Below are 112,262 nucleotides of genomic sequence, written 5' to 3' on the forward strand. Positions count from 1 at the left end.
GGGGGTGCGGCAGAAATCTTGGACTGGTTATGCCGCGAGCCCCAGGCTTTTCCGATATTCAACAGGACTGAGAGCGCCGAGGGAGAGCTTGATCCGCTTCTCGTTGTACCAGCGGATGTAGGAGTCCAAGGCCAGGGTGAACTGCTCGATGCTCGCTGTTTGCCAGTCACGAGGATAGAACATTTCCGTTTTCAACCGGCCGAAGAAGCCTTCGCAGGCAGCGTTGTCTGGCGAGCACCCTTTGCGTGACATCGAACGAATCAGCTTGGCATCTGCGATGCGCGATAGCCATCCAGGCCAGCGGTAGTGGGCGCCGCGATCGGAGTGCACGACAGGCCGTTCGCTGTCGCCGGGTATTGTCTCGATGGCCGCATCCAGCATCGTGTTCACAAGCTCAGCGTCCGGTCGCGTGCCGATCGACCAACTGACGACCTGACCGTCGAAGCAGTCGATCATCGGTGACAGATAAACCTTGCCGGCGGCGATCTGGAACTCCGAAATATCGGTGAGCCACTTCTCATTCGGGGCGGCAGCCGAGAAGTCGCGATTGACGAGGTTTTCTGGCGCCGGGCTGATCTCCCCCAGGTAGGAGCCGTATCGGCGCCGTTTCGGCTTTGCGACGACCAGGCGCTCCTGCTTCATCAGGCGCTGCACCACCTTCTCTGACAGGCGCACGCACTGTCTGCTCAGCGCTGCCTGCATCCGGCGGTAGCCGTAGCACCGGTGGTTAAGTTCGAAGATGTCGGCAATCGCCCGGCGCGCACCAGCATACTTGTCCGCAACCTGCACGCGCGCCCGATGATAGAAATACGAACTGCGGGCAAGGCCCAGCTCAGTCAAGAGATCTGACAGCGCATGGGTCTGTTTGAGGGCGTCAACTAGCAGCGTCTTCTCCCGATTCGTCAGGAGTTGCAGGTCGACGCCCAGGCCTTTTTTTATGATTTCATTGGCCTTCTTCAAGAGGTCGTGTTCGAGTTGCAGATGTCGGATGTCGCGACGAAGGGATTCGACTTGTCGCTCCAGTTCCGCTCGCTCGGGCTGCGGCCCTGGGGGCAAAACTTTGCGGCGTTTCATTGATGCTGGGACCTCCGGGCCGGCGAGTTTGTTCTTCCAGTTGTACAACGTCGGCCTGCTCACGCCAAGCTTCTGAGCAACCGCCTGCGCACTTCCCTGACGGGTGCACAGCTCGAGGACTGCCAGCTTCTTCAATTCCGGCGGCAGAGGCACACTGCCGACTTTGCCGACAACGCGATGCCGGGAGTTGGGGTGCAGCTCATCAATCCAGGCAGCAAGGGTCCCCCGCCCTGGATAGCCCAGGGCCCTCAGGGTTGCAGCAATGCAGCGATCATGAGTGAGGTAGTGGTCAACAGCGAGCCTCTTTTGTTCGTGCGAATACTTCGACCTCGTGCGCATGTAGCCACGCGACAAGTCCAGGCTTCGCTCGTACTCCTCATGCCAACTTTTCAGAGAGTTCTTCGTCGGGTAGCCCAACTGGCGAATGGTCGCCCCGATTCGCTTCCCCAGTTTGATGTAGAGCTTGACCGCCCGAATGCGGTCGTCGTATGAATACATGAACTACCTCCAGAGGTAGTCCAAGATTTCTGCCGCACCCCCAAGCGCGGGATTTCAGCCGAGCCCCACGTCGTCTCGCCGGTTCAGGATCGACATCCCAGAAACGGATTGGAGCGAAGATGAAGACCAGAGTCATGAAGCCAACGCCTTCGCGCAACACGACCAACACTCCCGACGAGCCCGAGATCACGCAGGAAGAAGCGATACCGAGCGACGGCAAGGACCATGAGGGGGAAAAACTCATGGAGCAATTGGGCCGTGAACGCCGCGGCGAAGAAGGAAGCAGTGAACCGCTAGCGGATCAATAGCGTATATCGAAGCGGGCCCTCTTTCCACCCAGCCGCTGTTCGGCAAACGCGACCACGCGGCCGTTCACGCGGCGGAACATGACATCGATGCGGTTCGGACCGACTTGCAGGTCGACGAGCTCAACAGTCTCGACGCCCTGCGGCAAGAAAGGCCGGTCCACCCGCAGGGTGTGCTCGCGTCCATCGACGTGAATCCCCAGGCATGACTGAAGTAGCATGAACACCGACCCCGCCGCCCAGGCTTGCGGCAGGCACGCCACCGGGTAGGCTACCGGCGCCTCGCCCGGGGCGCGGTCGAAGCCGCAGTACAGCTCAGGCAATCGCAGTCCGAAATTGATCGCGGCCTCGAACATGTTTCCGAGCAAGTGGACCACCCCGTCGCGTTCGCCATAGCGCGCCATGCCCGCAGCACACAGCGCCACGTCGTGCGGCCAGACAGACCCGTTGTGGTACGACATCGGGTTGAAGCGGGCCATGTTCGCCGCCAAGGTGCGCACGCCCCAGCCTGTGTCGAAGGCGCTCGTCAGAAGCTGCCGCGCGACCGTTCGGCCGCGCTCCGGCGAGGGCAGGCCCGTAAACAGGAGGTGCCCCGCGTTCGATGCGAGTACGCGGCAAGGGTCGCCCCGCCCATCGAGCGCCAATGCGTAGAACTGAAGCTCATCCCGCCAGAATTTGCTTTCCACTCGCGCAGCCAGCGCACTGGCGGCCTCGTTCCATCGGGTGGCGCTGTCGTGGACGCCGCGCTCGCGCGACAGACGGGCCATGCCGCGAAACGCTGCGAACGCATAGCCTTGGACTTCGATCAGCGCAATCGGTCCGATCGGCGAACGCGGTGGCTGCCAATAGCGCACTCCAGATGCCGTCGATAAGGCGAGGTCTCCCGTGCGCCGCGCATATTCGGCCGCCAACATCACGAAGAGGGGCGTCGTATCGACCCCGCCGTAATACTTGCCGAAGGGCAGTTCGTTGACGGCGGCCATTTCGCCCTTGCGCGTCTCGTGCATGATCTTTCCCGGCTCCGCATCCCCACGAGTTCGATTTCTTGCCCGTTGACCAGGTCTTCGAACCACTGCCACCGTGTGCTTGCCAACGCCACCGCGCGGTGGATGAGCACGAGAACGGTAGCCGCAGCGACGGTGGCCCAGAAGGGAGGAAATCGTTGCTAAGACTGCCGATGGCGACCACCAGGGTGTCGTAGCCGAGGGCGCTCGCCGGCGTGACCAGCCGGCCCTCGTCGTCCATGTAGGGTGCCACATGCACCTCGCGCCGCTCGCGGTCGATGCCGGTGAGCTCGCCGAGCCGGAAGCGGAAGCGGTGCCAGTGCGCCTGCGCGAGATAGTCGACCTCGTGCGCGCTCATGTCCATGCTACCCGAGGCGATCTCGTGCAGCTTGGGCTTCCATACGTGGGTGCGGTGCATGTCGACCAGCGTGACGTCCGCCATGCCGCGCTTGCCCAACATATCGCCGAGGCGAGTGGCCAGCTCCAGACCGCCGGCACCACCGCCCACGATGACGACGCGGTGCTTGGACAAAGGGCTGTTCATGGTTGACGGCTCGTACAGGCGCGGGGTCACTTCAGTGCGGCCGGGCCACGACCACCGATCGGTTCGCCGGGCACGGCCACCTTGTTCAGGCGCGCCAGCATTCCAGTCCGACGCCCAGCGCTGCTACAGCTGCCCCTGGCACACGTACTTGATGTGCAAGTAGTCGTCCAGCCCGTGCACCGAGCCCTCGCGGCCGTAGCCTGAGGCCTTGACGCCGCCGAAGGGGGCTGCCTCGGCAGCGAGCGCGCCTTCGTTGACGCCGACGATGCCTGTCTCCAGCGCCTCTGCCACGCGCCAGATCCGGCGCACGTCCTGCGAGTAGAAGTAGGCCGCCAAGCCGAAGGGCGTGTCGTTGGCCGCCGCGATCACCTCGGCCTCGCTGTCGAATCGCGTGATCGGCACCACCGGCCCGAAGGTCTCCTCGCAGCTGCAGGCCATGGTGGCATCGGCGTTCACCAGCACCGTGGGCGCGTAATAGTTCGGACCCAGATCGACGAGGCGCCTACCCCCGGTGAGCACTTTGGCCCCCTTGGCGACCGCGTCCTGCACATGGCGCTCGACCTTCTCGACCGCGCGCGCATTGATCATCGGACCAATCCGCGAGGCTGCGTCGCTCGCCGGGCCCACCTGGAGCGCACCGACGCGTCCGGCCAGCTTGTCGGCGAAGGCGTCATGCAGGCGCTCGTGCACGAACACGCGGTTTGGAGAGACGCAAGTCTGGCCGCCGTTGCGGAACTTGGCCGCCATCAGGCCTTCGACGGCGGCATCGATGTCTGCGTCTTCGAACACGATGAAGGGCGCGTTCCCGCCGAGCTCGAGCGAGAGCTTCTTCAGCGTGTCCGCCGAGCGGCGCGCCAAGTGCTGGCCCACCGGCGTCGAGCCGGTGAAGCTGATCTTGCGCACGCGCGCATCGTCCAGCCACACGTCCACCACCTCGGGCGTGCGTTCGCGCGAGGCGGTGACGATGTTGATGACCCCCGGCGGCACGCCGGCCTGCTGGGCCAGCTTGATCAGGGCCAGCGAGGTCAGCGGTGTGTCCTCGGCAGGCTTGCACACCACGGTGCAACCGGCCCCGAGCGCCGGCGCGATCTTGCGCGCGATCATCGCGGCTGGGAAGTTCCACGGCGTGATGGTGGCGACCACGCCCACCGGCTCCTTCAGCGCGAACATGCGCCGGCCCGGCGCCGGCGCGGGAATGATGTCGCCATTGGCGCGCGTAGCTTCCTCGGCAAACCACTCGATGTAGCTAGCGGCATAGGCCACCTCGCCCTGGCCCTCGCCCAGCGGCTTGCCCTGCTCGCGCGAGATCAGCCGGCCGAGATCCTCCTGGTGGGCCATTACCAGGTCGTTCCAGCGCTTGAGGATCTGCGCGCGCTGCTTGGCAGGCACGGCCCGCCATGCCGGGAAGGCGGCGTGCGCGGCATCGACGGCCGCGCGCGCATCGGCGGCGCTGCCGTCGGGCACGCTGGCGAAGACAGCGCCGGTGGCAGGGTCGGTGACGTCGAGGCGGCGTTCGTCGCTCGCCTCGCGCCATTCGGCGCCGATCAGCTGGCGTCCGGGCATCAGGTCCGTGCGTTCAAGAGTCAGTGTCATGGTGTTTGTCATGGAGGATTTCAGGCTGCGGCCACGCGCTCCGCGATCGCGATTCCCATCTCGGTGGTGGATGCGGTACCGCCGAGGTCGCGCGTGCGCGGTCCTTCGCGCAGCACGGTCTCAATGGCGCCGAGGATCGCGTCGTGCGCGGCGCGGCCGGCGCCTTGTGCCTGCGTGAGGAAGTCCAGCATCAGCGCGCCCGACCAGATCATCGCGATGGGGTTGGCGATGTTCTGGCCGAAGATGTCGGGGGCCGATCCGTGCACGGGCTCGAACAGCGACGGGAACCTCCGGTCCGGGTTGAGGTTGGCCGAGGGCGCGAGGCCGATGGTACCGGTGGTCGCAGGGCCGAGGTCGGAGAGGATGTCGCCGAACAGGTTGCTCGCCACCACCACATCGAAGCGCGTCGGTTGCAGCACAAAGCGCGCCGACAGGATGTCGATGTGCTGCTTGTCGACCTGCACCTCAGGGTAGTCGCGGCCGATCGCATCCGCGCGCCCGTCCCACCAGGGCATGCTGATCGCGATGCCGTTGCTCTTGGTGGCGACCGTCAGGTGCTTTCTCTTTCGCGTCTGGGCGAGTTCGTAGGCGTACCTCAGAACGCGGTCGGTGCCGTGGCGCGAGAAGACCGATTCCTGGATCACGATCTCGCGTTCGGTGCCTTCGTACATCACGCCGCCGAGCGAGGTGTATTCACCCTCGGTGTTCTCGCGCACCACGAGATAGTCGATGTCGCCTGGTTTGCGGCCGGCCAGTGGGCAGGGCACGCCTTCGAACAGGCGCACCGGGCGCAGGTTGATGTACTGGTCGAACTCGCGGCGGAATTTCAGGAGCGATCCCCACAGCGAGACGTGGTCGGGCACCGTCGCAGGCCAGCCGACGGCGCCGAAGTACAGCGCGTCGACACCCTTCAATTGCTCCTTCCAATCGTCCGGCATCATCTGGCCGTGCGCCGCGTGGTAGTCACAGCTGGCCCAGTCGATGACGCGGCAGTCTAGCTCGAAGCCGAAGCGCTCCGCCGCGGCCTGCACCACGCGCAGCCCCTCGGGCATCACTTCCTTGCCGATGCCGTCGCCGGCGATCAGCGCGATGCGGAAGGTGGGTGTCATCTCGGTTTTCGTCATGTTGCTGCCGCTGCCTTGCGGTCCATGTCGTCAAGCCAGCCTTGGCGCAGCTCGGGCACCGAACGGGCCAGCAGTTCGTAGTAGGGGTGGTGCGGCCCGCGCTCGTAGTCGCAGCGCGCCACCTGCGCGAGCTTGCGGCCGTGCTGCATCACAACGATCTCGTCGCACACCGCGCGCACCGTATGCAGGTCGTGGCTGATGAACAGATAGGACACCCCGAGCTCGCGCCGCAGCTCGGCCAGCAGGTCAAGCACCGCCGCGGCGACCACGGTGTCGAGCGCGGAGGTGACCTCGTCGCACAGGATCAGGTCCGGCTCGGCCGCGAGCGCGCGGGCCAGGTTGACGCGCTGCTTCTGTCCGCCCGACAGCCCGCCCGGCAGGCGCCCGGCGACGGTCTGCGGCAGCTTCACCAGGTCCAACAGTTCGCGAATGCGGCGCTTCAGCGGCTCGCCGCGCAGGCCCTTGTAGAACTCGAGCGGGCGCGCCAGGATGCGCTCGATGGTCTGCGATGGGTTCAGCGCGGTGTCGGCCATCTGGAACACGATCTGGATGCGGCGGAGCTCGTCCCGCTCGCGCTGCTGCAGCGTCGGCTTGAGCTCGCGACCGCGGAACAGCACGCTGCCGTGGCTGGGCTTGAGCAGGCCGGCGACGGCCCGCGCCAGCGTGGTCTTGCCCGAGCCCGACTCGCCGATCACGCCGATTGCCTGGCCGCGGTGGAGCTTGAGGTCGATGTCCTGAAGGATCGGCTTGGCCGGGCGTCCCTGCGCATCCACCGGACCGTAGCCGGCCGAGAGCTGCTGCACATGGAGCAGCAACTCGGGGTCGTCGTTCGCCGCCTTGCCCGATTCGCGCGCCACCGGTCGGGCGGCAGCCAGCAGGCACTTCGTGTAGTCGTCCACCGGTGCCGAGAGGATCCGCCCGGTCGCGTTGAGCTCGCGCATCTTTCCGTCGCGCAGCACCAGGATGTGGTCCGCCATCTGCGCCACCACGGCCAGGTCGTGGCTCACGTACACCGCGGTGGCGCGGCGCTCGCGCACCACGCGGCGGAAGGCATGCAGCACCTCGATCTGCGTAGTCACGTCGAGCGCGGTGGTCGGCTCGTCCAGGATCACGAGCTCGGGGTCGCCGATCAGCGCCATCGCGGCCATCAACCGCTGCAGCTGGCCGCCGGAGACCTGGTGCGGATAGCGCGCGCCGATGGTTTCCGGATCGGGCAGCGCGAGCTCGCGGAAGAGCTGCACCGCCTTCGCCTCGGCCTCGGCCCGCTTGCAGAGGCCGTGGATGACGGTCGGCTCCACCACCTGGTCCATGATCGTGCGCGAGGGGTTGAAGGAGGCGGCTGCGCTCTGCGCGATGTAGGAGACCGTGCGGCCGCGCAATGCGCGCTGCTGCGCCACATCGAGCGCGAGCACGTCGGTGTCACCAATCTGCACGCGGCCAGCCGAGATGCGACAGCCGTGGCGCGCATAGCCCATCAGCGCCAGTGCGGTGGTGGTCTTGCCGGAGCCCGACTCGCCGATTAGCGCCAGCACCTCGCCGGGCTGCACGGAGAAGCTCAAGGCATCAACCAGCGTGTTCGCGCCGGCGGTGATGCTGAGGCCCTGGACAGTGAGTGGTGCGCCCATCAGCGTGCTCCTCTTTCGCGGGCGGTACGGCCCGGCAGGTTGTCGATGACGAGGTTGACCGCGATGGTCAGGCTCGCAATGGCCAGCGCCGGCACGATCACCGAGGCGCCGCCCATGGCCAGCGCGCCGATGTTCTCGCGCACCAGCGAGCCCCAGTCGGCCGCCGGCGGCTGGATGCCCAGGCCGAGGAAGCTCAGGCTCGCCAGCAGCAGCACGACATAGACGAAGCGCAGGCCCAGGTCGGCCAGCATGGGGCCGGCGATGTTCGGCAGGATCTCGCGCAGCATGATGTAGAGCGTGCCTTCGCCGCGCGTGCGCGCCACGGTCACGTAGTCGAGCGCGTTGATGTTGACGGCGAGCGAGCGCGCCATGCGGTAGGCGCCCGGCACGTAGATGATTCCCGCCGTGACCACCAGCATCGGCACCGAGGAGCCGAAGCCCGCCACCATGATGAGCGCGAACATCTTGCTCGGGATGGCGGTCAGCGTGTCGAGGCCGCGGCTGAGGACTGCGTCGATCCAACGACCGCTGGCGGCGGCCAGCAGCGCCAGCGTGGTGCCGGCTCCGCTTGCCAGCAGCGTGGCGAACAGTGCAACGCCAATCGTGTAGCGCGCCCCCTCGATGACGAGCGCCAGCATGTCGCGGCCGAGGTAGTCGGTCCCCAGCCAGTGCTTCGCGCTGATGGGCGCAAAGACGTTGTTGCCGCCCACGACACCCGCGCTGTGCGACAGCAGCCAGGGGCCGAGCAACGCCGCGAGCAGCCAGAACAGCAGCACCGCGAGGCCAAGCAGGCCGGATGGCCCGAAGCTGCCGAGCCGGCGCAGCGGGCTGTTTCGACGCTCGGTCGGCAAAGCCGCGACAGAAGCCATGACGTTCACGGCCGAAGTGGAGTTGGAGGTGGAGGTTTCCATGGAATTGGCCTCAACGGTGCCGCAGCCGCGGGTTGGCGAGGATGCCGCAGATGTCGGCCGTCGTCACCAGGATCAGATAGGCGCAGCAGAAGATCATGGCGCAGGTCTGCACCAGCGGCATGTCGCGCTGCGAAACGCCGTCGACCATTAGCTTGGCGATGCCTGGGTAGTTGAAGATGGTCTCGACGATGATCACGCCGCCGAGCAAATACGACAGGCTCAGCGCCACGGCATTGGCGATCGGGCCCACCGCATTGGGCAGCGCGTGCGCCAGCACCATGCGCATTTGCGAGGCGCCTTTGAGCCGCACCATCTCGATGTACGGCGCCTCGAGCTGGTCGATCACCGCGGCTCGCGTCATGCGCATCATCTGCGCGACGATCACGCAGCACAGCACGAGCACCGGCATGGCGAAGGCGCGCAGCATCTGCCCGATTGACTCAATGTCGTTGACGAAGGAGAGAGCCGGCAGCCAGCGCAGCTGGACAGCGAACACAAGCACCGCCAGCGTTGCGACCAGGAACTCCGGCACTGACACTACCCCCACCGCAGTCGTCGAAGCGGCGCGGTCGAACCAGGAGCCGCGCCACACCGCCGAGGCGATGCCTAGCGTCAGCGCGATCGGCACCGAGAACAGCGCCGTGACGGCGGCCAGCAGCAGCGAGTTGGGCAGCCGACTGGAGACCAGCTCCGAAACCGGCATCTGGGTGGTCGCAGAGCGACCCGGATCGCCCGTCACCATGCCGAGCAGCCACTTCGCGTAGCGCTCGGGCGCCGGCACGTCGAGACCCATTTTCGCTCGCAGCGCGGCAACGGCTTCGGGCGTGGCGTCCTGGCCAAGCTGTTCCTGCGCGGCATCGCCGGGCAGCACTGCAGTGATCGAGAAGACGATCACCGACACCGCCAGCAACGACAGCAGCGCCAGCGCGATGCGTTGAACGAGAAGCTTCAGGATTACATGATTCATCTCATTACTCCTAGGCGCTTTGAGCCGTTCGAAACAGATGGAACCGGCGCCGCCCATTCGGGGGAAACACTGCGGAACCGGCGTTGCCGGGCCGCCGGTATTGGCCCCGGTGAGAGGGTTGACGGAGCGCCCTGGAGTGCGCAAAGCCTGGGGAGAAGCTCATGCTCAGGCCTCGAGCCAGACGTTTTCCGCAAAGTTGTAGCCCATCAGGCCGCCCAGCGGGATGGGCGACAGTCCCTTGAGCTTGGACGTGTGCCCATCGATGCTCGCGAGGAACAGCGGAATGCCGATGCCGGCGTCCTGGTGGATCATCGTTTGCATGTCGGCGTACATCTGTTTGCGCTTGGTCAGGTCGGTCTCAGCGCGCGAGGCCGACAGCAATTGGTCGAACTTCTCGCTCTTCCAGCGCGACTCGTTCCACGCCGCACCCGACTGGAAGAACTGCGTCAGCAGCACGTCGGCGCTCGGGCGCGGGTTGACGTTGCCGAAGCCCACATGGCTGTTGAGCCAGTGGTTCGACCAGTATCCGTCGGCCGGCATGCGCTTGATGTCGAGTTCCAAGCCGGCGCGCTGCGCCGTCTGCTGCAGCAACAAGGCCATCTCCACCGAGTACAGCGCCGCGGGCGATGCCACCATCGACACCTTGCCCGTGACACCGGACTTCTGCAGGTGGAACTTCGCCTTGTCGAGGTCGAAGGGGCGCTGCGGCAGGCCGGCGAAGTAGAAGCGGTTGGTCGGGTCGATTGGCTGGTCGTTGGCGACCACCGCGTAGTCGAGCGCGATGGTCTTCTTCATCTGCTCGCGGTCGAACAGGTACTTCATCGCGAGCACGAAGTCCGGGTTGGCGCCAGGACCCACGTCCTTGCGCATCACGAGATCGGAGTACTGGCCGGACTGGGTGACGAAGATCCCGAAACCGGGCGTGCCCTTCACGCGCTCGACCGAACGCGGATTGACCGAGCCCACCAGGTCCATGCCGCCCGACAACAGTGCATTGACGCGCGCGCTCTCGTCGCCGATGCCCACGAACTCGATCTCGTCGAGGTAAGGCTTGCCGGGCTTCCAGTAGGCGTCGTTGCGCACCACCAGCGAGCGTACGCCCGGCTTGAATTCCTTGAGCTTATAGGGGCCGGTTCCGATGCCGGCATTGAAGTCGGCGGTGCCTTCCTTGACGATCTGGAAATGGGAGGTGCCGAGAATCACCGGCAAGTCGGCGTTCGGCGCGCTCAGCACGAAGGTCACTTCGTTCGGGCCGGTGGCCTTGGCGCTGTCGATCTGGTCGGCCAGCACCTTGGCCTTGGAGGCGGTGGCCGGGTCCTTGTGGCGCATCACGGAGTACACCACGTCGGCCGGCGAGAGCGGCTTGCCGTCGTGGAAGGTCACGCCCTTGCGGAGCGTGAAGACCCAGGTCTTGGCATCCTTGGTGGTGAACGACTCAGCCAACGCGGGCTGCGGCGTCAGGCTGCCGTCCAGCGAGGTGAGGCCGTTGTAGATCATGTTGCAGCGCGAGTAGTCGGTCTGGTTCGACTGCTTGGCCGGATCGAGCGTGTCGGTGGCGGCGGCAGTCGCGCCGGCGACGCGGATGCGCCCGCCCTTCTTCGGCGTCTGCGCATGGGCGGACATCGCGGCGCCTGCGATGCCGCCGGCCAGCGTGGCCTGCATGCCGCCGGCCATCAGCATCGCGAGAATGTCGCGCCGCGAGGCGCCGCGCCGCAGCGACTCCATCACGCGAAGGCTTTCGCCGGGACCGACGAGCTTCTCGAAGGTCATGTTGCTGCTGCTGTTCATGGGGTTGACTCCTCTTGGTGGGTCGATGAAGAATGGCGCTCAGGCCAGCCTGTCCTTGAGCGTGTAGTACAGGCCGATCGCCGGCAGGAACCACGGCGGGCCGAAGTGGCCGGGGATCGCCGGCCAGTTGCGGCCGCGCCAGGGATTGGCGAGCGGATCGCCGCCCATTACAGCCGCCATGCGCTGGCCCATGTGCACCGACATCTGCGTGCCATGGCCGCTGTAGCCCGTCGCATAGTAGAGACCGTTGCGCTCGCCGGCGTGGGGCAGCCGGTCCTGCGTCATGTCGACCAGGCCGCCCCAGCAGTAGTCGAGCCGCACGTTGCCGAGCTGCGGGAAGGTTTCGGCCAGCCCGGCGCGCAGGATCTCGCCGCTCGCGGCATCGGACTGAGGACTGGAGACCGCGAAGCGCGCGCGCCCGCCGAACACCAGCCGGTGGTCGGTGGTGAGCCTGAAGTAGTGGTGGATGTTGGCCACCGTGGTGTAGGTACGCCGCGCCGCCAGCAGGGCCTGCGCGCGCTCGGCGCCCAGGGGCTCGGTGACGACAATGAAGCTGCCGATCGGCACGATGCGGCGGCGCAGCCAGCCGAAGCTGCCGTAGCCGCCGTGGCGCGTGGCACCGGTCGCCAGCAGCACCTGCTGCGCGCTGAGAGTGCCCCGGCTGGTGTGCAGCTTGTGGGCGTGGCTCGAGCCCAGGCGCTCGATGCGCTGCACGGCGGTGCCGGTATGGATCTGCGCGCCGTTGCGATCGGCCGCGGCCGCCAGGCCCTGCGCGAATCGGCCCATATGCATCTGGCCGCTGCGCTTGTAGAGCAGGCCGCCGTGAAAGCGCTCGCTCTGCACTTCGGCATGCACGCGCGCCGCGTCGAGGATTTCGACATCGGTGTCGACGCGGTCGGATACCAGGCGCTCGGCGCTGCGTTCGAGCGCCGCCATCTGGCCGGGACGCGTCGCAAGCTTGAGCTTGCCGTGGCGCAGGAAATCGCAGTCGATGGCTTCCTCGCGCACCAGCCGTGCCACCGTGTCCACTGCGTCGTCGTAGGCGCGGTACCAGGCGCGGGCGCGCTCGACGCCGACCTTGGCCGCGACTTCGGCGTAGTCCACCGCCAGCCCGTTGTTGACGTGTCCGCCGTTGCGCCCCGAGGCCTCGGCCGCCACGCGCTCGCCGGCTTCCAGCACCACGACCTTAGCGCCGCGTTTCGCGAGCGCCAGCGCCGCAGACAAGCCGGTGAAGCCGCCGCCCACGATCGCGACATCCGCCTGCGCCGACAGCTCGCGCGAGCGGGCGACGAAGGCAGGCGCCGAATCGGTCCAGTAGGAATCGAGCTTCATGGCGTGCGGTGCTTGCAACTGATCAGAGGCCGACCACGCCCGGCAGGCCGCCGATGTCCTTGATCTCGACGTAGCGGTAGGCCGGATTGCCCGGGCCGTGGCCGCGGTTGACGAAGACTTTGTTGACGATGCCCAGGTCGTCCGCCGACATCAGGTCGTAGCGCAGGCTGGAGGACACGTGCAGCACGTCCTCGGGGTTGCAGCCCAGCGAGTCGAGCATGTACTCGAAGGCCTGCAGGCGCGGCTTGTAGGCCTGGGCCTGCTGCGCGGTGTAGACGCGATGGAAAGGGGCGCCGAGCATCGCGACGTTCTTCTGGATCTGGTTGTCCGAGGCGTTTGACAGGATCACCAGCGGGATCTCCTTCGCGACCTTGGCCAGACCGGCGGGCACGTCCTCGTGGGGAGCCCACGTCGGCACCGCGTCGTAGTACTTCTGCGCTTCGTGGTCCAGGTACTGGATCTTCCACTTCTTGCAGAGGCGCCGCACCGCGTTCTTCAGCACCACTTCGTAGGGCTGCCAGTCGCCGAGCACTTCGTCGAAGCGGTAGGCACTGAAGTCGGCGATGAACTGCTCCATCTGCTCGGCGGGAATACGGTCAGCAAAGATGTCGCGCGTAACTTCGCCCATGCGAAAGCGCGTGAGGGTGCCGTAGCAGTCGAAGGTGATGTACTTGGGACGGATGCTCATGGTCTCTGTTCCTTGGATGAGAGATGTAAATGCGACGAACTCATGACGAAACGATTGCAGCACGCAGCAGCGCCGAGGATGTAGGGAAATGCGGCACGTGGCGCGCGGAAGCTGCGGTTTGAAGGGGGTGCGGCGGCATGCCATGCGGTCTGCCCCTCGCGTGTGCGGCGACGCACCTCGGTGCGTCGCTGCAAAGGCGATGAGCACGCTTTTGAAGCGGCAGCTGCGTCATGCTCAGGCCATGACCCATACCTTGCGCACAGTTTCGAGGGTGCGCCAGGTGCCGGTGTAGCCGGGCTTCATGATGAAGCAGTCCCCGGCCTTGTAGGTCACCGGGGGCCGTCCGTCCTCGGTGAGCTCGGCCACGCCGGACAGGATCAGGCAGAACTCCCAGGTCTCGCCCTTGATGGAGCGATTGACGCCGGGCGTCGACTCCCACACGCCAGCGCGCACCTTGTCGTCCTTGGCGCTGTCGACGTCCCAGTTGCGGCACACGATGTCGCCTTCGATGACGCGTTCGGCCGGCGGCCGGTATTCGCGAGGTGCACCGAGCTGGTCGAAGTTGAAGTTGATGAGCAGATTTCTTGACATGAAGAGTGAACTTTCAGGAGGGTGGAACACGACCCTGATGCTATGTTTGGGCGTTCCCGCGTGGGTGCCGAAGCCGATGCCGAAAACGGTGGCAAATGCGCGATTGGCTGCGCGGCAAAGCGCAATCTGCTTTGCGCGGGCAATGCGTGAGACTGCCGCGGTCAGTTCGAGAAGTCGTTGCCTGCCGCCAATGCCGGGCCGATCTTGGCGTGGGAAGTTCAGGGTGCGACGGTCGCAACGACGCCGTAGGGCTCACCGCCGATGTAGACGCGTGCACGGGGCGCTCCCGTCGCCCAATCCGAAGTCTGGAATGCGGCCTGCGCATTGCTCACCGCACGGTCGACGATGGCTGCAGGAGCGATCGGTACCTCGGCATAGACCCTCCCATCGGATGGACGACGAACCTCGAGCAGGTCACCCTCGCCATTGACCAGCACACCCCCCGACAACGTGCCCGTTTGGAGAGGAGGTCTCGTCGGGGGTCGAAATGAAGCGTGTTCAAGTCCGGCTCGAAGCTTTGCATGGCGATCGATGCTAGGGAGATCGGCTCAGCATTTGTATGCGTAGGCAGGCCCGCCGCCGCAGCGAATTGCAAAAAAGGCACCCTTTGCAGGCGAAGCTTGCGAGTTGCGAAAGAGCGCGAATTCGCTCTGGCGAAAGGCGCGGATGTCGTCCAAGATGAGCTGCCCTATTGCTCGCACGAAGACCTGCCGATGCCCGCCCAGACACTGAACGCACCCGCTCTCGACGGCGTGGTGCTGAGACCGATGACCGCTGCCGACCTGCCGCTCGCGCACGCGTTGACTGCCGAGCTGCGCTGGCCGCACCGCCCCGCGGATTGGGCGCAGGTCTTCGCCCATGCCGAGGGCATCGTTGCCGAGCGCGACGGGGAGTTGGTCGGCACCGCCCTGCGCTGGCGCTGGGGCGATCGCCACGCCACCATCGGCCTCGTGATCGTGTCGCCGGTCTGCCAGGGGCGCCGCCTCGGCCACCGGCTGATGAGCGCGCTGCTCGAAGAGCTCGAGGATTGCACGGTGCTGCTGCATGCCACCGCCGAAGGCCGAGGTCTATACGAGCGCCTGGGCTTTGTGCGCACTGGCGAGCTGCGGCAGCACCAGGGCTTGGCCCAGCCGGCGCCACTGATCGCGCTGCCCACAGGCTGGCGCCTGCGGCCCGCCGGCCAGAGCGAGGCGGCATCGCTGCAGGCGCTCGATGCCGCGGCACGCGGCATGCCGCGCGATGCGCTGATCGAAGACCTGCTCGCCGCGTCCGATGCCTGCGTGGTGCTCGACCACGACAACGCGCCGCGCGGCTTCGCGATGCTGCGGCGCTTCGGGCGCGGGCACGCGATCGGTCCGGTGGTGGCGCCCGATGCCGAAGGCGCGAAGGCGCTGATCGCGCACCTCGCCGGGATGAACGCTGGAAACTTCACACGCATCGACATCGACTTCGCCAGTGGCCTGGCCGAATGGCTGGAGAGCATTGGCCTGCTGCGCGTGGATGCGCCGACGACGATGGTGCGCGGCGCGCCGCTCGCCAAGGCGCCGGATGGTCCCGCGCTGTTTGCGATCGTCACGCAGGCCGTGGGCTGAGTTCGATGGGCGCGACCACCTTTCTCTACAAGTCCGATCCGGTGCGCGGCCGCCAGTGGGCCGAGGTGTTCCGGCGCCGCGCGCCCGAGATCGACTTCCGCATCTGGCCCGACATCGGCGACCCGGTGCATGTGCGCTTCCTGGCGGCCTGGGAGCCGCCGCCGGATCTGGCCGAGCGCTTCCCCAACCTGGAGGTGCTGTTCTCTTCCGGCGCCGGTGTCGACCAGTTCGACTTCGCGGCACTGCCGCCGGACTTGCCGGTAGTGCGCATGGTCGAGCCCGGCATCGTGCAGGGCATGGTCGAGTATGTGACGCATGGGGTGCTCGGCCTGCATCGCGACATGCCGCGCTACCGGCGCCAGCAGCAGCAGGGCCAGTGGCGCCCCTTGCTCGTGCGGCCCGCCGGCGAGCGGCGCGTGGGCGTGCTGGGGCTCGGCTCGCTTGGCCAGGCAGTGCTGGCGCAGCTCGTCGGCCTGGGCTTCGACTGCGCAGGCTGGAGCCGCTCGCGGCATGCGGTCGAGGGCGTGGCATGCCATGCCGGCGCCGACGAGCTGCCGGCTTTTCTCGCGCGCACCGACATCCTCGTGTGCCTGCTGCCGCTAACCGATTCGACGCGTGGCTTTCTCGATGCGCGGCTGTTCTCGATGCTGCCCGAAGGCGCGGGCCTCGTGCACGTCGGCCGCGGGCCGCAACTCGTCGAAGCGGATCTGCTGGCCGCGCTGGCGAGCGGCCGGATCGGCGATGCGGTGCTCGACGTGACCGACCCCGAGCCGCTGCCGCCGGCGCATGCCTTCTGGCGCCATCCGAACGTCCAGCTCACGCCGCATATCGCGAGCGTGACCCAGCCCTTGAGCGCGGCCGAGGTGGTGCTGGACAACCTGCGGCGCTTCGAGGACGGCGTTCCGATGCTCGGTCTGGTCGAGCGCGCGCGCGGGTACTGAGGAGATGCAGGAACCTCGACGCCAACGAGGAGCGCTGGGAGCAGGTGCGCGAGCGCTATCTGGCGCAGGAACTGCTGGTCAACCTGAACAACGCGGCCGTCAGCTCGCCGGCCGAGTGGTGGAGCAGACGACGATCGAGGCCTTTTGCCTGGCAGCCGCAATCCTGACGTCAACATGTGCACCCGGCTCGATGCGAGTCTGCCTTCGATCAAGGGCCGCTGGCTGCCTTGGTCGATTCCGATCCGGCCGAGATCGCGCCGCACTGCCCATCGACGCGCTGCGCACGCCGCGCCAGCCGCTGCTGCGCTGGCTGGCGACGCAGTGCGGTAGCGTTGCCGGTCCAGATGCGCTCGACGATCTTGGGGTGCTCCAGATGTTCAGGATGCTTGTTTGAAGCATATCCAAGCCCGGAAGGCGCGATGCCTACATTGCCATCACGACGAAGACCTTGCGAGGGCGCGCTCGGCCACTTCGCAGAACCAACGCACGCCCAGCGGCAGCGCATCGTCGTTGAAGTCGTAGCAAGGGTGATGCAGCGCGCGTTCGCCGTCCGGTCCCGGATCGGCGCGGCTCTGGCCCAGCCAGAGGTAGGCGCCGGGCCGGTGCTTCAGCATAAAGGCAAAGTCCTCCGAGGTGAAAGCGGCGCGCGGCGCCATGTCGGACTGCAGGCCGACGGCCTTTGCCGCGGCCAGCGCGAGCGCGGCCTCGGCTGGCGTATTGACCGTGGCAGGGTAGTAGCGCACGTAGCCGACCTCCGCCCGGATGCCGTGGACCAGCGCCACGCCTTCGACAGTGGCGCGCAGCGCGGCCTCGATGCGATCCTGCAACGCCAGGTCGAAGCTGCGCACGGTGCCGGTGATCGATACCTCCGCCGGCAGCACGTTGTGGCTGTGGCCGCCTTCGATGCGCGTGACCGAGAGCACCGCCGATTCGCCCGGATCGATGCGGCGCGAGACGATGGTGTGCAGCTGTGCAACCAGTTGGCTCGCGGCGAGGATGACATCGGGCGTGTGATGCGGCTGCGCGGCATGGCCGCCGCGTCCATGCAGCACGATGTCGAAGCGATCGGCCGCCGCCATGATCGGGCCGGCCCGCGTCTGCGCGTGACCGAGCGGCAGGTCGGGCCAGTTGTGCAGCGCATAGACGCTGTCGCAGGGGAAGCGCTCGAACAGGCCGTCCTCGATCATGGCGCGCGCCCCGCCTTTGCCTTCTTCGGCCGGCTGGAAGATGAAGTGCACCGTGCCGTCGAAGCGCCGCGTGCGCGCCAGCTGGCGCGCGGCGCCGATCAGCATGCTGGTGTGGCCGTCGTGGCCGCAGCCGTGGTGCACGCCCTGCGTGCGGCTGGCATGGGCGGAGCGCCCAAGCTCGACCATCGGCAGCGCATCCATGTCGGCGCGCAGGCCGACGCTCTGCGTCCCGCTGCCGCAGCGCAGCGTGCCGACCACGCCGGTGCCGCCGAGGCCCTCGTGAACCTCGAGATCGAGCAGCCGCAGCGCCCGCGCCACCAGGCCGGCCGTGCGCCGTTCTTCGAAGGCGAGCTCCGGATGTGCGTGCAGGTCGCGGCGCAGCGCGACCAGTTCGGGCAGCAGGTCGGCAACCGGCGCGGCAATGGACTGGAGCGTCAACGCCCGGCCTCGACGGCATCGGCCAGTTCGGCCAGCGTGTGGAAGTGGTAGTCGGGCCGGGTGTGTTCGGACTCGAGCGTGCCGCCGGAACCCTTCTGTCCATGGCGGCGCTCGATCCAGCAGGTGGTGATGCCCAGCTGCCTGGAAATGCCGATGTCGTGGTACTGGCTTTGCGCGACGTGCAGGTTGTCGGCCTGCTTGTAGCCCCAGGCGCCCTCGAAGCGGCCGCGGGCATACGCGAAGTAGCGCGCATCGGGCTTCTCGCACAGCGCGTCGTCGCAGGAGAGCAGCATGTCGAAGGGAGAGCCCAGCGTCTTGTCGAAATGGGCCAGTGCCCATTGCTGCGCATTGGTCATGGTCACCAGCTTGAAACGCTTGCTGAGGCGCTTCAATGCTTCCACCGAATCGGGGAACGCCGGCCATCGGGCCACCGAATCGCGAAAGCCCTGCGCGTGTGCGTCAGTGTCGGGCAGGCCCAATTTCGGCGCGATGGCGTGCCAGCATCGCTCCAGATCATCGGGATACCAACCGGCATTGCCGTCGGCGCGCGCAAAGCGGTAGGCGGCGAGGAAGTCCTCGTCCGTCACGCGGGCCTCGGGGGCGGCAGAGCGCAGGTACGCGAGCATGCCGCCCTCGAAATCAATCAGCGTGCCGACAACGTCGAACGTGAGAACCTTGAAATCTTGCAGGGACATGTTGAAGAGCTCCAGTGATGACGGCAATGCCGGTTGCCATGAGCATAGGGGCCGCTTTCTGCGTCGCTGAACCGAACTGGGTCTGCGACGCGGCACAGCATTTGGTTATCGGGGCGCTGCCAGCATCTTCTTCTGCCGACTCCCCCAAACGTCGGATGGGATCCTCCACCCAGAGGCCACGATGGAGAAGTTCTTCCGCACGCATCCCGATCGCAAACACACCGCGCCACTACCTTCGGGCTTTCACTGGAAGTGGTACTACGGTTTTCAGCAGCTTGGCGATGAGAGTCGGGCGCCCGGCCGTCAGCGGTCGAGAGCATGGGCGTGACGGCAGTATCTGCTGTAGCGACTCGCACAACCGCAGCCTGCTTTGCGCAGGGCCCTTAATGCAGCATCCGCGCGAGGGGCTCGCGGCCTAAGCTTTTGGACATCCAAAAGCCCTACCGCAGCCCCATCATGACGCACCCCACTGCTTTACCCCACCAGGCCGCGCTCGACGCGATCGACCGCGCGCACCTCATCCATCCCGTCTCGCCCTGGCGCGTGCACGAGCAGCGCGGGCCCACCGTGCTCGCCTCGGGCCGCGGCGCGTGGCTCACCGATGCCAGCGGCCGCGAGTTGCTCGACGCGTTCGCTGGCCTCTGGTGCGTGAACGTCGGTTACGGGCAGGAGAGCGTGGTGCAGGCTGCGGCCGAGCAGATGCGCCGCCTTCCATACGCGACCGGCTACTTCCACTTCAGCAGCGAGCCGGCGATCCGCTTGGCCGAGAAGCTGGTGCAGATCACGCCGGCCTCGCTGACCCGCGTCTATCTGACGCTCGGCGGCTCCGAGGCGATCGACGCCGCGGTGCGCTTCATCGTGCAGTACCACAATTCAATCGGCAAGCCGTCGAAGAAGCAGTTCATCGCGCTGGAGCGCGGCTACCACGGCTCTTCGTCCACCGGCGCCGGCCTGACCGCATTGCCGGCCTTCCATCGCGGCTTCGACCTGCCGCTGCCCACGCAGCACTACATCCCCTCGCCCTACCCCTACCGCCATGCAGACGGCGCCGACCCGCAGGCGCTGATCGCAGCCTCGGTCGCCGCACTTCGCGCCAAGGTGGCCGAGCTGGGCGCGGACAACGTGGCCGCCTTCTTCTGCGAGCCGATCCAAGGCTCTGGCGGCGTCATCGTGCCGCCCAAGGGTTGGCTGAAGGCCATGCGCGACGCCACGCGCGAGCTCGGCATCCTCTTCGTCGTCGACGAGGTCATCACCGGCTTCGGCCGCACCGGCCCCATGTTCGCGTGCCAGGCCGAGGGCGTGGAACCCGACCTGATGACAGTGGCCAAGGGCCTGACGGCAGGCTACGCGCCGATGGGTGCGACGATGATGTCGGAGCAGGTCTATGCCGGCATCGCCGACGGCAGTCCGGCCGGCGCCTCGGTCGGCCACGGCGCCACCTATTCGGCGCACCCGGTCAGCGCCGCGGTCGCCCTCGAGGTGGTACGCCTCTACGAAGATGGCGGCGTGCTCGCCAACGGCCAGCGCGGTGCGGCCCACTTCGCGGCCGGGCTCGATTCGCTTTCCGCGCATCCGCTGGTGGGCGATGCGCGTTATCGCGGCCTGCTGGGCGCGCTGGAGTTGGTAAGCGACAAGGCGAGCAAGCGCGGCTTCGACGCATCGCTCGGCCTCGCCGACCGTATCTTCGCCACCGGCTACAGGAACGGCCTCGTGTTCCGCTCCTTCGGCGACCACATCCTCGGCTTTGCGCCGGCACTCACCTTCACCGAAGACGAGTTCGCCCAGATGTTCACGCGCTTGAAGAAGACGCTGGACGAGGTGCTGGCCGCGCCCGACGTGCGCGCGGCCCTCGCCAGCTGAGCGCGCCTGAGCACGCGAGGACCGACGCACGCAGAATCGAGGGCATCTCTCCTACCCGGCACCGCCATGTCAGAAGCTTTCAAGATCGACCGACTCGACCTGCGCATCCTGGCCCAGCTGCAAAAGAACGGCCGCATGACCAATGTGGACCTGGCCGATGCGGTGGGCCTTTCGCCCAGTCCCTGTCTGATCCGCGTGAAGCGGCTCGAGCAGGCCGGCTACATCGCGGGCTACGGCGCGCACCTGCGGCTGGAGAAGCTCGGCGACACGCTCACCGTGTTCACCGAGGTCACGCTGCAGGACCACCACCGTGAGGACTTCGTTCGCTTCGAGGCAGCGATCCGCGAGGTCGACGAAGTGCTCGAATGTCACTTGGTAAGCGGTGGCTACGACTACCTGCTGCGCTTCCTGACGCGTGGCGTCAACCACTACCAGGAAGTGATCGAGGAATTGCTCGAACGCAACATCGGCATCTCGAAGTACTTCAGCTACATCGTTATCAAGTCGCCTTTCATCAAGACGCACTGTCCGATCGAACGGCTGTTTCCCCACCCGCGCTGAGTGAGGCGTGTTTGAACAAGCACGTGTAGAGTAGTCGCCCGTCAACCGCGGCTTCGCCAGTCGCCCGCAAGCGCAGTGGCAGGTATGGACAGAACTGGGACTGGTGCTGATGGGCTTATTGGCTTGGTGCTGGGCGCGGGCGCAACCGCTTGAGTGCGTCCGTTGTGAAGGCGTCAGGCGTATGCACGCGGCAGGATCTGCTGTAGCGAGTCGCACAACCGCAGCCTGCTTTGTGCAAGACCCTCATTGAAGCACCGGCGCGAGGGGTGCGCAGCCTAAACTTTTGGACATCCAAAGGCTCAACCTCAGCTCCATCATGACGCACCCCTCCGCATTGCAAAGCCTCCGTGGCCAGGCCTTTCTGGATGGCAATGAGCAACCCTCAAGTCATTTCCGAAAGGCCGACTCCATGAACTCCTCCATCGTCGAACGTCTCAGGAGCGCTGGCCGCCTGGATCGCGCGTTCATCGACGGCGAGTGGGTGATGCCCCACGGGCAAGCTTGCGCCGCTGTCATCGATCCGTCGACTGAGGAGCCGCTCGCGGAGATCGCGCTGGGAACTGTGCAAGACGTCGATGCGGCGGTGGCTGCGGCTCGGCGCGCATTCGCGACCTGGTCGGTGAATTCCGCCCAGAGCAGGGCCTTGCTTCTCGATCGCGTCCACGCCCTCATCCTGGAACGCGCAGAACTGTTCGCTCAGGCGATCTCGTTGGAGATGGGCGCTGCCATCGGCTTCGCGCGCAGCACGCAGGTGCCGTCTGCGGCACAGCACATCCGCGTGGCCCGCGACAATGCGCGCAGCTATGCGTTCGTCGCCCATCGGGGAGACATGGCCATCGTGCGCGAGGCCATCGGCGTGTGCGGCCTGATCACACCCTGGAACTGGCCGCTCTACCAGATCACCGCCAAGGTCGGCGCCGCCCTGGCAGCGGGCTGTACGGTCGTTCTGAAGCCCAGCGAGCTGTCGCCCCTGAGCGCCTTGCTTTTTGCCGAGGTGATGCACGACGCTGGCATCCCGCCGGGTGTGTTCAACCTGGTGAACGGCAGTGGACCAGAGGTCGGTGCTGCCTTGGCGGAGCATCCGGACATAGACATGATCTCGTTCACCGGTTCGACCCGGGCCGGCGTCCTTGTTGCCCAAGCGGCGGCCCCGACGGTGAAGCGCGTGGCCCAGGAACTCGGCGGCAAATCGCCCAACCTCGTCCTGCCGGACGCGGACCTCTCTCTTGCCGTTCCCAAAGGCGTGGCGGCCGCCTTCCGCAACGTCGGCCAATCCTGCAGCGCGCCGACGCGCATGATCGTGCCCCGCGCGCGCCTGCAGGAGGTTGAACGGCTCGCGCTCGAAGCGGCATCCGGCTTCGTCGTGGGCGATCCGCGTTCGCAGCAGACCACGCACGGCCCGGTGGCGAATCGCGCCCAGTTCAATCGGGTGCAGGAAATGATCGGCATCGGCATCGCCGAAGGTGCGCGGCTCCTTTGTGGCGGCCTCGGACGGCCGGAGGGCTTGAGCCGCGGCTTCTTCTGCCGTCCGACCATCTTCACCGCGGTGCATTCTCAAATGCAGATCGCGCAGGAGGAGATCTTCGGGCCGGTGCTCGCGTTGATCCCCTACGACAGCGTGGACGAAGCTGTGGAAATTGCCAACGACACCGTCTATGGCCTGGGCGCCCATGTGCAAGGCGAGGACCTTGCCGCGGCGCGCGCCGTCGCGGCGCGCATCCGCTCCGGGCAGGTGCACATCAACTATCCGGCCTGGAACCCTCATGCCCCCTTTGGCGGCTACAAGCGGTCGGGAAATGGCCGCGAATACGGAATAGAAGGTCTCGAGGAGTACCTGGAAACCAAAGCCATTCTTGGCTTCCAGGATGCCTCGGCACCCGGTACCGACTGACAGCGGCGACCGAGAATCATCATGTCCCCTCCGCTGCACCATATCAACACTTCCTCAAGGCCGCCGGCCACCGCTGACGTCGTCGTGATCGGCGGCGGCATCATCGGTGTGTTTACCGCGTACTACCTGGCCCGGCGTGGGCTTTCGGTCGCCGTGGTTGAAAAGGGCCGCATCGGCGCCGAGCAATCGAGCCGCAACTGGGGCTGGTGCCGCCAGCAGAATCGCGACGCCCGCGAACTGCCGATGGCGACCAGGAGCCTCGAGCTGTGGGAGCAGTTTGCCGCCGATACCGGCGAAGACACGGGCTTCTCCCGCTGCGGATTGTTGTATCTCAGCGATGACGAATTCGAACTGGAGCGCTGGGCCCGTTGGCGCGATTTCGCAAGGACGGCGGGCGTGACCACGCACATGCTGAGCGGCCGGCAGGCCTCGCAGCGGGGTCAGGCGACCGGCCGCGCATGGAAAGGCGGGGTTTTCTCGCCCAGCGACGGCACTGCCGATCCCGCCAAGGCGGCGCCCGCCGTAGCAGCCGCGCTGATGAAGCTGGGCGGCAGCGTCCACCAGAACTGCGCAGCACGGGGCATCGAGCTCGAGGGCGGCCGGGTCAGCGGCGTGGTCACCGAAGCGGGGACGATCAAGACCCGCGCTGCTGTTCTCGCAGGGGGTGCGTGGGCGTCCTCGTTCTGCCACCAGCTCGGCGTGCGGTTTCCGCTCGCCACGGTGCGCCAATCCATCGTGCGCGTATCCGCGCTGGAACAGCGCCTGCCGGACGCCCTGGCGGGCCCGGGTGTCGCCGTCACCCGGCGCCCCGACGGCAGCTACATACTGGCCATCAGCGGCCGTGGGCGCGTGGACCCGACGCCGCAGCTGATGCGCTTCGCGCCGCAGTTCGTGCCTATGTTCGCCAAGCGCTGGCGCAATGTGTTTCCCGGCGGCCTGGAAGGCATCCGCTGGGGTCATGAAACCCGCGCGCGATGGAAGCTGGACGCGCCCACGCCCATGGAACGGGCGCGCATCCTCGACCCCAAGCCCGACCCGGCGGGCGTGCGCGAGACCCACCGGCGTGCCGTCAACTTGTTGCCTGCACTTGGCAAGGCGCCCATCGCCAGCGCCTGGGCGGGTTACATCGACAGCACGCCCGACGGTATCCCCGGTGTCGGCGAAGTGCCGGAGGTGCCCGGATTCATCCTGGCCGCGGGCTTTTCCGGGCACGGCTTCGGCATCGGTCCAGGCGCTGGCCACCTGATCGCCGACCTGGTCACCGGCGCAGAGCCGATCTTTGATGCCGCGCCTTTCCGGCCGGACCGGTTCAACAAGTCGGCGTGGGGCAAGGTGGCTGATTTCTAAGCCGCGATCGCGATGCGCCGAATCCGACGAAGACGCGTGAGGCCGGGCGCATCGTAGCGTCGTCGTCATAGTGGCTTTCAGCGTGAACACCGACGGCCAGCGCGAGGTGCTGGGCCTGAAGGTCGGCGCTCGCAACGGATGCAAAGGAGCCACGTAAGCGCCACCGAGCTGCTCGATAAGCACGACGGACGCCCCACGGACAGCAATGCTGAATCACTGTCTGTGCTGTTCTGGTACGACCCGTCGAGCATCGACGAAGTTTGCGCGTGGGCATCAACCCTTTCGCCGTGGCATCGATGAGTTCCACCTTCTCACGGTGCTGTCCGCCACGCACATGAAGAGCTTGAGGTCGTCCGAAGCCAGCGACGAGGCAACTGACACGAGGATCCGAGACCTGCCTGCAGCCCCTCCCTGCCCGCCATGAAGCCTGCCGAAAATGCTTTCCGTGCCTAGAAGGCTGTTTGCGCATCTATTGGCTTGTCGCGGGGGCCTTTTCATCCACGCCAGTAGTTTGTTACGAACAATATTTCTCCGACGAACGTTGCCAGCGCACGAGCGCAGGAAGAACCCCTGGAGAGGATCATTGACGCTTCCCGCCCATGACGCCTCTGGTTGGGCTCCAAAGGTTTCACGTATTCAAGTCGAGGAAACGGGGCACGCCGGGGCAGCACCTAGACATAAACGCAAGGCCGTTGCGGATGAGCGTTTTTGAAGTCGAATATCGCGTCCACAACATTCGACATTCGCCGCTGATAGGGCGCGTTTCTCTGGATTCGTGCGTGGCGATCATCGCCTAAGGCGAGAGCCGGGGTCCGCACGGACCCGCGAATGACGAACAGGCCTAGGATCGATGAACCGAAGAAAAGGCTGACCACTTCTAGCCTCCTGCGGTCAACGCGTCCGGCCCCGATGAAGCGTCTTCAGATGGGCGTGGATCTCGATGTCCATGTCGTCGCCCACCTTCCCTGAAAACAGCACCGAAGCCTCGCGATTGCCATTGAGTCCGCAATCCGTGAGATTGGCGGATCCGATGATCGCCGTGTACTCGGCTTCGGTCTTAAAGTAGTACAGCTTCGAGTGCATGAAGCTGCCTGCGACGATGACGTGGCGCCTTGCCACGACTCGGAGGCGGCTTCGAAGTCGACCGCGCCATCGGCGCCTTCTGTCGTCTGCGTCAAGTGGCGGCCACCTTCTTTGGAAATCGTTCCTTGTGCGGCGAGCCGAGATACGGGAAGCCCGCAAGCAAATCCTCGTGGGGTCCCACGTTGTCCGTTGTCACTCTTCCGTTCGTGATCATGGAGATGAAGACGTCCATCGCGTCATCGGACAGGGCTCTGCCGTTGTCCGGATAGGACGTCGGCAGCGACGGATCGTAAAGGAGGATATCCGGCAGCAGCGTTCCTGCCACGCGCTTTGCTTCGTCGGGCGCGTAACCGCCCGTGTGCTCCAGCGAGTGCGCGTAAACAGCGACGAACTGGGCATCGCCCGCCGGCTCCGCAGCGAAGTAGGCGCCCTTCTGGTCGCCCGTCAGGAATACCGATTGCGACGGTCGCGCGCCGCGGTCCGCCTGAACCCATTTCCCGCCCGCACCGTCCACGGTGCGGGCCCAGAGCCCGAGCTTCTTGCCACCCAGGGCCCAGTTGGGTATTTCGAGCACGATGCTGCACACGTCGCGTTCGGCGAAGAAATCGGTGCCGGTGAACTGCATGTTGTTCAAGGCGCCCAGTGTGTCGAAGAAGAAGGGGTCGCTTCGCCAGCCGGCGAAGAAGTGATAGTCGCCAGCCTGCGTCAGCCGCGCTTCACGCCCTGTCGAGACGGGTGCGCCTGCCATGATGGTCTGGCCACCGTCACCTGTACCAGCGGCCTCCGCGCCTTCGACGCGGCGCAGGGTCGCCGTCTGGCTTCCGCCCTCGCCGCCCGAGAAGCACACCCGGTATGCGATGTCCGCGACGGCATCCCCGTTGATGTCGATCTTGATTTCATAGATCGCCTCCGTTGCAAACGGTTCGTCAGTGGTGGGACCTTCGGGGTTGACGCCGGCCGAGGGATGCACGTTCATGACCAGTATCGACTTGCCGGCATCGCCGGGCTTGGGGAAGGCATAGAGGTCCGTCAGGTCGAGCCGCGCGTCGCCGTGCGGAAAGCCGTAGTCCGGACCGGAGTAGTGATGCGACATGAATTCTCTCTTCTGTTGTTTCGAACGATCGAGCTGCTGCGGAAAGGATCAGAGCAGATGTGCTGACACAAATCCATTGCACGAAGGTGTCGAAGAGACAGCGAGGCGTCGATGCACACCTTGGTCCAATTGCTCGAACGTCGCCCTTCAGGTCTGATGCCCCCATGTCCAGCACGAACGCGCTCCCCGCAGATCTCCTCGGCGTCGCCGTGGTTGTCCTGCTCCTGGGCATCCGGCACGGCTTCGATGCCGATCACGTGGCCGCGATCGACGGGATGACCTGTCACAACAGCAAGGATCGGCCGGCACTGGCTCGCTGCTGCGGCGCCCTGTTCTCTCTCGGGCACGGCCTCGTGGTGGTGGCGGTCGCCCTCGGCGTGTCCTTGCTCGCTGACACCTGGCACCCACCGGCGTGGCTCGAAGCCGCCGGGGCCGGGATTTCGATCGCGGTCCTCGTGCTGGTCGGCGGCATCAACATTGCCGCCGTGCTTCGAGCGGCCGAGGGTGAACCCGTGCGCCTCAAAGGCTGGCGCACCGGCATGTTCGGTGGCCTGTTGCGCATGGGCCATCCGTTGACCGTGATGGCAGTGGGTGCCTCATTCGCGCTGTCGTTCGACACCTTCAGCCAGGCCGCCTTGTTTGCAGTGACGGCATCGCAGTTCGGAGGCTGGAGAGCGGCCCTCCTGCTCGGCCTGTTGTTCACCATCGGCATGGTGCTGACGGACGGCGTCAATGGCTACTGGGTCGCCCGGCTGCTGCGTCGTGGAGACCGGACCGCCCTCGTGGCCTCTCGCGTGATGGCCGTCACCTTGGTCAGCGCAAGCTTGCTGACTGCCGGGTTGGTGCTGGCGACCCTGATCGCGCCGACGGTCCGGGCCTGGGCGGAGGGCAAGGAGGTCTGGCTGGGGGTCACCATCGCGGCCCTGGTCTTTCTCGCGCTGGCGATCACCCAGCACCATGGCAAGCGGACTCCCGTGGAGGTCGATGATGGAAGCGCAGAACATTCGGATGGCTATTGATCGGCACTGGGCCGCCTCTGCCGCAGGCGATCAAGTCGCGGAACACGAGATCTATCACGACGACGCCGTGTGCACGTACCCACAGTCGGGCGAAGTCATCCATGGCCGGCACAACCTGCAAGCGCTTCGCAGCCACCACCCCGGCAAGCCGTCGGGGTTCGTGGTTCGGCGGATCGTCGGAGAAGGCAATCTCTGGGTCACCGAATACGCAATCGACTATGCGGGCAAGAGCGCGTTCACCGTGAGCATCATGGAGTTCCGGGACGGGAAGGTGTCCCGCGAGACTCAGTACTTTGCCGATCCCTTCGACGCCCCCGGTTGGCGCGCCCAGTGGGTCGAGAAGACGGGCTGAGGTCGACAGCTCCTGCTCAATGGATCTCCGCGATGCTCGTCCCGGCAGCGACGTAGGCGCCCTGCGCCGTCTTCAGCGCGATGCGTCCGGCCCGATGCGCCTTGACCTGCATTTCCATCTTCATGGCCTCCATCGAGCCGATCGGGTCTCCTGCCGAGACGGAGTCACCGTCGTCCACGCCCCACGAATGCAGCGTGCCGGAGATCGGTGCTGCGACCGATGCGGGATCGGCCGGAGCCGAAACAGCCGCACCGCCTTCACTCGCTGCGCCGTTGCCCGTTGCCGACGACAGGGCGCGCAACAGTTCGGCCGGCAGGCCCAGCGCCAGCCGGCGGCCATCGATCTCACCGCCGTGCGCACGAGCGCCGCTTCCGCCAGCGGCTCGGGCCGCACCGTCGCGGCCAGCGTATGTGCAAAGTCTGTTTCGATCCAGCGGGTATGGACCTTGAACGCATCGGCAGTGGCGAAGTCCGCGACGGAAGGGGAGGACCGACGGCACCCCGGATGCGGAACTCCTTGAGCGCGCGGCGGGCACGGGCGATGGCTTGCTCGCGCATGGAACCGGTGATGATGAGCTTGGCCATCAGCGAATCGAAAGTGCCCGGCACCGTCGAGCCCGACTGCACCACCTTGAGCCCGCGTCCGCCGCCGCCCAGCCGCAGACGCAGACGCTCAGCGAGCGCGTGGCCGAGCAGCTCCGCCTGAAGATCACCGAGGGGGAGTTCTCACCAGGCCAACGGCTGTCGGAGCAGGCATTGAGCGACGACATGGGCATCTCGCGCAACACGCTGCGCAAAGTGTTCCGCATGCTGACCAAGGACGGCCCGGTTAAGCACGCGCCCAATCGCGGGGTGTTCGTCGCGATCCCCAGCATCGCGTCGATCATCGACATCTACCGCGTGCACCGGCCCATCGAATGCCAGGCACTCGCGCAGGCCTATCCACGCCATCCCGCCAAGAAGAAGAAGATGCGCGAGGCGGTCGAGAGCTCGCTGCGCTGCCGCGCCGAGGGCGACTGGCTCGGCGTAGGCACCGCGAACATGGCCCTCCACATGGCTGTCGTCGAACTGGCCGACAGCGAGCGGCTCAACCAACTGTTCGCACCGGTGCTGGCCGAATTGCGGCTGGCGTTCGGCCATTTGCGAGATCCCGAGTTCCTGCACGTTCCGTACGTCGACATGAACGTGAAGATCCTCGAACTGGCGGAAGCCGGCGACTACACGGGCGCAGCCGCGGCGCTCAACGATTACCTCGTGCACTCCGAGCTCATCGTGCTGGCGGTCTATGCGCGACACATCAGCGACGCCGGCAGAGAGAAACGACGCGCGGAGTTCACGGACCGCTTACTTCGCGGCCGCCCCGAGCTTGCCGGTGTAGTCCGGCAGTCGCCTCTCGACGTCCGGATTGGTCTGCAGGCCCAGCTCCATCAGCTCGCCGATCCGCTGCTGCGCGGCCGGGCGCTTTACCGAGGTGAGGAAGGCTTCCCACTCGGCGCCGACCTGATCGTTCGGCGGCAGGTTGTTGAGGTTCACCAGGCCCTTGATGTCGGCGATGGACTGCTTGTCGAACCCGGCGATGCGGCGGGCCATCGTGTCGACGAAGGCGTCCAGTTCGGCATCAGGCAGCGCCCGATTGACGTAGCCGTAGCGCTCCGCGAGCTCGCCGTTGATGTCGCTGCCCGTCAACAGCACTTCCATTGCCCGGCCGCGTCCCATGAGACGTGGCAGGCGCGCCATCGGGCCGCCTCCGGGAACGAAGCCGGCGCCGATCTCGAACTGCGACAGCATCGCCTTCTCGCGGCTGGCGAAGCGCATGTCGCTGGCCAGGGACAACTCGCTGCCAACCCCGCTTGCGCGCCCACGGATCACAGCGATCGACACGACGGGCGCCTTGCTGATTCGCACGAGCATGTCCGGCAGTTGCGGCAGGCCGGTCGGACCCGGGGGCAGGCTCGTCGTGTCGGTCAGTGGCGGCACGAAGTCGTAGTGGGTCAGGAAGAAGTTCGGCACGTCGCTGTCGAACACCACGACCTTCAACTGCGGGTCGGCTTCGATCGCGGTCACGACCTTGTTCAGCTGCAGGGTCGTGTTCGGACCGTAGATGTTGAACGGCGGGTTGTGGAAAGTGACTCGCCAGTATTCGGGTGTCACGCGCGTCACGCGAACCTGGTCCTTGGCATCGGTGGCCGAACGAAGCTTCGCAGGCGGCGAAGCTGCCGCGGCGTTCTGTGCAGAGACAGGCGGCGCGTGGAAACCAATGCCGGCGGCAACAAGCATCGTGGCGAGCAGGTACGACTTCATGGTGAATCTCCAGGGCAGTTGCCGACAAGTGTGCGAGTTGCAGGGACGCGCGCCATCCCGCCGAATCCGGATCGAATCTTCAAGCGGAGGTCGAATCGCGGCCTGCAACCTCTGCCCTAGGCGAACGTGCGCCCGTTGATTCGCCGTGCAGTCATGGCCCGAAACAGTCGCAGATTGGCCGCCGCAAGCGGCATTCAGGAACGCGCGTCATGCGGCGCGAACCTAGACTTTCGTGAACCCGAAAAAGGTATCTCGCATGCTCAAGAGGAACCGCACCACCTCATTCCTGTATGGTGGCAACGCACCTTACGTCGAGGAACTCTACGAGGCCTACCTCGCGGACCCCGATGCAGTCTCGGAAGATTGGCGAGGCTACTTCGACGCCCTGCAGTCCATTCCGGCCGTCGATGGGTCCGACAAGAGCGATGTTGCACACCGCCCCGTCGTCGATCGTTTTGTGCAGTTGGCGAAGCAGGGACATTCGAACGCCGTCTCGTCAGAAGAGGTGACTCGCTTTGCCCGAAAGCAGGTCGCCGTCCAGTCATTGGTCACGGCCTATCGCATGGTCGGCACGCGCAAGGCGCGTCTCGACCCCCTGGCGTGGGCACCGACCGCGACCGTGCCGGATCTCTCTCCTTCATTTCACGGCTTGTCGCCAGCGGATCTCTCGACGAAATTCAGTCGCGGCGACACGTTCCTTTTCGACGATGACGTCACGCTGTCCGAACTCGCGGCGGCGCTGGAAGAAACCTACTGCGGGACACTCAGCGCTGAGTTCATGCATCTTGCCGACGCAGACCAGCGTCGCTGGTGGCAGTCGCGGCTCGAGTCGACGCGCGCCAAGCCTGCACTCTCCACCGGGAAGAAGCGGAGGATCCTCGAGCGACTTACCGCCGCAGAAGGCCTGGAGAGATATCTTCACACCCGCTATGTCGGCCAGACGCGCTTCTCGCTCGAAGGCGGAGAAACACTCATCGTGCTCCTCGACGAGCTGATTCAAGCGAGCGCATCGCATGGCGTGCGCAGCCTGGTCATGGGAATGGCGCACCGGGGACGACTCAACGTGCTGGTCAACACCGTGGGCAAGCCGCCGGAGGCGCTCTTCGATGAATTCGAAGGCCGCGACGACGCGTCGCTGCTCGCCGGCGACGTCAAGTACCACAAGGGCTACACCGGCCAGGCGCAGACCGGTGCGGGCCCCGTCGAAGTGCTGCTCGCCTTCAATCCCTCCCACCTGGAAGTCGTGAACCCGGTCGTGCAGGGAATCGCCCGCGCACGCGGTGAAGCGTTGAAGGACGCTGCCGCCGTCCTGCCAGTGGAGATCCATGGGGACGCCGCCATGGCGGGTCAAGGCGTCGTGATGGAGACACTGAACCTGAGCTACACGCGCGGACACGGCACGGGAGGCACCGTCCATGTCGCCGTGAACAACCAGGTGGGCTTCACCACATCGGACCCACGCGATGCGCGATCGTCTTTCTATTGCACCGACATCGCCAAGTTGATCGAGGCCCCCGTCCTGCACGTGAACGGCGGCGACCCGGAGGCCGTACTGAGGGCGGCGCAGCTCGCCGTCGAGTACCGGGCGACCTTCAAGCGAAGCGTGGTGATCGAGCTGGTCTGCTTCCGTCGCCACGGACATCAGGAGCAGGACACGCCAACCATCACGCAACCTCTGATGTACAGATCCATCTCGGCGCATCCAGGCTACAGGAGCCTCTATGCGGACCAGCTCATTGAAGAGGGCCTGATCTCTTCGCTCGAGGTCGAGAACCTCCAGCGCGTGTATCGCGAACGCCTCGACGCTGCCCACGCGAGGGTCGGCAACACTTCCGCAGACAACGGCGGACGCTCCACACCGCAGCCGCACCCACAACCGCAGCCCTCTCCAACGGACGTGGCGCGCGCCCCCAGCACGCCGCCGAAACTCGATCACTTGCGTGCGCTCGCCCGGCGGATCACGGAGATCCCCGTCGACTACAAGTTGCACCCGCTCGTGGCCAAGATGATGACCGCGCGCCGCGAGATGGCCTCCGGCCAACGGCCGCTCGACTGGGGAATGGGCGAGCACCTGGCGTTCGCCTCGCTGCTGTCGTCGGGCACCGATGTCCGTCTCAGTGGGCAGGACAGTGCACGCGGCACCTTCGGCCACCGTCATGCAGCCCTCCACAACCAGAACCGCGATCGTCGATCGGATGGCGTCTATGAGCCCCTCGCGCACCTCTCGGAATCACAGGGCCGGGTCACCATCACCAACTCGATACTCTCCGAGGCCGCCGTCATGGCCTTCGAGTACGGTTATTCCCTCGTTCGCCAGAACGCACTGGTGATGTGGGAGGCGCAATACGGCGACTTTGCCAACGGCGCGCAAGTCGTGATCGACCAGTTCCTGTCCGCGGGCGAGGCGAAGTGGGGGCAATGCAGCGGCCTCACCCTGCTCCTGCCGCATGGGCAGGACGGCCAGGGGCCGGAACACGCATCCGCACGCCTCGAGCGCTATATGCGACTCTGCGCGCAAGACAACATGCTGGTGTGCCAGCCGACCACGCCGGCCCAGTACTTCCACCTGTTGCGCAAGCAGGCCATGACGCCGAAACGCCGTCCCCTCATCGTGATGACGCCCAAGTCGCTGCTGCGGCATCCTGCTGCGATCAGTTCCCTTGACGAACTGGCCAGCGGTGAGTTCCGGGAAGTGCTCGGCGATTCAATGAACGGCAAGGCCGTCGCCGAGACAGTCGAGCGCGTGGTCCTGTGCACTGGCAAGGTGTACTACGAACTCGCCGAGCATCGACGAGCCAACGGCCTCCAGGACACGGCCATCGTGCGACTCGAGCAGCTCTATCCGTTTCCCTCGGCGCAGTTGCGAGTGCAACTCGCGCTGTACCCCCGCTGCAAGACCATCGTCTGGTGCCAGGAAGAAGCGGAAAACCAGGGCGCCTGGATAGCCGTCGAAAGAGCGGTGCGCGGACTGGCAGGCCGCTTGTCCTTGCAATATGCGGCGCCACCGGCGGCGGCATCGACGGCGCCGGGCCATCCGGCGGCGCATGCGTTGCAGCAGGCCGCGGTCATTGCCGCCGCATTCAAGGATCCCACCGCCGCGGCCATCGACGCGTCGGACCTTCAGGACGGTCCGCCGCGCGAGGCCATGGTGTCGGCGTAGTTGGCGGAGCGACACCCGCCGAAGCGGCTTCCGCGTAGGCACCGATGCCGGAGGAAACCCGCTCCGCCTCGAGCTGGCGCATCACCATCCGCTGACAAACTTCACCCAGGGGCAGCCCTCGGTCTGGGGATTCCAGGTCGACGGCAGGCCATTGGATGTCCCCATCCAGAGTCGCATGGACGCGACCGAGATTGCGCCTTTGATCGAAGTCGCGCTGCAAGGCTACGGCGTGCTCTACGTACCCGCCCTTCTGGTGCAGTCGCGCATCGACAAGGGCGAGCTGGAGCCCGTGCTGCAGGACAACGTCCGCAGCGACTTGTGGCTCTCGGCCACCTATTTACAGCGACGCTACAACAGTGCCGCGCTGCGTGCCTTGCTGGACTTTCTTTCGTCGCGGAGCAAGAGCTTCGGCAAGGCTGCGAGGCCGCGCACGCACTGAGCCAGCTGAGCTACGGCCGCACCAGATGCCACGTCCCGGCACGGAAGCCGTCGCCTGTTCGGTCGCCAGGCTTGCCGTCGTTCGCCCAGAGGTACAGCGGCCTGCCCTTGTATGCCCACTGCCTCTTGCCATCGTCACGGACTATGAGCGTGTACTCTCCAGTGGGCTTGTCACTCTCCCCCGCCAGCAGTGGCGGCCAACTCAGAGTGCAGACGCCAACACACTGAATCTTCCCAGGAACCGAGAGGTCGTTGTCCCAAACATACAGAGTCATTCCTTTGGAATCGGCCAGAACGCCATCTACAACGCGCGGCTGGGCAAGGGCTGAAAACGCCAACACCGCAAGCACAGGGGATAGAAAGTTCTTCATGGAAGCTCCTTTCAAGCCGGCTGTAGAACCAGGCGCGGCAACTGAGCGCGTCATTCGGTGGAAACTATTTCCAAGTGCCTACCGCGCGTGCTCGACCCAAAATCATCGAGGGAGACTCCTGACGTTCAACTGACGCATCGAACCTCGGTGACAGACACGCCGCGGCCGTTGCGCAGGAGCAGTGTCTGGTGAATTCCGATCTCGAGCAGGCGAACCTGTCGATTCAATGAAGGCTGCGCCACGCCGAGCACCACTGTTGCCTTGCTGAAGCTGCCGTGTTCCGCCACGCGAACGAAGCTTTCCAGGTGTCTGAAATTCATCTCTCTCCATGAGCACGAATGGGCGGATTGGCCTGAAGCGCGCGCAGGCGGCACTGCCGCCATGCATGTTCCGCCAGCACGACAAGGAGGCACAGCCCCGCGAAGGCAGCGGTGCCGACGAAGTAGTCCGACACCGCCAGGAAGCTCGCTGCCTGCGCCAGCAGGTTGTTGATGGTGGCCGTGGCCATGTGGACGGCGCTTGCCGGGTCCGTGGTGGCGCCGTATCGCTCGGTGAGCACCCGCAGCGTGTCCTGCAGCGCGAGGCTCGGGGGAGCGAGCGATTCGCCCACCCGGGCGTAGTGCAGGCTGGTGCGCCACTGGATGAAGAGGGTAGCGACGCCCGTGCCCGCTGCCACGGCAAACTGGGCGAGCACATTCTTCACCTGGTTCGCATGCGAGAACACGGTCTCATCCTTCTGCACGTCGCGAAAGGTTTGCAGCGCCGTGGTGGAAAGCACCGCGATCACGAAGGCACTGTTGCAGAACAGCGCGGGCAGCACATGCGCCGCAGGGTCGGCCACTTCGCTCAGCCTGCCCAGCAGCGTGCCGCACAGCGCCAGCAACGAGAAGCCGAGCACGTAGTAGCGGGTGGGGCCCTGATTGCGCGGGACCAGTCGGGCCAGCAGGATCCACATCAGGACGCCGCCCAGCGCGCCGAGCGCCACATAGCGACCGATGATCTCCAGAGGCAAATTGAGGCCGCTCAACAGCAGCAGCGGAATCGCGGTGTTGTTTCCGCCCAGGAGGGCATAGCCGACACCGAAGGCGGCCAGCCCGACCAGGTAGCGGGGCTGCGACATCTCGCGAAGGCGCAGGGCCGGCATGTCGCGCCGCAACACCAGCCACACCGCGAGCGTCAGCACGGCGAGGCCGATCGCGACGTAGACGTAGAGCGGCTGGCGTTCGGAAAAGAAGTCGAAGCTGCTGCGCTGAAGCGCAAAGAGCAGCAGCGCGCTGCCGCCCGCCAGCGTCACGAGGCCGCGCGCATCGAATGGCGTGCGCACCGGCAGCGGCGTGCGAGGCAGGGCCATTTCGCCGAGCAGCGCGATCAGCGCCGCGGGCACCACCTGCGCAGCGAAAGCGAGGCGCCAGTTCTGCAACGACAGCGCCGTCGATGCCAGCAGCGGACCGCACACGCCTCCCCAAGCCACGCCGGAAGCAAGGAACCTGATGCCCGTAAATCGCTTCGGTGAAGGTGGCATCAGATTCACCAGCACGCGCGCGGCCGTGAAGAACGACGCGCAGCCCAGAGCCGTGACGAGCCGGCCGACGGTGAAGCCCAGGAGCGTGTCGCTCGTGGCGCACAAGACGGCACCGGCGCCGAACAGCAGGCTCGCGCCCCGCATGAACCAGCGCCAGCCGAGGCGTTCCACCAGCCAGCGGTGGGTGAAGATCATGCCGATGGCGGTGAGGGCATAGAAGGTGGCGACGAGGCTGTATTCCTCCGGGCTGGCGCCGAGGTCGCCCCTGATCGGCGCGGCATTGAATGCGTACACGCCGATCTGCAGGAAGTCGCTGAAAGGCAACGCACCGACCAGCATGAGAAGCGCGAGTTGACCGCGGCGCGAGGGCGCAGGTGAAGGGGACAGGATCGTGGCCGCGGGCATGGCGATCTCGCTACGGTGTTCAGTTGCGCGTGGGCGCGGACACGCGACGGATGTGGTCGCGCACAGCGGGGGATGCACCGGCAGGACGGCCCGCCCCAGCTGCCGTACCCACAGAGACGTTCTCGCCGATGATCCGCCGCACCGCCTCTTCGGCGGCAGGATCTTCGGCTTCGGACTGCGCAGTGATCGCGGCGGGCCGTGCGATTTCGCTCAATCGAGGCCCGTCGGCGCCGCGTGTCTCGACCGACACTTCGACGGAGAGGCCGATGCGCAACGGATGCGCCGCCACCTCTCGCGGGTCCAGCAGGATCCGGACCGGCACCCGCTGCACCACCTTGATCCAGTTGCCCGATGCGTTCTGCGCAGGCAGGAGCGCGAAGGCGGCGCCCGTGCCCGCACCGAGGCCCGCCACCATGCCGTGGTAGCGAACATCGCGGCCGTAAAGGTCCGATACCAGCGTCGCTGGCTGTCCGCTGCGGAGGTGGCGCAACTGCGCCTCCTTGAAGTTGGCGTCAACCCAGATGCCATCCAGGGGCACCACGGTCATCAGGCCGGCGCCCGCCTGCACCCGCTGGCCGACCTGCACGCTTCGTCGTGCGACCAGGCCGTCGACGGGCGCGCACACCTCACTGCGACGGAGCGCCAGATAGGCCTCGCGCACGCGCGCCGAGGCCCGCAGCACATTGGGGTGCCGTTCGACCGTGGTCCGGTCGGTCAACGAGAGATTCGCCGTGAGCTGTGCCTGCGCGGTCCGCGCTGCGGCCCGGGTCGAGGCGAGCGAGCTGTGCGCCGCGGCCAGCTGGCTGGAGGCATGCTCGAACTCCTCGCGCCCGATGGCGCCGTCCTGCACCAGCAGCTCGCGGCGCCGCACGTCGAGCTGGGCGCGCGCGAGTTCGGATTCGAGCCGTGCCACGTCCGCTTTCCGCGATGCGATCTGCGCGTCGAGCACGTCGTTGTTGGCATAGAGAATCCGCACCTCGCGCACCGTCTGCGCGAGCTGCGACTCGGCCTGGTCGAGCGCCACGCGCGCATCGGACGGGTCCAGGCGAACCAGAGATTGACCGGCGCGCACAAAGTCGGTGTCGTCCACCCGCACCGCCAGCACGGTGCCCGCAATCTGCGGCGTGATCTGGATGACGTTGCCCTGGACGTAGGCGTTGTCCGTGCTCACCGTGGACGCGAGACCGAAGTCCTGGGAGCCGATCAGCCCCAGCACGATGGCCAGGACCAGGCCGACGACGATCAGGACCGGCAGATCACGGGACCGGCCGGTGGCCGCCGGCGGCACGGGTCCGGACTGTGGGGGATCGGATGCGGCGACAGGAGTGTCCATGGCGTAAGTTCTTGCGACGATGGTCAGTGCACGGGCGTCTTGTCGGCGGACGCGACATAGCCGCCTCCCAGGGCGCGCATCAACTCGGCCTGGCCGTCGAGCGCGCGCGCCCGCAAGTCCGCGGCTGCCCGGCGCTGCGTGAGCACGCTCGTCTCCGCGCTCAGCACCACCAGGTAGGAGCCGACGCCTGCCTGGTAGCGTTGCACCGCAAGCCGATAGGCGCGCTCGGCGAATGCTTGCGATCGTGTCTGGTCTAGCTGCTGGCGCGCAATCGCCTGGAGCGCGCTGATCTGGTCTGCGGCGTCGCGAACGGCCTCAAGCACGGCGGCGTTGTAGGCGGCAATGGCGGCATCGAGATCGGCGGCCTTCGCGCGCTGGTTGGCGCGCAGCCGACCGGCATCGAAGATCGGCAGCCGGATGGCGGGGCCGATCCCGATCTGGCGGCTGCCGCTGTCGAACAGGCGATCGAGTCCCAGTGCGTTGAACCCTGCGAAAGCGACCAGGTTCACGCTCGGATAGAAGTCGATCCGTGCGACGTCGAGTTCGCGGGTCGCGGCTTCGGCGCGGCGGCGGGCCGCGTCGATGTCGGCACGGCGCCCGAGCAGGTCGGCCGGCACGTCGTCGGGCAGTGCCTGAGGCTGCAACTGCGCGATGTGCGGCTGCAGTTCGGCAAATATGTCGATGGGCTGCACTGTGAGCGCGGCGAGCGCATGGCGGCGTCCGGCGATTAGCTCGTCCAGCGCGTCGATCGTCTGGCGGGTATCGGGAATCGCGCCCTCGGCTTGCTGCAGTTCGACGGCCGTGTCGAGCCCGGCGTCGGTACGGCGGCGGACCAGCGTCAGCACTTCCGCGCGCTGATGGAGGGTGCGCTCGGCCACCTCGCGCAATGCGATCAGTCGCGCGAGCTGGACATAGGTGCGCACGACCTGCGTGGACAGCAAAAGGCGGGCCATGGCCGCGTCGGCCTGCACCGCCCGTGCCGTGCCCAGCGCCGCGTCGAAGGCCGCGCGGTTGCGGCCGAAGAAATCCAGTTCCCAGGCCATCGCCAGCTGGGCTGTTCCGAGGTTTTGCTGCGTGCCCCCGATGCTCGGCGGGAACAGCGCATGCTCCGGGAAGCGTTGGTACACGTTGTCGAAGCGGGCAATGACCAGCGGCCAGTTCTCGGCATCGACCCGGTCGGCCACGGCGTTCGCACGCCGCAGGCGGGCGTCCGCGATGACGAGGGAAGGGTTGTCCTTGACGGCCTTGTCGACGAGTGCATCGAGTGTCGGATCGCTGAACACACGCCACCATGCTTCGTCGACCGGCGCCGCGACCGCATCCGGATGAAGCCCGACGGCGGCCCCGTCGAGTTCCGCGACCGGTGGCGGCAAGTGGGCGGGCAGCGCGCACCCGGCCAGCCACAGCGCGCCTGCGGCAGCCGCGGCGCACACACGGGCGGAGCGGGGCGTCGAAAGTGGAAGTGAAGCATTCATCGCTGGGCTCGTCATGCCCGGGCCTGCCTGCGCGTCCCGCGGTCGCAGAACCACCTCAGGGCAGCGCCGCCGATCGGGCCTCCGTGTCGATCGCATACAGCGCGATCGCACGGGCCGCTTCCGACGCGGGTAGCGCGCCGTCATCGGCCAACGCCTTCAGGGCGGCGAGCACGATATGGCGGCGGTCCACCTCGAAGAACGAGCGAAGCGCTTCGCGTGTGTCGGAGCGGCCAAAACCGTCGGTACCAAGCACCACATAGCGTCGATCCGTCACGAAAGGCCTGATCTGATCGGCGACAGCCTTCATGTAGTCGGTCGCCGCCACCGCCGGGCCCTTGTGGGAAGACAGGCTCTCCTCGACAAAGCACTTGCGCTGCTCCGCCATCGGATGCAGCCGGTTCCATCTTTCGGCCTCCATCCCGTCACGGCGCAATTCCGAGTAGCTCGTGACGCTCCAGACGTCCGACGTCACGCCGAACTCGCTTTCAAGCAGTTCGGCGGCAGCCAGGCTTTCGTTGAGGATCGAGCCGCTTCCGAAGAGTTGCACGTGAGCCTTCCCCAGCCCCGCATCTCCGGCGCGAAGGCGATACATCCCCTTGATGACGCCCTCCTCCGCGCCTGCGGGCAACGCGGGGTGCCTGGTCTTCTCGTTGACGAGGGTCAGGTAGTAGAAGACGTCTTCCTCCTCCTCGTACATGCGACGCAGGCCGTCTTGCACGATCACGGCGATCTCGCCCGCGAACGCCGGGTCGTAGGAGATGCACGAAGGGATGACCGACGCAAGCAACTGGCTGTGGCCGTCGTCGTGCTGCAGCCCCTCGCCTTCCAGCGTCGTTCTTCCCGCGGTCGCACCCAGGAGGAACCCGCGCGCGCGAATGTCCCCCGCGGCCCAGGCCAGGTCGCCGATGCGCTGGAACCCGAACATGGAATAGAAGATGTAGAACGGCACGGTGGCATAGCCGTACGTGCTGTGGGCCGTGCCGGCGGCGATCCACGACGACATCGCGCCCGCCTCGTTGATGCCCTCCTGCAGGATCTGGCCCTTGCGCTCCTCCTTGTAGAAGCTGAGCTGGTCCGCATCCTGCGGTGTGTAGAGCTGCCCCACATGCGAGTAGATGCCGACCTGTCGGAACATGCCGTCCATGCCGAAGGTGCGAGATTCGTCGGGCACGATGGGCACGACGCGCGGACCCCAGGCCGGATCGCGAAGGAGTTGCGCCAACACACGCACGAAGGCCATGGTGGTCGAGAACTCCCTTTCTCCGCTGCTCTTCATGTGGGCGCTGAACGCCTCCCGCGGCGGTGCGGCCAACGAACCGGACCCTCTGCGCCGGAGGGGGAGGAAACCTTTCGCCCGTTCGATCCCCGCCTGGAGATAGGCCTGCTCGGCGCTCCCCGCAGGCGGCTTGATGTAGGGAATCTCCTCGAGCATCTCGTCGGCAACCGGGATGGCGAACCGGTCCCGGTAGGCCCTGACCGCCGGGTCCGCCAGCTTCTTCAACTGATGATTGGTGTTGGCGGCTTCTCCCGCTTCGCCCATGCCGTAGCCCTTGACCGTCTTCGCGAGGATCACGGTCGGCTGCCCCTGATGCTTCATGGCCTGCGCATACGCGGCGAACACCTTGACCGGGTCGTGCCCTCCGCGGGTCAGCTCACCGATCTGCTGGTCGCTGAGATGGGCCACGCGACCGAGAAGGACCGGATCGGCACCGAAAAAATGCTGCCGCACGAAGGCACCATCGCGGGCCTTGAAGACCTGGTACTCGCCGTCGACGCACTGCATCATCCGGCGACGAAGGCGGCCATCGTGATCCTCCGCCAGCAGCTTGTCCCAGCCGGTTCCCCAGATGACCTTGATGACGTTCCATCCGGCGCCCCGGTAGACGCTTTCGAGCTCCTGGATGATCTTGCCGTTTCCACGGACCGGTCCATCGAGTCGCTGCAGATTGCAGTTGACGACGAAGATGAGGTTGTCGAGTTTCTCGCGACCCGCCATCGCCACCGCCGCCAGGGTCTCGGGCTGGTCCTGCTCGCCGTCACCCAGGAATCCCCAGACCTTGCGTCCTTGCGCAGGAACGAGCTCCCGGTCTTCGAGGTATCGCATGAAGCGCGCCTGGTAGGCGGCCATCAACGGCCCCAGGCCCATCGACACAGTCGGGAACTGCCAGAACTCCGGCATCGTCCGTGGATGCGGATAGGACGCGAGACCGCCGCCCGCGACCTCGCGCCGGAACCGATCCATCTGCGCTTCCGACAGCCGTCCTTCCATGTAGGCCCGTGCATAGATGCCGGGTGACGAGTGGCCCTGGATGTACAGCATGTCGCCGCCGAAATCTTGCGTCGCGGCACGAAAGAAATGCCGGAAGCCCGTTTCGTACAAGGTGACTGCGGACGCATACGTCGCAATGTGGCCGCCGACGCCCGAATGCTTACCTGCGCGCAGGATCAGCGCCATCGCGTTCCATCGCAGATAGGCATCCAGCCGGGCCTCAATCTGTTCGTTTCCCGGGAACGGCGCCTGCTCACGCGTGCCGATGCTGTTGACATAGGGCGTCGTCGTTGCGGCCACGTAATTGCCGCTGCCCAGTTGGTCCTGCTCGAGCAACTGGTCCAGCAGGTAATGCGTGCGCCCGCGTCCTTCATGCGAGAGCACCGCCTCCATCGATTCCAGCCACTCCTGGGTCTCCTGCGGATCCGCATCCGCTGCTTCGGTCAATCGGTCCATCATCTGTCCTTCTTTGTCGGCGCGCGCCGCGAAGCGGGTCCGACGAGCGCATCGGAAAGAAGACTCTAGACGGCATCGAAGGGGCGGGAAGGCCAATGTCGTTCCGATTTGGGCCAATTCATTCGTGGCCGAAAGTCAATGCGGAATGGCTCAAGACAACGGCAGGTGTCGAGATGGCAATGCGTTGACTCTCCTAGACTCCAAATCGAGTGATCCGATGAGTCTTCAACCACCTTCGAATTTGCAATGTCGCGCGGCCGATTCTTCCGCGCAAGGTCTGCCGGACGTATTGGCTTCCGGACTCGACATCGTCTTCTGCGGCATCAATCCGGGCATTCGGGCGGTGGTGTCCGGTCATCATTTCGACGGCAGAGGCAATCGCTTCTGGCGCGTCATGCATCTGGCCGGATTCACGCCCACACTCATGACGCCCCAGCAGGATCGCCTGATGATCGGCCTGGGCTACGGCCTCACGACGGTCGTCGATCGATGCACTTCGCGCGCCAGTGACCTTGCAACTCGTGAGTTCCTCGCCGCAGCCGACGGATTTACCGCAAGGATCAGGGCATGCGGGCCGCATCGCCTCGCATTCCTCGGAAAAGCCGCCTATGCCGTCATAACGGGCCAGAAGCAGATTGCGTGGGGCCGCCAGTCGACCCGCTTTGCAGGCAGTGAAGCATGGATTCTTCCCAATCCGAGCGGACTCAATCGCGCGTTCTCACTTGACGATCTCGTCGTCGCTTACCGCACGCTGCGCGATGCGAATGCGGCCGCCGGCGCGATCGAATGACAACACGATCATGGAATCTTCAATGCAAAGTCAATTCGCCGGTGCGACATCCGGAACTCACCGCGTCGTCGCCGATCTTCTTCGGCAAGCGTCGATCACCATCGATGGCGCGAAGCCCTGGGACATCCAGCTCAAGCGTCCCGGCGTCCCCGAACGCGCACTCGCGCAGGGCAACTGGGATTGGGCGAAGCGTACGTCGACGGAGACTGGGAGGCCAGGCAACTGGACGAGTTCTTCGCCCGCATTCTCGGGACCCGGTTGACCAACCACATCCGGCCGTTGCGCCTGCTGGGACACGCGCTCGCCGCCAGGCATGCGACTGCTCGACATCGGCTGCGGCTGGGGCGGGTTGATGGCTTACGCCGCCGAGCACTACGGCGTCGAAGCCGTCGGCGTGAGCATCTCCCAGGAACAGGTTGCATGGGCCAGGGAGCGCCGTGCGGGCCTGCCGCTGGAGTTCCGCCTGCAGGACTATCTCGAAGTCGACGAGCCATTCGACGCCATCGCCAGCATCGGAATGTTCGAGCACATGGGGCGCAGGAATCACCGGCACTATATGGAAGTGGCGCACCGCTGCCTCCGCGCGGACGGACTCTTCCTGCTGCATACCATTGGCAAGAACCAGCGCAAGTCCTCGCCCGACCCCTGGATCGACAAGTACAACTTTCCCAATGGCGACCTGCCATCGATCGGTCAGATCGGTGACGCGGTCGATTCCTCTTCGTCGTGGAGGACCTGCACAACTTCGGCGCCGACGACAAGACACTCTTGGCCTGGCATCAGAACTTCGAGGCGGCGTGGCCGCGTTTCAAGGAGCGTCTTGGCGATCGCTTCTATCGCACGTGGCGGTACTAACTGCTGTCCTGCGCAGGCGCGTTCCGGGCGCGGGACATTCAGCTCTGGCAGTGGGTCCTGTCCAAGACTGGCGTTCCAGGCGGCTATCGCCGGGAGCGGATCTGAAGCGCCTCCTGTGTCGAAGGCTCGGCCCGTCCTTCCACGGGAGCGGCGGGCGCAGGTGACTGCAAGAGTCTTCCGTCCACCAGGAGACGCAGAGTGCAAACGACCAGGAAGGCGATGACCAGGTTGGCGGCGATGAAGAGAATCGGCGCGGCCCAAGTCATGGGTCCTGTGTCCCCTCGCTCGACCATCCGCATGGCCATCGTGGGCAACGCGGTGACGCCGAAGGAGAAGGACCAGTACCCCGCCGAGAAGGAGGACTGGCGAATCCACACCGAGAGTCGAGACAGCAGCGCGGCCTGGTACAGGCCGTAGCCGAACAGCATGTGCGCGGCAATGTCCGGCGTTCCGGTGGTCAGGCTCAGGTACGCGAGCCCGCCGACGACCGGTGGCGCCAGTTGGACGCCCAATGCCGGTCGCAGGCCGACGGGAATGGGGTCCCGCGTTCCAGCGCGTGACTGCACGAGCGATTCGGTGGCCAGCCACGAAAGCACGCCGCAGCCGAAGAGCAGGGCACCGATTTGCGACCAGCCCAGCGCCGCGGCACCACTGGCCGCGACGAAGCTCTGGCCTACGGTCGGCAAGTAGAGGGCCGGCGTCACGAAGTCGGCACCCTGTCCGCCTTGCCACACCTTTCCGAGGAGCCATGTCCCCAGGGCGAATTGCGCCACGATCGAAACGCCGAGGAGGGCGGTACCCGCTGGACGAGACACCTGGAGGATCTGGCCTGACGCCAGCATCGTGGAGATCAACACCAGCGAAACGAATGAGGACTGCACCGGGTCCCGAAATTCCTTTAGGGCCTCGGCCCGGTACCGGAACCACTTGTACGCATAGAGCAGCAGAAGCGCCAGCCAGGTCAACCCGCCGAAGATTGCGATTCCACTCCCCACGGCCGGGGGCAGATTCCAGATCCTCGCGCCGGCATTCCAGGCGCCCGCGAGCCCCAGGATGCCAACGGGCATCCCGAAGAGCGACACGGCGATCGCCGGTCGCGGGCTCATGCCGTCGCTTCGAGGGCCGAACGCGAGCCCTTGCTGCCCAGGAGCAATTGCACCGCCGCAGCGACCGCGATGTTCAGTGCCAGTGCCGTGATGCCCGTGTACAGCGTGTAGCCACTGCCATCGATCACGAAGGTATGGACCGGTTTGATGCCATCCGAGAATGCAAGCCAGCTGCCACCGACCAGTCCGACAAGCCAACCGCACAGCAAGGCGGGCGCCCGGAACCACTTGAAGAACAGTCCGAAGACCACTGCCGGGAACGTCTGCAGGATCCAGAGTCCGCCGAGCAGCTGGAGGTCGAGAGCGAACTGGGTCGGCAGGAACAGGATGCACACCAGCGCACCGACCTTGACCACCAGCGACACGATCTTCGCCACCTGCGCCTCGCCGGCCGGCGTCACGTCCGGTCTGACGTAGGCCTTCCAGAAGTTGCGGGTGAACAGATTGGCGGCACCGATCGACATCACGGCGGCGGGCACCAGTGCGCCGATGGCAATCGCGGCGAAGGCAAAGCCGGCGAACCATGGCGGGAAGAGCGCGTTGAACAGCGCCGGCACTACGTCGTTGTTGCTCTTGACGGTGAGGTGGGCGGCATGGGCCATGTAGCCCAGCAGCGCGATCAATCCCAGCAGCACGGTATAGGCCGGCAGGAACACCGCGTTCTTGCGGATCGTGTTGGCACTCCGGGCCGCGAAGATCCCGGTTAGCGTATGCGGATACATGAACGCGGCGAGCGCCGAGCCGATGGCGAGCGTGGCGTAGGGCAGCATCTGGGAAGGCTTGAGGATCAGGCCCGTCGCGCCGCCCTTGGCGGCGAACGCGTCCCCCGCGGCCTGGAACACTTGCGCGTATCCGCCCAGCCTGCCCGGGACGAGCACCACCGCCACGAAGACCACCACGTAGATCATCAAGTCCTTGACGAAGGCGATCAGCGCAGGCGCTCGCAATCCTGCCTTGTAGGTGTAGAGCGCAAGGATGACGAAGGCCGCCGCGAGCGGAAGTTCTCCGGTCAGTCCGAGCGCCTTGATCACCACCTCCATGCCGACGAGCTGCAGCGCGATGTAGGGCATCGTGGCCACCACGCCCGTCACCGCGACAGCCAACTCAAGATGCCGCGACCCGTAGCGGCCATAGACGACATCGGCGGCCGTCACGTGGCCGGCCTTGTGTGCGGCGTGCCAGAGTTTCGGCATCACGACAAACACGATCGGGTAGACCAGAATCGTGTAGGGCAACGCGAAGAAGCCATAGGCGCCGACCGCATACACGAGCGCGGGCACCGCGATCACGGTGTAGGCGGTGTAGAAGTCGCCCCCCACCAGGAACCACGTGATCCACGTGCCGAAGTTCCGCCCGCCAAGCCCCCATTCGTCGAGATGCGCGTCCTTTTGCGCACCGCCGGTCTGCCATTTGGAAGCGACGAATCCGAGCACCGTGACCAGCACGAAGAAGAACACGAAGACCGCCAGAGCGGTCCAATGAATCTGGCCGTCCATCATTCATCCTTCGCGTCGTACTGGTGCCTGTAGACCATCCAGATCAGCAGCGCGGTGACCGGTACCCATACGAGCTGGTACCAGTAGAAGAGTGGAAATCCGAACAGCGATGGAAGTTCAGCGTTGTAGAGCTGGACCCACAGCAGGCCGATGAATGGAAGCAGCAGCAGAGCTCGCATGGTGTGTCAGCGCCGGGGAATGGACTTGGGGGTGGCGGCTTTCACCTGATCCAGGCAGCTGCAGTTCCCGACTTGATCCCATTCGCTGAATGTCTCGACATTCGGCTTCGGGGCGCCTTGCTCTGCGACCGTGCGGGCTGCTTGAATTTCATCGCCGTCATTGGCATCGACGGGACCGGGAAGGGGGACGGAGGACGTGGTCATAGGGTTCATGGAGTGAATGCCGGACGGCAGCGAGTCCGAGCCATCGAACTTCAGTCTAGGTGCGCCCCACCTTCAGCGGATCGTCGAAACAGGCATGTTTGGGACAAACATCATCCGTTTCGAGTCACGCCCTTTTCAGCGCCCACCGAGCAGCTTCCCGTTGAGCAGGATATGGATCGTGCGCAGCAGCAGGACCGCGATCAGTACGCTCAGGAACGCCAGCAGCACGACGGCCAGCCCTGTCAGCGCCAGGGAGCCGGCCTGCTCCGCGTACCGAAGCGCCGCATTGGTCAGGGCAGCCAGCGGGAAGCTCAACGCCCACCATCCGGCCGCGAACGGAATGCTTCGCCTGAACACCTTGAAAACCAGCGAGAAGAAGATGAACAGGCCGAAGTAGAAGAGCATCGCCGCGAACGCATCGATCCGCTGAAAAAAGCTCGTGTAGGCAAGGAAGCCCACTTCGAAGGGCGCCATCAGGATCATCAGGGACGGCACCATCTCGTTCGCGAGCTTCTCGTGATGGTGGATCAGCCGGGACATGATCATCGTGAAGAAGAGCAGCGCGATCATCGTGCCCACGGCCATTGCGAACAGGTTGACCTCCCTTGCCCAAGCTATCGGCATCGCGCTGCCCGTCACGGCGATGTCCAGCGTTGCCACGCCAGGAATCAACCAGGCCGGCAGCGCGTGGCCCGCATCGACCTTGCCTCGCAGCAGCCGGCTCAGGATCGTGAAGGCCAGCGCAATCGTCGACACCGCGCCGATGCACCACAGGACCTCCGACGCGACCGCACTCACCGGCGCCACAACCGATGAAACGAGCAGCGTGGCGATGGTTGCCGTCCCGAAGAAGTTGCCCGCGATCGGGTGCCGGAACTCGTGGCGTACGGCTTGCGGGTGGACGATGGCCTTGACTGCATAGGCGATGCACAGCAGGACGAAGATCGCCACGGCAAGGCATCCGATCGCCCCGTCGATGAGCGGACTCGTGCCGAACTGATGGCCCGCCTGCCGCCAGGCCGAGGTCAGGCCCGAGATGCCCATTACGGAGGCGAAGAGGTTGACGGGTAAATGCTGGATGGATGCCTGCCGCGGATTCCCCGCTGGGCTCAGCGTGTGCGTGGTGCTGATACTGACTCCGTTGATTGACGCTCGCGAGTCGACAGCGCGGTCCTTGTCAGGGTCCGCTCATCGCGACTCGACCATGGGGAAGAAGCGACTGCTGCTCGCGAAGCACGGTGGCAGCAAGCGCCTCGTCATGAAGAATGCCGTCACTGCGCGCCCCCTGGGGCGACGCGCGGCAACCGCATTCAAAGTCTATGTGCTGCGCCCTTTGAGAACTCCAGGCCACGGTCGGATTTGGGCCATTGGATGACCGTTCCTGGCCATGCGGAGCAACCAGAAGCAGGACCGGCGCTTGGTCAATGCGCGGTCTGACGCCGCAATGCGGCTACATCCCGCTCGTTGAGAAATGAGGGGCTGCCGCCGAATCGCGCCGTGACGTAGTTCGACACGGCGGCGATCTCGGCATCCGAGAAGCCATTGCCGAAGGATGGCATCGACACGGCGTCGGGCGGCGTCCGTTGGATGCCCGAAAGTATGGCCTGCGCGACGTTGGTCGCTCCTGGATCGTTCACGGACCTCGCACCGGTCAGCGTTGCGTAGGGGGAGAGCGTGCCTGCACCGCTCCAGCCATGGCAACTCGCGCACGCGCCTGCAAACAAGGACTTGCCGCGAGCGTTGTCGAACGGGCCGCCATCCTTGTGCGATTCGGGTGCGAGTCTCGCGAGTGTCGGCCGCGCGTCGGGGTCCACTGCCGCTGGCACGCTGCGGAGGTAGACAACGAGGGCCTGGAGGTCGTCCGGCGACAGGTGGCTGAAGCTCTCGTCGACGGCCTCGGCCATGGGGCCGGCAGCGCTGCCACGGCCGGGGGCGTGACCGCTGGAAAGGTACGACAGCAGTTCCTCGCTGCTCCAGGCACCGACACCCGTCGCGGGATCGGCGCTCACGTTGTGGGCTTTCCACCCCCCCACCAGGGCGCCTCCAAACTTCAATCGATTGTTCAGCGCCAGGGCCTTGTTGCGCGGCGTGTGGCATTCGCCGCAATGCGCCAGTGCCTCCGCGAGATAGGCACCCCGGTTCCATTCGTCGCTGCGCGAGATGCGCGCTTCGAAGTGCCTTTCGGTACCGAACAGGAACGCCCAGGCACCGAGCGTCCAGCGTAGGTCGAAAGGGAAGCCGAGCGTGTTGTCGGGCGCCGGCGCGTCAACCGGCTTCAGCGTGAATAGATAGGCCTTGATGGCGAGGACGTCGGCGTCGGTCATGTAGGCGTAGGACGTGAACGGCATGGCCGGATAGAGCCGAGCACCGTCCTTCCGCACGCCGCGGCGCACCGCCGCGAGGAACTGGCCATCCGAGTAGCCACCGATGCCGGTCTTCTCGTCGCGCGTGATGTTGGTGGAATACAGGGTGCCGAAGGGCAGCGCGAACGCGAGCCCTCCCGCGAAGGCCTGACCGTCGCGCGCCGTGTGGCAGACCGCGCAGTCGGCGGCGCGCGCAAGGTATTCACCGCGCTGCACCACGGTCGCCTGTACCAGCGAGGCAGGCACGCCCGTCGGGTCGGCACCGCGATAGTCGGTCACGGCCACGGTGCCGCCGCCCGCAAAGTCCATAGGTCCGGGCTGGATCAGCAGCCAGGCAGCGACGAGCACGATAGCGATCAGCACGACGGAAACGCCGATCGCGGCGCGAGAGGCGAGGCCGCGCGACAGAGGGCGGCGGTCGCGCGCGGTCATGCCGACGTCCGGACCGCGAGCAGCTTGCGATCGATCGGCATGCTTCGAAGCGCGACGCCGGTCGCCGCGAAAATGGCGTTGCGCAGTGCCGGCGCCGATGCGGTGGTGCCGGTCTCGCCGATCCCGCCGGGCGCCTCGCCGCTCTTCACGACGTGCACGTCGATCTTCGGCGTCTGGTCGATGCGCATCATGCGGTAGTCGTGGAAGTTCGATTGCGCGATGCGGCCGTTCGTGACGGTGATCTCGCCGTAGAGCGCAGCCGTGAGGCCGAAGATCAGGCCGCCCTGCAGTTGCGCCACGACCTGGTCCGGGTGCACGGCGATACCGGTATCGACGACCGTGTTCACGCGACGCACGTCGACCTCACCTTGCTCGTCGACCTCGGCTTCGACCACCGTCGCAATGAAGCTCCCGAACGACGGCTGCACGCAGACGCCGCGGCCCACCCGCTTCGCGAGCGGACCGCCCCATCCGGATCTTGCGGCGACGAGATCGAGGGCCGCTCGCAGTCGCGGTGTCTTGCCCAGCATGCCGCGCCGGAAGGCGACCGGGTCCACGCCGGCCTTTGTCGCGAGCTCGTCCACAAAGCACTCGATCGCGAAGACGTTGTTGTTGGCTCCGACACCGCGCCAGAAGCCGGTGCGGACGGCCTTGGGTTCGGACCTCACGTATTCGACCTGGAAGTTCGGGATGTCGTAGGGCATGTCGACCGCGCTGTCCACGGCGTCCCTGTCGATGCCGTTCTTGTATTGCGAGGGGAGCCTGCGCGCGATCACCGCCGAACCGCAGATCTTGTACTTGAAGCTGTCGATCCTGCCGTTCGACAGCGTCGCCGCAACGACGTCGCGGTACATCGGACGAAAGATGTCGTGACGCACATCCTCCTCGCGTGTCCACACCACTTTCACTGGCGTGTCCGCCAGTTGCTGTGCCACGCGGACGGCAACGAGCGCCATGTCGACTTCCAGGCGTCGCCCGAAGCCACCGCCAAGCAGATGGTTGCGGACCACGACCTTCTCGGGCGGCATCCGGAGGAGATCGACCACTCCCTGATGGACCTGCCCCATGACCTGCGTTCCGAGCCAGATGCGGCATTCGCCCGCCTGGAGGTGCACGGTGCAGTTGACCGGCTCCATCGGGGCATGGGCAAGCAACGGAAGTTCGTAGGCCGCCTCGATGCGCTCGCCCGCGGACAAGCCCTTGCGCACATCTCCGACGGTCTTGGCGACGATGCCGTCCATCGTGCTCGCGAGCCGAAGTTCCTCCCACATCTGGCGCGAGGAGGTCTGGCCGTTCGGACCGTCGTCCCATTCGATCTCGAGCGCGTCCAGCCCTGTCTTCGCGGCCCACCAGTAGTCGCCTACGACTGCAACCATGTCGTCCAGCACGATGACCTTGCGTACCCCCGGGACGCGCAAGGCCGCGCCGTCGTCGACATGGCGGACTCTGCCGCCGAGGACCGGACTCTGCACCACCGTGGCGAACTTCATGCCCGGCAACATGACGTCGATGCCGTAGACCGTCTTGCCGTCGACCTTGTCGGGTGTGTCCAGGCGCTTGACGGGCTGGCCGATCAACCTGAATTGCGCGGGATCTTTGAGCACGACATTCATTGCGGGCGGCATGCTGGCCGCCGCCTCTACCAACTCCCCATAGCCGAGCCGACGTCCAGTGGCGGCATGCGTCACCACGCCGTTCGATGTCGTGCACTCGGCCGCACTCGTGCTCCATCGCGCGGCGGCGGCCCGCACGAGCGTCGCCCTCGCCGCCGCACCGGCGCTGCGAAGCGGCCGCCAGAAGGCGCGGACGGAGCATGAGTTTCCCGTGATCTGGATACCGAGGATCGGATTGGCGTAGAGCTTGTTGTCGGGTGGCGCGTGTTCGAGCACCACGCGCGAGAAGTCCGCGTCGAGCTCCTCGGCGAGGAGCATCGCGATCGAGGTGTAGACGCCCTGCCCCATCTCGACCTGCGGCATCACGAGCGTCGTCGTGCCCCTACGGTCGATCCTGATGAAGGCGTTGGGCGCGAACTGCCCATGGACCTCGTCGTCCGTCCGGGACGGTCCGTCGGAAGCAAACGTCGGCAGGTGAAAGGCAAGCAAGAAGCCGCCCGCGGAAGCGTCCTTCAGCAGCGCACGCCGTGAGAGCCCGGCGGCACCCTGGATCTCGGCAGTCACGACACTGCCTTCTGCTCCGAAGCCGCCCGCTTGATGGCTTCGCGTATGCGCACGTAAGTGCCGCAACGACAGATGTTTCCCGCCATGGCGGCGTCGATGTCCGCGTCATCCGGATGCGGTGTCGTCTGCAGCAGGGCCGTGGCCGACATGATCTGACCCGGCTGGCAGTAGCCACACTGCATCACCTCCAGATCAAGCCATGCGCGTTGGACCCTGGCTCCGACTTCGGTCTGTCCCACGGCCTCGATCGTCGTGACGGCCCTGTCGCGGATGGCACCGATGCGCAGTTGGCAGGAACGAACGGCACGACCGTCGAGGTGAACCGTACAGGCCCCGCATTGGGCAATGCCACATCCGAATTTCGTGCCGTTCATGCGGAGCACATCGCGCAGAACCCACAGCAGCGGCACGTCGCCGGGGACATCGACGCTCCTCGTTTCACCATTGACGGACAGACTTTGAGTTGCCATGAGCGGCCCCGATCGAGTGAGTTGATCAGGAGCTTAGGACCGAGCGCGTGCGCTGCCATCCCGCCCGTGACGTACGTTCGCCATGGTCTTCGTATGCACCGGATGTCCTGTCATCGGTCGGATGCGGGCGCCGCGCAGTGCCCGTACGCTCGATGCAAGCGGCTCGAGGTAAGCCGACACGCACCCAGGAGCCCATGATGATGTCATCGAAGGAAATCCGGACACTGCTGATCGCGTTCCTGGCAGTGTCCGCGACGGCGGCTTCAGCCCAACTGACCCGAGCCGAAGTGGACGCGCAACGACGCGCGGCGCAAGGTCAACTCGGCGTGTTGCTCGGCGAAGACAGCGGCTCGATGTATATCGCTTCGCACTTCCGCTCGTGGGAATCCCGCGACAAAGTGAAGACCGACCTCGCTGAAGCGATCAAGGCGGGGACGCTGACCGTCTTGATCCGGGGTGACAGCGGTTCGGTCTACCTCTCGCGTCATCAGGTTCTGCACACGCCGCGCGCCGAGGTGAGATCCGCCCTCGCAACGGCGGAGAAGAACCGCACCCTTGACGATACGCACGGGGAAGACAGCGGCTCCATTGCACTGTCGCGCTACCGTCACACTTCCGAAGCACGCCCAACTTCGCTTGAATGGTCAAGGTCAAGCGCATCGAGCACGTTTTGAGTCCAACGGCCGATACCAAAGTGCCATCGACGCGGGCGTATGAGTCGGTGCACCATGGGCCATGCAACATCGGCGAAGCTCTCATCGACCGAGGCCCCAGAGATGACCTGAGTGCGACCGCTCGTGTCAGTGATCGACGACGATCAGTCGGTCAGCGAGTCCCTGCCTGATCTGCTGAAGGCGTTCGGGTTCTCCGTCCGGGCGTTTGCCTCGGCAGAAGACTTTCTGGCTTCCGATTGCCCGACCGAGACCCGCTGCGTGCTATTGGATATCGCGATGCCTGGCATGACCGGCCCCGAACTCCAGGATCTGCTGGGGCAGCGACTCCCGATAGTCTTCATTACCGCGCATGCAGATGACGCCACGCGTTCACGTGTCATCAGTGCGGGTGCCGTGGATTGCCTGCTCAAGCCCTTCACTGAGGATTCTCTTCTCAAGGCGCTCAATACGGCGACTGGCAGAGCCAACGCGGCATCGCCCGACTCGCCCTTATCGGTGCGGCCAGACTGCCATTCCCGAATGCACACCGAGTTCACGAACGGCCACAAGGGACCAGAGACGCGCTGTTCCAGTGGCGATCCGCCGCCGTCGAAGTGGATCGCGGAAGACGATTTCGCCGTTGCCGCAGATGCCCTGCCCGGTCTTGTCTGGACCGCGCGACCCGACGGGACCTTGAGCTTCGTCAATCGGCGCTGGCTGGAGTATGCCGGCATCGATTGGCCGGATCCGTCGGTGGTCTGGCACCTGCTATCCCATCCCAACCCACCGGACGTCAAGGCTGCGCTCGAAACGGTGCGACGTTCCATTCGCGACAGCCATCGCGCGAGTGACGTGATCAAGCGCTTGCGCGCTCTTCTCGATCAATGCTCGCAGTCAACAAGATCGCACAGCGTTGAAGCCCGGGCGAGACACGATGGACCGTGACATACGACAGCGGAACGGAACGCGCCCGCTGGCCGCCCGCTCATCTGGCGACTACTGAGGCGCGACGGGCATGGAATGAGCGCCGAGGGCACCTCGCGCTCCGGCGACCATCGACAGATCGAAGGACGCTTCCTGCGGCTCCCCGACCTCATTGTTCCGAAAGCGCTGGCGGTACTCCCGAGGGGTCGTATCGAGCCTTCGTGCAAAGATGACTCGCATGTGATTGGCGCTGTGGAACCCGCATCGAAACGCCACGGTCTTCAGCGGCAGGTCGGTTTCCTCCAGCAGCTTGCGCGAAAAGTCGACACGCACCTGCTCCACGAAGGCGGAAGGCGTCATGCTGGCGTCCTTCGCAAAGATGCGCGAGAAGGTCCGTCGACTGACCGCGACGGCATCCGCCAACTGCTCGATGGAAAGCTGCTCGCTGATGTGGTCCGTGACATAGCGCAGCACCTTCGCGACGATGGTCTCTTCCTTCGGACCCACCGCGAGATACGGGCTGTACTGCGACTGGCCGCCGTCGCGACGGATGTAGACGATCAGCTGCTTGGCGATGCGCAGCGCCAGCTCGTGGCCCCAGTCCTCGGTCACGAGGGCCAGGCAGAGGTCGACACCCGCCGTGACCCCCGCGCAGGTGAACAGGCTGCCGTCGCGGACGAAGATCTTGTCCGGCCGGACGCGAGCCCTTGGAAACTGGGCGGCGAGGCGATCGACGTGATGCCAATGGGCGGTGACGTCCTTGCCATTCAGCAATCCGGCATGACCCAGCGGAAAAGCGCCGTTGCAGACAGATCCGTAGCGCCGAGATCCCTCCGCCTTCGCGCTCAACCACTGCAGGAAGCTGGGCGCAGGCCGCAGCTCCGGGAGCTTGGGGCCGCCTGCGACGAGAAGGAGGTCTGGCTGGTCTTCGTACTGCAGGTAGTCGGTCTCGACCTTGAGCTCCAATCCGTTCGCGCACCGGACGCCCCCGGAATGCATGCCCACCAGGGTGACCTGATAGTGCTGTTCGGGCTCCAGGAAATTGTTTGCCTCGGCGAAAACGTCCATGGGTCCCGCGACGTCCAGCGCCTGCACCCCGTCAAACACGACGATGGCCACCTTCATGATCTGATCTTCCTTCTCGCGGCGAGACTCGACAGTACGGCACCAGCTTCCCTTGCCGAACCATTCGCCGAAGGATGGCATCAGTGGCGCGAATCCCCTCGCGATCGAGCAGGTCATGTGCCCGCCCTCGGTCGCAGAAGTTCGATTGCTATCTCGCCGTGAATTTGAGTATCCCTCATGTCCGACTCCTGTGCTTCCATGTGGACAAGGGATCAAACCAGACGCGCAACCTCCAGTCGATTGGACGATGGTATTTGCGATACCAACGTATGAGCGCGGGCTTCAGATGTCGATCACGACATCGCCCTGCGGCGCCGCGCAGCAGATGAGGACATTGCCTTCCGCTGGCGGATCGAGCGGATCGGGCGCATAGGCGACCGAGCCGGAGATCAATCCACTCTCGCAGTTGTGGCACACGCCGGTGCGGCACGACCAGCGGACGGGCACGTCGCAGGCTTCCGCGAGTTCAAGCAGGCTGTGCTCCAACACGGGCCGCCAGCGCACCGTAATGCCACTGCGCGCGAAGGACACCAGAGGCCCCGTGCCCGACGCGCCTGTCGGCAGATGCGGCGCACGCACGGGGCCGGCGAGCACGCCGGGCGTCAGCGAAGGGCCGCCGGAGAACACCTCGGAATGGATGCGATCCGCGGGCACGCCCCAGGCGGCCAGGCCCGCCGTCACCTCGCCGAGAAAGCCCGAAGGCCCGCAGAGATAGAAGTCCGCGTCCCGCGGGACGCGCAGTGCATCGAAGGCCGAGACCGCAAGACGACCTGTCGCGTCGAAGTCCCGACCCTCGTGATCGTCGGCGTCGGGCCGGCTGTACCAGATGCGAGTTCGCCCGCGAGCCAGCACGCCGAGAAGTTGTCGCACCTCCCTGGCGAAGGAATGCGACTTGCCATTGCGTGCGTTGTGCAGCCACCAGATTTCCCGGGGCGATGCGCTTGCCGCCAGGGCATGCAGCATGGACAGTACCGGCGTCGCGCCGATTCCCGCGCTGAGAAGCACCACCGGCCCATCGCCGGTTTGCAAGGTGAAGGCACCTCTCGGCTCGCTGACATCGAGGGTGTCGCCCATTCGAGCGCTGCCCTCCAGGTAGCGCCCCGCTGCGCCGTGGGGCTCCACCTTGACGCTGATGCGGTAGCGTTCGTCGGACAGCGGACCGGACAGCGAATAGCTCCGGAAGATCAACGGTTCGTCCGGCCCCCGACGCAAACGGAGGACGACGAACTGGCCAGGAAGTGGCACCGTGAGTCGCGTTCCGTCCCCCGGTTCGAGCGACAGGGAGACCACGTCCTCGCATTCATGGATGATCTGCGCGACGCGCAGCGGTCGAAAGCCCGGAGCGGCGGTGCGCGCGGCTGCGGCGGGCATCAGGCCGGCGTTGCCCGTCGCGTCCGGATGCGCGTCCCGGCTTCGGAGCAAAGCCTCGAACGACCCTCGCCAGCCCGGCGACAGCGCAGGGATCCGCAGTGCCCGTTCGAGCTGCTCGCGGGGATGGTCGCTGGTGTAGAGCAATGCATTGACCTCGGCGACCGTCAAGCCCTCCGGTCCTCGCGCGATGGGCAGGATCTCGTCGCCGGCACAGACCTCGCCTTCCTCGATGACGCGCAGGTAGAAGCCCGGCCGCCCGCTCGAAGTCAGCAGCGCCGCCATCTGGGGCTCGTTCGTTCGAATCCCGACGCGGTAGCAGGTGACCCGGGGCTGGGTCACTTCGAACGTCGCCGTTCCGATCCGGTAGCGGTCGCCGATGCAGACCTGGTCGTCCGGCAAGCCCTCGATGGTGAAGTTCTCGCCGAACTGGCCGTGTGTGAAATCGCTGCGAGCCAGACGCTGTTCCCAGTAGCGATAGGACTCGACCTGATAGACGAAGACCGCCCGCTGCTCGCCGCCATGACCACCGAGATCGCCCTGGCCGTCGCCATCGACATTGAGCCGCCGGACGCGGCGACGACCTGCCACGGGTTCTTTCCAGATGCCGGTGCGCACAGTCCTTCCGCGCCATTCGATGTCGCGGGGAAGTCCAACGCAGACGGTGAGCAAACGGGCCATGGATGGGTCTCAGGATTTCGCATCCGAATGATGCACGCGCGGCGTCGATGACACCACACCTGGTGGGTCGCGTCGACTGGACGATGGTGTTGCCCCGCCATCGTCCATGCGGCCGCCGCACAGGCGACACCATCGTGCAATGGAAAGGCCCGTTGCATTCTGATGTGATGCGTCCTGTTCCTTGTCGAAGTATCGATGGAGGTGATCGTGAGCAATGACTTGACGCTGGTCCGACCGGAAATCGAAGGCCGCGCGTGTTCCCGGCGAACACCGCCAGGGTGGCGCGAGCGGCAGGTCAACGGCGAGTTCATCGCCATGACGCGCGCGTTCCGGCGAACGGGCGGCATGAGCCATGGCGACGACATCGCAAGACGCCTGGGCCGACATGCCGACCAACCGATCTCCATCGTGGCCCGGTGGATCGTGAACAAGGAGGCGTTGGCAATCGCATGGAATCACCAGACGATGCTCCCCCTCTTTCAGTTCGATCCACGCAGCATGGCCTTGCGCCCCGACGTCTCCGTGATTCTCAGCGAACTGTCGGATGTGTTCGACAACTGGGGCTGCGCGCTGTGGTTCGCGCAATCCAACGCCTGGCTTGCCGACCAGCTGCCTGTCGATCTGGTGGAGACCCGTGCGCGCGAGGTTCTCGATGCGGCGCGACTCGATCGGTTCATCGCGCGCGGCTGAGGATTCAGCGGCCGGCCGACACCATCGTGCAATAGACCGAACACCGAGTGTCTGGTGTGATTCGGCCCCGCAGAGTCTCAAGGAGTTTTCCATGTCCGTCCCACCCAACCTACCCCGCCGGTCGTTTCTGGGAACTGCGGCGATCGGTGTCGCGGCCTCCCAGCTCGTCGCGAGCATGCCCGCCTTTGCGCAGTCCGCCTCTCCGGCCAGTCTTGCGAGCATACGCCGCGCCTCGCCGCAGAAGCGGCTCGAGCCACTCAAGAGCATCGATGCCGGCTCGCTCAATGTGGGCTACTTCGAAGCCGGCCCCGCCAGTGGCCCACCCGTGATCCTTCTGCACGGCTGGCCGTACGACATCCACACCTATGTCGACGTGGCCCCGATGCTGGCCGCGGCCGGCTACCGCGTGATCGTTCCGCACCTGCGCGGCTACGGAACCACCCGCTTCCTTTCCAGCGACACGGTTCGCAACGGCCAGCAGGCCGTTGTCGCCGTCGACATCATCGCCCTGATGGATGCGCTGAAGATCGACAAGGCCACGGTGGCCGGCTGCGATTGGGGTGCGCGCACGGCCTGCATCATGGCCGCGCTATGGCCCGCGCGCGTGAACGCGCTGGTGTCGGTCAGCGGCTACCTGATCGGCAGTCAGGAGGCCGGCAAGATCCCGTTGCCGCCGCAGGCCGAGTTGCAGTGGTGGTACCAGTACTACTTCGCCACGGAGCGCGGCCGGGCCGGCTACGAGAAGAACCGGCACGATTTCGCCAAGCTGATCTGGCAGATCGCCTCGCCGAAATGGGCCTTCGACGACGCCACCTTCGAGCGCAGCGCGCAGGCGCTCGACAACCCCGATCACGTAAGCATCGTGATCCACAACTACCGCTGGCGGCTCGGCCTGGCGGAGGGCGAGGCGAAGTATTCCGAGTTCGAAGCGAAGTTGGCGAAAGCGCCGGTCATCACCGTGCCGACCATCACGCTCGAAGGCGATGCCAACGGCGCTCCGCACCCGGAGCCCAGTGCGTACGCGAAGAAGTTCTCGGGCCCCTACGAGCATCGGCTCGTCAAGGGCGGCATCGGCCACAACCTGCCTCAGGAAGCGCCTGAGGCCTTTGCGGCAGCCGTGGCCGACGTATCGCACCTCTGAATCCGGGCCCCCTTCGACCAACACCAAAGTGTCATAGACGTCTGCACAGGAATGGCGCATTCTCCTGACCCGGAGACGTCACGAAGGAGCCGGAATGCGGCACGAGCTCTATCGCATGGTCGATGCCTTTCCAGGGTGGGCATGGACGGCGCGCGTTGACGGAATCGTGGCGGCCGACGAGATCGGCGCATCGCTCCCGGACGATGCGCTCGCCAAAGTCCGCACCGAACTGGCGCACAGGGCCCGGATCGCATGCTTGCGCACGCTGACCGAGTCGATCGCGCACGAAGTCAACCAGCCATTGACGGGCGTCGTCACCAACGCCAGCACCTGCCTGCGGATGCTGGCCGCCGATCCGGCGAACATCGAGGGTGCGCGCGAGACCGCGCGGCGCATCATTCGCGACGGCCATCGGGCTTCCGATGTGATCGTGCGATTGCTCTCGCTGTTCGCCACCATCGAGCCTACGGCCGAGCAGGTGGACCTGAACGAAGCGACGCGTGAGGTGATTGCCCTGTCGCTGAACGAGTTCCATCGCAGCCGCGTGATCCCGCGGCCCGACCTGGCGGACGACCTGCCGCGCGTCACGGGCGATCGGGTGGAGCTTCAGCAAGTCATTCTCAACCTGCTGCTGAACGCATCGGATGCGATGAGCGGCGTCCATGACCGTCCGAGGAAGCTGGTGATCCGGACCGCCCGCGACGACGGCGACCGCGTGCGGCTCACCGTTCAGGATGCAGGCGTCGGGCTCGACCCGCAGGACGTGGACAGGCTCTTCGATGCGTTCTACACGACCAAGGTCGATGCCATGGGCATCGGCCTGTCCGTCAGCCGCGCCATCATCGAGCGCCATCAGGGGCGCCTGTGGGCATCGGCCAATGACGGTCCTGGCGCCACGTTCTCGTTCTCCATTCCCCTGGCGCCGGACGATGCGGCGCGCGCGGAAGCGGCGCCCGCATGAGAATGCCGCCATGGAAGGTGTCCCTCCGCTCATTTCGGTCGTCGACGACGACGAATCCGTGCGCGAGTCGCTGCCCGACCTGCTCCGGGAATGCGGCTATGCCGTCGAGGCATTCGCGTCGGCAGAGCAGTTCATTGCGTCCACCTTCATCGGCCGGACCCGCTGCCTCATCCTCGACATCGCGATGCCGGGCATGTCCGGCCCCGAGCTCAAGGCGGAACTGGAGGATCGAGGGCACGACATCCCGATCATCTTCATCACCGCCAAGTCCCACGACACCCTTCGTGAGCGTCTGCTCGCACAAGGGGCCGTCGAATGCCTCTTCAAGCCTTTCAGCGAGAGCGATCTTCTCGACGCGCTCCGTGCTGCACTTCCGGTGCGCTGAGCGCACCAGACCATGAACCGAGGTGACCCGCCATGGCAAACGCCACACCCACCGTCTTCGTCGTCGACGACGATATCTCGGTACGCGAATCGCTGGAACTGTTGATCCGGTCCGCGGGCTGGGACCCGGAGACCTTCGGCTCCGCACAGGAGTTCCTGGCCCGCCCGCGCAGCTACGCGCCGAGTTGCCTGATCCTCGATGTGGGTCTGCCGGACCTCAACGGGCTCGATCTGCAGAAGATGGTGGCAGTCGAGCGCACCGACATGCCGATCATCTTCATCACCGGCTATGGGGATGTGCCCATGACGGTCCGGGCCATGAAGGCCGGCGCCGTCGAGTTCCTGACGAAGCCCTTCGATGAAGAAGCGTTGTTGAGTGCCATCCGGCAGGCCGTCGAACGCAGTCATGCAACCCTCGATCACGAAGAGGGCCTGCGCGGGCTTCGCGAGCGTCACGCCTCGCTCAGTCGCCGGGAACGGGAAGTCATGGCGTTGGTGGTGTCCGGCCTGCTGAACAAGCAGGTGGGTGGCGAACTGGGCATCAGCGAGATCACGGTCAAGGCGCACCGCGGGCAGGTGATGCGCAAGATGGAGGCCGAGTCATTGGCCGACCTGGTCAACATGGCCTCGCGACTTCGCATCAGCGCCGCGCCTGGTTGACGTCTGCCGAATCGCCCGGTTGGGCTGCTGCCAGGTCGATGCCGATCAGCAGGTGTCCCGCCTCGTAGGCCCTTCGGGCGGCAAGCCGGACGTCCTGAAGCATGGCTCTCTTCCGGGCCGCGAGGTCCTTCGTCGGGCGGCTCTCGGGTGCCGACATCAGTTGATGCGCAACGCCGAGCAGGTCGGCTGCCGATTGCAGGCTTTTCCGGATGGCCAGTCGATAAAGCGGTTCATGAAAAAAGGGCCTGGGCGCTGCAACACGATTAGAAGCTTCGACAACGTACGGCGGTGCCGTGACCACCCTCTTCAGGAAGCTCATGCGCGGACTGTAGGAGCGCCGTCGCCGAAGCACTTGTCCTTAATGCGCACGGACTTGTCCTGCAGGCGCAACCGTTGGGCGCGCCCGCATTGCGCCCCGCAGGCAAGCTGAAGCACCGTCTGGACAAGCTGATCCCCTGCCCCATGTCTACCATGGCGCCGCCTTTTCGCCGACCCGGCGAATTGATCAGAGAACATGCAATTCAAGACTCACGAAATACGATTCGATCCGGCAGTGGACGCCGGTGCCGGCTGGCTCGAGGTGATGTACAGGGACCATGGACTGCATTGCAAGATCTACCCCCACGCTTCCCAAGGCTCCAGCGTCGTCGGATGGACGTTGGGGCCGATCGGCATCACGCGGGCCGATCTCGCCACGCTGGAGTTGTCCACGGTCGACAAGGCCGACTTGTGGCAAGCCGAGTGCATCTACTTCAAGCTCATCATCTCCGGCTACGTGGTCGTGCAACACGACGGGCAATTGCATCGCTTTGGTGCGGGCAGCATGCTCGCCCTTGATCCCGCGCAAGGCTTTGTCGAATCGGTTCCGGAACAAACCAGCCTCATTGCGCTGCGGATCCCCAAGCACCTGCTGCAGGAACGCGGATGGAAGCCCTCGCTGGGCAGCTTGATCGTCCCCGACATGCATCCGTCCGATGCGGCTGCGGTCGGCGAACTGATCCAGTGCATCGCCAACCAGGCCAGCATGCCCAGTCCCGACATGCGCAACTGGCTGGGCGGGCAGCTGCTCCATCTCGTCGACGTCGTGCTCGCGGCAGCGAAGGACCTGTCCACCCGGCGCAGCGCGGAAGAAATCATCTTTCGTGCGAAGGACTACATCAAGCAGAACCTCGGGCAGGAGGATCTCGACGCCTCTTCCGTCGGCGCTGCGCTCAACATCTCCGGCACGCATCTGCAGCGCCTGTTCAGGTCCCACGGTACTTCGCTCATGCGCCACGTCTGGCAGGTCCGACTCGAGCATGCGTACGCCCTGCTGCGCGCCAACGCCGCCGGCGCCACGTCCGTGCAGGAGATCGCGTGGCAATGCGGTTTCTCGACCGCGGCGCATTTCAGCCGCGTCTTCAAGCAACGCTTCGGCGTGTCGCCGGGGAGCGTCATGGGCATTTCGGCCACGTGACCGACCTGAAGATGAGAACCCGAGCAGCAATGGCCATGTGCCACGCCAACGCATCAGCGCGCTGCCCTGTTCGAGGAGCCAGTGTCAACAAGACCTGACAAAGGCGAATCAGGCGGAAGGCGTACCCCCGTCTCGACAACGATGTGCTTCGCCGGACGGGCAAGCTCGTCCCACCTTGGTCCAATTGAAGCGGCGGCGATGCGGGACCACACTGATTTCATCCGACATGAAATTGAACAGGAGTTCCTGTGAAACCCGCATCCGAAAGGTCCCAGGTCAAGCTCACTCGCCGATCGCCGGCCCATTGCCGCGTCGCTTTCGACAATCCGCCCTTGAATCTCATGGGACCGGGTCTCGTCGTGCAGTTCAGGAGGCTTCTGGCCGAGCTCGAGGCCGACGAGCAGGTCAAGGTCGTCGTCTTCGAAAGCGCTGTGGACGACTTCTTCCTGAACCATTCCGATTTTCAGGCGAAGCTCGAGGACCTGACCGACTTGCCGCAGGGCCCCACGGGACTGGAGGCGTGGCCGGACATTCTGGTTCGCCTGACTCGAGCGCCGTTCGTCTCGATCGCGTCGATTCGCGGGCGCGCGACGGGAAACGGGAGCGAACTCGCGCTCGCGTGCGACATGTGCTTTGCCAGCCGTGAGCGCGCCATCCTGTCGCAATGGGAAGTCGGCGTCGGTCTGGTCGCCGGCGGCGGGCCGATGGCGCGACTGCCCCGGCTGATCGGCCGAAACCGTGCGCTCGAGGTGCTGCTCAGTTCGGATGACATTCGCGGCGAACTCGCCGAAGCCTACGGGTATGTGAACCGCGCCCTGCCAGATGCCGCGCTCGACGACTTCGTCGACGCGCTCTCGACGCGTATCGCCTCGTTCGACCGATGGGCGATCGCCAACACGAAACGCCTCGTGAACGCCGCCAGCCTCCCGCCCGACGTCGAAATCGCAGCGGGGTGGGATGCGTGCATGGCCTCGATCGCCCGGCCCGCCGCCAAGAGATCGATCGGTGCGCTGATGGAGCGCGGCTTTCAGAAGCCCGGTGACGTCGAGAGCCGCCTCGGCGTGGCCGTCGGGCAACTCGGCGCGTGATGCTCTCTAGTTTCGAAAGGAATGATCATGGATCTTCTGACCATCGCAAAAGGCGTCGCGCAGCGCGTGGAGACGCAGGCAATTCAAGCCAAGGTGCCGGTGGCCGTCACGGTCGTCGATGTCCACGGCCATGTCGTGCTGCAGCACCGCATGCCTGGGGCGCCGCTCTTCTCCCTCGAGCTCTCGGAACGCAAGGCCTACACATGAGCCATGGGTCAGGACCTCGGCAATCCAATGACCGATCCGACACCATCGTTCAATAGATTCCTCACGCAGTTTCTGGTCTGATGATGGCTCACTCTGGAGAACACACATGACCCATTCAGAGACACCACAGGATTGCCTTCCGCACTTCGAGCTGCGTTTTATCGATCTCTTCCACGTGGGACGCGGCTATGCGTTCCCCTGCGACACCGAGGGGCACGTACAGATCGACAGCCTGGGTGAGAAAGCGCGACTCAACTACTTCTATGCCCGCGCCATGGTGGGACGGGAGTTCTCTGAGCCCGTGACGCGGCTCGTCTGACGCGACCACGGCTGCAGCCATCCCAGGTCCGCCTTCCCCCAAACCATGGAGTCCAGCATGAGCAAAGCCCAAACCGGCAACGAACAGGCGACCTCTGCCGCGAAGGTCGGCGCGATGGAGATGAAACTCGAAGTCGTCGTGTTGCCGGTGTCCGACGTCGACCGCGCTAAACGCTTCTACGGCGGCCTGGGCTGGCGACTCGATGCCGACTTCGCCAACGGCGACGACCTGCGCGTGGTGCAACTGACCCCGCCCGGCTCGCCGTGCTCGGTCATCTTCGGCAAGAACGTCACGGCGGGCACTCCGGGCTCGATCCAGGACCTGATGCTGATCGTTCACGACATCGAGGCAGCACGCGCCGAACTCATCGGCCACGGCGTCGATGTCAGCCCGGTATTCCATGACGAGGGCGGCGTCTTCCACCACGCCGGCACGAAGGGACGCGTGCCGGGGCCGGACCCCCAGGCGCGCTCCTATTGCAGCTGGGCCTCGTTCAGCGATCCGGACGGCAACGGCTGGTTGCTGCAGGAGATCACGACACGGCTTCCCGGACGGGTGTGACATTGGCCGATGGCCGAAGGAGCATAGACACCATGGACGTCGCAACGCTGACGCAGCTTCTGCGCGAGACGGAGCATCGCCATGGTCCCTACGAGGCGACCGCCGCGAAGCACCACTGGTCGGATTGGTACGCGGCCTATATGGTCGCTCGCGAATGCGGCCTGACGATCGAGGAAGCGGAGAACGCCGCTGCGCGTCACATGGAAGAGGTGCTGGGCAGCGTGAACTGAAACAAGGCACCCTTGGGCGCATTGGGCGCGAACCACAACTTGCCTTGATGCGCTTCGATGATGGCGCGGCAAATCGCGAGGCCCATCCCCATCCCGTCGGGCTTGGTGGTGAACGTGGGAGCGAAGATCTGTTCCGCTGCACCGGAGGCAATGCCGGGTCCGTTGTCCTCGACCTCGACCACCACCTGATCATCACCGCAGGTAGAAGTCCGCACGCACAGAACCCTGGGCTCGGGGACTTCCGCCATCGCCTCGATCGCGTTGGCGATGAGATTGAAAAGCACCTGTTGCAACTGGATCTGGTTGCCGCGCACCTGCGGCAGCTGCCGATCCGCGTCAACGTGCACCTGGACCCGGTGCCGTTCGAGTTCGCCGCGCTTGAGCGCGACGGCGCCCTCGATGCACTCGTCGACGCGCAGCGCCACGGCCGCGTCGCGATCACGCCGGAAGTTCGCCCGAATGTCCTCGACCACCGCGCCGGCGCGATGACCGTCGGCGACGATGCGCTTGAACGCATCCTTTGCGCGATCGAGGTCGGGCGGCGAGTGATCGAGGAAGCGGAAGCCTGCGGACGCGCTCATGATGATCGCCGTCAGCGGTTGCCGGACCTCGTGCGCGATCGATGCTGCCACGGCGTCGATGATGTGGCCGCCCGGGTTGGTTTGACTCAGCGCATGCATGGTTCACCCCTGGACTTGACGTGACCGGCGCAGTTGCGCCGTGCTTGCCGACATCGCGCTTCCGGCCACCGAGGGCGGCATCGTCAGCCCGGTACCTTCCATGGTCTTCTTGAACTTGATCTCGCGCGAATCGGATATCGCCCGGGGATCGAAGTCCGGATCGGACATCACACCCCAGATCTTGCGCATCTGCATGCCGATATTCCCGGCGTCGTAGAGCGGGAAGACGGCCGCCTCGCGCAGGAACTTCTCGACGGGGTGCCCCTTGTCGAGCGCATTCACGCCCATCACCTGCATGGCACGAAAGACTGCGTTGAACAGCGTTTCGCCGCAGAACACCTTGGCCATGGCGCCGACCGCATGACCCTCCGAGTCGTGCAAGTCCAGGTAGTGTGCGGCCTTCCACGAGAAGGCGCGGCAGGCCTCGATCTTCATCGCGATCTCCGCCAGCGCATAGCCGACGGCCTGGTGATGAATGATCGGTGCTTCCGCCCGCGGTCGTCGTCTTCGCCCAGGCCAGCACGAACTCGTACGCCGAACGCGCCACGCCAACCGCGGCAATCGCGGCCACCGGCCCTGACCAGGTGAAGGCCTTGCTGATGACCAGGTCACCGTCGCCGATCGCGAAGGCGTTCTCCTGCGGAACCCTGCAGTTCTCGAAGGTGATCGTGTTGTTCTGGCACAGCCGGTGACCCAACTTGGAGATCGGCGGTCCATAGCTGACGCCGGGCGTTCCGCGCGGCACGACGATCGCGCTCAGCCCCGACGTGCCGCCCTTCTGCGGATCGGTCCGGACGATGCAGACATTGACGTTGGCGCCCTTGAGGTCCCAGCCGCCGGCATTGGCCGGCCAGTGCTTGGAGCCGTCGAGCACGTACTCGCCTCGAGCCTTGTCGAGCTCCGCCATCAGGCCGATCCCCGTCGGATGGGCGCCAGGGTGGTCGAAGTTGGCGGTGCCGCCAGGTGAGCCGGCAGCCTCGCTCACGACCCATCCGGCCAGGTATTCGCCGCGAGGATCGTTGGTCGCCGCGCGCAACCACTTTTCCTTCTGCGCGTCGCTGCCGAACCAGGCGGCGGAGGCAGCCTAGTGGCCCGCGCTCTGTCCGCCGTCCACGTGCAGGATCTCGCCAGTCACGAAAGGCGCGGATTCCAGGTACAGCACGGCGTCGGTGATGTCGCGAACCTCGCCCATGTGGCCCATTGGATGGAGCGTGTCGAGCCCGGCGTGGGTCTCCGGCGGATGCATCGAGGTCTTGATGATGCCCGGAGACACCGCATTGAACCGAATGCCCCGGGCGGCGTATTCGATGGCCAACGACAGGGTCGCCGCGCTCACGCCGCCCTTGGTGAGCGACGCGAGAACCGACGGAACGTTGACGTTGGCGTGTTCGACCAGGGTGGTCGTGATGCTCACAACATGCCCGGCGCGATTGCGCTCCATTACCTCGACCGCGGCCTGCGTGATGTGAAAGAACCCTGCGACATTGGTGGAGATCTTCGAGAGGAAATCGGACTCCGTGTACTTCGTGAACGGTTTCGCGATGAAGATGCCCGCGTTGTTGACGAGCGTGTCGATGCGCCCGAAGCGCTCGAGCCCCTCCGCGACGACCCGCTTCGCGGTCTCGACCAAGCCGATGTCACCCGCGACCGTCAGGATGTCCGGATCCTGGGACGACTGGATCGATCGCGATGTTGCGATGACACGGTAGTCGTGATCGCGAAACGCATTGACCAGCCCCGCCCCGATGCCCTGGGACGCACCGGTGATGATGACCACCTTCTGACTCGAACTCATGGCAAATCCTTTCTGGCGGCGGTGTTCGCCGGATGTGTTGCGACTAGCGAAGCGACTTGAACGACGCACGCATCTCGTGGGCGAAGAGCTCCGGCTCTTCCCATGCCGCGAAGTGACCGCCCTTGTCGACTTCGTTGAAATAGATCAGCCTCGGGTACGCGCGCTGCGCCCAGGACTTGGGCGCCTGGTAGATCTCGCCCGGGAACACGGTGATCGCCACCGGGACCTTGATCTCGGTGGTGCGTTGGGCCGGCGAGCTGAAGTTGTTGTTGCTGTTCTCCCAGTAGAGCCGCGCCGACGAGACGGCGCTGTTGGTAAGCCAGTACAGCGTGATGTCGTCGAGCATCTCGTCCTTCGTCAGGGAGCGTTCGGCCTCGCCCCCGCTGTAGGTCCACTGGGTGAATTTGTCGTACATCCAGGCAGCGAGTCCGGCGGGGGAATCCGACAACGCATAGCCGACGGTTTGCGGGCGCGTGACCATCATGGCGCCGTAGCCGGCGTTCTTCTTGAAGAAGGTGTTCAACGCGTCGTAGGCCGCCTTCTCCTTGGCCGACAGCCCTGCCGGCGCTGGGCCTCCGCTGTCGAGTGCCTTGGCGGCCGCCTTCGGCACGGTCGCAGGCATGTTCACGTGGATTGCCAGCAGACCTGGAGGCGCCTGTCGGCCCATCGCATCGGCCACCACCGAACCCCAATCGCCGCCCTGCGAGACATAGCGCTTGTAGCCGAGCCGCTTCATCAGCACGTCCCACGCACGGCCCATGCGATCCGGCCCCCAGCCGGTGCCTGTCGGCCGCTCCGAGAATCCATAGCCCGGCATCGAGGGGATGACCACGTCGAATGCATCCTCGGCATGGCCACCGTGCGCGGTGGGATTGGTCAGCGGATCGATGGCCTTGATGATCTCCAGGACCGATCCTGGCCAGCCGTGCGTGATGATGATCGGCAACGCGTTCGGGTGCTGCGAGCGCACGTGGATGAAGTGGATGTTCAACCCGTCGATCTCGGTGGTGAACTGCGGCAGTGCGTTGAGCTTCGCTTCGATCTTGCGCCAGTCATAGCTGGTGCCCCAGTAGCGCACCAGCTCTTGCAGCCGGGCTTGCGGCACACCTTGCGATTGGTCATTGACCGTCTCCTTGTCGGGCCACCGCGTCGCCTGCACGCGCTTGCGCAAATCGACCAAGGCCTCTTCAGGGATCTGGACCTGGAAGGGGCGAATGGCATCACCCGCGCCGTCGGTCCTTGCGTTGTCCTGCGCGAGACTCTTTGTCCCGATCAGCGCGAGGCCCAACGCCAGTGCAATGGATGGAATCAATGAATGGATCTTGCGACGGATTCGGAAAGATGGGGTTGTCAAGATTCAATCTCCATGGGGTTCGAAGAACGGGCCGCATCGGCGCGGAAGGGCCATCAGAGCAGAGCAGAGGGCATTGATCCATTGCACCAACGTATCGTCGATACCTTGGTATCTCCGCCGAGCACGTGTGCAGGTTCGATCAGCCGAACGAAAAGGAGAAGACCTCGACACCCGGGTCTTCGAACTCGATCTCGAAGCGACGATCACCTATCGGATGCGGCAGGCGCACCAACTGGTACATCCGAGGTCCGGCGAGTGTCCCGCGACCCTGCTCGTCGACATCGACCCCGTGTCCGGGGCCCGGTGCATGGCCGTCGATCGAGACGCTGAACGCAACAGGCTTGTTCGTGGCATGGCCCATCACCAGATGGAGGTCGCGCGCGTGAAAGCAAAAGGCAACGCGTCCGCCTTTGCTTTCGAGGACCGCCGCGTCCTCGCGCAAGCGCCAATCGCCCGCGAGTGCCCACTCGTTGAGTTGAAGCCGTGACGGTGCGGCGTAGGTGTGGCGCTTGTTCAATACGGCGCCACCCGAAGCGAGGTTGCTGGTTCGCGCGTAGCCAGTGTAGGTCTCCGGGGATCTCAGGTTTCCCCAGTCGGCAGGCGCCTCGGCACCCGATGGCGCGGGAGTCACGAGATCGGCTCCGAGAGCGCCGGGACTGCTCTCGGAGAGCAGTCGCTGGATCATCCTCTCCGACTTGTCGTAGTCGCCCTCTCCGAACTGGCGGTGCTTGATGCGTCCCTTCGCATCGATGAAGTAGAGCGCGGGCCAGTAGGCATTGTCGAAAGCGCGCCAGATCGCGTGCTCACTGTCCACCGCCACCGGGTACGTGACACCGATGTCATTCACCGCGAGCCGGACGTTGTCGAACTCCTTCTCGAAGGCGAACTCGGGTGAATGCACGCCGATCACGACGAGGCCCCGATCCTTGTACTTTGCGGCCCATGCGCGAACGTACGGAAACTCGCGTCGCCAGTTGATGCACGAATAGGTCCAGAAATCGATGAGTACGACCTTTCCGCGCAACGCCCGTCGAAGACAACGGTGGCGAATTCAGCCAGGCTGTCGCGCCGTCGAGCCCGGACAGATCATCACTGGACGCAAGTCCCCGCCAATCCACAAGCGCAGCGCCTGCCAGGGTCATGAAGGTGCGTCGATCGTTCATGTCGAGTGACGAGATCGACGCGACGATATGTTCTGTCGTCACCATCGCGCTCGCATAGTTCGGCACTGAAGCGTAGATGGCGGCCATGCCCGCGCCATCGTGCAGTCGTCATACGCGCTCGCCCGCCCGAAGACCTACTCCCCTGTGGGAGCGGCAGTCGATGGCAAGGCGCCGGCGCCGCCGTCATTGCCCGGAAATGGCAAGCCGCAACGCTTGCAGCAATGTGGTCTCGCTGAAGGGCTTGAACAGGCAATCGACAGCGCCCTGTTCAAGCAGGCGCTGCCGAAGCCGCGCATCGCCTCGGGCGGTCATGAAGACGATCGGAATGTTGCTTCCGCTGTGCACAAGTTCGCGCTGGAGCTCCGGCCCCGACATGCCCGGCATCGTGACGTCGAGCATCAGGACACTCGTCTCGTCGACTGCGTCCGAAGCAAGGAACGCCTCGGCGGATGCAAACGACCGGGAAGCAAAGCCCAGCGCCTCCAGGAGGAGAGGAAGCGATTCGCGGACCGAGACATCATCATCAACGACCGACACGACCCATTCAACAGGCATTCAGGCGACCTCAGGCTAGCGGATTGAATTTCGCGAACCGTCGCGGTGCGCATGGACGAGACTCTAGGTTCGCTTCCGCCGGAGAACATGTCCGTCGGGCGCATCGACTGTTCCCCAAGGCGCAATGGCGTCGGGACCGATGGCGCATCAGAGCAGGTCCGATCCGTCTTTCGAGCTCAGCTTCTCCAACACCAGCGCGATGAATGCCGACACCGCCAACGGCAGCTGCCGTCGGCTCGGATACAGCACGCTCAGCCCCAGGCTGGTCCGCTGGTATTGCGGAAGCACCGGCACCAGGAGGCCGTCCTGGACATCGAGACGGACCAGGGGCGGCGGCAGCAACGCGACACCGAGTCCCGCCACGGTGGCCTTGCGCAGCGCCTGGGCCGTGTTGCCGCTGAAGCGGCCGGCGACTTGCACTTCTTCCTCCACCCCGTCAGGACCGACCAGGCGCCAGGTGGCGCGGCCGCTCGGATGGGCGGAGATCACGCAGTCGTGGCTGGTCAGGTCCTGCAACGTGCCAGGCGCGCCGCGCGCCGCAATGTAGGCAGGGCTGGCCACCATGCCGTCGCTGCGCACGCCGAGGAGCTGTCGCCCGATGTAGCCCGAATCGCGCAATGGGCCTCCACGAAATGCGACGTCGATCTGCTCGGCGATGAGATCGGCCTTGGCATCGTTGAGGACGAAGTCAAGCCGCACCCGCGGATGCTCGGCCAGAAAGGCGGCTACCCACTCCATCGGGAAGAAGTCGAAGAAATCGGCGGGCGCTGCAACACGCACGAGGCCACTGGGCTCCTGGCTGCCCGTCACCAATTCCTGTCCGGCCTCGAGCAACCCGTCGACGGCACCCGCACAGCGCTCGTGGAACGCACGGCCCGCCTGGGTGAGCGTGAGCTTGCGGGTGGATCGTTGCATCAGCCGCGTGCCGAGCTGGGTTTCGAGTTGCTGTATGCGCCGGCTCACGGTATTGGGCGGCAGCCCCAGGCGCCGAGCAGCTTCGGCAAAGCTGCCGCAACGCACCACCTGTACAAACATGGCGATGTCGTTCAGGTCGAACATGGCAGGCGATTCCTTTCATCGGTGGACGAGTGCAATCCGATTGTGCGGTCTAGTCGACGCATGGGTGCGGCCCTAACCTTCTGCGCATGAATACACAACCACCCCGCATCGGCATCGTCATCGGCTCGACCCGCGAGGGCCGCTTCGGCGAGAAGCCCGCCCACTGGATTCACGAACTCGCCCGGCAACGCACCGACCTCGAGGTCGAACTTATCGACCTGCGCGACCATCCCCTGCCCTTCTTCAACGAGGCGATGTCGCTGGCCTACGCACCGGCGAAGAACGAAGCCGCGTTGCGCTGGGCCGAGAAGCTCGCCACGTTCGACGGACTGATCGTGGTGACGCCCGAGTACAACCACGGCCCGAGCGCAGTGCTGAAGAACGCCTTCGACTACGCCTACAAGGAGTTCAATCGCAAGCCGATCGGCTTCGTGGGCTACGGTGGCGTGGGTGCGGCACGCGCCGTCGAGCAGCTCCGGCTCGTGGCCACCGAGCTGCAGATGGCGCCGGTGCGCAACGCCGTGCACATCGGCCTGGTCGAGTTCCTCGGCATCTGGCAGCAAGGCAAGCGCTTCGAGGACTTCCCGCACCTTGCGCAGGCGGCCAACGGCATGCTCGACGACATCGCCTGGTGGGCCAGGGCACTCAAGACCGCGAGGGAAGCCGCATGACGGCCGCTCTGGCCGCCACGGAGCGCGCCATCGTCTACCGCACGCGCGGCAGCACGCATGGGCCAATCACGCGGCTTGTCAGCCCCGGCGACCTGGGCGAGTTTCTCAAGCCCTTCGTGTTTCTCGATCTCTTCGGCTTCCAGCCCGCGCCCGGCCACAAGGGCTTCGGCATGCATCCGCACTCGGGCATTGCGACACTGACCTACCTCATCGAAGGCGACGTGCGCTATGAGGACACGACCGGCAAGAAGGGCGAGCTTCCGGCAGGCGGCGTGGAGTGGATGCGCGCCGGCAACGGCGTGTGGCACACCGGTGCACCGGTCGGCAGCGCGGCGGTGCGGGGCTTCCAGCTATGGGTGGCCTTGCCCGCCTCGGAGGAGAACGCACAGGCACAGAGCATTTACCTCGCGCCTTCCCAGGTGCCGCAGGAAGGTCCGGCGCGCGTGCTGCTCGGACGCTACGGCGCCGCGACAAGCGCGATTCCGGCGCCGGCCTCGATGAACTACCTGGCCGTGCGCCTGAAGGGCGGCGAGCGCTGGCGCTACGCGCCACCGGCTGGTCACACCGTGGCCTGGGCCGCGGTCAGCGAGGGCCGGCTCGACGTCGGCGACCATACTGGTGGGCCGATCGGATCGGGCGAGTTGGTGGTCTTCGAGGAGTCCGGTGGCGCCATCGACTTCACGGCACACGGTGACGCGGCGTTCGTGCTGGGCTCGGCCGTGAAGCACCCGCACGCGCTCGTGACGGGGTCCTACTCGGTCCACACCAGTCAGGCGGCGCTCGCACAGGGCGAGGCGGAGATCCGGCGCATCGGAGTGCAACTGCGGCAGGAGGGGCGGCTGCGACAGTAACGTGCGCCCCGTCACACCGCAGCAACTCCCAGCGGCTCAAGTCCGCATCGGCCTGAACCCTGCGCGCACCTCCGACACGAAGAGCTCCGGCTGTTCCCACGCCGCGAAGTGGCCGCCCTTTTCGAGCTTGTTGTAGTGGACCAGCTTGGGGTAGGCGTGCTCTGCCCAGCTGCGCGGGGCGGTATAGATCTCGTCCGGAAAGGCGCTCACGGCCACCGGAAGGGCAACGTGCTTCGGCGCGAAGAAGGCCAGCTTGCTTTCCCAATACAGGCGCGCCGATGAGACTCCCGTCGACGTCAACCAGTAGAGCGTGATGTTGTCGAGGATGTCGTCGCGCGTCAGGCCTTCGGGCCGACCGTCGAAGACGCGGGCGATGAGTGCATAGCTGCGCGCGTCGTGGTCGAGCATCCAGGCGGCGAGACCGACCGGCGAATCCTGGATGCCGTACAGCGTCTGCGGGCGATTCCCCATTTCCTGGGCGTAGGCCACGCCATGCTTGTAGAAGAAGTCGAGCTGGTCGTACGCGAGCTTCTCGTCGGCCGAAAGGCCGGACGGTGGTGCCTCACCGAACTGCAGCGCCTTGGCCACGTCGTCCGGAACAGCCGCAGGCATGTTGGTGTGAATGCCAAGCAGTCCCGGAGGCGCCTGCAGCGCCATCTGCTCAGTGACCGCGTTGCCCCAATCGCCGCCCTGCGCCACGAATTGCGTGTAGCCGAGGCGGTTCATGAGCACGACCCAGGCACGTGCCGTGCGGATCGGGTCCCAGCCGGTGGCGGTGGGCTTGCCTGAGAACCCGTGGCCCGGCAGGGAGGGGATCACGATGTCGAAGGCGTCCGACGCGCTGCCGCCGTGTGCCGTTGGGTTGGTCAGCGGGCCGATGATCTTCATCTGCTCGATGATCGAGCCGGGCCAGCCGTGCGTGACGATGAGCGGCAGCGCATTCTGATGGGTCGAACGGACATGGATGAAATGAATATCCAGCCCGTCGATCGTGGTCATGAACTGCGGCCAGGCGTTCAGTTTGGCCTCGCACTTCCGCCAGTCGTACGCAGTCGACCAATAGCGCGCAAGCGCCTGCGTCGTCGCCAGCTGCACGCCTTGCGACGCGTCGGTGACGGTTTCGCGCTCCGGCCACTTCGTCGCCTTGATGCGCCTGCGCAAGTCCGTCAGGTCCGCCTGCGGATAACCGACGCGGAACGGTCGAATGGCTGCTTCGGAACTCGCCTTCTGGGCGTAGCCGGGCGAAGGTGCGAATGTGAACAGGGAGGCAGAAAGCGCGGCTGCCGAACCGGCAACGAAGTCGCGCCGGTTGAAGCACGAAGACTTGGTCATGGCGAATCCTTGTTCGGGAATTGATCCATCGAGCGCGATGTGCGCAGGGAATCAAATCAAACGAGGCGGGCCTGGTCTATTGGACGATGGTGTCGTCCCATACCTTGGTATCAACGCGGACGGGGCCTGAGATCAATCCTGTTCGGCGATGACGTTCGCCTGCGTTTTCCCGTACGGATAGAACCCCTTCTTGTCGCCCTGCGCCCAGGCTTCCCGCTGCGCCGCGCTCCCGATGTCCCAATCCGGACGGCAGCGTTGCAGCACCGAGCGCAGATCGAAGCGCAACTCCTCCACGGTCGGCCTGCCGAAGAACCAGTAGCCGTTGTAGATCTTGTGGACACGCAGCCCCGGTTCGAGCACCAGGGTGTGCGGGATCATGGGGTTGTGGTGCGGATCGGTGTACTCGGCGATGTCCAGATCCTTTTGCAGCTTGCGCCCGGGATCAGACAGGAAAATCCAGTGCGCGCCGACACCCGTGCGGAATTCGTTCGTCTCGAGGAGGTTGTCGGTCGAGACGGTCACGAGCCGGCAGTAACCGACCTGCATCTCGCGGTGCAGTTGCAAGAGGCCTTCGTGCTGCCGCCTGTCCTTTGGACAGAAGGCACCGCGCGCGAGCACCAGCACCAGTGGGTCGCCTTCCTGCAACTCCGAGAGCTTGCGGTGCTTGCCGCGGTGGTCCGAGAGTTCGTAGTCCGGGAAGATGGCGCCGGGGACGATATCGGATCTCATGGGCGGGCTCCTTTGAATGCAATGGGATCAGTTCGATTGCGCTAACCTGGGTTGGCGCACCCTGCTCGGAGTTGAACGCCCGATGGTTCATCTGCAAGACGGACGCATCCCCCTCCGCCGGCCATGCTGGGCTGCATAGGAGAAGTCCGATCAGTAGCATGCCAAGGCGCCTCAAGGTTTTCTGCCTCCGACAACCTTTCGTTTGCACTTTACTTCGGTTGTGGCACACAGGTATCCCCTGAAAGTGGCAGAGGCCGACGCCCTCATTTCGGGTACTGCCCGACCCTCTTCTGGTGCACGCTCTGCATTGTGCAGCGCCTTTTCAACATGTTCCCACCCGGATGGCCGGGAATGGCCCTGCTCGCCTTGCGGGCCTCGGTCGCGCTTGCGCTGCTGATCGACATCCTCGATCACGGGCAGGGCCCGTCCCAATGGCTGCAGGGTGCCGGCCTGCTGCTTTCGGTGGCCGTCTGCGCGGGATACCTGACGCCGGTCGCAGCCGTCATGGCACTTCTCTTCCACGCGCTGGTCTGGTCGCTCCAGGGCTTCGACAGCGTTCCCGTGGCGAGCATTGTCTTGCTGGATGCGCTGGCCCTCGCGCTGCTCGGCCCGGGCGCCTATTCGCTGGACTCGTACCGCTTCGGGCGTCGCGTGGTCGTCCTGCCACCGCGCTGACGCCCCGGCCCGCTCCGTCTTCCGGACGATTCGCCGGTGGGTCTTGATCCGGATTCGACGCCGGTCGACCGGTCGAACAATCGGCTGTTCCACCCACCATTCATCGAGGTACATCGCATGAGCAAGATCCTGATGGTTCTGACGTCGCACAACATCCTCGGCAGCACCGGTCGGCCGACCGGCTTCTGGCTCGAGGAATTCACGGCGCCCTACTACGTCTTCCACGACGCGGGCGAGAAGGTCACCGTGGCTTCGCCGAAGGGCGGGCAACCGCCGATCGATCCCAAGAGCGACGATCCGGCCAACCAGACCGAGTCGATGACGCGCTTCAAGGGCGACAAGGCCACGCAGGCGGTGCTGGCCAGCACGGTCAAGCTGGCCGACATGAAGGCCTCCGACTTCGACACCGTCTTCTACTCGGGCGGGCACGGTCCGATGTGGGACCTGGCGGAGGACCCCGTGTCCATCGCTCTCATCGAGTCCTTCTACGACGCCGGCAAGCCCGTCGCGGCGGTCTGCCACGCGCCGGGCGTGCTGCGTCACGTCAAGTACAAGGGCGAGCCGATCGTCAAGGGCAAGCGCGTGACAGGCTTCACCAACGACGAGGAAGAAGAAGTCCAACTCACCAAGGTCGTGCCGTTCCTCGTCGAAGACGAACTCAAGCGACTCGGTGGTCTCTTCGAGAAGGTCGACAACTGGAAGCCTTTCGCCATCACCGATGGTCGCCTGATCACCGGGCAGAACCCGGCCTCCTCGACCTCCGCGGGCCAGGCGCTGCTCAAGCTGTTGAAGTAGGGCGTCCCGGAGTCCGACGAAGGGTCCGCCAGCAGGCGGACCCTTTCTTCGTGCCCGCTCCAAGGAAATCAGAATGAGACTGCGGATTTCAGACCGACGACAAAGGCATTCGGATTGGCCGAAGTGCCCCCGGGGTGCACGACGTACTGGAGATTGGGGCGCAGGTAGAGACTCGGTATCGGCGACCAGCTGTAGTAGACCTCAATCGCGTATTCATTGCCATCGCCAACGGCCGCCCGCTGGCCCGTGCGCACATTGTTCTCGCGCACGAAGCCGGCAAACCGTCCGTTGTTGTGGGTCGCTCCGACTGCAAGTCCGATGGCATCTCGCGCCCGGTCGAACGGCCCCTGGTACATCACCCCCGCCGCGATCTGGCGATCGAGGATCGCCGTGGCGCGGTCGGCCTGCGAGACGTTGAGGAACACGGTGGCGCCACGTCCTCCCTCGCTGCCCGTGATCTGCTGCTGGAAGTTGAGGTAGGCGCCGTACTGGCCGCTGTGCTGCAGCGGCTCCAGGCCCGTGATGCCGCGGGGATTGCGGTTGACGTCGTCGTAGAGGTCGACGCCGTCGGAGGTGTTGTACCAGCCACCCACCTTGTATGACCCGGGCCGGCCGTCCAAGGTTGGCAGCCATCCGAATTCCACCGGGATCAACGCGCCCGTGGTGCCGCCTGGGTTGTCCAGCTTCCAGCCGCTGCGCCGTGCATAGCCGTCATCCACATAGACCGGATTGACCTGGTAGACCCCCACCTGCGCGTAGGCCTGAGGGGATGGCTGGTACTTGATGCGCGTTGCCCACTGGCTGGTCGGCCAGTTGACCCAGTAGCTGCTGACGAGGTTGCCGGGCTGAGAGCCGCAGAACGTCAGGTTCTGGAAGTCGCACGAGAAGCTGGCGAAGTCCTCACCCACCGTCAGCCGGCCGAACTTGACCTCGACCTGGTCGTCGAACAGTTGCTGATTCACCCAGAACTGCGTCAAGTGCCACGTCTGGCCGCGGCCGTAGATTTCCTGGAGCAGCATGCTGTTGCCGATCTGCGCGTCCGCGCCGAGGTTGCGCCCATTGCGATCGGTGACGGTTCCCTGAAAGCTGCCGCCCTTCCATCCCCACAGCTTGTTCAGGTCCGCGGTGACACCGAAGACCCACTGGTCTGCATAGCGCGTCAGGTGTTCGCTGCCGCCGCTGAAGTTGTGGGCGAGTTGGCCGCCGTAGCCGAGATTGAAGCTGAGGCCTTCACCCTCCAGACGCGTGTGTTGTCCTCCCCAGTCGCCCAGCAGGTAGGGACGCGAGGCGATGTCGTCGGCGTATGCGCTGGCCACGCCGAACATCAGGGCGACCGCTGCGAGCGACGGGGCTTTCGAATTGCGGAACATCGAAAGCGATCAGAGCAGAGCCGTCGGTCTCCATCCATTGGACGATGGTATGAAGGCTCGCGCCGTCGCGGGCCAGAGCGATACCAACGTGCAATGGCCTTTCCTTCCCGCCTGTAGTCAGATCGCGAACTGTCGCGCACCACTGATCGTGGCAAGAGAGCCATGAGTCAGCCCCCCAACAGTCGGAGAAGTCAATGAACCAAAGTTCGTCTCGTCACCTCAACGTCCTGGTGATGTACCACGATCCCATCGTCTGCGCCGGGCTGGTGGCGGCATTGCGTCAACACGCGAACTTCGAGATCCTGGTGCACGGCATCCACAATCCGGTGTCGAGCGGCCCCTTGGTCGACGTCGTGATTGCGGACTACAACAACGCGATGCTGCTCGCCGAGATCGACGTCCGGAAGATGCATGGGCAGTTCGCGGAACCCAGGATCCTCGCTCTAACGGCCGATGACCGCGAGGCCGACATCCGGCGGGCGCTCCAGGCGGGGATTCGCGGCTACCTGCTTCTCGGCGGTTCGCTGCACGAGCTGATCGAGGCGGTCAGGGCGGTAGGCAGCGGCGCGCGCTACCTGTGTCCGGCAGTGGCCGAGCGCCTGGCCGAGAGCCTGGCAGGCGTCACGCTCACGCTGCGCGAGAACGAGGTGCTGCGGCTCGTCGCGGAGGGTCAGTCCAACAAGGCCATCGCCAAGCACCTTGCCATCGAACTGGGGACGGTGAAGTCGCACGTGAGCGCGATCATGACCAAGCTCGGAGCCAGCTCTCGCACGCAGGCCGCCAGCATCGCGGTGACCCGCGGCCTGGTGAGCGAGCGCAGACCGAGAAGCGACGTGACTTCGTCATCTCGAGCCCCCATGGTCGAGGTGCGAGCGCAGTTCGCCTGATACGCACTCTCCAGCCGCGCGAACTGATGCAATGGCCAGGAGTCACGGGGCTAGGCCGAAAGAACGATCCGCAGACCCCACTTCTCGCAGTCGCGGGTCTTGCGCATCCACTGGACGATGTCTCTCACGCACAGGAGTCTGCACGATGGACATGAACCGAAGGCAATTCTTCCGCGTCAGCGGCGCCGGACTGGCAGCGTCCAGCCTCGTGGCGCTCGGCTTCTCGCCGGTCGAGGCGCTCGCCGAGACACGCGCCTTCAAGCTGGCCCGCGCAACCGAGACGCGCAACACCTGCACCTATTGCTCGGTCGGCTGCGGGATCATCATGTACGGCATTGGCGACGGCGCGAAGAACGTGGTCAAGGACATCATCCACATCGAGGGCGACCCCGACCATCCCGTCAATCGCGGCACGCTGTGTCCCAAGGGGGCCGGGCTGCTGGACTTCGTGCACAGCCCCAACCGGCTGAAGTACCCGCAGATCCGCGAGGCCGGCAGCACCGAGTGGAAGCGCGTGACCTGGGACGACGCCATGACGCGCCTCGTCAAGCTGATGAAGGCCGACCGCGACGCCAACTTCATCGCGACGAACGACGAGGGCAAGGTCGTCAATCGCTGGCTCAGCACGGGCATGCTGTGCGCCTCTGCATCCTCCAACGAAACGGGCTACATCACGCACAAGGCGATGCGCTCGATGGGGATGCTGGTCTTCGACAATCAGGCGCGCGTCTGACACGCCCCGACGGTGGCCGGTCTGGCCCCGACGTTTGGGCGCGGTGCGATGACCAACCACTGGGTGGACATCAGGAACGCCGATCTCGTGCTGATCATGGGCGGCAACGCGGCCGAGGCGCACCCGTGCGGCTTCAAGTGGGTGATCGAGGCGAAACACAACAACAGGGCCAACCTGATCGTGGTCGACCCGCGCTTCACGCGCTCGGCCGCGATGGCGGACTACTACGCGCCCATCCGCGCCGGCACCGACATCGCCTTTCTCGGCGGGGTGGTGAACTACCTCCTGAGCCACGACAGGATCCAGCACGAGTACGTGCGCAACTACACCAACGCGCCCTTCATCGTCGGGGAGGCCTTCGACTTCCAGGACGGATTGTTTTCCGGCTACGACGAGGAGAAGCGCCGCTACGACAAGACGACCTGGGGCTACGAACTCGACGACAAGGGGTTCGCGAAGGTCGACCCGACCCTGCAGCATCCGCGCTGCGTACTGCAGGTGATGAAGCGCCACTACGCGCGCTACACGCCCGAGATGGTGAGCCGCATCACCGGCACGCCCCAGGACAAGTTCCTCAACGTGTGCGAGATGATCTCCGCGACCGCCGTGCCGGGCAAGGCCATGACAGTCATGTATGCACTGGGCTGGACGCAGCACAGCCAGGGCTCGCAGATGATCCGCACCGGCGCGATCATGCAGCTGCTACTCGGCAACATCGGCATTGCGGGCGGCGGAATGAATGCGCTGCGCGGCCACAGCAACATCCAGGGCCTGACCGACCTGGGTCTTCTGTCGGATGCGCTGCCGGGCTACCTGTCCCTCGCGACCGACGCCGAGCAGGACCTCGAGACCTACTACAAGCCGCGGGCGCTGCAGCCGCTGCGGCCCAACCAGATGAGCTACTGGCAGAACTATCCGAAGTTCTTCGTGAGCCTGCAGAAGGCCTGGTGGGGCGATGCCGCCACGGCCGAGAACTCATGGGCCTTCCATTACCTGCCGAAGCTCGACAAGCTCTACGACGTGCTGCAGGCTTTCGAGCTGATGAACGCGGGCAAGTTGAACGGCTACATCTGCCAGGGCTTCAACCCCCTGGGCTCGTTCCCGAACAAGAAGAAGATCATCGAGGGGCTGTCGAAGCTCAGGTTTCTGGTCATCATCGATCCGCTACGAACCGAGACCGGCGAATTCTGGAAGAACTACGGCGAGCACAACGACGTCCGGAGCGAGGACATCCAGACCACGGTGTTCCAGTTTCCTTCCACCTGCTTCGCCGAGGAGGACGGCTCGCTCGTCAACTCCAGCCGCTGGCTTCAATGGCACTGGAAGGGCGCCGAGCCGCCCGGCGAGGCGCGCGGCGACCTCGAAATCATTGCCGACATCTTCCATCGCATGAGAACGGCCTACGTCGAGGAAGGCGGCGCCTTTCCCGATCCCATCGTCAAGCTCACCTGGCCGTACAGGAACCCGCGCAGCCCGTCAGCCGAAGAACTCGCGATGGAATTCAACGGCAAAGCCCTTGCGGACCTGGTCGATCCTGCCGACAAGAATAAGGTGCTCGCGAAGGCCGGCGAGCAGATCTCGGGCTTCGGCCTGCTGCGCGATGACGGCAGCACGGCATCCGGCTGCTGGATCTTCGCGGGCGCGTGGACCCAGGCCGGGAATCAGATGGCACGCCGCGACAACGCGGACCCGTGGGGCATCGGCCAGACGCTCAACTGGGCGTGGTCGTGGCCGGCGAATCGCCGCATCCTCTACAACGCGGCGTCGAGCGCGCCGAACGGCAATCCCTGGGATGCGCGCCGGCAGCTCGTCGAGTGGAAAGGCAAGAGCTGGGGCGGCGCCGACGTGCCCGACATACGGAACGACGCCAACCCCGGCGATGCGGATCGCGTGCAGCCCTTCATCATGACTTCCGAAGGCGTCGCGCGGCTGTTCGCGCCGACCGGCATGGCCGACGGTCCGTTGCCCGAGCACTACGAGCCGTTCGAGACGCCACTCGTGAACAACCCGATGCACCCGGCCAATCCGAAGGCGCGCTCCAATCCGGCCGCCCGCGTGTTCAGGGGCGACATGGAGGCCTTCGGGACCGCGAAGGCGTTTCCGTACGTGGCGACCAGCTACCGGCTCACCGAGCACTTCCACTACTGGACGAAGCACGCGCTGACCAACGCGATCATCCAGCCGCAGCAGTTCGTCGAGATCGGCGAAGAGCTCGCCAGGGCCAAGGGCATCGCCAACGGAGACATGGTGAAGGTGTCGTCGAACCGCGGCTTCATCAAGGCGGTGGCACTGGTGACCAAGCGCATCCCACAGCTGGAATGCGACGGCCGGAAGATCGATACCGTCGGCCTGCCCAACCATTGGGGATTCATCGGCCTGACGCGGCCCGGCTACCTCGTGAACACCCTGACGCCTTTCGTGGGGGACGCCAACACGCAGACGCCCGAGTTCAAGGCCTTCATCGTCAACATCGAGAAAGCCTGAAATGTCCTCTCTTCAGTCGCTCGACATTGCCGCTCGCTCGGCCACCACCACGCGGAGCCCGGACGCACGCCGGACGATCCCCGAAATCGCCAAGCTGATCGACGTGTCGAGCTGCATCGGCTGCAAGGCCTGCCAGGTGGCCTGCATGCAGTGGAACGACCTGCGCGACGAGGTCGGCCACAACGTGGGTGTCTACGACAACCCGGCGGACCTCAGCGCCGAATCGTGGACGGTGATGCGCTTCTCCGAGGTCGAAGTAAAGCGCGAGAACGAGGGGACGCGACTCGAATGGCTGATCCGCAAGGACGGCTGCATGCACTGCGCCGACCCCGGCTGCCTGAAGGCCTGCCCCTCGCCGGGTGCGATCGTCAAGTACAGCAACGGCATCGTCGACTTCATCGAGGAGCACTGCATAGGGTGCGGCAACTGCATCACGGGCTGCCCCTTCGACATTCCGCGGCTGAGCCAGAAGGACAACAAGGCCTACAAGTGCACGCTGTGTTCCGACCGCGTGGGGGTGGGGCTGGAGCCGGCCTGCGTCAAGGCCTGCCCGACCGGCGCGATCCATTTCGGCAGCAAGGAAGACATGCTCGCGTACGCCGGCGAGCGCACCGTCGACCTCCAGGCGCGCGGCTTCGCGCAGGCGGGCGTGTACGACCCGCAGGGCGTCGGTGGCACCCACGTGATGTACGTGCTGCAGCATGCGGACTAGCCGGAGCTCTATCACGACTTGCCGCGCGATCCTTCGATCAGCCCGTGGGTCGTCCTGTGGAAGGGCGCGGCCAAGCCGATCGCCTTGGCCGCGATGCTCGGCGGCGTGCTGGCTGGGTTCTTCCACTACATGAAGGTCGGCCCGAGCAAGGTGCCCGAGGACGAACCGGAGATGCGCGGCCGCGCACCAGGCAGCCTGATCCGGCGCTATCCGGATCACACGCGCATGAACCATTGGGCGGTCGCGCTCCTGTTCATCTGCGCCGGCCTGTCGGGACTCGCCATCTTTCACCCTGCGCTCTTCCCGCTGGGCGTGTTGTTCGGCGGTGGCCCGTGGACGCGGATCCTGCATCCCTTCTTCGGCGTGCTGATGGTGCTCGGCTTCGCGTTGCTGTTCGTCCAGGTCTGGCGCGAGAACCTCTGGAAGCGTCGCGACACGGAATGGATGCGCGCGGCGCCGTACCTGATCGCAACCGGCGACGAGGCAGGCATGCCGCCGGCAGGCAAGTACAACGCCGGACAGAAGGCGGTGTTCTGGGCTTTCGCCGTGAGCCTGGTGCTGCTCTTCGTCACCGGCTTCGTGTTCTGGCAACCGTGGTTCGCCGACGAATTTCCGATTCCGATGCGCCGGGTCGCGGTGGTCGTGCATGCGGCTTCCGCGGTGGTGCTGATCCTCAGCGTGATCGCGCACGTCTATGCGGCGATCTGGGTCAAGGGCACCATGGGCGCCATGACGCGCGGCACGGTCACCGAGAACTGGGCGAGGCGCAACCATCCGCTGTGGCACGGCGAGAAGGTGACTGGCCCGCTCCGCAACGACGCGCACGAAGCCCGAGGCGAGAACTGAGCATCCTCGCCCCACATACCAAGGTATCGACGACACCTTCGTGCAATGGATCGGCGTTCGCTCTTCTGATTTCATGACTCCCTGCAACACCAAGGAGAGTCATCTTGTTCACCCCGTCGTCGTCCCACCCTGCCTCCGATGCTGGCAGCGCCGAGCATCGGTTGAAGGAACTCGGTATCCGGCTACCGTCGCCGCCCAGGCCGCTCGGCACCTATGTCGAATCGGTGCAGTCCGGCAAGCTGCTCTTTCTGACCGGAATGCTGCCCATCGAAGGCGGCGAGGCCAGGTTCGTGGGTCGAATCGGCGCGGAACTGGATGTCGAGGCGGGACACCAAGCGGCCCGTCTCGCGGCGCTCAACGGACTGGCGGTCGTGCGCAAACACCTGGGGTCGCTCGACAGGGTGACGCGGGTCGTCCGGCTCGGCGTGTCCGTCGCCACGTCGGGCGATGTCCGCGACCATCCTAAGGTCGCCGACGGCGCTTCGCAGCTGCTCCAGGATGTGTTCGGCAAAGACAAGAATCCGTGCCGTCTGGTGCTCGGGGTTGCCAGCCTTCCTCTCGGGACGCCGGTCGAGCTGGAACTCATCCTCGAGGTGGCGTAAAAGCACGGATTCGTCCCGGCATGCGCGCCTGACTCCAAGGAGGGAGCTGTCGCCGACCTTCGTCCAATGGACTTGCTGCGCGCGCTCTGGTGAGATTCCATCCCCTCGACAAGGAGAAGCGTGATGATCACTCTCAACGTCAACGGAAAAAGCCGCGCGATCGATGTTCCCGACGACATGCCGCTGCTGTGGACCTTGCGCGACGTGCTGGGCATGACCGGCACCAAGTTCGGATGCGGCATGGGACTGTGCGGCGCATGCACGATCCACATCGATGGACAGCCGGCACGCTCCTGGCTCACGCCCGTGTCGGCGGCGGTCGGCGAACAGCTTCGCGCAGCGTAGAAAGGGAGGGACTGCATTCATTACACGGGGTATCGACAGTTGTTCCGACCCCTGATGTTTAAACCACGCAGAAGCACAGATATGGGAATAGGCGATGGACGACCGGATCTCCGGGCCATTGCTTCCCATCGACTCTTCTCAAGGAAAACATCATGAGCAACGACACCAAGACAGTGGTGATCACCGGCGCCTCCCAAGGCATTGGCGGTGCGCTGGTCAAGGCTTATCGCAAGGCGGGCTTTCGCGTCATCGCCAACTCGCGCACCATCGGCGCAAGCACCGATCCGGACATCCTGAATGTCGCGGGCGACATCGCCGACCCGGCCACGGCCGAAAGGATCTTCAGCGAGGGCCTCAAGCGCTTCGGCCGCGTCGACACGCTGGTAAACAATGCCGGCATCTTCACCGCCAAGCCGTTCACCGCGTTCACGTCCGAAGACTGGGCGAGCAACCTTGCCGTCAACCTGGGCGGCTTCTTCCATGTCACCCAGCGCGCGGTGCAGCAGATGGAAGCCCAGGGCTCGGGCCATATCGTCCAGATCACCTCCAGCCTGGTCGATCAGCCCATCAGTGGCGTGCCCTCGGTGCTGGCGTCGATCACCAAAGGCGGGTTGAACGCTGCCACCAAGTCGCTGGCCATCGAGTACGCGACGCGCGGCATCCGCGTGAACGCGGTCTCGCCAGGCATCATCAAGACACCGATGCATCCGCCGGAAACCCACGCAGGACTTGCCACCTTGCATCCAGTCGGCCGCATGGGCGAGATCGGCGACATCGTCGATGCGATCCTGTTCCTCGAGAACGCTCCGTTCGTCACCGGCGAGATCCTTCACATCGACGGTGGCCAGTCGGCCGGCCGCTGGTAAGGTGCCACCTGGCCACGCTCCCGTGGCCGGGTCGTTCGAAGACGCATTTGCCCTCGGAGGAGCAGGCCCGTATGACGCGACAGTTCGACGACATCATGCTTGGAAGCCTGGAGCTGTTCTGCATCGCGGCAGAGCTCGAGAGCTTCACGGCGGCGGGACGGGCGGCGGGCCTGAGCCCCGCCGCGGTCAGCCGGACCATCGCGCGGCTCGAGGCACGGCTCGGTGTGCGCCTGTTCATGCGGACCACGCGGCAGATTCATCTGACCGACGGCGGCCGGTCCTACTTCGAGCAATGCCGACAGGCCCTGAACCTGATGCGCGACGCCGAGGCCCAGCTTACGGGCGCGCAGCAGGCCCCTGCGGGTCTTCTTCGACTCAGCGTGGCCTCGCCCTACGGCCACTATCGCGTGCTGCCACTGCTTCCGCGATTTCGCGCGCGCTACCCGAAGGTGGATATCGAAGTCCATCTGAGCAACCGCAACATCGATTTCACCGGCGAAGGCTTCGACCTCGCGATCCGTGGTCGCGCGCCGCCGGACTCCGGCCTGATCGCGCGCAAGCTCGAAGACGCCGAACTGGTTGTGATTGCCGCACCCTCCTACATCGCACGCGCGGGCGCGCCGGACACCGTCGATTCGCTGGCGGCGCACGATTGCGTGCAGTTCGTTCTCCCGAGCACCGGGTTGCCGGTCCCCTGGCTGTTTCACAGTGGAGGGCGCGACTTCGAGCTTGGCACGCCCCAAACCTATCTGTGCGCCGACGACTACCTGGGCGCCGTGACGCTGGCGCGCCAGGGCGCGGGCATCTTCCAGACCTACCGCTACATCGTCCAGGACGACCTGGCGCAAGGTCGGCTGCTGGAATTACTGCCGGAGGCCGGCGGGCGTTCCCGGCCTTTCTCGCTGATCTATCCGAACCGCCATCACACGGCACTTCGCGTGCGGGCCTTCATCGATTTTCTGCTGAAGGAGCTGACAGGCAGCGGCACAAGAGCCGCATCGCCCTGAACTGGGCCGGTCTACGGGACGATGGCCTCGTCCTCTGCCTTTGCATGCGCCGCCGACGCGTCCGGCACGGCAACGCGGATCGCGTCGTCGACCTGATCCAGCCAGACGAACTCCAACCGGGCGCGAGCGTCGGCCGGGATGTCCTCCAGGTCGCGCTCGTTGCGCGCGGGCAGCATCACCGTCGTGATGCCGGCGCGCAACGCGGCCAGAACCTTCTCCTTCACACCGCCGATCGGCAGCTCGAGCCCACGCAGGCTGATCTCGCCGGTCATGGCGACGCTGCTGCGCACCGGCCGGTCGGTCAGCAGCGACACCAGCGCGACGAACATCGCCACCCCTGCACTCGGACCGTCCTTGGGCGTCGCCCCCGCCGGCACGTGGATGTGGATGTCCGACCGCTCGAAGGATTCATGCATGAAACCAGACGCATGGGGTCGCGTCGATTGGACGAAGGTATTTGCGATACCTTCGTATGAATGCCGCGAGCGAAAGGAAGGTCGGGCAACCGTCTTGATCGAGCAATGGCCTACGACACCTTCGTGCAATTGCTTCATCGGGGCCTTGCTGATGCAATCGACACGGTCAATCCGACCACAGGGGGAACCCAGCGATGCCACCTCACCAACCAGGGCAAGCGGCCTTCCGATCAGTCTTGCCTGAAAACATCGACTGGCGCCCGTTCCCGGCGTTTCCTCCCGAGGTCCGACTTGCCGTCGTGGTCGGTGAGCCCGCGAGGCCTGGCCCCTACCTGATCAGGGTCAAGGTACCTTACGGCGTCAAGCTGATGCCGCATTCACACCCGGAAGACAGGATCTACACGGTCATTTCCGGCGTCTTCTATCTCGGCCTCGGAGACCGATTCGACGCTGATGGACTTGTGGCCTATCCGCCCGGAAGCGTGATCGTCCTTCCGGGCGATACGCACCACTTTCATTGGGCGAAGTCGGGCGAATACATTACCCAGGTCACTGCAGTGGGCCCATTGGGCCTGGAATACATCGACACGCGCGATGACCCTCGTCAGCACGGTGCATGAGCTCAACGAGAAGGCCGCGAGGTCGATGACCCGTGATCGCGATGGACATGCGCCAGATGCTGATGGATGAAACCAACGACCGCGGCGCCCTCTCCGATCGCGCCCCCGACCCGCTTGGTTGAGCCTGCGCGCACATCGCCTACCGCAAAAACACCCGGAACGCTCGTCTCGAGCGCGTCAGGCATGTGCCCTCCCTGTGCAGCCGCGTTCGTCCCGGTCAAGACGAAGCCATTGGCATCGGTCGCCACGCCGCAGCCTTCCAGCCATCGGGTTTCCGGGTCCGCACCTGTGAAGAGAAACAGGTTGCGAATGTCGCGATCGCACAGGCTTCCGTCGCGGTGGTCACGCCAGCTGGCGCCCACGAGTCCGCTGGCGCGATCACCCCTGAGTGCGCAGAGTTCGGTTTGATGGAGGACTTCGATGTTCGGCGTGTTCGCAATGCGATCGATCAGGTATCGCGACATGCTGTGCGAGAGATCCGGCCCGCGAACCAACATCTGGATGCGCGCGGCGTGGCCGGCGAGGTACACGGCGGCCTGTCCCGCGGAGTTGCCTCCTCCTACCAGGACAACGTCAGCCTTCTCGCACAAGGCGGCCTCCATCGCCGAGGCCCAGTACCACACGCCTCGCCCCTCGAACTCGGCCAGCCGGGGAACCGCCGGCCGCCGGTAGCTTGCGCCGCTGGCAATGACGATCGAGCGGCTTCGGAGCCAGCGGCCGTCACCAAGCTGCACGCGCAGGGCGTTGTCCGGGTCGGTACCGCTGCAGTCCAGCGCGCATGCCGCTACGGGGATCATGATCTCGGCCCCGAACTTCTGCGCCTGAACGAATGCGCGACCGGTCAGCGCCAATCCCGAGATGCCGGTCGGGAAGCCGAGGTAGTTCTCGATACGGGTGCTGGCGCCCGCCTGGCCTCCGAAGTGGCGCCGATCCACCACAACGACCTTGAGCCCCTCCGATGCCGCGTAGACCGCCGTCGCGAGCCCGGCTGGACCCGCGCCGATGACGATTACATCGACGCACTCCGGGCGATCGCGCATGTCGAGCATCCCGATGCACCGCGCCAATTGGGCTTCGTCGGGATTGACGAGCACCGCGCCGTTGGGACAGATGACCGTCACGTCGTCCGCCGTCGCGCCGTACTGCTCCAGCAGTGCTGTCGTTGCATCTGATGTGCTCAGCGGCATCCTCTGATGCGGCACTGCGTTCCGCCGCAGGAATTCCTGGAGTCGCAAGACCTGCGGTGACTGCGGGCGGCCGATCAGGACCGGCCCGCTGGACTCCGATTCAGTCAGCATCACCCGCCGAAGGATGAGTGCTCGCATGATGCGCTCGCCAAGGTCCGCCTCGCCGATGACGAGCGCTCGCAGGCGATCTGCCGGGATCAGGAGCGCCTCGACATCCTCCGTCGCTTCGGCGTCGGTGAACGAGGCGACACCACCGAGTTGTCCGACCTCGCCCATGAATTCGCCAGGGCCGTGTTCCGCGATGGGCACACGCTCCCCGAGCCCATTGCGCTGCTTGACGAGAACGCGACCCGCGAGCAGCACGAAGAGTCCCGGCGGCCGCTCGCCCGCCTTCTTCAGCAGTTCACCCGGCTTGAAGCGGCGCGCCTCGCCGAAGCGGGTCATCCGCGCCAGCTCGCCGCCTTCGAGGACGGGGAAGACCTGGTGATGCCTCTGCGCGGCAATCATTTCTGCGCCATCGCGACTCATGGGATGCGTTACTCACAATGTGGGGCCAGTGCGGAAGCGAGGCCAAGGACTGTCCCGATGACAACAGAAACGTCAGGATGAATCCATTGGACGAAGGTGTCCCTCGGGGAACGCGGTGAGATCGTTCGTCGGGCGAGGGAGTAGTCACGCGCTCGGGATGGAGAACGAAAACGTGGCACCGGGCCCGTCGTTAGACTCTGCTCAGAGACGACCACGATGGCTCTCGACGATCGAGTGGCTCACTGAGAGGCCGATCCCCATGCCGTCACTCTTGGTCGTGTAGAAGACTTCGAAGATTTGCCGCATGCGCGCGGGGTCGATCCCCACCCCGGTGTCTTGGACGGACACGCGCACGCGAGAGCCGTCCTCCTGCTGCGTCGCGACCACCAACTGCCTGGGGCGATCCTCGATGCTCCTCATCGCGTCCACCGCGTTGCGCAGCAAGTTCATGATGACCTGCTCGATGCCATGCCGACGGCCGATCGCACCCAGCCGGCCGAGGTCGAGGCCAAGACCGAGCGGTTGACGGAGAAGATCAAGAAGCTGCGTGAGCAGATGCGGGAACTGGACCGGAGCGGGCCATCTTCAGATTCAGCACGATCGAAAGAAATGGTCTCAACGCGCGCATCTACTGGACCAGCGCTTGCCCCAGGTGTCCCATGAAGGAGCAGTGTACGCCCAGCGACTACAGACGTATCCGACGATGGGAACATGAGGCGGTGCTCGAGCGCGCCCAGCAACGTCTTGATCGCAAACCTGTCGCGATGACGCTGCGAAGGTGCACCGTCGAGCACGTGTTCGGCACGCTCAAGTACTGGATGGGTTCAACCCATTTCCTCACGAAGACACTGCCGCACGTGAACACGGAAATGAGCCTGCACGTGCTGGCTTACAACCTGAAGCGCGTGATCTCGATCCTGGGTATGAGCCAAACGATGAAGGCAGTCAAGCTGATGGGGGCATGAGCCATCTTCAATGGCCGTGGCAACTCTCTCGGCGACTCAGGCGCGTGCCAAGTCGCCCGTTTCTGCGACGAGACCACTGGATGACTTCACGGTGCCGATGGCGCTGTTGAGGCCGCATCGTCGGCACACCTACACGCCGAAATTCCACACTCCCTCGGCCAACAGCAGACATCGGCGGTAAGCTTCCAAAGAGCCGCCTCGGCTGCCCATCGAGCATGAACATTGCTTCAAACATCGCATGGTTCTGGGCCGCTTTCTGCGCGGAGGTTGGAGAGGATTACTCCGACCGGTTTTTCGAAGCTTTCCACTTCGATGACAACCAGGCCGCTGCCAACGAAATTGCCGACCATGTACTTGCAGGTGTCAAGTGGGCCACTGCCAGCCTCGTCTGGTCACTTGATAGCGCGAGCACCGCGCCTCCCGAGCTTGGTGCCCTGAGCGTCGTCACATACTGGGATGGAAGCCCCGTCAGTGTCATCGAAACGCAGGAGGTCAAGGTCTTGCCATTCGAGCAAGTCACCGCCGAGTTCGCAGCAGTCGAGGGCGAAAGCAATGGGTCGCTGGAATACTGGCGCCGGGTGCACTGGGCATACTTTGGCCGTGAGTGCGCTCGGGTTGGCCGAGAACCAAGCCTGACAATGCCCGTGGCGTGTGAGCGGTTCAAGGTCCTCTATCGAGCCAATGCTTGAGGCGAGCACGCCGACCGGCGCAATTCGCCAGAAGCATCGGTGATCGGGCAGGTTGATTGACCTGCGGAGTTCTCTTCTCGCGAGTTCTCGGCGTTGTTCTTCTCATCGGTTTCCCCATTGGGACGGTGCTCGGTGGCCTGATTCTGGTCAAGACCAGCGCGAAGGATTGGCAGTCGTAGCCAGACATTCGCCGAGACCTCCCAAATGCTTGGTGCACTGTGTTTAACGGCGGTCTTGTCTTGGTGGCCTTCCCGGGCTGCTTCTTGCTGGTCCCCGCTATCTGGAGCACGGTTGCGCTACGCGCTCCGTTGGCGGATCATTCCCGTCGGCCCGATCCGAACGGCGCCCCTGACGTTCTAATTTCCGAGAAGGAGGCATCATCGGATCGGCCATGCGGGCCCCCAAGGAAACTATGTTCGGTGCGACGTTCGCGCGACGGATCGTAGTCGGCTTAACAGCGCTATGGATTAGCGCGTGGCCCTCTCTTGCCTGGCCGCTCGACGCTTCTCTGGACGTGTCCAAATATGGCCACACCCAGTGGCGAAACCTCGATGGATTCGGCCCCGGGACCATTGGCCCGATCGCCCAAACCGCTGACGGTTACCTGTGGCTGGGCACACCGACCGGTTTGCTGCGCTTCGATGGCGTGCGCAGCGTGCCATGGCGCGCTCCCCCCGGCAGCGATCTTCCTGACGAACGTGTGCGAGCACTGTTCGGATCGCGAGACGGGACCCTCTGGATCGGCACCCTCCGCGGACTCGCCAGCTGGAAGGACGGGGCGCTCGTCTTGCATCCGTCGCTGAAAGGGAAGACGGTCAACGCCATCGAGGAGGACGCCGAGGGAACCATGTGGGTCGGCGGTTCGGGCGGAGGCAAGGCCGTCCTCTGCGCCATTCGCGAGGGGAACAGCGAGTGCCACGGCGCCGACGGCAGTCTCGGGAGGGCCATTCTGGCGCTATATCGCGACGCCTCCTCAGGAGCGCTGTGGGCCGCCGGAGGAGATCGGGTATGGAAATGGAGACCGCAGCCGATCTTGTCGTTTTCCCTCCCCAGTCCCATCGGTGCGCTTCGCACTTTGACCGGGACATCGGACGGGGGCGTCGTCGTAGGCACGAGAGGCCAGATCGTGAAGATCGCAAACGACGAAGTGACCACGATCCAACTCCCGGCATGGGCGCAAGGCCTGATCTTCACAAAGGCCCTTCGCGATCGAGACGGCGGCTTGTGGATTGCAGCGTCCGACTTCGGCCTGCTGCATTTCCACGATGACCACCTCGATACCTACACGGCGACAGAGGGGCTGTCCGGTGACCACGTCCTGGGACTCTTTGAGGATCGCGAAGGAAACGTCTGGGTGTCCACGTCGCACGGCCTGGACCGCTTTCGGCCCATGGCTGCCGCGCTCTATGCGCGTGGCGATGGAATCAAGGGGCGCGTCGCTTCGATCCTGGCCGCGCGCGACGGGAGCTTGTGGGCCAGCACGTCCGCGATGGTGTATCGACTCAACGACGGACATGTATCCGACATCCGGCCGGCGCGTTCGGCCACTCTGTTCGAGGATCACCGGGGAAGAATCTGGATGGCCTCGCAGTACGAGTTCGGATACATGGAAGCCGGAGAGTTCGTCGCCGCGTCCGGCGTTCCTCCGGGAACCATCGACGGGATCGCCGAGGACTCCAAGGGAAATATCTGGATCGCGGATCGCCAGGCCGGCCTCCTTCGCCTGTTGCCGAACGCGACCATCGAGCGCACGCCGTGGGCAGAATTGGGGAGCCGAGGTCGTGTCTCGACCCTGACGATCGATCCGGCCGATGACAGCCTGTGGCTAGGCCTCTGGTCCGGTGGCGTGATGAACGTGCTCGACGGAAACGTTCGCACATTTCTCCAGCTTCGCGAGACGGAAGGCAGTCAGGGCGTCGGTCAGATTCGGGTCGATGCCGATGGTGCCGTCTGGATCGCAACCAGGTCCGCGCTGACCCGCATCAAGCACGGGCGCGTGAGCAAGTTGGATCACGAGAGCGGCCTGCCGTGCGAAGGCGCGTACTGGACACTCGTGGATGAGCGCGTCGTCTGGATCTACTCGCCTTGTGGCCTGGTTCAAATTGATCGGACGGAGATGGACACCTGGTCCGCCGCGGCGGACCAGGGGACGAACATGAAGGTCAAGGCCCGACTTCTCGACAATTGGGACGGCGTCGGACAGCCGTCCAACGTCAGCGCGGTCGGCCAGATCGAATCGGTTCAGCTCTTTACTCCGAAGGCGGCTCGTTCCGTCGACGGCCGGATATGGGTCGTCACGGGTGACGGCATCGTTGCAGTCGATCCCGCACGGATTCCCACCAATCGCACACCTCCGCCCGTGCACGTGGAGCAGATCACCAGTGACGGGACGCCCTATGAGGCTCGCGCCGGCTTGCGGCTGCCCCCCCTTCAGCGCAATCTCGAGATCACCTACACAGGCCTCAGTTTCACGGTGCCGGAGCAGGTGCGGTTTCGCTATCGACTGGAGGGCCGTGACGCCGACTGGCAGGACGCAGGCAACCGCCGCCAAGCCTTCTACACGGATCTGCCTCCCGGCCAGTACCGCTTCAGCGTGATGGCGGCAAACAACAGCGGGCTGTGGAACAGTCAGGGCGACACGATGGAGTTCTCGATCGCGCCGGCCTGGTGGCAAACGGACCTTTTTCGCGCGTTGTGTGCATGCGCAGTCGCGATCGCGCTGTATGCCCTCTACCGGCTGCGAGTGTCGCGCCTCTCGCGCCAGTTCGCTTTGGCGCTGGAAGCGCGCGTGAACGAACGACTGCGCATTGCACGTGAGTTGCACGACACGCTCCTGCAGAGCTTTCAGGGGCTGTTGCTCCGGCTCCAGACGGCACTCCAACTGTGGCCGAATGGCGATGGGCGCCGCATCCTGGAGGAGGGGATCGACCAGGCCGCCGATGCGATCACGGAAGGCCGCGACGCCATCGAGGGACTTCGCGCCGCCGCGACCGAGACCAGTGACCTGGGCGACGCCATACGCGCCCTGGGCCAGGTGCTCGCGACCGACCCGGCCTCGCCTTCGGCCAGGTTCGGCATCGAAGTACGGGGCCGGCCGCGAGAGCTGCATCCCATCGTGCGCGATGACGTCTTCTGCATCGTCGGCGAGGCCATGCGCAACGCTTTTCGCCACGCGGAGCCGAAACGGATCGACGTCGATATTCGCTACGATGACCGGATGTTGAGTGTGCGTGTCCGGGATGATGGAAAGGGTATGGATCGAAGCGTGGCCCAACGCGGGCGCGACGGCCATTTCGGCCTGCGCGGCATGCGCGAACGCGCCAAGCTGATCGGCGGCAAGCTCGCGCTCTGGAGCCGACTCGATGCCGGCACGGAAATCGAGCTGACCATCCCGGCCGCGCGGGCCTATGCCGTCATTGCCGAGGGGGCGCCATCCGGCATCGAGACCACACTGACCGGCAAAGCCGCAGATACCGCCGACACATGAACGACGCCCCAGCGCGAATCCGCGTTCTCTGCGTGGACGATCACCCGCTGGTCCTCCAGGGGATTTCGGGCCTTGTCAGCGTCCAGCCGGACATGGAAGTGGTTGCCGAGGCGGCCAACGGTCGAGTCGCCGTCGAGCAGTTCCGCAAGCTTCGACCCGACGTCACGCTGATGGACCTGCAGATGCCGGAAATGGGGGGGCTCGATGCCATTGGCGCGATTCGCGGTGAGTTTCCCGATGCCCGCATCATCGTTCTGACCACCTACGCCGGCGACGTGCAGGCGCTGCGGGCCATCAAGGCAGGCGCGCGCGGCTATCTGCTCAAGAACACGCTGCACAAGGAGCTCCTGGAGTCCATCCGTGCGGTCCACGCCGGCAGGAAGGCGGTCTCTCCGGATGTTTCGTTCGATCTTGCCGAGCACGTGACTGACGACGCGCTCACAGCCACGGAAATCCGCGTGCTGCGTCTCATCTCGGCGGGCAACGCCAACAAGGAAATCGCGGCCCAACTGACGCTCTCGGAAGAGACGGTCAAGAAACACGTCCGAAGCATCCTGTCGAAGCTCGACGCGAAGGATCGCACTCAGGCGGCGATGATCGGGCTTAGACGCGGCATCATCGACCTGTAGGGCGCGCGTCGGGTCCACACGCTGGACGCTCGGCCCCAAAAGGGCCACTCGAAGGCCTCGTTGGAGGGTATTCGGGATGGCCCGACCTTGCTTAGATGGCGAGCGTGCAAAGACTCTTTTCCTCGTTCGCCTCCGGCGCCGCCGGGGTTGGAATGCTCTTGATGCGGCTGGCGGCCAGCACCCTCCTTTTCCTTTATGGCGTCGGCACGCTCCTGTCGACAGTTCCCCCGGTTTCGACAGACTCCGGCGCGTCTGGGGGATTCGGCTTCTTTTCTATGGCGACAGCTCTGCTCGTGCTCGTTGGGCTGTGGACGCCGGTGGCCGGCGTACTGACTGCGATCGCCTCTGCGTGGCACGCCGTAGCCATAGGATCCAACCTGAGCTCGGACATGCTTCTGGGTGTTCTGGGCCTCGCGCTCGCGTTGCTTGGCCCTGGCGCGTTCTCTGTCGACTCACGGCTCTTTGGATGGAAACGCCTCGAGATCCAGGACGGCGCGTCCGCGGACGGCGAGCCTGGCAATGGCAGTGATCGAAAAGCCGTCGGCCCCAAAAGGGGCCCCTGGAGGCACCGTTAGAGGCTGTTCGAGACAGCCTGACCTGGCTTGAATGGCGAACGTGCAAAGACTGTTTTCTCGATCACCCCCGGTCCCGCTGGCATCGTCTGAATCGGTCCTCGGCATTCGCCGTGAGGAGTCCATCGTGCTCAACTTAAGCTCAGTGCCTGACCGGGTGACGAGGACCAAGGCTGGAGGCATGCAGATCGGAAACCTGCACCGTGTTTGCGCGGCGACCCCCAGGCCGCTCGTTGCCGAGGAGATCCACACCGTCGCGGGCGGTCGCCGCATGGGCGACGAGCTCGCGGCCTCGATCGCCCACGAACTCCGCCAGCCGTTGAGTGCCATGGCCATCAGCGCCGCTGCCGGCCTTCGCTTCCTCGAGGGCTCGCCATCCAACGTGGATCGAGCCAGGGAAGCGTTCTCCCGAATCGTCGCTGACGGCAAGCGCGCGGGTGCATTGATCGAAGACATTTGTTCCAACTTCAGGAACCTCGCCCGGACCAACACCTTGCTCAGCGTCAACGAACTCATCGAAGGCGCGATCGCGATCAACCGTGACGAGATGGAAAAACACCAGATACGGGTTGAGATCGAGCGAGCCAGGCAGCTACCCGAAGTGCGCGGAAATCGGATCCAGCTGCAGCAGGTGCTTGTCAATTTGATCGCCAATGCCATAGACGCGATGGCTGTCGAAGGTGAGCCGAGGATCTTGCACGTAAAGGCCGAAAGCTACGGTGGCGACAAGGTGGTGGTCGCGGTCTCGGACACCGGAACGGGCGTAGGGTCGTGTGTCGTGGACCGCATATTCGATCCGCTGTTCACGACCAAACCCGACGGGATGGGCATGGGGCTGTGGATCTGCCGCGCCATCGTCGAGGCACATCACGGCAGATTGTGGGTTGCTCCGAATGCCCCGAAGGGGACCGTGTTCCGGTTCACGCTGCGAGCCACCGGATCGATTCAGAGTGAGTGAATTCGAGACGCCGCGCAGAAGGCGTGGTCGGATGCTTTTGAGGGCAAGCAAACCTTACGAAGACTGGTGCTGGTACACGCCGACGCAGGAAGACGGACTCTGGACTCAATCTGGCACGACAAAGGTCCCCGACTCGCTGAAGAAGGCCTGGCAAGCTATCCAAGTGGCAGCCCAGTTGCTGTCCAAAATGAGGGTCGCTCATATCGGAAAAGCATGAAGCGTTTCAGTGGACGACCACGAGTTGCCATGGAGAGAAGACCAGAGCCGGTTCGACCCGGCCAACGAACAGCGCGACGAAAACTGAGTTGACTCACGTTGTCGATAACTTTCGGCGCGATGGATCTCAGGATCCGCGCCGGGGATGCTAGGGGACGGTTCGAGCGCGGAGTCGAGCCAGCGCGCGCGAACTCGGGGCTGCATCCCGGCTCAGACTTAATGATCAGACACGCTGCGTCACCACGCTTGATCGGCGCGAAGTCCGAGATGACGACGTTGCTGTCGCTCGCCAGCTACTACGTCCTTGCATGCCCTCCTTGGGTTTTTCCGGCAGGCTCACGGGGGTCTGCATTGCCGTAGCTGACGCATCGCCTTGGAGATCCAACCGCTCAAGCATTTTCGAGAGCCAGCACGTGCCCCCCGCGAACGGCCGAACCGCGCGATGAGGATCTACAACTTTGTTTGGCTGTCTACGACTTTATTTGGCGGGCTACAACTTTCTTCTCCCAAAACATCGGCGGCACTACACCGCGGGATTACCCTCGCAAAGAAATCCCAACTCTTGCCTACATTGCTTGTATGCAAGAAATCAGTTGGCTTGCATGCAACTCAACACGGAGATCTCCATGCCCCGTTTCGCCAAATCGCTCTTCGGTCAGGTGGTCATCGCGCTGGTGCTCGGCGTGCTGGCAGGCCTCTTCATCCCCGACTTCGCCGTCAAGCTCAAGCCACTGGGTGACGGCTTCATCAAGCTGATCAAGATGATCATCCCGGTGCTGGTGTTCTGCGTGGTGGTGCACGGCATCGCCGGCGCCGGGGACCTCAAGCGCGTGGGTCGCGTCGGCGTGAAGGCGCTGATCTACTTCGAGGTGCTGACGACCGTCGCGCTGGCACTGGGCCTCGTGTTGGCCTTCGTGTTCAAGCCAGGCGTCGGCATGAACGTGGACCCGTCGAAGCTCGACCCCGCGGCAATGAGCGCCTACGCATCGACCGCGGACAAGCTCACCAGCGGCGGCACGGTCGAATTCCTCATGAAGCTGATCCCGACGACGGTGGTCAATGCCTTCGCAACCGGTGATGTGCTGCAAGTGCTGCTGTTCGCCGTGCTCTTCGGCTGCGCGCTTTCGCTGCTAGGGGAGCGCGGCCGGCCGGTCGGGCTGGTCGTCGACGCGCTCTCGCTGGTGCTGTTCAAGATCATGGGCATCATCATCAAGCTGGCGCCGCTGGGCGTGCTAGGCGCCATCGCCTTCACCGTCGGACAGTACGGCATCGGCTCGCTGAAGCAGCTCGGCATGCTGGTGGCGCTGTTCTACGTCGCGGTGCTGCTCTTCGTCTTCGTGATCCTCGGCCTGGTGATGCGGATCTCGGGCTTCAGCCTCGTCAAGCTGCTGCGCTACCTGCGCGAGGAACTCACCATCGTCTTCGCCACCACGTCTTCCGACAGCGTGCTGCCGCAGATCATGGCCAAGCTGCGCCACATGGGCATCCGTGACTCGACCGTGGGCCTGGTGATTCCGACCGGCTATTCGTTCAACCTCGACGCCTTCTCGATCTACATCACGCTGGCCGCGGTGTTCATCGCGCAGGCGACCAACACGCCGATCTCGATGGCCGACCTGCTGACCATCCTCGCGATCGCGCTGGTCACCTCGAAGGGCGCGCACGGTGTGCCGGGTTCCGCCATCGTGGTGCTGGCCGCGACCCTGCATGCCATACCCGCGATCCCCGCGATCGGGCTGGTGCTGGTGCTGTCGGTCGACTGGTTCATGGGCATCGCCCGCGCGCTGGGCAACCTGATCGGCAACTGCGTCGCCACGGTCGCCATCGCCGCCTGGGAAGGCGACATCGACCGCGAGCGCGCCCATGCGGTGCTCAACGGCACGCATTCGCCCGACGACGAACCGCTGGCCGAGCCCGACGCGCCCATCGTCGCGCAGCCTGCCCACTGAACATGGCGACCATGACCGAAGTCTCGCCCACCACCATCGCCGAGCGCGTGGTCGAAGCCATCCTGGCCCAGAAGCTCGCGCCCGGTGAGCGGCTCGGCGAGCAGGCGCTGGCGGAGAACTTCGGCGTCAGCCGCACGATGGTGCGCGAGGCGCTCATGCAACTGCAAGCCCGCGGCTTCGTGGAAGTGCAGTCCCGCCGCGGCTGGTATGTGGTGGAACCCTCTGCCGAAGAGGCGCGCGATGCCTTCGCCGCCCGCCGCATCGTCGAGTCCGGCATCTTGGCCGAAGCCGGGCGGCCCCTCTCCAAGGTAATCCGCAAGCTGCGCGAGCACATCGCCGACGAGAAGCGCGCCATCGCCGGTGCCGATGCGGCCACGCGCGCCTTCCTGCTCGCAGACTTCCACGTCTGCCTTGCCGACCAGATGGGCCACCGCCTGCTGTGCGACGTGCTGCGCGACCTCACCGCACGCACCACGCTGGCGGCGACCCTTTTCCAGTCCAAGCACGAGGCCGCGCAGTCCTGCGCCGAACACGCCGCCATCGTCGCCGCCCTCGAAGCCGGCGACACAGCCCGCGCGCGGCAACTCATGCTCGACCACATCGGCAACGTCGAAGAGGCGCTGCAGGTCGACGTCACCGCCGACCCCACCGCCGACGAGCGCCTCCGCGCCACCCTGTCCCCCCTCGCCCTCCCCCGCGCGATACGCTAGCAAGAGGCACAGATCATTCGAGGAACACCACGGAACCGGCTCCGCCGGTCCGCCGGTGTTGCCCCCGGGGGGTGGAGAGCGACACGAAGTGCGCGAGCCTGGGGGCGAGCTACGATAGCTCATGAACTCACCGGCTCTACAGCGCGGCACATTCCTCTTCCTCCTGGCATTCGTCACGATCGCCTTCGGCTGGATCCTCTTCCCCTTCGCCGGCGCAGTCATGTGGAGCATCGCGCTCGCGATCCTCTTCACGCCGGTCTATCGGCGCCTGGTCAAGAAGATGAGGGGGCGGCGCAACCTCGCGGCCATCACGACACTGTTGCTCGCGACGATCATCGTGGTCATTCCACTCGTGGTCATCACGGTGTACCTCGTGGAGGAAGTGTCCGTCGTGCAGCAGATGATCCGTTCCGGCGACATCAGCTTCACCAGCTACTTCCAGCAGATCGTGAACGCCCTGCCGAAATGGGCGCTCGACCTGTTGAATCGCTTCGGCCTTGGTAACGTCGAGGGCTTCGTCGGCCGCGTCTCCGAATCAGCCCTGAAGAGCAGCCAGCTGATCGCGACCCACGCGCTGTCCATCGGCCAGAACACCTTCGAGTTCCTGGTCAGCTTCGGCATCATGCTGTACCTGCTCTTCTTCCTGCTGCGCGATGGCGGCGACCTGTCGAAGACCGTCCGGGAAGCGCTGCCGCTCGCGCGGCCGCACACCCACTACCTTCTCAACAAGTTCACGACCGTCATTCGCGCCACCATCAAGGGCAACATCGCCGTCGCGGCGGCGCAGGGCATCATCGGCGGCGTCGCCTTTTCTTTCCTCGGTGTGCAGGGCGCATTGCTCTGGGGCGTGCTGATGGGCTTCCTGTCGCTGCTGCCCGCGGTCGGCGCGGCATTGATCTGGGCGCCGGTGGCCATCTATTTCCTGGCCGTCGGCTCGATCGGCAAGGCGCTGACGCTGATCTTCATCGGCGTCTTCGTGATCGGGCTGGTCGACAACATCCTCCGCCCGCTGCTGGTGGGCAAGGACACTCAGATGCCGGACTACATCGTCCTGATGTCCACCATCGGCGGCATCGCGCTCTTCGGCATCAGCGGCTTCGTGATCGGGCCGGTGATCGCCGCGCTCTTCATGGCGGCCTGGGACCTGTTCGCCTCGTCGAGCGAGGGCGAACACAACGTGCCGCCCCTACCCTGAGCGGGCGCTCCACCAATTCTCGTCGAAGCGTCCCTGCAGGAAGGCGACGAAACTCGACACCTTTCCCGGCACCAACTTGGGCGACGGGAAGACGGCATGGATTTCCTGTTCGGCGAGCCCGTGATCGGCCAGCACCTCCAGCACCTGCCCTGACGCGAGCGAATCGCTGGCGACGTAGCGCGGCATCAGCGCAATGCCCAGCCCGGCGCGCGCGGCGGCGAGTACGGCAGAGACGTTGTTCGAGCGAAGCCGGCCCGATACCGGCACGGTGACCGGCTCGCCCTTGGGCGTATGGAGGTGCCACACATCGTCGCCGACGACGCTGCTGTAGATCAGCGCGACGTGGGCGCTCAGGTCCTGCGCCTTCTTCGGCGTGCCGTACTTCTTCAGGTAGGCGGGAGCAGCCACCATCGCCCACGGGTTCATGCCGAGAAAGCGCGCACCCAGCGAAGAGTCTGCGAGCTTGCCCATGCGGATGGCCACGTCGATCCCTTGCGCCACGAGATCGACGTAGCGGTCCTCGAAGCTCAAGTCGACCTGCACCTGCGGATGGCGAGCCATGAATTCCAACGCGAGCGGGACCACGATGCGGCGGCCGAACGCGGTCGACGTTCCGATGCGCAGCAGGCCCTGCGCCTGCGACTGCCGCAGCTTCACGATGCTTTCGGCCTCCTCCGCATCGCGGACGATGGCCTTGCACTTCTCGTAGTAGAGCGCCCCCGATTCCGTCAGGCTGACGCCGCGCGTGTTGCGGTTGAGCAGCCGCACCTTCAGGCGCGCCTCGGTCGCCGCGACCTGCTTGGTCACGGTGGGCTGGGTGGTGTTGAATTCGCGCGCCGCCTTGGAGAAGCTGCCGGTCTCCACCACGCGCACGAACATCTCCATCGCTTGCAGTCTGTCCATCGCGCCATCGTAGCCACTTATTCCGCCACGGAATAGGCTTTATGGCCCGGCGCCCTCTTCTGCCGGGGGGCCCGAATTCCTACAGTCGAGCCATCCCAAGGAGACTCAACATGGCAAAGATGACCGCGGCCCAGGCCGCCGTGCTCGTGATGGAAAAAGAAGGCGTGACGCAGGCCTTCGGCGTGCCCGGCGCCGCCATCAATCCGCTCTATTCCGCGTTGCGCAAGCAAGGCAGCATCGCCCACATCCTGGCGCGCCACGTCGAGGGCGCGTCGCACATGGCCGAGGGCTACACGCGCGCCATCGCCGGCAACATCGGCGTGTGCATCGGCACCTCCGGCCCGGCAGGTACGGACATGATCACCGGCCTCTACTCGGCCTGGGCCGATTCGATCCCCATCCTCTGCATCACCGGCCAGGCGCCGCGGGCGCGGCTCTACAAGGAAGACTTCCAGGCGGTCGACATCGAGTCGATCTCCAAGCCGGTCACCAAGTGGTCGGTTACCGTGCGCGAGCCGGGGCAGGTGCCGCAGGTGTTCCAGCAGGCCTTCCACCTGATGCGCTCGGGCCGTCCGGGCCCGGTGCTGATCGACCTGCCCTTCGACGTGCAGATGGCGCAGATCGAGTTCGACATCGACACCTACACCCCGCTCACGCCCTACCGGCCCGCCGCGACGCGCGCGCAGATCGAGAAGGCCATCACCATGCTCAACGCGGCCGAACGCCCATTGATCGTGGCCGGCGGCGGCATCATCAACGCCGACGCGAGCGACTTGCTCGTGCGCTTCGCGGAAGCAACCGGCGTTCCGGTGATTCCCACGCTCATGGCCTGGGGCGCGATTCCGGACGACCATCCGCTGATGGCCGGCATGTGCGGCCTGCAGACCAGCCACCGCTACGGCAATGCGACGATGCTCGCGAGCGACTTCGTGCTCGGCATCGGCAACCGCTGGGCCAACCGCCACACCGGATCGGTCGACGTCTACACCAAGGGCCGCACCTTCGTGCACGTGGACATCGAGCCGACACAGATCGGCCGCGTCTTCACGCCCGACCTGGGCATCGTCTCCGACGCAAAGGCCGCTCTCGAACTCTTCGTGCAGGTCGCCGAGGAGATGAAGGCCAAGGGCCAGTTGCCGGACCGCCGCGACTGGGCGGGCGAATGCCGCGGCCGCAAGAAGACCATGCTGCGCAAGACCAACTTCAGCGACGTGCCGATGAAGCCGCAGCGCGTGTACCAGTGCATGAACAACAACTTCAGCCACGACACCTGCTACGTGAGCACCATCGGCCTCTCGCAGATCGCGGCGGCACAGTTCCTGCACGTCTACAACCCGCGCCACTGGATCAACTGCGGCCAGGCCGGTCCGTTGGGCTGGACCATCCCAGCCGCACTCGGCGTGCGCGCGGCCGATCCGGGCCGCAAGATCGTCGCGCTTTCGGGCGACTACGACTTCCAGTTCATGATCGAGGAGCTTGCCGTGGGTGCGCAGTTCAAGCTGCCCTACATCCACATCGTGGTCAACAACTCCTATCTCGGGTTGATTCGCCAGGCGCAGCGCGGCTTCGAGATGGACTACTGCGTGCAGCTCGGCTTCGACAACATCAATGCCGCCGAAGACAGTGGCGTCGAGCGCAGCTACGGCGTTGATCACGTCAAGGTGGTCGAAGGCCTCGGCTGCAAGGCGATCCGCGTCCGCAAGCAGGAAGAGATGACGCCGGCGATCCAGCGGGCCGAACAGCTCATGGCCGAGTTCAGCGTGCCCGTCGTGATCGAGGTGATGCTCGAACGCGTGACCAACATTGCGATGGGCACCGAGATCGACGCCATCAATGAATTCGAAGCGCTCGCAGAGAGCCCCGAAGACGCACCCACCGCCATTGCCGCGTCAATGCTGGACTGATTCGCGAGGAGACAACACCATGCCGAAATTTGCAGCCAATCTGACGATGCTGTTCAACGAGCTGCCGTTCATGCAGCGTTTCGAGGCCGCCGCCAAGGCGGGCTTCAAGGGGGTCGAGTACCTGTTCCCCTATGCCTACGACAAGAAGGAACTGGCTGCTGCGCTGCGCGCCAACGGGCTCGAGCAGGTCCTGCACAACCTGCCCGCCGGCAACTGGGACGGCGGCGAACGCGGCATCGGCTGCCATCCGGACCGCGTGAACGAGTTCCGCCAAGGAGTGGCCCGCGCGATCGACTATGCGACCGCGCTCGGCTGCCCGCAGGTCAACTGCCTGCTCGGCAAGCTGCCGGAAGCCGTCACGGGCGGCGACGCGCGCAAGGTGGTCGTCGACAACCTGCGCTTTGCGGCGAAGGAGCTCCAGTCGGCGGGTATCCGGTTGCTGATCGAGCCGGTGAACAGCTTCGACATCCCCGGCTTCTATCTCACGCGCACAGACCAGGCGCTCTCGCTGATCGACGAAGTCGCCTCTCCCAACCTGCTGCTGCAGTACGACATCTATCACGCACAGCGGATGGAAGGCGAGCTCGGCAACACGTTGACGAAAAACATCACGCGCATCGGCCACATCCAGCTCGCGGACAACCCGGGCCGCGGCGAACCCGGCACGGGCGAGATCAACTACCCGTGGCTCTTCAAGCACATCGACGCGCTGGGCTACGCAGGCTGGATCGGCTGCGAATACAAGCCGCGCGGCACGACCGTCGATGGCCTCCAGTGGCGCATCACCCTCACCCAGTAAGAGAACGCGAAAGCAAGGAACGCAATCCACATGTCACACACAGCGCAAAAGATCGGCTTCATCGGCCTTGGCATCATGGGCGCCCCGATGGCGGGCCACCTTCTGGAAGCAGGCCACCATCTCTTCGTCAACACGCACGGCAAGGCGCCTGAACCTTTCGCTTCCAAGGCGATGGTCTGCGCATCGGCCACCGAGGTGGCGAAGCAGGCCGACATCATCTTCATCATGGTGCCGGACACCCCGGACGTGGAGAAGGTCCTGTTCGGCGAGGGCGGCGTTGCCGCGGGCCTGACCCAGGGCAAGACCGTGGTGGACTGCAGCTCGATCGACCCGATCGCGACCAAGGCTTTCGCGAAGAAGATCACCGACCTCGGTTGCGGCTACGTCGATGCGCCGGTGTCGGGCGGCGAAGTGGGCGCCAAGGCGGCGAGCCTGACGATCATGTGCGGCGGCGACGAAGGCACTTTCGGCCGCGTCCGTCCGTTGCTCGAGAAGATGGGCAAGAACATCACGCTGGTCGGAGGAGCGGGCGACGGGCAAGTCTGCAAGGTCGCCAACCAGATCATCGTGGCGCTCAACATCGCGGCCGTCGGCGAGGCACTGGTGTTCGCGTCTAAGGCGGGTGCCGATCCGGCGAAGGTGCGACAGGCGCTGATGGGCGGCTTTGCGTCATCGCGCATTCTGGAAGTCCACGGGGAACGCATGATCAAGCGCACCTTCGCGCCGGGCTTCCGCATCGCGTTGCATCAGAAGGATCTCAACCTGGCGCTGCAAGGTGCGCGATCTCTTGGCGTAGCGCTACCGCAAACCGCGAGTGCGGCCCAACTCATGAACGCCTGCGCCGCCTTGGGCCATGGACAAGAAGACCATTCGGCACTCGTGCGTGCGCTGGAGGCGATGGCGCAGCATCCGGTCGCGCCGGATGCCGCCTGATCCCAGTCGTCTCGCCCCCGGAAGAGAGCAAACCCGGCCCCCGCGTTCCACGTATGAACAATCATCCGAAAAGCAGAGCAACCACCGATCGCTTTTCGTCCCTGTCACGTGGAACTTTGGGGTAGCCTCTCTCCTGAGCCAAGACGCAAGGAGACACTGATGGCAAACACCCTTTCCCCCGCAGAACAGGCGCTGCGCGACGCTGCGCGTGAATACCACCGCTCGCCGGTCAAGGGCAAGATCTCGATCTCGCCCACCAAGCCCCTGCTCAACCAGCGCGACCTGTCGCTGGCCTATTCGCCCGGCGTCGCCTACCCTTGCCTCGACATCGAGGCCGACCCTTCGCTGGCGGCCGAATACACCTCGCGCGGCAACCTCGTCGGCGTGGTCACCAACGGCACCGCCGTGCTCGGCCTGGGCAACATCGGCCCGCTGGCGAGCAAGCCCGTCATGGAAGGCAAGGGCTGCCTGTTCAAGAAGTTCGCGGGCATCGATGTGTTCGACATCGAACTCGCCGAGAACGATCCCGACAAGCTCGTCGAGATCATCGCGGCGCTCGAACCCACGCTGGGCGGCATCAACCTCGAGGACATCAAGGCGCCCGAGTGCTTCTACATCGAGAAGAAGCTGCGCGAGCGCATGAACATCCCCGTCTTTCACGACGACCAGCACGGCACGGCCATCATCTCGGCCGCCGCGCTCATCAACGGGCTCGAACTCGTCGGCAAGGAGATCGAGGACGTGAAGATCGCCGTCTCCGGCGCGGGCGCCGCCGCGATCGCCTGCCTCGACGTGATGGTGGGCCTCGGCGCCAAGCAGTCGAACATCTACGCCGTCGACTCCAAGGGTCTCATCTACGTCGGCCGTGCGGGCGGCTTCGACGATTCGAAGACGCGCTACGCCCAGAAGGACACCGGCGCCCGCACGCTCGCCGACGTCATGAAGGACGCCGACGTCTTCCTCGGCTGCTCCGCGCCCGGCGTGGTCACGCAGGACATGGTCAAGAGCATGGCGAGCCAGCCGATCATCCTGGCGCTGGCCAACCCCGAGCCCGAGATCCGCCCCGAACTCGCCAAGGCCGTGCGGCCCGACTGCATCATCGCGACCGGCCGCTCGGACTACCCGAACCAGGTCAACAACGTGCTGTGCTTCCCGTACATCTTCCGCGGCGCGCTCGACTGCGGCGCGAGCAAGATCACGGAAGAAATGAAGCTGGCCTGCGTGCGCGAGATCGCCGATCTCACCAAGGCCGATATCAGCGAGGAAGTCGCCACCGCCTACGCCGGGCAGGAGCTTGCCTTCGGGCCCGACTACATCATCCCGAAGCCCTTCGATTCGCGGCTGATCCTGCGCATCGCGCCCGCGGTCGCGAAGGCGGCGCAGGCCTCGGGAGTGGCCTCGCGGCCCATCGAGGACCTGGAAGGCTACCGCCAGCACCTCACGCGCTTCGTCTACCAGACCGGCATGTTCATGCGCCCGGTGTTCACGGCCGCCAAGCTCGCGACCGCCAAGCGCGTCGCCTATGCGGAGGGCGAGGACGACCGCGTGCTGCGCGCTGCCCAACTGGCCGTCGACGAAGGGCTCGCCAAGCCGATCCTCGTGGGCCGCCCCGACGTGATCGAGACGCGGATCAAGAAGGCCGGGCTGCATATCCGCGTAGGCACCGACGTCGAATGCGTGGACCCGGAAGACGATCCGCGTTTCCGCACCTATTGGGAGACGTACCACAAGCTCATGGGACGCCGAGGCATCTCGCCCGAGGCCTCCAAGGCGATGGTCCGACGCTCCAACACGACCATTGCCGCCTTGATGGTGCAACTGGGCGACGCCGACGCGATGCTGTGCGGCCTGGTCGGGCGCTTCGACAGCCATCTCAAGATCCTGGACAACGTGCTGGGCCTCAAGCGCGGTGCGCCGGGCTTCGCGACGCTCAACGCGCTGACGCTCGAGAAGTACACGCTCTTCATCGCCGACACCAATGTGCACGAGGACCCGAGCGCCGAAACGCTCGCCAACATCGCAATGATGGCCGCCGACGAAGTGCGGCGCTTCGGCCTGCCGCCCAAGGTCGCCTTCCTGTCGCATTCCAACTTCGGCTCATCCGAACGCGGGTCGGCCAAGAAGATGCGCCTCGCGCGCGACCTGTTCGCGAAGATGGCCCCTGACATCGAGTGCGACGGCGAGATGCACGGCGACGCGGCCCTGTCCGAGGAAGTACGGCGCAAGGCCCTGCCCGACAGCAGCCTGACGGGCGAAGCCAACCTGTTGATCTGCCCGAACCTCGACGCCGCCAACATCCTCTTCAACGTCCTGAAGATGACCGGTGGCAATGGCGTGACGGTCGGCCCGATCCTGATGGGCGCGAAGGGCTCGGCGCACATCCTCACCCCCTCGGCGACCGTTCGCCGCGTCGTCAACATGACGGCGCTGGCCGTGGCCAACGCCAGCTCGGCGCGCTAGTCCGCGCACCACGTACAACGCCCGGTCGCGGTGCGCGCGACGGGGCGTTGTCACGTCGAGTCTCCTCTGCGAGGAGCGAACGCCACCCTTCCGCGATGCACCTCATTGGCTCACCGGAAGGGTTCGCACCAATCGCGTGCCGGCACCGTTTTTGCTTGAATCCCGTGCATTCATCTTTCACGGAATCCTGCATGAACAAGCGCCAACTGATCCAGACCTTTCTCGCCGTATCGGCTCTCGGCCTCGGCCTGGGCACCGCCCACGCCCAGACGACGCCGATCAAGTTCCAGCTCGACTGGCGCTTCGAGGGGCCCGGCGCTTTCTTCACCCATCCTGCCGCCAAGGGCTACTTCAAGGCCAGCGGCCTCGACGTCACGGTCGATGCGGGCAACGGCTCCGGCGGCGCGGTCACGCGCGTGGCCTCGGGCGCGTATGACATGGGCTTCGCCGACCTCGCGGCGCTGATGGAATTCCATGCCAACAACCCCGACAGCCCGAACAAGCCGGTCGCGGTCATGATGGTCTACAACAACACGCCGGCATCGGTGATGGCGCTCAAGAAGAGCGGCATCACCAAGCCGACCGATCTCACGGGCAAGAAGCTCGGCGCGCCAGTGTTCGATGCGGGACGCCGCTCGTTCCCGATCTTCGCCAAGGCCAACAACGTCGGCGCGGTCAACTGGACCGCGATGGACCCGACCCTGCGCGAAACCATGCTGATGCGCGGCGACATCGACGCCATCACCGGCTTCACCTTCACCTCGCTGCTCAACCTGGAGGCGCGCGGCGCCAAGACGGCCGACGTGGTCATCCTCCCCTACCCGGACTACGGGGTGAAGCTCTACGGCAACGCGATCATCGCCTCGCCCAAGCTGATCAAGGAGAACCCGGCGGCCGTGAAGGCCTTCCTCCAGGCTTTCACCAAGGGCGCGAAGGAAGTCATCGCCAGCCCGGCGGTCGCCATCGAATCGATCAAGGCGCGCGACGGCATCGTCAACAGCGAACTGGAAACGCGCCGCCTCAAGCTCGCGATCGACACGGTCGTCAACACGCCCGATGCGCGCGCGGAAGGCTTCGGCCAGGTCAACGCCGGGCGACTGTCACTGATGGCCTCGCAGGTGTCGGATGCCTTCGGGACCAAGACGCGCGTCAACCCTGATGCGGTGTGGAACGGTTCGCTGCTGCCGACGTCCGCCGAACTGAACATCTTGCGCAAGTGATGGGGGATACGCAGACAGCCCCCTTCGTCGATTTCCAGGACGTCTGGCTCGCCTACAACGAGGAACTGCTTCGCGCCAATCACTTCGCGGTCGAGGCCATCGACCTGAAGGTGAAGCAAGGCGAATTCATCGCCATCGTCGGGCCTTCGGGCTGCGGCAAGTCGACCTTCATGAAGCTCACGACGGGTCTCAAGATGCCGTCGATGGGCAAGATCCGCATCGACGGCCAGCCCGTCACCGGGCCGCTGAAGATCTCGGGCATGGCCTTCCAGGCGCCGTCGCTGCTGCCCTGGCGCACGACGGTCGACAACGTGCTGCTGCCGCTGGAGATCGTCGAGCCCTATCGCTCCAGCTTCAAGTCCAGGCGCAAGGAATACGTCGAGCGTGCGCGCAAGCTGCTGCAGAAGGTCGGCCTCGGCGGCTACGAGGACAAGTTCCCATGGCAGCTCTCCGGCGGCATGCAGCAGCGCGCGAGCATTTGCCGCGCGCTCATCCACGAGCCCAAGATGCTGCTGCTCGACGAGCCCTTCGGCGCCCTCGACGCGTTCACGCGCGAGGAACTGTGGTGCATCCTGCGCGACCTGTGGACCGAGCAGCAGTTCAACGTGATCCTGGTCACGCACGACCTGCGCGAGTCGGTGTTCCTGGCCGACACGGTCTACGTGATGAGCAAGAGCCCCGGCCGCTTCGTCGTGAAGCGCGAGATCGAACTGCCGCGTCCGCGCGAGCTGGAACTGACCTACACCAAGGAGTTCACCGACATCGTGCTTGAACTGCGCAGCCACATCGGCGCCATCCGTAGCCATGCGACCGCCGCGCAGGCGCCCGCCGCGATCCCGCAGTAAGCCACCCATGAAGAACAACAAGCAATTCGAACGATGGTCGCCATGGCTCCTGCTGGTGGCGGTCCTTGTCCTCTGGCAGATCATCTGCTCGGCCTTCGGCGTGTCGGAGTTCATCTTCCCGAGCCCGTGGCGCATCTGGACGCAGTTCTGGGAGTTCAAGGAAATCATCGCTGGGCACGCCTGGCGCACCTTCTGGGTCACGATGGCGGGTTTCGGCATCGCGATCGTGGTGGGCGTGCTGCTCGGCTTCGTGATCGGCAGTTCGCGGCTCGCCTACGCAGCGGTCTATCCGCTGATGACGGCGTTCAACGCGCTGCCCAAGGCGGCCTTCGTGCCGATCCTGGTGGTGTGGTTCGGCATCGGCATCGGGCCGGCGATCCTGACGGCGTTTCTCATCAGCTTCTTCCCGATCATGGTCAATATCGCGACCGGACTCGCGACGCTGGAGCCCGAACTGGAGGATGTCTTGCGCGTGCTCGGCGCCAAGCGCTGGGACGTGCTGATGAAGATCGGCCTGCCGCGATCGATGCCCTACTTCTACGGCTCGCTCAAGGTCGCGATCACGCTCGCCTTCGTCGGCACCACGGTGTCGGAGATGACGGCCTCCAACGAGGGCATCGGCTACCTGCTGATCTCGGCTGGGTCTTCGATGCAGATGGGCCTTGCGTTCGCGGGCCTGATGGTGGTGGGCGCGATGGCGATGGGCATGTACGAACTCTTCAGCGCCGTCGAGAAGCACACCACCGGCTGGGCCCACCGCGGATCGCAGAACGAGTAACACCCCGCGAGGGCGCTTGTCTACCGAGGCGGGTTCTCCTATGCTCGCGATCCCGCCAAGGAGACAAGCCATGATCAAGGTCAGTGTGATGTACCCCAACACGCCCGGAGCGCGCTTCGACCACGACTACTACCGCGACAAGCACATGCCGCTGCTCAAGGCCCGCATGGGCGATGCCTGCAAGTCGTACACGATCGACAAGGGCCTTGCCGGCGGAGCGCCCGGCGCACCGGCGGTCTACATCGGCATGTGCCACATCTTCTGCGACTCGGTGGAGTCCTTCCAGACCGCCTTCGGACCCCACGCGAAGGAGATCCTGGGCGACATCCCGAACTACACCGATCTCCAGCCGGTGATGCAGATCAGCGAAGTGGTCGTGGGCTGAGCCGCGCGGCCGGCTCTTCAGACGAGCACGGTCTCGATCTCCGTCTTCACCTCTGTCATCAACCGGTGCAGCGGGCATTTGCCGGCCACGCGCAGCAGTTCGGCCCGTTGCTCGTCGCTCAGGTTGCCTGTCACGTGCAATGAAGTCTTGAGGCGGTAGGTGCCCTTGCGCTCCTCGCTGGCATCGCGATTCACCACGACTTCGATCTCCTCGACCGGAATGCCCTTGTGTTGCGCATAGACCAGCACGGTCAGTGCCTTGCACGCACCCAGCGATGAATCGTAAAGGTCGTGCGGCGACGGCCCCGCATCCTTGCCGCCGGCCTCCGGCGATGCATCGACCGGAATCTCGTGTGCGCGAACCTTGACGATGTGTCGGGTGCCGGTGATGCCATCGCGTCGAACGGTGATGCTCATGAACGTCTCCTGATTGATCAGTCCACGATGGTAGCCCCGCCGATCCCAGGAACACCGCGGAACCGGCTTAGCCGGGCCGCAGGTGTTGCCCCTGAAGGAAAGTCAGGCCGCCTGTGCCAGCGGCACCACGCGCATGCCGCGATGGATTTCGGCCTCACCGTGCTTCGCCAGCAACTGCATCAGGTGCTTGCGGATCAGCATGCCCGGCCGATCGGACTCCATCGAGTACTCGACGCCGCGCCGGCGCGTGTCGACCAGCGCATCGGGGTCGGTGGATTCGAGGATGTCCTTGTCCTCGCGCGTGATTTCCTCGTCGAAGTCGATCAGCATCTGCGCCGCGCAGTCGGCCTCGGTGTCGTTGCGGAACAGCCATTGGCACAGCTGCATGCGGCCGTCGTCGATGGGCGTGAAGCAGTTGATGATGATGTGGCGGATGCCCGAGGGGTATTCGATGTCGAGCCGGCGCGAGAACGGCAGGAAGTACGCGTTGCGCATGTGGCGCGTGGTGATCGGATCGGTCACGCCGCTGATCGCATGGAACTTCGCCGGGTTGACCGCTTCGATCACGGTCTCCGCGTAGAAGCCGCTGTCGTTCTCGACCAGTTCGTACTTGCTCGGCCTGGGACTCGCCGCGACGCCGAAGGTCGCGCGGTGCACGAAGCTGAAGTGCGAGTTGTCGAAGGAGTTCTCCAGCGCGCGCATCGGGCTGGTCTGCCACTCTTCGTAGAACTGATGGATCGTGCGGTAGGCCGGGTCGGCGAACTCGGGGATCTCAGGGATGTCGGCGATGGGCTCTTCGAGCGCCACCCACGCATAGCCGTAGCGCGCGGTGCAGTGATAGGCGGTGGTCTTGTAGTCGGGTGAGATCTTGCGGTCGGGCTCGTACTGCGGGATGCGGATCACCTGGCCGCTGCGGTCGTAGGTCCAGCCGTGGTAGCCGCACTGGATCGCGCCCTGGCCGCACGCCTTGCCTTCGCCATTGACGCACCAGCCCTTCGAGAGCCTGGCGGTGCGATGGCAGCAGCGATCGCGCAATGCGGCGGGCTGGCCGTCGGCATCCAGAAAGAGAACGATGTTCTCGCCGAGCAGCGTGAAGGGCCTGGGCCCCTGCTGCAGATCGGCCAGGGGCATGACGGCATGCCAGAACTTGCGGAAGACGGGTTGTTGCGTGACGAGCATGGAAAAGACTCCTTCGGTTGTGCTTGGGGACGACCATGAAAGAGCAATTTCCCGCCGACGGACGCCGGCTGAACGCTTCTACTCTGCGCAGCATCGATGCAAGTTGCGCGCCCGGATTGTCCCGCCATGCCGATCCGCAAGGCAAGCCGCGTCGGCTCATCTCCGAGCAAATCACCTTGGCATGCGTCGTGCATGGACGATGGCAAGAGTAGAAGCGTTCAGCAGCGCACGCACCGCATCAGTGCGCCGCCCGGAAATTGCTCTTGAAGTGCCCAGCCAAGGTGGCGGGCGTTCAAGACCCACGAACTTCCGGAGATCACTTTCCATGCAACGCCGTACCTTCCTCGCCGCTGGCCCAGCCTGCGCCGCCGCCCTCGCCGCACCCAGCGTCTTCGGGCAGGCCGCCAGGCTCACGCCGCTCAAGTTCACGCTCGACTTCCGCATCAACGGACAGAC

The 112,262-nt window shown here is 65.2% G+C and carries 104 protein-coding genes and 10 pseudogenes (1 of these 114 running past the window's edge); 62 read left to right on the forward strand and 52 right to left on the reverse strand.

The features are described from left to right. Positions 1-27: 27 nt before the first annotated feature. The gene (locus AC1D3B_RS07385; RefSeq protein WP_478190018.1) at positions 28-1,572 is read right to left on the reverse strand and encodes an IS3 family transposase; all 1,545 of its coding nucleotides are present in this window, start codon (positions 1,570-1,572) and stop codon (positions 28-30) included. A 119-nt stretch (positions 1,573-1,691) separates the two neighbouring features. Between AC1D3B_RS07385 and AC1D3B_RS07390 the strand changes: the two genes are divergently transcribed. Then, complete coding sequence (locus AC1D3B_RS07390) at positions 1,692-1,880, forward strand: hypothetical protein (protein ID WP_478190019.1); 189 nt, start codon at positions 1,692-1,694, stop codon at positions 1,878-1,880. On the opposite strand, the gene AC1D3B_RS07395 is transcribed toward AC1D3B_RS07390, so the two are convergent. The 12 genes and pseudogenes from AC1D3B_RS07395 to AC1D3B_RS07450 form a co-directional block, all read right to left on the reverse strand. Then, entirely contained in the window at positions 1,874-2,884 is a 1,011-nt protein-coding gene (locus AC1D3B_RS07395; RefSeq protein ID WP_478190020.1) for an amylo-alpha-1,6-glucosidase, read from the reverse strand. The genes AC1D3B_RS07390 and AC1D3B_RS07395 overlap by 7 nt on opposite strands. 121 nt (positions 2,885-3,005) lie before the next feature. Then, positions 3,006-3,425 (reverse strand): annotated as a pseudogene (locus AC1D3B_RS07400) (FAD-dependent oxidoreductase); the annotation flags it as partial. 123 nt (positions 3,426-3,548) lie between these two features. Further along, a complete protein-coding gene (locus AC1D3B_RS07405) occupies positions 3,549-5,018 on the reverse strand; it encodes an NAD-dependent succinate-semialdehyde dehydrogenase (RefSeq protein ID WP_478190021.1) in 1,470 nt (489 codons plus the stop codon). 20 nt (positions 5,019-5,038) lie between these two features. Next, the gene (locus AC1D3B_RS07410) at positions 5,039-6,127 is read right to left on the reverse strand and encodes a tartrate dehydrogenase (RefSeq protein WP_478190022.1); all 1,089 of its coding nucleotides are present in this window, start codon (positions 6,125-6,127) and stop codon (positions 5,039-5,041) included. 11 nt (positions 6,128-6,138) lie between these two features. Further along, positions 6,139-7,767, reverse strand: coding sequence for an ABC transporter ATP-binding protein (locus tag AC1D3B_RS07415; protein WP_478190023.1), 1,629 nt, complete (start codon positions 7,765-7,767; stop codon positions 6,139-6,141). After that, positions 7,767-8,636 carry an ABC transporter permease gene (locus AC1D3B_RS07420; RefSeq protein ID WP_478190363.1) on the reverse strand — a complete coding sequence of 290 codons (870 nt, stop codon included), beginning with the start codon at positions 8,634-8,636 and terminating at the stop codon, positions 7,767-7,769. The genes AC1D3B_RS07415 and AC1D3B_RS07420 overlap by 1 nt, the downstream gene beginning before the upstream one ends. Positions 8,637-8,688: 52 nt before the next feature. Then, the gene (locus AC1D3B_RS07425; protein WP_478190024.1) at positions 8,689-9,645 is read right to left on the reverse strand and encodes an ABC transporter permease; all 957 of its coding nucleotides are present in this window, start codon (positions 9,643-9,645) and stop codon (positions 8,689-8,691) included. 165 nt (positions 9,646-9,810) lie between these two features. Further along, positions 9,811-11,433 (reverse strand): ABC transporter substrate-binding protein, encoded by a 1,623-nt coding sequence (locus AC1D3B_RS07430; RefSeq protein ID WP_478190025.1) that lies wholly within the window; start codon positions 11,431-11,433, stop codon positions 9,811-9,813. 39 nt (positions 11,434-11,472) lie between these two features. Continuing rightward, positions 11,473-12,765 (reverse strand): NAD(P)/FAD-dependent oxidoreductase, encoded by a 1,293-nt coding sequence (locus AC1D3B_RS07435; RefSeq protein WP_478190026.1) that lies wholly within the window; start codon positions 12,763-12,765, stop codon positions 11,473-11,475. A 22-nt stretch (positions 12,766-12,787) separates the two neighbouring features. After that, positions 12,788-13,453: a haloacid dehalogenase type II gene (locus AC1D3B_RS07440; protein WP_478190027.1), complete on the reverse strand. Its 666-nt coding sequence runs from the start codon at positions 13,451-13,453 to the stop codon at positions 12,788-12,790. Between the two features lie 234 nt (positions 13,454-13,687). Next, a complete protein-coding gene (locus tag AC1D3B_RS07445) occupies positions 13,688-14,044 on the reverse strand; it encodes a cupin domain-containing protein (RefSeq protein WP_478190028.1) in 357 nt (118 codons plus the stop codon). Between the two features lie 218 nt (positions 14,045-14,262). Continuing rightward, positions 14,263-14,493: a hypothetical protein gene (locus AC1D3B_RS07450; RefSeq protein WP_478190029.1), complete on the reverse strand. Its 231-nt coding sequence runs from the start codon at positions 14,491-14,493 to the stop codon at positions 14,263-14,265. A 264-nt stretch (positions 14,494-14,757) separates the two neighbouring features. Between AC1D3B_RS07450 and AC1D3B_RS07455 the strand changes: the two genes are divergently transcribed. The 3 genes from AC1D3B_RS07455 to AC1D3B_RS07465 are packed head-to-tail and all read left to right on the forward strand — an operon-like array spanning position 14,758 to position 16,744. Then, complete coding sequence (locus AC1D3B_RS07455; protein WP_478190030.1) at positions 14,758-15,636, forward strand: GNAT family N-acetyltransferase; 879 nt, start codon at positions 14,758-14,760, stop codon at positions 15,634-15,636. A gap of 5 nt (positions 15,637-15,641) precedes the next feature. After that, the gene (locus tag AC1D3B_RS07460; protein ID WP_478190031.1) at positions 15,642-16,577 is read left to right on the forward strand and encodes a 2-hydroxyacid dehydrogenase; all 936 of its coding nucleotides are present in this window, start codon (positions 15,642-15,644) and stop codon (positions 16,575-16,577) included. A 44-nt stretch (positions 16,578-16,621) separates the two neighbouring features. After that, on the forward strand, positions 16,622-16,744 hold the full coding sequence (locus tag AC1D3B_RS07465; protein WP_478190032.1) for a hypothetical protein: 123 nt from the start codon (positions 16,622-16,624) through the stop codon (positions 16,742-16,744). A gap of 267 nt (positions 16,745-17,011) precedes the next feature. On the opposite strand, the gene AC1D3B_RS07470 is transcribed toward AC1D3B_RS07465, so the two are convergent. Further along, positions 17,012-18,202: an amidohydrolase gene (locus tag AC1D3B_RS07470; RefSeq protein WP_478190033.1), complete on the reverse strand. Its 1,191-nt coding sequence runs from the start codon at positions 18,200-18,202 to the stop codon at positions 17,012-17,014. Then, entirely contained in the window at positions 18,199-18,897 is a 699-nt protein-coding gene (locus AC1D3B_RS07475; RefSeq protein ID WP_478190034.1) for an HAD-IA family hydrolase, read from the reverse strand. Before AC1D3B_RS07475 ends, AC1D3B_RS07470 begins: the two co-directional genes overlap by 4 nt. 456 nt (positions 18,898-19,353) lie before the next feature. Between AC1D3B_RS07475 and AC1D3B_RS07480 the strand changes: the two genes are divergently transcribed. The 4 genes from AC1D3B_RS07480 (at position 19,354) to AC1D3B_RS07495 (ending at position 24,556) form a co-directional block, all read left to right on the forward strand. After that, positions 19,354-20,757, forward strand: coding sequence for an aminotransferase class III-fold pyridoxal phosphate-dependent enzyme (locus AC1D3B_RS07480; RefSeq protein ID WP_478190035.1), 1,404 nt, complete (start codon positions 19,354-19,356; stop codon positions 20,755-20,757). Positions 20,758-20,823: 66 nt separating this feature from the next. After that, a complete protein-coding gene (locus AC1D3B_RS07485; RefSeq protein ID WP_478190036.1) occupies positions 20,824-21,318 on the forward strand; it encodes an Lrp/AsnC family transcriptional regulator in 495 nt (164 codons plus the stop codon). A 409-nt stretch (positions 21,319-21,727) separates the two neighbouring features. After that, the gene (locus AC1D3B_RS07490; protein WP_478190037.1) at positions 21,728-23,209 is read left to right on the forward strand and encodes an aldehyde dehydrogenase family protein; all 1,482 of its coding nucleotides are present in this window, start codon (positions 21,728-21,730) and stop codon (positions 23,207-23,209) included. Positions 23,210-23,230: 21 nt separating this feature from the next. Further along, a complete protein-coding gene (locus tag AC1D3B_RS07495; RefSeq protein WP_478190038.1) occupies positions 23,231-24,556 on the forward strand; it encodes an NAD(P)/FAD-dependent oxidoreductase in 1,326 nt (441 codons plus the stop codon). An 891-nt stretch (positions 24,557-25,447) separates the two neighbouring features. Here the strand turns inward: AC1D3B_RS07495 and AC1D3B_RS07500 are convergent. Further along, on the reverse strand, positions 25,448-25,798 hold the full coding sequence (locus AC1D3B_RS07500; protein ID WP_478190039.1) for a phospholipase D family protein: 351 nt from the start codon (positions 25,796-25,798) through the stop codon (positions 25,448-25,450). After that, positions 25,731-26,732, reverse strand: a complete 1,002-nt coding sequence (locus AC1D3B_RS07505; RefSeq protein ID WP_478190040.1) for a DUF4331 family protein — start codon at positions 26,730-26,732, stop codon at positions 25,731-25,733. The genes AC1D3B_RS07500 and AC1D3B_RS07505 overlap by 68 nt, the downstream gene beginning before the upstream one ends. Before the next feature lie 164 nt (positions 26,733-26,896). Here AC1D3B_RS07505 and AC1D3B_RS07510 point away from each other — a divergent pair, with 164 nt between their 5' ends. Both AC1D3B_RS07510 and AC1D3B_RS07515 read left to right on the forward strand, forming a co-directional pair. Beyond that, complete coding sequence (locus tag AC1D3B_RS07510; RefSeq protein ID WP_478190041.1) at positions 26,897-27,751, forward strand: HoxN/HupN/NixA family nickel/cobalt transporter; 855 nt, start codon at positions 26,897-26,899, stop codon at positions 27,749-27,751. Continuing rightward, positions 27,720-28,103 carry a nuclear transport factor 2 family protein gene (locus AC1D3B_RS07515; protein WP_478190042.1) on the forward strand — a complete coding sequence of 128 codons (384 nt, stop codon included), beginning with the start codon at positions 27,720-27,722 and terminating at the stop codon, positions 28,101-28,103. The genes AC1D3B_RS07510 and AC1D3B_RS07515 overlap by 32 nt, the downstream gene beginning before the upstream one ends. A gap of 16 nt (positions 28,104-28,119) precedes the next feature. On the opposite strand, the pseudogene AC1D3B_RS07520 reads toward AC1D3B_RS07515, so the two are convergent. Continuing rightward, positions 28,120-28,747: pseudogene (locus tag AC1D3B_RS07520) on the reverse strand (biotin/lipoyl-containing protein); the annotation flags it as partial. On the opposite strand from AC1D3B_RS07520, the pseudogene AC1D3B_RS07525 reads away from it, so the two are divergent. Then, positions 28,724-29,416 (forward strand): annotated as a pseudogene (locus AC1D3B_RS07525) (GntR family transcriptional regulator); the annotation flags it as partial. The pseudogenes AC1D3B_RS07520 and AC1D3B_RS07525 overlap by 24 nt on opposite strands. Before the next feature lie 30 nt (positions 29,417-29,446). Here AC1D3B_RS07525 and AC1D3B_RS07530 read toward each other — a convergent pair. Beyond that, positions 29,447-30,403, reverse strand: a complete 957-nt coding sequence (locus tag AC1D3B_RS07530; protein WP_478190043.1) for an enoyl-CoA hydratase/isomerase family protein — start codon at positions 30,401-30,403, stop codon at positions 29,447-29,449. A 256-nt stretch (positions 30,404-30,659) separates the two neighbouring features. Here AC1D3B_RS07530 and AC1D3B_RS07535 point away from each other — a divergent pair, with 256 nt between their 5' ends. Both AC1D3B_RS07535 and AC1D3B_RS07540 read left to right on the forward strand, forming a co-directional pair. Beyond that, positions 30,660-33,563, forward strand: a complete 2,904-nt coding sequence (locus AC1D3B_RS07535) for a 2-oxoglutarate dehydrogenase E1 component (protein WP_478190044.1) — start codon at positions 30,660-30,662, stop codon at positions 33,561-33,563. Further along, entirely contained in the window at positions 33,448-34,002 is a 555-nt protein-coding gene (locus tag AC1D3B_RS07540; protein WP_478190045.1) for a LysR substrate-binding domain-containing protein, read from the forward strand. Before AC1D3B_RS07535 ends, AC1D3B_RS07540 begins: the two co-directional genes overlap by 116 nt. 10 nt (positions 34,003-34,012) lie before the next feature. Here AC1D3B_RS07540 and AC1D3B_RS07545 read toward each other — a convergent pair whose 3' ends face one another. The 6 genes and pseudogenes from AC1D3B_RS07545 to aceE all read right to left on the reverse strand — a co-directional run bounded on the left by AC1D3B_RS07545 (position 34,013) and on the right by aceE (position 41,832). Further along, positions 34,013-34,372: a COG4315 family predicted lipoprotein gene (locus AC1D3B_RS07545; RefSeq protein WP_478190046.1), complete on the reverse strand. Its 360-nt coding sequence runs from the start codon at positions 34,370-34,372 to the stop codon at positions 34,013-34,015. A gap of 143 nt (positions 34,373-34,515) precedes the next feature. Then, positions 34,516-34,692: pseudogene (locus tag AC1D3B_RS07550) on the reverse strand (LysR family transcriptional regulator); the annotation flags it as partial. Then, the gene (locus AC1D3B_RS07555; RefSeq protein WP_478190047.1) at positions 34,689-36,299 is read right to left on the reverse strand and encodes an MFS transporter; all 1,611 of its coding nucleotides are present in this window, start codon (positions 36,297-36,299) and stop codon (positions 34,689-34,691) included. The gene AC1D3B_RS07555 and the pseudogene AC1D3B_RS07550, both read right to left, overlap by 4 nt. A 19-nt stretch (positions 36,300-36,318) precedes the next feature. Next, a complete protein-coding gene (locus tag AC1D3B_RS07560) occupies positions 36,319-37,632 on the reverse strand; it encodes an EmrA/EmrK family multidrug efflux transporter periplasmic adaptor subunit (protein WP_478190048.1) in 1,314 nt (437 codons plus the stop codon). Between the two features lie 23 nt (positions 37,633-37,655). After that, positions 37,656-39,107 (reverse strand): efflux transporter outer membrane subunit, encoded by a 1,452-nt coding sequence (locus tag AC1D3B_RS07565; protein WP_478190049.1) that lies wholly within the window; start codon positions 39,105-39,107, stop codon positions 37,656-37,658. Between the two features lie 55 nt (positions 39,108-39,162). Beyond that, positions 39,163-41,832 (reverse strand): pyruvate dehydrogenase (acetyl-transferring), homodimeric type, encoded by a 2,670-nt coding sequence (aceE, locus tag AC1D3B_RS07570; protein WP_478190050.1) that lies wholly within the window; start codon positions 41,830-41,832, stop codon positions 39,163-39,165. Between the two features lie 145 nt (positions 41,833-41,977). On the opposite strand from aceE, the gene mug reads away from it, so the two are divergent. The 3 genes and pseudogenes from mug to AC1D3B_RS07585 form a co-directional block, all read left to right on the forward strand. Next, positions 41,978-42,622: a G/U mismatch-specific DNA glycosylase gene (gene mug, locus AC1D3B_RS07575; protein WP_478190051.1), complete on the forward strand. Its 645-nt coding sequence runs from the start codon at positions 41,978-41,980 to the stop codon at positions 42,620-42,622. A 22-nt stretch (positions 42,623-42,644) separates the two neighbouring features. Next, positions 42,645-42,884, forward strand: coding sequence for a hypothetical protein (locus AC1D3B_RS07580; protein WP_478190052.1), 240 nt, complete (start codon positions 42,645-42,647; stop codon positions 42,882-42,884). A gap of 90 nt (positions 42,885-42,974) precedes the next feature. Further along, positions 42,975-43,274, forward strand: a pseudogene (locus AC1D3B_RS07585) (class I SAM-dependent methyltransferase); the annotation flags it as partial. A gap of 286 nt (positions 43,275-43,560) precedes the next feature. Here AC1D3B_RS07585 and tehA read toward each other — a convergent pair. The 7 genes from tehA to AC1D3B_RS07620 all read right to left on the reverse strand — a co-directional run bounded on the left by tehA (position 43,561) and on the right by AC1D3B_RS07620 (position 51,904). Continuing rightward, positions 43,561-44,583: a dicarboxylate transporter/tellurite-resistance protein TehA gene (tehA, locus tag AC1D3B_RS07590; protein WP_478190053.1), complete on the reverse strand. Its 1,023-nt coding sequence runs from the start codon at positions 44,581-44,583 to the stop codon at positions 43,561-43,563. Then, positions 44,580-46,079 (reverse strand): monocarboxylate uptake permease MctP, encoded by a 1,500-nt coding sequence (gene mctP / locus AC1D3B_RS07595; protein ID WP_478190054.1) that lies wholly within the window; start codon positions 46,077-46,079, stop codon positions 44,580-44,582. The genes tehA and mctP overlap by 4 nt, the downstream gene beginning before the upstream one ends. Further along, entirely contained in the window at positions 46,079-46,258 is a 180-nt protein-coding gene (locus AC1D3B_RS07600; RefSeq protein ID WP_478190055.1) for a DUF3311 domain-containing protein, read from the reverse strand. The genes mctP and AC1D3B_RS07600 overlap by 1 nt, the downstream gene beginning before the upstream one ends. 339 nt (positions 46,259-46,597) lie before the next feature. Continuing rightward, a complete protein-coding gene (locus tag AC1D3B_RS07605; protein WP_478190364.1) occupies positions 46,598-47,593 on the reverse strand; it encodes an SLAC1 anion channel family protein in 996 nt (331 codons plus the stop codon). Between the two features lie 290 nt (positions 47,594-47,883). Beyond that, positions 47,884-49,257, reverse strand: a complete 1,374-nt coding sequence (locus AC1D3B_RS07610) for a c-type cytochrome (RefSeq protein ID WP_478190056.1) — start codon at positions 49,255-49,257, stop codon at positions 47,884-47,886. Beyond that, the gene (locus tag AC1D3B_RS07615; protein ID WP_478190057.1) at positions 49,254-51,434 is read right to left on the reverse strand and encodes a xanthine dehydrogenase family protein molybdopterin-binding subunit; all 2,181 of its coding nucleotides are present in this window, start codon (positions 51,432-51,434) and stop codon (positions 49,254-49,256) included. Before AC1D3B_RS07615 ends, AC1D3B_RS07610 begins: the two co-directional genes overlap by 4 nt. After that, entirely contained in the window at positions 51,431-51,904 is a 474-nt protein-coding gene (locus AC1D3B_RS07620) for a (2Fe-2S)-binding protein (RefSeq protein ID WP_478190058.1), read from the reverse strand. The genes AC1D3B_RS07615 and AC1D3B_RS07620 overlap by 4 nt, the downstream gene beginning before the upstream one ends. Positions 51,905-52,101: 197 nt before the next feature. Between AC1D3B_RS07620 and AC1D3B_RS07625 the strand changes: the two genes are divergently transcribed. Together AC1D3B_RS07625 and AC1D3B_RS07630 are read left to right on the forward strand one after the other, a co-directional pair. Further along, the gene (locus AC1D3B_RS07625) at positions 52,102-52,578 is read left to right on the forward strand and encodes a hypothetical protein (RefSeq protein WP_478190059.1); all 477 of its coding nucleotides are present in this window, start codon (positions 52,102-52,104) and stop codon (positions 52,576-52,578) included. Between the two features lie 123 nt (positions 52,579-52,701). Continuing rightward, positions 52,702-53,502 (forward strand): response regulator, encoded by an 801-nt coding sequence (locus AC1D3B_RS07630; protein WP_478190060.1) that lies wholly within the window; start codon positions 52,702-52,704, stop codon positions 53,500-53,502. A gap of 51 nt (positions 53,503-53,553) precedes the next feature. Here the strand turns inward: AC1D3B_RS07630 and AC1D3B_RS07635 are convergent, their stop codons facing one another. Both AC1D3B_RS07635 and AC1D3B_RS07640 read right to left on the reverse strand, forming a co-directional pair. After that, entirely contained in the window at positions 53,554-54,606 is a 1,053-nt protein-coding gene (locus AC1D3B_RS07635) for a GlxA family transcriptional regulator (RefSeq protein WP_478190365.1), read from the reverse strand. Between the two features lie 282 nt (positions 54,607-54,888). Beyond that, complete coding sequence (locus AC1D3B_RS07640; protein ID WP_478190061.1) at positions 54,889-56,655, reverse strand: MOSC domain-containing protein; 1,767 nt, start codon at positions 56,653-56,655, stop codon at positions 54,889-54,891. A gap of 207 nt (positions 56,656-56,862) precedes the next feature. Here AC1D3B_RS07640 and AC1D3B_RS07645 point away from each other — a divergent pair, with 207 nt between their 5' ends. The 5 genes from AC1D3B_RS07645 to AC1D3B_RS07665 all read left to right on the forward strand — a co-directional run bounded on the left by AC1D3B_RS07645 (position 56,863) and on the right by AC1D3B_RS07665 (position 60,491). Further along, positions 56,863-57,345: a hypothetical protein gene (locus AC1D3B_RS07645; protein WP_478190062.1), complete on the forward strand. Its 483-nt coding sequence runs from the start codon at positions 56,863-56,865 to the stop codon at positions 57,343-57,345. Positions 57,346-57,436: 91 nt separating this feature from the next. Continuing rightward, positions 57,437-58,486, forward strand: coding sequence for an alpha/beta fold hydrolase (locus AC1D3B_RS07650; protein ID WP_478190063.1), 1,050 nt, complete (start codon positions 57,437-57,439; stop codon positions 58,484-58,486). 94 nt (positions 58,487-58,580) lie between these two features. Beyond that, positions 58,581-59,447, forward strand: coding sequence for a sensor histidine kinase (locus tag AC1D3B_RS07655; RefSeq protein WP_478190064.1), 867 nt, complete (start codon positions 58,581-58,583; stop codon positions 59,445-59,447). 10 nt (positions 59,448-59,457) lie between these two features. Next, positions 59,458-59,832, forward strand: a complete 375-nt coding sequence (locus AC1D3B_RS07660; protein ID WP_478190065.1) for a response regulator transcription factor — start codon at positions 59,458-59,460, stop codon at positions 59,830-59,832. 32 nt (positions 59,833-59,864) lie between these two features. Beyond that, positions 59,865-60,491 carry a response regulator transcription factor gene (locus tag AC1D3B_RS07665; protein ID WP_478190066.1) on the forward strand — a complete coding sequence of 209 codons (627 nt, stop codon included), beginning with the start codon at positions 59,865-59,867 and terminating at the stop codon, positions 60,489-60,491. Here AC1D3B_RS07665 and AC1D3B_RS07670 read toward each other — a convergent pair. Then, entirely contained in the window at positions 60,472-60,810 is a 339-nt protein-coding gene (locus AC1D3B_RS07670; protein ID WP_478190067.1) for a hypothetical protein, read from the reverse strand. The two genes, AC1D3B_RS07665 and AC1D3B_RS07670, sit on opposite strands and share 20 nt — an antisense overlap. 195 nt (positions 60,811-61,005) lie before the next feature. On the opposite strand from AC1D3B_RS07670, the gene AC1D3B_RS07675 reads away from it, so the two are divergent. The 6 genes from AC1D3B_RS07675 to AC1D3B_RS07700 all read left to right on the forward strand — a co-directional run bounded on the left by AC1D3B_RS07675 (position 61,006) and on the right by AC1D3B_RS07700 (position 64,352). Continuing rightward, positions 61,006-61,947, forward strand: a complete 942-nt coding sequence (locus tag AC1D3B_RS07675; RefSeq protein ID WP_478190068.1) for a helix-turn-helix transcriptional regulator — start codon at positions 61,006-61,008, stop codon at positions 61,945-61,947. Between the two features lie 248 nt (positions 61,948-62,195). Then, positions 62,196-63,035 carry an enoyl-CoA hydratase/isomerase family protein gene (locus AC1D3B_RS07680; RefSeq protein WP_478190069.1) on the forward strand — a complete coding sequence of 280 codons (840 nt, stop codon included), beginning with the start codon at positions 62,196-62,198 and terminating at the stop codon, positions 63,033-63,035. Positions 63,036-63,062: 27 nt separating this feature from the next. Next, positions 63,063-63,242: a heme-binding protein gene (locus AC1D3B_RS07685; protein ID WP_478190070.1), complete on the forward strand. Its 180-nt coding sequence runs from the start codon at positions 63,063-63,065 to the stop codon at positions 63,240-63,242. Between the two features lie 106 nt (positions 63,243-63,348). Then, positions 63,349-63,561, forward strand: a complete 213-nt coding sequence (locus tag AC1D3B_RS07690) for a hypothetical protein (RefSeq protein WP_478190071.1) — start codon at positions 63,349-63,351, stop codon at positions 63,559-63,561. Positions 63,562-63,618: 57 nt separating this feature from the next. Beyond that, positions 63,619-64,122 carry a VOC family protein gene (locus tag AC1D3B_RS07695; RefSeq protein ID WP_478190072.1) on the forward strand — a complete coding sequence of 168 codons (504 nt, stop codon included), beginning with the start codon at positions 63,619-63,621 and terminating at the stop codon, positions 64,120-64,122. 32 nt (positions 64,123-64,154) lie between these two features. Then, on the forward strand, positions 64,155-64,352 hold the full coding sequence (locus AC1D3B_RS07700) for a hypothetical protein (RefSeq protein WP_478190073.1): 198 nt from the start codon (positions 64,155-64,157) through the stop codon (positions 64,350-64,352). Here AC1D3B_RS07700 and AC1D3B_RS07705 read toward each other — a convergent pair. Beyond that, complete coding sequence (locus AC1D3B_RS07705; RefSeq protein WP_478190074.1) at positions 64,319-65,032, reverse strand: sensor histidine kinase; 714 nt, start codon at positions 65,030-65,032, stop codon at positions 64,319-64,321. The genes AC1D3B_RS07700 and AC1D3B_RS07705 overlap by 34 nt on opposite strands. A gap of 3 nt (positions 65,033-65,035) precedes the next feature. Further along, entirely contained in the window at positions 65,036-65,593 is a 558-nt protein-coding gene (locus tag AC1D3B_RS07710) for an acyl-CoA dehydrogenase family protein (RefSeq protein ID WP_478190075.1), read from the reverse strand. Here AC1D3B_RS07710 and AC1D3B_RS07715 point away from each other — a divergent pair. Beyond that, complete coding sequence (locus tag AC1D3B_RS07715; RefSeq protein ID WP_478190379.1) at positions 65,515-65,724, forward strand: hypothetical protein; 210 nt, start codon at positions 65,515-65,517, stop codon at positions 65,722-65,724. The genes AC1D3B_RS07710 and AC1D3B_RS07715 overlap by 79 nt on opposite strands. A 17-nt stretch (positions 65,725-65,741) precedes the next feature. Here AC1D3B_RS07715 and AC1D3B_RS07720 read toward each other — a convergent pair. The 6 genes and pseudogenes from AC1D3B_RS07720 to AC1D3B_RS07745 all read right to left on the reverse strand — a co-directional run. Further along, positions 65,742-65,939: pseudogene (locus AC1D3B_RS07720) on the reverse strand (acyl-CoA dehydrogenase family protein); the annotation flags it as partial. 177 nt (positions 65,940-66,116) lie between these two features. After that, positions 66,117-66,827 (reverse strand): SDR family NAD(P)-dependent oxidoreductase, encoded by a 711-nt coding sequence (locus AC1D3B_RS07725; RefSeq protein WP_478190076.1) that lies wholly within the window; start codon positions 66,825-66,827, stop codon positions 66,117-66,119. 43 nt (positions 66,828-66,870) lie between these two features. Continuing rightward, a complete protein-coding gene (locus tag AC1D3B_RS07730; RefSeq protein ID WP_478190366.1) occupies positions 66,871-68,184 on the reverse strand; it encodes an epoxide hydrolase family protein in 1,314 nt (437 codons plus the stop codon). Positions 68,185-68,320: 136 nt separating this feature from the next. Continuing rightward, positions 68,321-69,205 (reverse strand): redoxin domain-containing protein, encoded by an 885-nt coding sequence (locus AC1D3B_RS07735; RefSeq protein ID WP_478190077.1) that lies wholly within the window; start codon positions 69,203-69,205, stop codon positions 68,321-68,323. Between the two features lie 322 nt (positions 69,206-69,527). After that, positions 69,528-69,899: a response regulator gene (locus AC1D3B_RS07740; protein WP_478190078.1), complete on the reverse strand. Its 372-nt coding sequence runs from the start codon at positions 69,897-69,899 to the stop codon at positions 69,528-69,530. Positions 69,900-70,046: 147 nt separating this feature from the next. Next, a complete protein-coding gene (locus AC1D3B_RS07745) occupies positions 70,047-70,958 on the reverse strand; it encodes a LysR family transcriptional regulator (protein WP_478190079.1) in 912 nt (303 codons plus the stop codon). 86 nt (positions 70,959-71,044) lie between these two features. Here AC1D3B_RS07745 and AC1D3B_RS07750 point away from each other — a divergent pair, with 86 nt between their 5' ends. Both AC1D3B_RS07750 and AC1D3B_RS07755 read left to right on the forward strand, forming a co-directional pair. After that, entirely contained in the window at positions 71,045-71,629 is a 585-nt protein-coding gene (locus AC1D3B_RS07750; protein WP_478190080.1) for an NADPH-dependent FMN reductase, read from the forward strand. Beyond that, a complete protein-coding gene (locus AC1D3B_RS07755) occupies positions 71,626-72,480 on the forward strand; it encodes a pirin family protein (RefSeq protein WP_478190081.1) in 855 nt (284 codons plus the stop codon). Before AC1D3B_RS07750 ends, AC1D3B_RS07755 begins: the two co-directional genes overlap by 4 nt. A 36-nt stretch (positions 72,481-72,516) precedes the next feature. On the opposite strand, the gene AC1D3B_RS07760 is transcribed toward AC1D3B_RS07755, so the two are convergent. Beyond that, positions 72,517-73,812 (reverse strand): epoxide hydrolase family protein, encoded by a 1,296-nt coding sequence (locus AC1D3B_RS07760; protein ID WP_478190082.1) that lies wholly within the window; start codon positions 73,810-73,812, stop codon positions 72,517-72,519. Between the two features lie 132 nt (positions 73,813-73,944). Next, entirely contained in the window at positions 73,945-74,541 is a 597-nt protein-coding gene (locus tag AC1D3B_RS07765) for a redoxin domain-containing protein (protein WP_478190083.1), read from the reverse strand. A gap of 351 nt (positions 74,542-74,892) precedes the next feature. Between AC1D3B_RS07765 and AC1D3B_RS07770 the strand changes: the two genes are divergently transcribed. Together AC1D3B_RS07770 and AC1D3B_RS07775 are read left to right on the forward strand one after the other, a co-directional pair. Then, entirely contained in the window at positions 74,893-75,216 is a 324-nt protein-coding gene (locus AC1D3B_RS07770; RefSeq protein WP_478190084.1) for a hypothetical protein, read from the forward strand. Positions 75,217-75,333: 117 nt separating this feature from the next. Then, complete coding sequence (locus AC1D3B_RS07775) at positions 75,334-76,011, forward strand: type 1 glutamine amidotransferase domain-containing protein (protein ID WP_478190085.1); 678 nt, start codon at positions 75,334-75,336, stop codon at positions 76,009-76,011. A gap of 68 nt (positions 76,012-76,079) precedes the next feature. Here the strand turns inward: AC1D3B_RS07775 and AC1D3B_RS07780 are convergent, their stop codons facing one another. Next, positions 76,080-77,381 (reverse strand): carbohydrate porin, encoded by a 1,302-nt coding sequence (locus AC1D3B_RS07780; protein WP_478190086.1) that lies wholly within the window; start codon positions 77,379-77,381, stop codon positions 76,080-76,082. A gap of 194 nt (positions 77,382-77,575) precedes the next feature. Here AC1D3B_RS07780 and AC1D3B_RS07785 point away from each other — a divergent pair, with 194 nt between their 5' ends. From AC1D3B_RS07785 to AC1D3B_RS07820, 8 genes and pseudogenes are all read left to right on the forward strand, one after another. After that, positions 77,576-78,268: a LuxR C-terminal-related transcriptional regulator gene (locus AC1D3B_RS07785; RefSeq protein ID WP_478190087.1), complete on the forward strand. Its 693-nt coding sequence runs from the start codon at positions 77,576-77,578 to the stop codon at positions 78,266-78,268. A 145-nt stretch (positions 78,269-78,413) separates the two neighbouring features. Next, a complete protein-coding gene (fdnG, locus tag AC1D3B_RS07790) occupies positions 78,414-81,485 on the forward strand; it encodes a formate dehydrogenase-N subunit alpha (protein ID WP_478190088.1) in 3,072 nt (1,023 codons plus the stop codon). Between the two features lies 1 nt (position 81,486). Beyond that, positions 81,487-82,362, forward strand: a pseudogene (gene fdxH / locus AC1D3B_RS07795) (formate dehydrogenase subunit beta); the annotation flags it as partial. Between the two features lie 6 nt (positions 82,363-82,368). Then, a complete protein-coding gene (locus tag AC1D3B_RS07800) occupies positions 82,369-83,043 on the forward strand; it encodes a formate dehydrogenase subunit gamma (RefSeq protein WP_478190367.1) in 675 nt (224 codons plus the stop codon). Between the two features lie 104 nt (positions 83,044-83,147). Further along, complete coding sequence (locus AC1D3B_RS07805; RefSeq protein WP_478190089.1) at positions 83,148-83,645, forward strand: RidA family protein; 498 nt, start codon at positions 83,148-83,150, stop codon at positions 83,643-83,645. Between the two features lie 123 nt (positions 83,646-83,768). Then, a pseudogene (locus AC1D3B_RS07810) lies at positions 83,769-83,978 on the forward strand ((2Fe-2S)-binding protein); the annotation flags it as partial. 164 nt (positions 83,979-84,142) lie between these two features. Continuing rightward, positions 84,143-84,856 (forward strand): SDR family NAD(P)-dependent oxidoreductase, encoded by a 714-nt coding sequence (locus tag AC1D3B_RS07815; RefSeq protein WP_478190090.1) that lies wholly within the window; start codon positions 84,143-84,145, stop codon positions 84,854-84,856. 71 nt (positions 84,857-84,927) lie between these two features. After that, positions 84,928-85,863 carry a LysR family transcriptional regulator gene (locus AC1D3B_RS07820; RefSeq protein WP_478190091.1) on the forward strand — a complete coding sequence of 312 codons (936 nt, stop codon included), beginning with the start codon at positions 84,928-84,930 and terminating at the stop codon, positions 85,861-85,863. Between the two features lie 11 nt (positions 85,864-85,874). Here AC1D3B_RS07820 and AC1D3B_RS07825 read toward each other — a convergent pair. After that, positions 85,875-86,273, reverse strand: a pseudogene (locus tag AC1D3B_RS07825) (S16 family serine protease); the annotation flags it as partial. 242 nt (positions 86,274-86,515) lie between these two features. Between AC1D3B_RS07825 and AC1D3B_RS07830 the strand changes: the two are divergent. After that, positions 86,516-86,899, forward strand: a complete 384-nt coding sequence (locus tag AC1D3B_RS07830; RefSeq protein WP_478190092.1) for a cupin domain-containing protein — start codon at positions 86,516-86,518, stop codon at positions 86,897-86,899. 2 nt (positions 86,900-86,901) lie between these two features. Here the strand turns inward: AC1D3B_RS07830 and AC1D3B_RS07835 are convergent, their stop codons facing one another. Next, a complete protein-coding gene (locus AC1D3B_RS07835; RefSeq protein WP_478190093.1) occupies positions 86,902-88,614 on the reverse strand; it encodes an FAD-dependent oxidoreductase in 1,713 nt (570 codons plus the stop codon). 201 nt (positions 88,615-88,815) lie between these two features. Next, positions 88,816-89,169, reverse strand: coding sequence for an ATP-binding protein (locus AC1D3B_RS07840; protein ID WP_478190368.1), 354 nt, complete (start codon positions 89,167-89,169; stop codon positions 88,816-88,818). 17 nt (positions 89,170-89,186) lie between these two features. Here AC1D3B_RS07840 and AC1D3B_RS07845 point away from each other — a divergent pair. The 9 genes and pseudogenes from AC1D3B_RS07845 to AC1D3B_RS07885 all read left to right on the forward strand — a co-directional run. Continuing rightward, positions 89,187-89,579, forward strand: a pseudogene (locus AC1D3B_RS07845) (transposase); the annotation flags it as partial. Positions 89,580-89,794: 215 nt separating this feature from the next. Continuing rightward, on the forward strand, positions 89,795-90,268 hold the full coding sequence (locus tag AC1D3B_RS07850; RefSeq protein ID WP_478190094.1) for an ASCH domain-containing protein: 474 nt from the start codon (positions 89,795-89,797) through the stop codon (positions 90,266-90,268). Positions 90,269-90,659: 391 nt separating this feature from the next. Continuing rightward, the gene (locus AC1D3B_RS07855; protein ID WP_478190095.1) at positions 90,660-93,755 is read left to right on the forward strand and encodes a sensor histidine kinase; all 3,096 of its coding nucleotides are present in this window, start codon (positions 90,660-90,662) and stop codon (positions 93,753-93,755) included. Then, complete coding sequence (locus tag AC1D3B_RS07860; RefSeq protein WP_478190096.1) at positions 93,752-94,384, forward strand: response regulator; 633 nt, start codon at positions 93,752-93,754, stop codon at positions 94,382-94,384. The genes AC1D3B_RS07855 and AC1D3B_RS07860 overlap by 4 nt, the downstream gene beginning before the upstream one ends. Positions 94,385-94,479: 95 nt before the next feature. Beyond that, positions 94,480-94,959, forward strand: a complete 480-nt coding sequence (locus tag AC1D3B_RS07865; protein WP_478190097.1) for a hypothetical protein — start codon at positions 94,480-94,482, stop codon at positions 94,957-94,959. 31 nt (positions 94,960-94,990) lie between these two features. Then, positions 94,991-95,914 carry a sensor histidine kinase gene (locus tag AC1D3B_RS07870; RefSeq protein WP_478190098.1) on the forward strand — a complete coding sequence of 308 codons (924 nt, stop codon included), beginning with the start codon at positions 94,991-94,993 and terminating at the stop codon, positions 95,912-95,914. Positions 95,915-96,756: 842 nt separating this feature from the next. Beyond that, a complete protein-coding gene (locus AC1D3B_RS07875) occupies positions 96,757-98,079 on the forward strand; it encodes a C4-dicarboxylate transporter DctA (RefSeq protein ID WP_478190099.1) in 1,323 nt (440 codons plus the stop codon). Positions 98,080-98,090: 11 nt separating this feature from the next. Beyond that, the gene (locus AC1D3B_RS07880; protein ID WP_478190100.1) at positions 98,091-98,789 is read left to right on the forward strand and encodes a GntR family transcriptional regulator; all 699 of its coding nucleotides are present in this window, start codon (positions 98,091-98,093) and stop codon (positions 98,787-98,789) included. A 121-nt stretch (positions 98,790-98,910) separates the two neighbouring features. After that, positions 98,911-99,984, forward strand: a complete 1,074-nt coding sequence (locus AC1D3B_RS07885) for an AI-2E family transporter (RefSeq protein ID WP_478190101.1) — start codon at positions 98,911-98,913, stop codon at positions 99,982-99,984. Here the strand turns inward: AC1D3B_RS07885 and AC1D3B_RS07890 are convergent. Beyond that, positions 99,976-100,887, reverse strand: a complete 912-nt coding sequence (locus AC1D3B_RS07890) for a LysR family transcriptional regulator (RefSeq protein WP_478190102.1) — start codon at positions 100,885-100,887, stop codon at positions 99,976-99,978. The two genes, AC1D3B_RS07885 and AC1D3B_RS07890, sit on opposite strands and share 9 nt — an antisense overlap. A 110-nt stretch (positions 100,888-100,997) precedes the next feature. On the opposite strand from AC1D3B_RS07890, the gene gcl reads away from it, so the two are divergent. From gcl to AC1D3B_RS07930, 8 genes are all read left to right on the forward strand, one after another. After that, positions 100,998-102,791, forward strand: a complete 1,794-nt coding sequence (gcl, locus tag AC1D3B_RS07895; RefSeq protein ID WP_478190103.1) for a glyoxylate carboligase — start codon at positions 100,998-101,000, stop codon at positions 102,789-102,791. A gap of 19 nt (positions 102,792-102,810) precedes the next feature. Beyond that, entirely contained in the window at positions 102,811-103,590 is a 780-nt protein-coding gene (hyi, locus tag AC1D3B_RS07900) for a hydroxypyruvate isomerase (RefSeq protein ID WP_478190104.1), read from the forward strand. 30 nt (positions 103,591-103,620) lie between these two features. After that, positions 103,621-104,523: a 2-hydroxy-3-oxopropionate reductase gene (locus AC1D3B_RS07905; protein WP_478190105.1), complete on the forward strand. Its 903-nt coding sequence runs from the start codon at positions 103,621-103,623 to the stop codon at positions 104,521-104,523. A gap of 159 nt (positions 104,524-104,682) precedes the next feature. Then, a complete protein-coding gene (locus tag AC1D3B_RS07910; RefSeq protein ID WP_478190106.1) occupies positions 104,683-106,983 on the forward strand; it encodes an NADP-dependent malic enzyme in 2,301 nt (766 codons plus the stop codon). 191 nt (positions 106,984-107,174) lie between these two features. Next, positions 107,175-108,203 carry an ABC transporter substrate-binding protein gene (locus tag AC1D3B_RS07915; protein ID WP_478190107.1) on the forward strand — a complete coding sequence of 343 codons (1,029 nt, stop codon included), beginning with the start codon at positions 107,175-107,177 and terminating at the stop codon, positions 108,201-108,203. Next, positions 108,203-109,048, forward strand: a complete 846-nt coding sequence (locus AC1D3B_RS07920) for an ABC transporter ATP-binding protein (RefSeq protein WP_478190108.1) — start codon at positions 108,203-108,205, stop codon at positions 109,046-109,048. The genes AC1D3B_RS07915 and AC1D3B_RS07920 overlap by 1 nt, the downstream gene beginning before the upstream one ends. A 7-nt stretch (positions 109,049-109,055) precedes the next feature. Further along, positions 109,056-109,826, forward strand: a complete 771-nt coding sequence (locus tag AC1D3B_RS07925; protein ID WP_478190109.1) for an ABC transporter permease — start codon at positions 109,056-109,058, stop codon at positions 109,824-109,826. A 70-nt stretch (positions 109,827-109,896) separates the two neighbouring features. Continuing rightward, positions 109,897-110,211 carry an EthD family reductase gene (locus tag AC1D3B_RS07930; protein WP_478190110.1) on the forward strand — a complete coding sequence of 105 codons (315 nt, stop codon included), beginning with the start codon at positions 109,897-109,899 and terminating at the stop codon, positions 110,209-110,211. Positions 110,212-110,228: 17 nt separating this feature from the next. On the opposite strand, the gene AC1D3B_RS07935 is transcribed toward AC1D3B_RS07930, so the two are convergent. Then, positions 110,229-110,627 (reverse strand): OsmC family protein, encoded by a 399-nt coding sequence (locus AC1D3B_RS07935; protein WP_478190111.1) that lies wholly within the window; start codon positions 110,625-110,627, stop codon positions 110,229-110,231. 102 nt (positions 110,628-110,729) lie between these two features. Further along, positions 110,730-111,806 carry an aromatic ring-hydroxylating dioxygenase subunit alpha gene (locus AC1D3B_RS07940; RefSeq protein ID WP_478190112.1) on the reverse strand — a complete coding sequence of 359 codons (1,077 nt, stop codon included), beginning with the start codon at positions 111,804-111,806 and terminating at the stop codon, positions 110,730-110,732. 35 nt (positions 111,807-111,841) lie between these two features. On the opposite strand from AC1D3B_RS07940, the gene AC1D3B_RS07945 reads away from it, so the two are divergent. Both AC1D3B_RS07945 and AC1D3B_RS07950 read left to right on the forward strand, forming a co-directional pair. After that, positions 111,842-112,018 carry a hypothetical protein gene (locus AC1D3B_RS07945; protein ID WP_478190113.1) on the forward strand — a complete coding sequence of 59 codons (177 nt, stop codon included), beginning with the start codon at positions 111,842-111,844 and terminating at the stop codon, positions 112,016-112,018. Positions 112,019-112,131: 113 nt separating this feature from the next. Then, positions 112,132-112,262, forward strand: partial view of an ABC transporter substrate-binding protein gene (locus AC1D3B_RS07950; protein WP_478190114.1) — the 5' end (the start) only. The gene runs 898 nt beyond the window's last position; the window shows 131 of its 1,029 coding nt (coding positions 1-131); it begins with the start codon at positions 112,132-112,134; its stop codon lies off the right edge, out of view.

The sequence above is a fragment of the Variovorax sp. P5_A3 genome, from assembly GCF_056400665.1.

What these genes read in the sequence shown, in the direction of transcription:
- AC1D3B_RS07385 (WP_478190018.1), bottom strand. Translation starts at nt 1,572, where the DNA reads ATGTATTCATACGACGACCGCATTCGGGCGGTCAAGCTCTACATCAAA.
- AC1D3B_RS07390 (WP_478190019.1), top strand. Translation starts at nt 1,692, where the DNA reads ATGAAGACCAGAGTCATGAAGCCAACGCCTTCGCGCAACACGACCAAC.
- AC1D3B_RS07395 (WP_478190020.1), bottom strand. Translation starts at nt 2,884, where the DNA reads ATGCACGAGACGCGCAAGGGCGAAATGGCCGCCGTCAACGAACTGCCC.
- AC1D3B_RS07405 (WP_478190021.1), bottom strand. Translation starts at nt 5,018, where the DNA reads ATGACACTGACTCTTGAACGCACGGACCTGATGCCCGGACGCCAGCTG.
- AC1D3B_RS07410 (WP_478190022.1), bottom strand. Translation starts at nt 6,127, where the DNA reads ATGACACCCACCTTCCGCATCGCGCTGATCGCCGGCGACGGCATCGGC.
- AC1D3B_RS07415 (WP_478190023.1), bottom strand. Translation starts at nt 7,767, where the DNA reads ATGGGCGCACCACTCACTGTCCAGGGCCTCAGCATCACCGCCGGCGCG.
- AC1D3B_RS07420 (WP_478190363.1), bottom strand. Translation starts at nt 8,636, where the DNA reads ATGGCTTCTGTCGCGGCTTTGCCGACCGAGCGTCGAAACAGCCCGCTG.
- AC1D3B_RS07425 (WP_478190024.1), bottom strand. Translation starts at nt 9,645, where the DNA reads ATGAATCATGTAATCCTGAAGCTTCTCGTTCAACGCATCGCGCTGGCG.
- AC1D3B_RS07430 (WP_478190025.1), bottom strand. Translation starts at nt 11,433, where the DNA reads ATGAACAGCAGCAGCAACATGACCTTCGAGAAGCTCGTCGGTCCCGGC.
- AC1D3B_RS07435 (WP_478190026.1), bottom strand. Translation starts at nt 12,765, where the DNA reads ATGAAGCTCGATTCCTACTGGACCGATTCGGCGCCTGCCTTCGTCGCC.
- AC1D3B_RS07440 (WP_478190027.1), bottom strand. Translation starts at nt 13,453, where the DNA reads ATGAGCATCCGTCCCAAGTACATCACCTTCGACTGCTACGGCACCCTC.
- AC1D3B_RS07445 (WP_478190028.1), bottom strand. Translation starts at nt 14,044, where the DNA reads ATGTCAAGAAATCTGCTCATCAACTTCAACTTCGACCAGCTCGGTGCA.
- AC1D3B_RS07455 (WP_478190030.1), top strand. Translation starts at nt 14,758, where the DNA reads ATGCCCGCCCAGACACTGAACGCACCCGCTCTCGACGGCGTGGTGCTG.
- AC1D3B_RS07460 (WP_478190031.1), top strand. Translation starts at nt 15,642, where the DNA reads ATGGGCGCGACCACCTTTCTCTACAAGTCCGATCCGGTGCGCGGCCGC.
- AC1D3B_RS07475 (WP_478190034.1), bottom strand. Translation starts at nt 18,897, where the DNA reads ATGTCCCTGCAAGATTTCAAGGTTCTCACGTTCGACGTTGTCGGCACG.
- AC1D3B_RS07480 (WP_478190035.1), top strand. Translation starts at nt 19,354, where the DNA reads ATGACGCACCCCACTGCTTTACCCCACCAGGCCGCGCTCGACGCGATC.
- AC1D3B_RS07485 (WP_478190036.1), top strand. Translation starts at nt 20,824, where the DNA reads ATGTCAGAAGCTTTCAAGATCGACCGACTCGACCTGCGCATCCTGGCC.
- AC1D3B_RS07490 (WP_478190037.1), top strand. Translation starts at nt 21,728, where the DNA reads ATGAACTCCTCCATCGTCGAACGTCTCAGGAGCGCTGGCCGCCTGGAT.
- AC1D3B_RS07495 (WP_478190038.1), top strand. Translation starts at nt 23,231, where the DNA reads ATGTCCCCTCCGCTGCACCATATCAACACTTCCTCAAGGCCGCCGGCC.
- AC1D3B_RS07505 (WP_478190040.1), bottom strand. Translation starts at nt 26,732, where the DNA reads ATGTCGCATCACTACTCCGGTCCGGACTACGGCTTTCCGCACGGCGAC.
- AC1D3B_RS07510 (WP_478190041.1), top strand. Translation starts at nt 26,897, where the DNA reads ATGTCCAGCACGAACGCGCTCCCCGCAGATCTCCTCGGCGTCGCCGTG.
- AC1D3B_RS07515 (WP_478190042.1), top strand. Translation starts at nt 27,720, where the DNA reads ATGGAAGCGCAGAACATTCGGATGGCTATTGATCGGCACTGGGCCGCC.
- AC1D3B_RS07530 (WP_478190043.1), bottom strand. Translation starts at nt 30,403, where the DNA reads ATGAAGTCGTACCTGCTCGCCACGATGCTTGTTGCCGCCGGCATTGGT.
- AC1D3B_RS07535 (WP_478190044.1), top strand. Translation starts at nt 30,660, where the DNA reads ATGCTCAAGAGGAACCGCACCACCTCATTCCTGTATGGTGGCAACGCA.
- AC1D3B_RS07540 (WP_478190045.1), top strand. Translation starts at nt 33,448, where the DNA reads ATGCGTTGCAGCAGGCCGCGGTCATTGCCGCCGCATTCAAGGATCCCA.
- AC1D3B_RS07545 (WP_478190046.1), bottom strand. Translation starts at nt 34,372, where the DNA reads ATGAAGAACTTTCTATCCCCTGTGCTTGCGGTGTTGGCGTTTTCAGCC.
- AC1D3B_RS07555 (WP_478190047.1), bottom strand. Translation starts at nt 36,299, where the DNA reads ATGCCCGCGGCCACGATCCTGTCCCCTTCACCTGCGCCCTCGCGCCGC.
- AC1D3B_RS07560 (WP_478190048.1), bottom strand. Translation starts at nt 37,632, where the DNA reads ATGGACACTCCTGTCGCCGCATCCGATCCCCCACAGTCCGGACCCGTG.
- AC1D3B_RS07565 (WP_478190049.1), bottom strand. Translation starts at nt 39,107, where the DNA reads ATGAATGCTTCACTTCCACTTTCGACGCCCCGCTCCGCCCGTGTGTGC.
- aceE (WP_478190050.1), bottom strand. Translation starts at nt 41,832, where the DNA reads ATGGACCGATTGACCGAAGCAGCGGATGCGGATCCGCAGGAGACCCAG.
- mug (WP_478190051.1), top strand. Translation starts at nt 41,978, where the DNA reads ATGGCTCAAGACAACGGCAGGTGTCGAGATGGCAATGCGTTGACTCTC.
- AC1D3B_RS07580 (WP_478190052.1), top strand. Translation starts at nt 42,645, where the DNA reads ATGCAAAGTCAATTCGCCGGTGCGACATCCGGAACTCACCGCGTCGTC.
- tehA (WP_478190053.1), bottom strand. Translation starts at nt 44,583, where the DNA reads ATGAGCCCGCGACCGGCGATCGCCGTGTCGCTCTTCGGGATGCCCGTT.
- mctP (WP_478190054.1), bottom strand. Translation starts at nt 46,079, where the DNA reads ATGGACGGCCAGATTCATTGGACCGCTCTGGCGGTCTTCGTGTTCTTC.
- AC1D3B_RS07600 (WP_478190055.1), bottom strand. Translation starts at nt 46,258, where the DNA reads ATGCGAGCTCTGCTGCTGCTTCCATTCATCGGCCTGCTGTGGGTCCAG.
- AC1D3B_RS07610 (WP_478190056.1), bottom strand. Translation starts at nt 49,257, where the DNA reads ATGACCGCGCGCGACCGCCGCCCTCTGTCGCGCGGCCTCGCCTCTCGC.
- AC1D3B_RS07620 (WP_478190058.1), bottom strand. Translation starts at nt 51,904, where the DNA reads ATGGCAACTCAAAGTCTGTCCGTCAATGGTGAAACGAGGAGCGTCGAT.
- AC1D3B_RS07625 (WP_478190059.1), top strand. Translation starts at nt 52,102, where the DNA reads ATGATGTCATCGAAGGAAATCCGGACACTGCTGATCGCGTTCCTGGCA.
- AC1D3B_RS07635 (WP_478190365.1), bottom strand. Translation starts at nt 54,606, where the DNA reads ATGAAGGTGGCCATCGTCGTGTTTGACGGGGTGCAGGCGCTGGACGTC.
- AC1D3B_RS07640 (WP_478190061.1), bottom strand. Translation starts at nt 56,655, where the DNA reads ATGGCCCGTTTGCTCACCGTCTGCGTTGGACTTCCCCGCGACATCGAA.
- AC1D3B_RS07650 (WP_478190063.1), top strand. Translation starts at nt 57,437, where the DNA reads ATGTCCGTCCCACCCAACCTACCCCGCCGGTCGTTTCTGGGAACTGCG.
- AC1D3B_RS07655 (WP_478190064.1), top strand. Translation starts at nt 58,581, where the DNA reads ATGCGGCACGAGCTCTATCGCATGGTCGATGCCTTTCCAGGGTGGGCA.
- AC1D3B_RS07660 (WP_478190065.1), top strand. Translation starts at nt 59,458, where the DNA reads ATGGAAGGTGTCCCTCCGCTCATTTCGGTCGTCGACGACGACGAATCC.
- AC1D3B_RS07665 (WP_478190066.1), top strand. Translation starts at nt 59,865, where the DNA reads ATGGCAAACGCCACACCCACCGTCTTCGTCGTCGACGACGATATCTCG.
- AC1D3B_RS07670 (WP_478190067.1), bottom strand. Translation starts at nt 60,810, where the DNA reads ATGAGCTTCCTGAAGAGGGTGGTCACGGCACCGCCGTACGTTGTCGAA.
- AC1D3B_RS07675 (WP_478190068.1), top strand. Translation starts at nt 61,006, where the DNA reads ATGCAATTCAAGACTCACGAAATACGATTCGATCCGGCAGTGGACGCC.
- AC1D3B_RS07685 (WP_478190070.1), top strand. Translation starts at nt 63,063, where the DNA reads ATGGATCTTCTGACCATCGCAAAAGGCGTCGCGCAGCGCGTGGAGACG.
- AC1D3B_RS07690 (WP_478190071.1), top strand. Translation starts at nt 63,349, where the DNA reads ATGACCCATTCAGAGACACCACAGGATTGCCTTCCGCACTTCGAGCTG.
- AC1D3B_RS07695 (WP_478190072.1), top strand. Translation starts at nt 63,619, where the DNA reads ATGAGCAAAGCCCAAACCGGCAACGAACAGGCGACCTCTGCCGCGAAG.
- AC1D3B_RS07700 (WP_478190073.1), top strand. Translation starts at nt 64,155, where the DNA reads ATGGACGTCGCAACGCTGACGCAGCTTCTGCGCGAGACGGAGCATCGC.
- AC1D3B_RS07705 (WP_478190074.1), bottom strand. Translation starts at nt 65,032, where the DNA reads ATGCATGCGCTGAGTCAAACCAACCCGGGCGGCCACATCATCGACGCC.
- AC1D3B_RS07725 (WP_478190076.1), bottom strand. Translation starts at nt 66,827, where the DNA reads ATGAGTTCGAGTCAGAAGGTGGTCATCATCACCGGTGCGTCCCAGGGC.
- AC1D3B_RS07740 (WP_478190078.1), bottom strand. Translation starts at nt 69,899, where the DNA reads ATGCCTGTTGAATGGGTCGTGTCGGTCGTTGATGATGATGTCTCGGTC.
- AC1D3B_RS07745 (WP_478190079.1), bottom strand. Translation starts at nt 70,958, where the DNA reads ATGTTCGACCTGAACGACATCGCCATGTTTGTACAGGTGGTGCGTTGC.
- AC1D3B_RS07750 (WP_478190080.1), top strand. Translation starts at nt 71,045, where the DNA reads ATGAATACACAACCACCCCGCATCGGCATCGTCATCGGCTCGACCCGC.
- AC1D3B_RS07755 (WP_478190081.1), top strand. Translation starts at nt 71,626, where the DNA reads ATGACGGCCGCTCTGGCCGCCACGGAGCGCGCCATCGTCTACCGCACG.
- AC1D3B_RS07760 (WP_478190082.1), bottom strand. Translation starts at nt 73,812, where the DNA reads ATGACCAAGTCTTCGTGCTTCAACCGGCGCGACTTCGTTGCCGGTTCG.
- AC1D3B_RS07765 (WP_478190083.1), bottom strand. Translation starts at nt 74,541, where the DNA reads ATGAGATCCGATATCGTCCCCGGCGCCATCTTCCCGGACTACGAACTC.
- AC1D3B_RS07770 (WP_478190084.1), top strand. Translation starts at nt 74,893, where the DNA reads ATGGCCCTGCTCGCCTTGCGGGCCTCGGTCGCGCTTGCGCTGCTGATC.
- AC1D3B_RS07775 (WP_478190085.1), top strand. Translation starts at nt 75,334, where the DNA reads ATGAGCAAGATCCTGATGGTTCTGACGTCGCACAACATCCTCGGCAGC.
- AC1D3B_RS07780 (WP_478190086.1), bottom strand. Translation starts at nt 77,381, where the DNA reads ATGTTCCGCAATTCGAAAGCCCCGTCGCTCGCAGCGGTCGCCCTGATG.
- AC1D3B_RS07785 (WP_478190087.1), top strand. Translation starts at nt 77,576, where the DNA reads ATGAACCAAAGTTCGTCTCGTCACCTCAACGTCCTGGTGATGTACCAC.
- AC1D3B_RS07800 (WP_478190367.1), top strand. Translation starts at nt 82,369, where the DNA reads ATGCGCGGCCGCGCACCAGGCAGCCTGATCCGGCGCTATCCGGATCAC.
- AC1D3B_RS07815 (WP_478190090.1), top strand. Translation starts at nt 84,143, where the DNA reads ATGAGCAACGACACCAAGACAGTGGTGATCACCGGCGCCTCCCAAGGC.
- AC1D3B_RS07820 (WP_478190091.1), top strand. Translation starts at nt 84,928, where the DNA reads ATGACGCGACAGTTCGACGACATCATGCTTGGAAGCCTGGAGCTGTTC.
- AC1D3B_RS07835 (WP_478190093.1), bottom strand. Translation starts at nt 88,614, where the DNA reads ATGAGTCGCGATGGCGCAGAAATGATTGCCGCGCAGAGGCATCACCAG.
- AC1D3B_RS07850 (WP_478190094.1), top strand. Translation starts at nt 89,795, where the DNA reads ATGAACATTGCTTCAAACATCGCATGGTTCTGGGCCGCTTTCTGCGCG.
- AC1D3B_RS07855 (WP_478190095.1), top strand. Translation starts at nt 90,660, where the DNA reads ATGCGGGCCCCCAAGGAAACTATGTTCGGTGCGACGTTCGCGCGACGG.
- AC1D3B_RS07860 (WP_478190096.1), top strand. Translation starts at nt 93,752, where the DNA reads ATGAACGACGCCCCAGCGCGAATCCGCGTTCTCTGCGTGGACGATCAC.
- AC1D3B_RS07865 (WP_478190097.1), top strand. Translation starts at nt 94,480, where the DNA reads ATGGCGAGCGTGCAAAGACTCTTTTCCTCGTTCGCCTCCGGCGCCGCC.
- AC1D3B_RS07870 (WP_478190098.1), top strand. Translation starts at nt 94,991, where the DNA reads ATGGCGAACGTGCAAAGACTGTTTTCTCGATCACCCCCGGTCCCGCTG.
- AC1D3B_RS07875 (WP_478190099.1), top strand. Translation starts at nt 96,757, where the DNA reads ATGCCCCGTTTCGCCAAATCGCTCTTCGGTCAGGTGGTCATCGCGCTG.
- AC1D3B_RS07880 (WP_478190100.1), top strand. Translation starts at nt 98,091, where the DNA reads ATGACCGAAGTCTCGCCCACCACCATCGCCGAGCGCGTGGTCGAAGCC.
- AC1D3B_RS07885 (WP_478190101.1), top strand. Translation starts at nt 98,911, where the DNA reads ATGAACTCACCGGCTCTACAGCGCGGCACATTCCTCTTCCTCCTGGCA.
- AC1D3B_RS07890 (WP_478190102.1), bottom strand. Translation starts at nt 100,887, where the DNA reads ATGGACAGACTGCAAGCGATGGAGATGTTCGTGCGCGTGGTGGAGACC.
- gcl (WP_478190103.1), top strand. Translation starts at nt 100,998, where the DNA reads ATGGCAAAGATGACCGCGGCCCAGGCCGCCGTGCTCGTGATGGAAAAA.
- hyi (WP_478190104.1), top strand. Translation starts at nt 102,811, where the DNA reads ATGCCGAAATTTGCAGCCAATCTGACGATGCTGTTCAACGAGCTGCCG.
- AC1D3B_RS07905 (WP_478190105.1), top strand. Translation starts at nt 103,621, where the DNA reads ATGTCACACACAGCGCAAAAGATCGGCTTCATCGGCCTTGGCATCATG.
- AC1D3B_RS07910 (WP_478190106.1), top strand. Translation starts at nt 104,683, where the DNA reads ATGGCAAACACCCTTTCCCCCGCAGAACAGGCGCTGCGCGACGCTGCG.
- AC1D3B_RS07915 (WP_478190107.1), top strand. Translation starts at nt 107,175, where the DNA reads ATGAACAAGCGCCAACTGATCCAGACCTTTCTCGCCGTATCGGCTCTC.
- AC1D3B_RS07920 (WP_478190108.1), top strand. Translation starts at nt 108,203, where the DNA reads ATGGGGGATACGCAGACAGCCCCCTTCGTCGATTTCCAGGACGTCTGG.
- AC1D3B_RS07925 (WP_478190109.1), top strand. Translation starts at nt 109,056, where the DNA reads ATGAAGAACAACAAGCAATTCGAACGATGGTCGCCATGGCTCCTGCTG.
- AC1D3B_RS07930 (WP_478190110.1), top strand. Translation starts at nt 109,897, where the DNA reads ATGATCAAGGTCAGTGTGATGTACCCCAACACGCCCGGAGCGCGCTTC.
- AC1D3B_RS07935 (WP_478190111.1), bottom strand. Translation starts at nt 110,627, where the DNA reads ATGAGCATCACCGTTCGACGCGATGGCATCACCGGCACCCGACACATC.
- AC1D3B_RS07940 (WP_478190112.1), bottom strand. Translation starts at nt 111,806, where the DNA reads ATGCTCGTCACGCAACAACCCGTCTTCCGCAAGTTCTGGCATGCCGTC.
- AC1D3B_RS07945 (WP_478190113.1), top strand. Translation starts at nt 111,842, where the DNA reads ATGAAAGAGCAATTTCCCGCCGACGGACGCCGGCTGAACGCTTCTACT.